This is a genomic window from Microbacterium sp. I2, from assembly GCF_051364985.1.
Taxonomy (GTDB): Bacteria; Actinomycetota; Actinomycetes; order Actinomycetales; family Microbacteriaceae; genus Microbacterium.
Map to the genome: position 1 here is coordinate 344,661 of NZ_JBLWIH010000009.1, position 105,614 is coordinate 450,274.

A 105,614-nucleotide genomic window follows, 5' to 3' on the forward strand; every position below is an offset into this window, starting at 1 on the left:
CGTGATGGAGGCATCCGGATTCCTCCCTTACGACACCGAATGGTGGCACTACACGCTCCGCGACGAGCCCTATCCCGACACGTATTTCGACTTTCCGATCGGGCAGCCGGGGGGACGCGCATGATCCCGCTGAGCCTCGGCGAGATCGCGCGGATCGTCGGCGGCAGGGTCGAGGGCGACGCGGCGGTGACCGTGACCGCACCGGCGGTGCTCGACGGACGGCGCGCAGAGCCTGGGGGGCTCTTCGTCGCCTTCGCGGGGGAGCACGCCGACGGCCACGACTTCGCGGAGCAGTCCGCGCGAGCCGGGGCGGTCGCGGTCCTCGGCACCCGCTCCACGGCGCTGCCGACGGTCGTCGCCAGCGACTCGGCGATCGCACTGCAGTCGCTCGCCACGCACGTGGTGGCCGGGCTTCGTCCGGAGCTGTCGGTGGTGGGGATCACCGGCTCGCAGGGCAAGACGAGCACGAAGGACCTGACGGCCGCGGTGCTCGGCTCGGTCGCCCCGACGGTCGCGACCCTGGGCAACTTCAACAACGCGCTCGGGGTGCCGATCACGATGCTGCGAGCCCAGCCGCACACGCGGTTCCTGGTCGTGGAGATGGGTGCGCGCCGAGTGGGCGACATCGCGAAGCTCACCGGCATGGTCGGCCTGGACATCGCCATCGTGCTGAACGTCGGCAAGGCGCATCTGGGCGAATTCGGTTCGCGCTCGGCGATCGCCAGGGGCAAAGCCGAGCTCGTCCGCGGATTGGTGCCCGGCGGCACGGCGATCCTCAACGCCGACGACGCGCGCGTGCGGGGGATGCGCGCGCTCACCGACGGGCCGATGCTCACGTTCGGCCGCGCCGAGGGCGCCGACGTGCGGGTGGAGGGCGTGAGCTTGGATCGACTGGGTCGTCCCTCCTTCACCCTTCGGGCGGCGGATGCCACGGCCTCGGTCGCATTGCCGCTCGTGGGTGCTCACCAGGCCTTCAACGCCGCGGCCGCCGCAGCGGCCGGGCTGGCTTTCGGGGTTCCGCTCGGCCAGTCCGCCGCCGCGCTCGCCGCCGCATCGCTGTCGGGGCAGCGGCTGGATCTGAAGGACCTCGAAGGCGGCGCGACTCTGCTCGACGACTCCTACAACTCGAGTCCGGGCTCGGTTCGTTCGTCGGTCGACGCGCTGGCCTCGATCGCGGGTGCGCGCCGCATCGCGGTGCTGGGCGAGATCCTCGAGCTGGGCGACCACAGCGAGGCCGAGCATCGCTCCGCCGGAGCCTACGCCGCGGAGCGCGTGGACATCGTCGTCGGCGTCGGCGCGAACGTGCGCCCGCTCGCCGACGCCGCCGGCGACCGCGGCGTCGCGGTTCCCGACAACGCCGCGGCCGTCGACTGGCTGCGGGCCAACCTCACCCGCGGCGACGTGGTGCTCGTGAAGGCCTCCCGCGGCGCCCACCTCGACGAGGTCGTCGCGGCGTTGGTGTAGCCGGGGGTTGTCCGCGGCACGGGCCTCAGACGGCGACCGGTCCTTCGAGGCGATACTGCGCCGGGCTGCGGCCGGTCTGCTTGCGGAACACCGTTGCGAAGTACTGGCTCGACTGGAAACCGCACAGGAACGCGATGTCGGTGACTTTGTAGTCGGTCTCTCGGAGCAGCTGCTTCGCGCGATCGACTCGTACCCTGCCGAGATACTCCATCGGCGACACGTTCACCAACTGCCGGCAGTAGTGGGCGAAGCGTGTGCGCCCGAGGCCGCAGGCGTCGGCCATGGTGTCGGCCGTCCAGGGCTCATGCACGCGCTCGATCAGCGATTCGAGGAACAGGCGCACGGTGCGCTCGGTCGACGACAGGTAGGGATCGAGTACGGGCGACTGGCTCTCGAGCAGGTCGCCCAGTTCGATGAAGACCTCGGCCACGCTCGTGGCGATCCTCGCCATCGGCTGTGAGACCTCGTGCTTGAGCGTGCGCTGCAGGGTGTCCATGGCGCTCAGCATCGGCTTGCTCGCCTTCCACACCGGCGCCTCGTTGTGGCTGAGGAGCTCGGTGAGTCGCCGCAGATCGCTCTCGGGGAGCGGGAGCCAGGTCGGCCATTCCCATTCCTGGTTCGGCCGCCGCACGCCGACATCGAGGATCAGCCACGTGAGCGTCGACGCGCCGATGTTCGGGCGCCCGACGCGGTGCAGCTGCCAGGGGCGGGTGATGGTGAGGGAGCCGGCCGACAGGTCGAATTCCTCGCCCGCGCAGGAAAACGGCAGGGAGCCGGCTCTCACGCACGTGATCTCGATGCCCTCGTTCCGATGCCAGCCGAGTCCCCAGTCCTGAGGCGAGGCGACCTCCCAGTGCCCCGCGTTCTTCAGCTGTGGGAGGAAGTCAGGATCCATCGGCTCGCCCGGGTAGGTGCCGCGGCCGTATGCCCAGAGGCCGACTTCGCCGCGAGCCCCCGCCGTACGCAGCGGAGCGCAGGTATCCGCCACATACATCTCACCGTTGTCGCGATACACCGGTATGTCGGTGGCGAACGGGTCGAAGGCGACAGCTGATTCCACAGTGACCATGGCAAACCCCCAGGTTGGCGACGTCGCCGACTCGGGTGCGGTCCGGATGTTCAACATACGCCAGTGAACGGAACTGGAAGACCGCCGGCGAACGTCCTCTTAGCGTAGCCAACGCACGACCTCGACGGTCGGCCCAAGCAGAACTCGAAGGAGAGGACTCCTCCATGACCATCAAGATCGGATGCTTCGCGCTTGTCGATCCGTTCTCCACGCTGGACCACCAACTCGATCGCATCCGCGACTGGGGCTTCCGGTTCGCGGACGTCACGGACACCAGCGACGGTGCCGTGCTGGGCAACCACTTCGGGTTCTCAGCCGTCGCGAGTCTGGATGCCAACCCGTTCGATCTGAACCGGATGTTCGAAGAGCGCGGGCTGACGATCACCTCCTACTGCGCCCACGCTGACCTGCTGGACCCGGCAGCCCCTTGGCGCTACGGCACGGGCGAGATCATCAAGGCCATCCGCGCGGCGGCCGCGATCGGCGTGCGACATGTCGTCACCACGGAGGGGGAGCCGGTCACCGAGTTCGGTCGTGGCCTCGAGCTTCGCGAGGCGATCCTCGTGCTCAAGGAGAAGCTGTGGGAGCCGGTGCGGATCGCCGAGGACCACGGCGTGAAGATCCTGTTCGAGCCCCACGGCCCGATCTCGGGTACGATCGACGGCACGACGGCACTCCTGGAGGCCATCGATTCGCCGGCGTTCGGACTGAATCTCGACACCGGCAACTGCTGGCTCGCGGGGACCGACCCTGTGGAGTACACGCGTACCTTCGGCTCCAAGATCGAGCACGTCCACTGGAAGGACCTCGGTGCAGAGTGGGAGGCCAAGCGGGGCCAGATCTTCGGCTGCGGCATGGCCGACATCGCGCTGGGCACCGGCGTCGTCGACATCGAGGGCTCGTTCCGCGCGCTCGAAGCGGCAGGATTCGACGGCTTCACAACGCTCGAGGTGGGCGGCGATGAAGCCGTGCTCGGATCAGCCGCCTTCCTCGAGGCGCTGGGGGCGACCCGATGAGTCAGCCCCTCGGCATCGGCCAGGTGGGGCTGGGCAGCATCACGATTGCGCACCGTGCCGGATACCGCAAGTACGGCCAGCCGGTCGTCGCCGGCTACGACCCCTCGCCGGAAGCCCGCGAACGCTTCGCCGCGGACAGCCCGGATGCCGCTGTCTACGCGTCGCTGGAGGAACTGCTCGCCGATCCGGCGGTCGGGGTGATCGACGTCGCGACACCCCATCGACGGGACACCCGATTCCCCGTCGTGCAGGCGATCGCCGCGGCCGGCAAGCCCATGCTGATCCAGAAGCCGCTGTCGTACACGTATGACGAGGCGGTGGAACTCGCCGACCTCGTCGCCGACGCCGGCGTGATCGCCATGGTGAACCAGAACATGTGCTTCACTCCGGGCTCGCTGCGCCTGGTCGACGCGATCATGAAGGACCGCGCGGTCGGAGAGCCGCAGTTCGCGCAGGTCTCGGTGCAGTACCGCTTCGATCTCGACCCCGGCCACTGGTTCGGCAAGGACGATCGCTGGTGGACGGGTGCACTGACCGTGCACCACTTCGGGTTCCTTCAGCTGCTGCTGGGCCCGCCCGAGACGGTGTACGCCGTGACCGGATTCGATCCGTCGCAGCCGGGCGTGACCAGCGACGGGTTCGGGCACCTTCTGCTGCGATACGCGACCGGCGCGTCGGTTGCCGTGACCTCGACCGGCACCTACTACGGCACCGAACCGAGCCCGCACGGCAACGAGAAGCTGTGGATCCAAGGTCCATACGGCGTCGCCGATTGGCGACCGCAGGGTCGGCTGGAGCTATCCCGCCGGGGCGCCGACGATATCGAACGGACCGTTGTGGAGTGGCCTGAGACGGCGACCTGGTTCCCGGATGCCTTCGGACTCACGATGTCGCACCTGCGACAGTCGCTCGAGGCCGGGAAGACGCCCTTCTGCGCCATCGACGACAACCTCTACGTCATGGCGGTCATCGAGGCTGCCTATCTGTCGAGCGCCGAGAACAGGGTCGTGCCGCTTGTCGAGATCATGGGCGACCGGTACAACCCCGCCTACGGCACCGGCTGGTCGCACGGGTTCTCCGGCTGGACGCCCGTCGAGCCGATCGAGGTCGTGATCTGATGACCCTCGGCTGGCGCCCTGTCGACGGTGGGATGGGGGACATCGCCGCCCGCGACGGCACGGTGCTCGCGCGCTATGACCACAGCGGGCGCAAGAACCACCCGTTCTTCGCCGACGTGCGACCTCTCGCACACGGCGGTGTGCTGACCAATCACGCCCCGTGGGACCACCGCTGGCACCACGGACTGTGGTGGTCGTGGAAGTTCATCGACGACGTTCTGTACTGGGAGGACCACGAAGGATACGGCGGCAACCGTGTCGGCCTCGGTCGTTCCCTCGTCATCGAGCACCACGCCGAGCAGACCGACTCGGTTGTGCGTCTTCGGGAGCGGGTCGAATGGCGCGAGGACGGCAGCGGGGCGGTCGTGCTGACCGAGGAGCGCGCACTCGAGATCTCGAGCGACCCTGAGCACGGGGTGTGGTGGATCGACTGGGACCTCTCATGGCGACCCCAGCGCGATGTCTTCTTCGATGTGACTCCGTTCCCCGAGAAGCCCTGGGGCGGATATGCCGGGCTGAACTACCGGGCCGCGCGATCCATGGTCGCGGATGAGCAGATCCTCGCCTCCGGGGGGCTGGCAGGGGCTGAAGCCATCCACGGCACCGACGTGGACTGGGTCGCCCTCTCGGGCAATGTCGACGGATCCGGAGCGGATGAGCCGGACCGGCCCGCCTACGGGGGAGTGCTGCTCGTGGCGCACCCCGACAACCCCTGGGGTCGTTCTGGCTATGTCTTCTCCGGAGCGACCGGCGAGTTCGGCTTCGCCGCCATGGCCCCGCTCATGCACGGCGGGCAGAAGCTCGCCGTGACCGAGACCCTTCGTCTGCGCTACCGCACCGTCATCTATGGCGAGCGCTTGACCTCAGACCGCCTCGGCGCCCTGGCCGAGGACTACAGGCGCGACTGATCCGCGCCACCAGCACCGAAACACAGCAGAAAGGCACGTCAATGAAGACAACACGATCCACCACGCGCCGGAGCCTCGCGATCGCCGCGGCGATCGGCTCCGTCGGGCTCATCGCAGGCTGCGCCGGCGGCGGAGCGCCGGAGGACTCCAACCCGGACGAGACCATCGAGCTCACGGTGCTCGACTACTACACCGATGAGCCCAGCCACTCGAACATGACCGCGAGGCTCGAGGCATGCGCCGAGGAAGTCAACGCGACGATCGACCACCAGAGCGTGCCGTCGCCTCAGCTGAACGCCAAGATCCTCCAGCAGATCTCGACCAAGACGATGCCCGACGTCCTCATGGTCAACAACCCCGACCTTCCGCAGTTCGCCGACACCGGAGCGCTGCGTCCCCTCACCGACCTCGACATCGACACGAGCGCGTACTACCCGTCGGTCCTCGAGGTCGGCACGTACGAGGACGAGCTGTACGGCCTGGCGCCGAACGTCAACTCGCTCGTGCTCTTCTACAACAAGACCCTGCTGGAACAGGCGGGCGTGGAGGTCCCCACGACGTGGGATGAGTTGGCGGATGCCGCAGCCGCGCTGACGCAGGGTGAGACCTACGGCTTCGCGTACTCGGCCGCCAGCGGCACCGAGGGCACGTGGACGTTCATCCCGTTCCTGTGGAGCAACGGCGGGTCGCAGCTCGAGCTGAACGCCCCCGAGGCCGTGGAGGCTCTCGATTTCTACACCGGGCTCGCCCGGGACGGTTACGTGTCGAAGTCGGTCGTCAACTGGGCTCAGGCGGACGTCAAGGACCAGTTCGCCGACGGTCGCGCCGCGATGATGATCAACGGCCCGTAGCAGATCCCGAGTCTCAACGAGACCGAGGGCCTCGAGTGGGGCTCGGCGACCATTCCGGTGCCGGAGGCGGGCGACGAGCCGATCGCACCGCTCGGCGGCGAGGTGTGGACGGTGCCCGTGACGACGCCCGACCGTGAGGCGCGTGCCGCTCATGTCGTCGAGTGCCTCAACGCGCCGGAGACGCAGCTCGAGACCGCGCTCACCAACAACACGGTGCCCAGCAACGAGGAGGTCTCGCAGGACCTCATCGCGGAGCAGCCGGAGATGGAGTCGATCGTGCAGACGGTCGCCACGGCCAACTCGCTCACGGGCGACTCGGGCCTGAAGTGGAACGACGTCAACGCGGCTCTGTCGGCGGCCATCCAGGCTGCGATCACCGGCCAGGCCGATCCGCAGACGGCGTTCGACAACGCGCAGGCCGAGGTCGAAGGCTGACCGAATATGGCCTCCTCCCACACGCACACGGCCGTCGTCGCTGACGGCGCCGCCCTGCGGGCTTCACGCCCGCGGGGCGGCGCCCGCGACGACGGTGCCCGCGGCAGCCGCAGCACCTCGAGACGCCACATCCTCGTGATGTGGGCCTTCATCGCGCCGGCCGTCCTCTACGTGATCGTGTACTTCGGGTACCCGATCGTCGGCAACCTGGTGATGAGTTTCCAGGACTTCGACACCTCGACGTTCTACACCGGTGAGGCGCCGTGGGTCGGATTCGACAACTACGTCGACGTCCTCACATCCACGCTGTTCGGGACGCTCACGTACAACACGTTCATGTTCACGGTCGTCTCGCTCGTCTCGACCTTCGTGATCGGTCTGCTGCTGGCGCTGTTCTTCAACAAGCACTTCCCGCTGGGCCGTGTGCTGCGCTCGCTGATCCTCCTGCCGTGGCTGTTGCCCCTCATCATCTCGGCCGCCGTGTGGCGGCGCATGATGGACGAGGAGACCGGCATCCTCAACCAGATCATCACGGCGTTCGGGCTGCCCCAGGTCCCGTGGCTGACCAGTCCCGACTTCGCGCTCTACTCGACGATCATCGTGAACGTCTGGATCGGCATCCCGTTCGTGATGGTCGTCCTCTACGGCGGACTTCAAGAGATTCCGCGGGACTACTACGAGGCGGCGGCGCTCGACGGCGCCACGGGCTGGAAGGCGTTCTGGCACGTCACGTGGCCGCTGCTTCGCCCCGTGGTCGTGGTCGTGCTGATGCTCGGATTCATCTACACGATCCGGGTGCTCGACATCATCCTCGCTCTCACCGGCGGCGGGCCCGCCAACTCGACGCAGACCTACGCCACCGAGGCGTACCAACTGTCGTTCGTCGATTTCAAGTTCGGCCTCGGAGCTGCCCTCAGCAACGTGCTGATCGTCGTGTCGCTCGTCGTCGCCGCTTTCCAGCTGCGGTTCAACCGCAAAGCCAACGACCTGGCCGGGTGATCGCATGAAAACCGCACGCAGATCCATCGCCCCCATCGCGGGCGTCGTCATCGTCGCCATCTTCCTGTTCCCGGTGTACTGGATGGTCAACTCGTCGCTCCAGGGCAACGAGAACCTCCTCGACACGCAGTGGTTCCCGTTCGACCTCAGCTTCGCGGGCTACGAGCAGGCGCTGCAGAGCCAGCTGCCGAACCTCGTCACGAGCCTCATCGTCTCGCTGGGATCGGTCGTGGTGTGCCTCGCCGTCGCCGCGCCCGCGGCATACGGCCTCTCGCGGACCGGGATCCGGATACCGGGGACGAACATCTTCCTGGTCATCCTGATCATCACGCAGATGATCCCCGGCATCGTGATCGCGAACGGGCTGTTCCCGCTCTACAACAACCTCGGGCTGGTGAACTCGTACGTCGGGCTCATCCTCGCGGACGCCTCGCACGGCATCCCGTTCTGCATCCTGCTGATGCGCGCCTTCATGGCGAACATCCCGAGTTCGCTGATGGAAGCGGCGCGCATCGACGGTGCGAACGAGCTCCGGGTGTTCCGGTCGATCGTCCTGCCCATCAGCCGCAACGCGCTGGTGACCTCTGCCGTCTTCGCGTTCCTGTTCGCGTGGAGCGACTTCCTGTTCGCGCTGACGCTCACGACCGACGACACGGTCGTGCCGATCACGTTGAGCATGTATCAGTTCATCGGCGCGCACACGCAGAGCTGGGCGGCCCTCATGGCCACAGCCGCGATCGCGAGCATCCCGGCGGCGGTGCTGCTTGTCGTCGCGCAGCGGTACATCGCCGCGGGTGTCACCGGTGGGGCGGTCAAGTGATGGCGAGCACTCCGTGGCGGGTGGCGATGATCGGTACCGGCTTCATGGGCACCGTGCACTCGCACGCGTGGCGATCCGTGGCGCACGTGTTCCCGGTGAGGCCGGTGGAGAGGTCGGTCGTATGCGGGCGCGACCCCGAGCGCACCGAGGAGGCCGCGACCCGGCTCGGATGGAAGCGCGCCGAGACCGACTGGCGCCGCGTCATCGAGGACGAGACGATCGACATCGTCGACATTTGCGCGCCCGGCGATGCGCACATGGACATCGCCATCGCCGCCCTCGATGCCGGCAAGCATGTGATCTGCGAGAAACCGCTGGCCAACACGGTCGCCGAGGCGGAGTTGATGGTGCGCGCAGCGGATGCCGCGGCATCCCGTGGAATCGCTGCCATGGTCGCGTTCAATTACCGGCGGGTGCCCGCCGTCGCCTATGCGCGGGCGCTTGTGGCCGAGGGACGCCTCGGCGAGATCCGCCACGTGCGTGGACAGTACCTGCAGGACTGGATCGCAGACGCCTCGTTTCCGCTGGTGTGGCGACTGCAGAAGGAGCGTGCGGGGTCCGGCTCGCTCGGCGATATCGGCGCACACGTCATCGATGCCGCCGAGTACGTCACCGGGCAGCGCTTCGATGAGGTCACGGCGACACTGCACACGTTCGTCACGCAGCGCCCGCTCGCGCGTGCGTCGGTGGGCCTCAGCGCGGTCGGGGGTGACGAGACGGGCGAGGTCACGGTGGACGACGCCGCGCTGGTCACCGGGCGGATGACGGGCGGCGCACTCGCGACGATCGAAGCGACACGCTTCGCCACAGGACGCAAGAACGCGATGCGCCTCGAGGTCAACGGTTCGCTTGGCAGTATCGCGTTCGATTTCGAGTCGATGAACGAACTGCATTTCTACGACGTGAACGATCCGGGGCGTGATGCCGGGTTCCGCCGCATCTATGTCACCGAGCCGGACCACCCGTACGCGGCGGCGTGGTGGCCCCACGGTCACGGGCTCGGATACGACCACGCGTTCGTGAACGAACTCGGGGATTTCCTCACCGATCTCGCCGAGGGTCGCCGGCCGCAGCCGTCGTTCGACGACGGGCTTCATCTGCAGCGCGTGCTGGACGCATCGGAGCGCTCGAGCGACAACGGCTCGGCGTGGACACCGGTCGAGAACGGCAAGAAGCGGAACCGAAGCAGACCGAGATGATCAGGCGGGTCCGCCGCGCATGTCTCGCACTTCAGTTCCGGGGTGGCGCCGTGGACTCGCGGACGATGAGCTCTGACGCGAGCTGAACGCGCGTGTTGGCGACGCCATGCCCCCGCGACATCGCGATGGCCATGCGGGTGGCCTCGGTCGCCATGCCCTCGAGAGGCTGCCGCATCGTCGTGAGCTGCGGGGTCACCCACTGGCACAGCTCGACGTCGTCGAATCCGACGACCGACAGATCGTGGGGGATGCTGAGGCCCCGGGCGCGCGCAGCCTGGTAGACGCCGTACGCCTGTTCGTCGGAGCCGCTGATGATGGCGGTCGGCGGTGCTGACAGGTCGAGCAGTTCGCCGCCGCGCGTGACGCCGCCGTCGACGAGGGAGTCGCCGACGCGGATCAGCTCGGGATCCCGCTGGATTCCCGCGCGGCCGAGCGCGGAGAAGTAGCCGTCGAGCCGGTCCTGGTGGCATGCCTGGTCGATCGGCCCGGTGACGAACCCGATCCGCCGATGGCCGAGTGACAGCAGGTGCTCGGTGGCGTCCCGGCCGGCCTCCCAATCCGTCGCCGACACGTTCGGGAACGACTCGGTGTCCACTCCGAGCGGATCGATCATGACCACCGGCACTTCGAGGCGTGAGAAGAGCTCCTTGGCGTCCTCGGGGAGACTCGAGACCACCAGCACCACGCCGTCGGTTCCGCGCTTCGCAAGGTGCGAGACCCAGTCCGGCGCGCCGGCGGGCCTCAGATTCGTGGTCGTGACCACGAGGTCGATCCCTGATCGCGTCGCCTCGGTCTGCGCCCCGCGGAGAAGCTTCATCGCCCATTGCGTCTCGAGCCCGCGGATGACGAAATCGACGATGCCCGTCTCGCGACGTGTGCGGTGACGTCGTTCGTAGCCGTGCTCGTCGAGGAGCTTCTCGATGGCATCGCGCTTGGTCGGCGAGATCCCTTTGCGGCCGTTGAGGACGCGCGAGACCGTCGCGACCGACACGTCCGCGGCCGCCGCGATGTCGGCCAGCGTGCTCCTGTCGCTCATGATCCTCAACCCCTTCCGTCGTGCGAGCCGTTGACCGGCAGGACAACTGTAGCTAATCTTACAGCGCAAGTTGCGTTGCAACTTTATGTGCAACTCTGATAGAAACGTTCCGCAAGTTGCAGTCCCCAATCACGAGCCCGTCGAAGACGCGGGCGGAAGGAAGACGCAGATGTCGAAGTGGATGTCAGTCCGGCGAGGAGCCCTCGCGGCCGTCGTCGCCGTGGGAATGGTTTCGGTGGCGGCATGTTCGGGCGGTGGGGGTGGCGGGGCCGGCTCGGACTCGTCGACCGCCACGGAAGGCGACCTGATCTGGTGGGGGTGGACGCCCGACAAGCCCGTCGCCGACCAGCTGATCGCGAAGTTCAACGAGGAGTACCCCGACATCGCGGTCGAGTTCGTATCGAAGCCGATCGACACCTACGACTCACTCATCGGCCCCGCGATCACATCGAGCGAGGGGCCCGACATCTTCAACCTCGCCCCGGGTTCGGCCAACGGCGGCGTCGGGGTCTTCCACGCCGGCGCCATGGACCTGGGACCCGTCGTCGAGGAGGCGCTGGGCGAGGACTGGCAGGACCAGCTCGCCGCGACCGGTGTCGAGGGGCTGACCGTCGACGGCAAGGTGGCCGCTCTCTCGGCCGGCGCCGTGTACTCGGGCGGGCTGTGGATCAACAAGGACATCTTCGATCAGCACGGACTGACCGCCCCGACCACGATGGCCGAGTGGCAGTCGGTGTGCGAGACGCTCGAGGCCGCCGGCCAGGGCTGCTTCATCCAGGGCGCCGGCCAGAACGGCTTCAACATGGACACCTTCGAGGCGATCATGGAGAACGTCGAGCCGGGTGCCTACGTCGCCGCGTCGCAGGACGAGAAGAGCTACACGGATCCGGAGTTCGTCGAGGGCCTGGAGATCTGGAAGTCCCTGTTCGACGACGGCATCATGCAGGAGGGTGCCGTCGGCGTGCAGCAGTACCCCGAGGCCAACAACGCCTTCATGAAGGGCGAGTACGCCATGATCATGATGGGTTCCTGGTACACGCAGTACACGGTGCGCGACATCATGACCGGCGCGATGTCGGCCGCCGGCGTGGCCGACCCTGAGCCGTTCACGATGGTTCCCATCCCGTTCCCCGACCTCGCGGGCACCGGCAACGTCGGCAGCATGTTCGGCGACGCCGACTACGGTCTGGCCATCAACGCGCAGTCCGACCAGCAGGCTGCCGCGGAGACCTTCGTGCTGTGGCTGACCACCTCGGAGGAGGGGCAGCAGGCTGTCGCGAACACGCTCAACGACATCCCGTCCCTCGTCGGGATCCAGCCCGAATGGGACTCGATCGAGCTCGTCGACCCCGAGGTCCAGCGGTCGCTCCTGATCGACTACACCGAGCAGGCGAGCGAGTCCACCCAGCCGCGATTCGCGACCGTGAGCCCCGACCTCAACGGGGCGTTCGAAGACGTCCTGATCGGCGTCGCGAGCGGATCGATGTCCGTCGACGAGGGTCTTGAGACTCTCCAGGCCGCGGCAGACGCGGACTGATTCCCCACGCACGTCCCCCGCGGGTCCTTCGGCGCGCGCGGGGGACGGAATGGAGCGAACAATGGCACTCGCAACCGATACCGAATCGCTCGTGACCAGACGGACGCCGGCGGCGCGAGCTCCGCGCAGGACGCGGGCCCTCTCGGGCGGTGGCCTGGTGTGGATCCTCCCGGCGCTCGCGCTCGTGGTCGGCATGATCTACTTCTCGATCGGCTATACCGGCTACGTCTCGACGCAGGACTGGAACGGGTTCATCCTCAGCCCGTCGGAGTTCGTCGGATTCGAGAACTTCACCGCGATGTTCGGCGACGCGATCTTCTGGCAGGCCCTCGGGCACACCGTCGTCTTCTTCATCGTGACCTTCACGATCCAGACCGCCATCGGGTTCGCGTTCGCCGCGATCATGCACTCGCGCCTGCACCTGAGGGCGATCTACAAGGTGATCATCTTCGTGCCCACGGTGCTGGCGCCCGCGACGATGGCGCCGGTCTTCCGGTCGATCTTCGATGCGAACGGCCAGCTGAACCAGTTGCTGGATGCGATCGGCCTCGGAGCCTTGACGACGCCGTGGCTCGCCGACGGGGCCACCGCGATGCCGGTCGTGATGGCGATCACGATCTGGCAGTGGACCGGCCTCACCTTCATCCTCTTCTACGCCGCGATGAGCCAGATCGAGCCCGAGGTGCTCGAGGCCGCGCGCATTGATGGCGCGGGCAACTTCCGCGCACTCGTGTCGATCGTGTGGCCCATGTGCAGCGGCACGACGATCGCGCTGGCGACCCTGGGCATCATCGGTGCGCTGAAGACCTTCGACGTGCCGTACCTCGTGACCCGCGCCGGGCCCAACCACGCCACCGAGTTCCTCGGCACCTACATCTACCAGGAGATGGTGCAGGAGAAGCACTTCGGGTACGCCGCCGCGATCTCGGTGGCGCTGCTCGTGCTGGCGATCGGCGGCGGCGTGCTCATGCGTCTGCGTGCACGACGAGAGCGAGGAGTCTGACATGTTCGACATCCGTTCCCGTATGAGCCGGGTGGCGATCCAGGTGCTGGCCACCGTCATCGTGATCCCGTTCCTCCTGCCCCTGGTCGCGATGGTGGCCGGCTCGCTCGCAGGAGAAGGCTGGGGCAACTACAAGAAGGTCTTCGACACCGGAATGGTGCCGCTCTACTTCATGAACAGCGCGATCGTCGCGGGCGTCACGATCCTCTTCGTCTATGTCTGCACGATGCTCGCGGCGTTCGGCTTCGCGAAGCTGCGGATCGCGGGCAAGGAGATCTATTTCTGGCTGCTGTTGGTCGCGCTGACGATGCCGGAGGCCGTGCTGCTCACGCCGTTGTTCGTGACGGCGTCGACGTTCGACATGTACAACGAGCTCATCGCTGTGATCCTGCCTCTGGCGGCGCTGCAGGTGCCCTTCACCGTGCTGCTCGCGCGGGGCTTCTTCGAGGGGATCCCGACCGAGCTGATGGAGGCGGGCCGCGTCGACGGCGCGAACGTGGTCCAGGTCTTCTGGCACATCGTGCTTCCCCTCACCAAGCCGATCGCGGGCGCCATCGTCGTGCTGACGCTGATCAACGCGTGGAACGCCTATCTGCTGCCGATGCTGATGCTGCTCGACCCGGCGAAGCAGGTCGTGACGCTGCTGCCGTCGTTCTTCATCAGCCAGTACACGAACGACCAGACGGGAGTGCTCGCCTCGGCGGTGATCACAGCCGTGCCGGTGATCGTGGCCTACCTGCTGCTGCAGCGCAGCTTCGAGCGGGGCCTGGCCGCGGGGGCACTGAAATGACGGCGTCCGCGTCCTCGTGCCGGAGGCTGGACGGCCAGCTGGCGCTGGTCACCGCGGGCACGGCGGGGATCGGCCTCGCCGTCGCGGAGCGGTTCATCGCCGAGGGTGCGGAGGTGGTGGTCACCGGCACGAATGCCGTGCGCGCCGACGAGGCCGCGCGCCGGCTCGGCGATCGCGCGCACGTGGTCCTCGCCGATGCCGGCGATGTGTCGGGCGCCGCATTGACCGGGCGCCTGCGTGAGCTCGGCCGACCGCTGGACGTCGTGGTGGTCAACGCAGGGAGGGACATCGCGGCGACGCCGATCGTCGACACGACGCCGGAGGCATTCGATCTGGTCGCCGGCCTGAACTTCCGCGGCGCGTTCTTCACGCTGCGCCAGAGCATCCCGTTGATGCGCGACGGGGGTCGCATCGTCCTGATGTCGTCGATCGCCGGTCACAACGGCGGGCCGGGTCACGCGGTGTACAACGCCACGAAGGCCGCCGTGCGCTCGCTCGCCCGCACCGTCACGGCCGAGCTGCGGGGGCGAGGCATCCGTGCGAACGTCGTCAGCCCCGGCCCGACCGACACCGAGGGGTTCGACCGGTTCATCGGCGGGTCCGAGGATTTTCGCGGCCGGATCGTCGACCAGGTCCCCGTGGGCCGCGTCGGCCGGCCCGACGAGGTGGCGGCGGTCGTGCTGTTCCTGGCCAGCGAGGAATCCAGCTTCGTCGCCGGCGCCGAGATCGTCGTCGACGGCGGAATGAGCCAGGTGTGAGCCGTCCGGCTCTCAGACAACCAAGGAAGGCAAGAAGTACATGACAGATCCGGTGAGATTCGCGGTGGTCGGAAGCGGGTGGCGTTCGAAGTTCTATCTGCGGCTCGCTGCCACTGCGCCCGAGCGGCTGAAGGTGGTGGCGGTGGTGAGCAATTCGGATGCCGCCGCCGATGCGATGGCGAAGGAATGGGGGCTGCCCTCGTACCGTTCGCTGGACGACGCCGTCGCGCTGCGGCCGGAGTTCACGGTCGCCGCCGTGTCGTGGCCGGCGATGCCGGGCGTCGTGGAGCACCTGGTCGATGCCGGGGCGCGCGTGCTCGCCGAGACGCCCCCTGCGCCGACCGCGGACGGGCTGCGTGCGCTGTGGCAGTCGGTGGGCTCGTCGGGCCTGGTGCAGGTCGCGGAGCAGTACATGCTGATGCCCGGTCATTCCGCCCGGCAAGCGGTCGTCGACCGCGGGGCGATCGGCGCGCCGACGGCGGTGCAGGTGGCCTCGACGCACCTGTATCACGCGACGGCGATCATGCGCGCGCTGCTCGCGGCGGGCATGGCCGAGGCGACCGTGACGGCCCGCACGTTCGACGCGCCGCAACTGGATCCGCTCGGCTTCGACGGATGGGTGCAGGACCCGCAGCCCGAGCCGCGGCGGACCACCATCGCGACGCTCGACTTCGGCGACGGCCGCATGGGCCTCTATGACTTCGTCCAGAACCAGTGGTGGAACCCGTTGCTGGCCCGCCGGATCGTGATCCGGGGCACCCGCGGCGAGATCGTCGACGACGTCGTGACCCGCATGACGGTGGACGGCCCGGTGACCTCGCCGCTGTCTTACCGCCGCACCGGAGTCGACATGAACCTCGAAGGCAACGACCTCATGAGCGTCGCCTTCGACGGCGAGGTCGTCTACCGCAACGCATGGGCCGGCACGAGGTTCTCGGAGGACGACCTCGCCGTCGCCGAGATGCTCGCCAAGGCAGGCGCGTGGGCGCGCGGCGAAGGACCCGAGCCGTACTCGCTCGCCGAAGCATGCCAGGACCACCTGCTGGGCCTGGCGATCGAAGAATCCGCACGCTCCGGTCAGGACGTGTATGTCAAGAAGGAGGCCTGGGCCTGATGCCACTCGTCACTGTTGAGATCTCGGAGTCCGTTCCCGTCGAGACCCGCCGGAGGTACGCCGACGCGATTCACGAGGGGCTCGTCGAAGGGCTCGGGATGGATGCCGCTGATCGGTTCCAGGTCATCCACCCCCTGCCGGACGGGCACATCATCGCCGACCCGAGCTACCTGGGCGGAGAGCGTCGCAACGTCGTCTACATCCGCGTCCAGATGGTGCGCATGTACGACAAGGCGGCCAAGACGCAGATGTTCGCAGCCGTCGCCGCACGGCTGGAGGCCGAGGGCGTGCGGCCGGACGATGTGTTCATCGTGATCACCGAGAACACCCTCGAGGACTGGTACCCCGGCGCGAGGGGGGCGCGATGACGGACCGCGTCGAGACGCTCGACCTTCAGCTGCGCGCGGCCGACGGCTCGCCGATCGCCGACACCGTGGTGGTCATCGAGCAGACGAGACACTCGTTCGGGTTCGGCAACATCGGGTTCGACTTCATCGGGCTGCTGGGCGGTTCTGCCGCCGATCCGACCGCGGACGCCGCCCGGTTCTTCGGCGGGGCGGACGCCGAGGCCGCCGGCCTCATCCTGCCGTCGTGGCTGGAACTGTTCAACACGGTGACGCTGCCCTTCTACTGGCGCGGCTACGAGCCACGGCCGGGCGTCACCGATGTCGATCGCCTTCGCGCGACCGCGCAGTACTTCGCCGACCGAGGGGTCACCGTGAAGGGGCATCCGCTGGTGTGGCACACGCTCGCCCCGTCGTGGCTGCTGGCGTTCGAGGACGACGAGGTGGAGCGCATCCTGCGGGACCGAGTCACCCGTGAGGTGGGCGACTTCGCCGGTGTGATCGACCAGTGGGACGCGATCAACGAAGCGGTCATCCTCCCGGTCTTCACCGCCGAAGAGAACGCCGTGACCCGTCTGGCCCAGGTCCGCGGCCGCGTCGAGATGGTCAGGCTCGCGTTCGAGACCGCACGAGAGGCGAACCCGCAGGCACGGCTCGTGCTCAACGACTTCGATCTCTCGCCGTCCTATGAGCGGCTCATCGAGGAGTGCCTGGCGGCCGGCATCCGCATCGATGCTCTCGGCCTGCAGACCCACATGCACAAGGGGTTCCGCGGTGAGCGCGAGATCTTCGAGACGATCGACCGGTTCTCGCGGTTCGGGCTCCCGCTCCAGCTCACCGAGACGACGCTGCTGTCCGGCGAGCTCATGCCGCCGCACATCGGCGATCTCAACGACTACGTGGTGGACTCGTGGCCGACGACCGAGGAGGGTGAGGCTCGCCAGGCCGACGAGATCGTGCGCCACTACCGCACCGTCCTCTCGCATCCCGCGGTCGAGTCGCTGACGTACTGGGGGATCACGGATGCCGGAGCCTGGCTGGGCGCTCCGTCCGGGCTGCTGCGGGCGGACGGCTCGCCCAAGCCGAGCTTCACCGCTCTGCACGACCTCATCAGGGGTGAGTGGTGGCATGCCGCGCAAGAGCTCCGCACGGACGGGGACGGGGTCGTGCAGGTCCGCGGCTTCGCGGGCGACTACCGCGTGGCGCAGGACCGCGGGGAGGCGAGCTTCGTCGTTCCGCGCGGCGGCGGCCGCGCGGAGGTCGCGCTCCACGCGAGCGCCTCATGACCGCGGTCACCGCCGGCGACGGCGCCTCGCGGCATCCCGCGACGACGGTGCGAGCCAAGTGCGTGGACGATGCCGGCTGAGAACATCGGCCGCGCCGCACGCAGCACCGCCTGGTACGGCGGCGACGACCGCAACACGTATCTGCATCGGGCGTGGATGCGCCGCGGGCTCCCCGACCACGCGTTCGACGGGCGGCCCTCGATCGCGATCGCGAACACCGCCTCGGACCTCGCGCCGTGCAACAGCCACCTCGACGAGGTGGCGCAGAGCGTCAAGTACGGCGTCTACGAGGCGGGCGGCATCCCCTACAACCTGCCGATCCCCTCGCTCGGAGAGACCACGGTGCGCACCACCGCGATGCTGTGGCGCAACATGGTCGCGATGACCGCCGAGGAGCTTCTGCGCGCCAACCCGGTCGACGCGGTCGTGCTCCTCGGCGCGTGCGACAAGACGATCCCGGCACTGCTGATGGCCGCGGCATCCGTCGGCATCCCCGCCGTGGTCGTGCCGGGCGGACCGATGCTCAACGGCTCGTTCCGCGGCGAGACGCTCGGGTGCGGCACCGACGTCTGGAAGCTCAGCGAGGAGGTGCGCGCGGGTGTCGTCGACCAGGACTTCTTCCGGCAGTCCGAGTCCGCGATGATCCGCAGCCGCGGCACCTGCAACACGATGGGCACCGCCTCGACGATGGCATGCGTGACCGAGGCGCTCGGCATGACGATTCCCGGGATCGCCGGGGTGCCGGCATCCGACAGCCGCCTCCTTCAGATGGCGCATGAGACGGGAAGGCTGGCCGTCGAGCTCGCGCACGAGGGGCGCACGCCCGATCGGATCATGACGCGGGAGGCATTCCACAACGCGATCGTGACCCTCGCCGCGATCGGCGGGTCGACGAACGCCGTCGTGCACCTGCTGGCCATCGCCGGTCGCCTCGGAGTCGACCTGACTCTCGACGACTTCGACCGGATCGGCCGGGACGTGCCGCTGCTGGTCAACCTGCAGCCGGCCGGCCGCTACCTCATGGAGGACCTCTTCCGCGCGGGTGGCCTCCACGCGGTGCTGGGGCAGCTGCGCGACCGCCTCGAGCCGTCCGCCCTGACGGTCACCGGGCGCCCGTTCGTCGACACCGTGGACGGTGCGATCTGGGATCCGGACGTGATCCGCACCCGTGACGAGCCGCTGCAGGAGGCAGCGGGCCTGGCGGTGGTCCGCGGCAACCTGGCACCGGGAGGCGCGATCGTGAAGCCCGCGGCGGCGACGCCGGCGCTGCTGCAGCATCGCGGCCGCGCCGTCGTGTTCGACTCCGTCGAAGACATGCGCGAGCGCATCGACGACCCCGACCTCGACGTCGACGAGACCTCGGTGCTGGTGCTGCGCGGCTGCGGTCCTCGCGGCTACCCGGGGATGCCGGAGGTGGCCAACATGCCGCTGCCGCAGAAGCTCCTGGCCAAGGGCGTGCGCGACATGGTGCGGATCTGCGACGGCCGCATGAGCGGGACGGCGTACGGCACCGTGGTGCTGCACGTCGCCCCCGAGGCGGCGGTGGGCGGCCTGCTCGGCGTCGTCCAGGACGGGGATCTGATCGAGCTGGACGTGCCCGCGCGGACGCTCACGCTCCACGTACCCGACGAAGTGCTCGCCATGCGCACGCCGCCCGCCGGCTTCACTGCGCAGCTCGCCGCGCCCCGCCGCGGCTGGGAGCAGCTGTACGTGTCGCACGTGAATCAGGCGGATGCCGGCGCCGACCTCGACTTCCTGGTCGGGGCCAGCGGGGCCGGCGTCCTGCGCGAATCCCACTGACCCGGCCGGCACCGCCGGCCGCCACCGACCTGTTATCGAGAGGAGAGTTCCATGCGCGCCGCCGTGCTCCGCGAACCCGGGACGCCCTTGTCCATCGAAGACGTCGAGTTGCTTCCGCCCGGGCGGGGCGAGATCCTCGTCGACGTCGAGGCAGCGGGCGTCTGCCATTCCGATCTGCACTACATGCGAGGTGAGCTCTCGTGCCCGTTGCCGGCCGTGCTCGGGCACGAGGGTGCCGGACGCGTAGCCGCCGTGGGGGAAGGTGTGACGTCAGTCGCGCCGGGCGACCGCGTCGCGTTGATGTGGCGCCCCAATTGCGGTTCGTGCCCGCCCTGCCGGCGTGGCAACCCCGTCATGTGCGTCTTCGGACCCGTGCAGGCCCAGGGTGGCGGACTGCTCGACGGCCCCGGGCGGCTGCGGCAGGGGAGTGAGCGGATGAATCACTTCCTCGGGGTGTCCTGCTTCGCCGAGCAGGTCGTCGTCCCCGAGCGGAGCGCCGTGAAGGTCCGCGACAGCATCCCTGCGGCCCTCGCGGCGATCGCCGGGTGCGCGGTCGTCACGGGCGTCGGTGCCGTGACGAATGTCGTCGGAGCCTGCGCCGGCGACTCGCTCGTCGTGGTCGGAGCCGGCGGCGTCGGCCTCGCCGCGGTCATGGGTGCGAAGCTCGCGGGGGCATCGCCGATCATCGCGATCGACCTCGACCCGCGCAAGCTGGACCTTGCGCAACGGTTCGGTGCGACCCATGTCGTCGACGCGCGCGCCGACGATGTCATCGCGCGGGTCCACGGCATCGTGCCGGGCGGGGTCGACTGGGTCATCGAGGCGGTCGGGCGTCCTGCCACGCTGCGCGACGGCCTCGGGATGCTCGCCCCGGAGGGAACCCTCGTCGCCGTGGGCCTCGGCAGCGCCGGGCAGACGTTCGACGTGCCGATCAATGACCTCGTGCAGCGGCAGAAACGGATCGTCGGCTCGCTCTACGGCTCATCCAACCCGCACATCGACATCCCGCGGATCCTGGGCCTCTACGAGTCGGGGCGGCTTCCCCTGGACGACCTGATCGGCAGACGGTATCCGCTCGGGGCGGTCAACGAGGCATTCGACGGACTGCGCGACGGGGCCGTCGGCCGGGCCATCATCGTGCCGACACAGGAGGATCACTCGTCATGACCGATTTCGCCACGTACCCGAGCCTCCGCGGGAAGGCAGCGCTAGTCACGGGCGGTGCGGCAGGGATCGGCGGTGAGATCGTCCGCCAGCTGGTCGAGCAGGGAGCCGAGGTCGCGTTCCTCGATGTCGACGCCGGTGCGTCCGCCGCGGCGGGTGCACGCTTCATCCGCTGCGACGTCCGCGATGTGTCCCCGCTCCAGGCCGCGGTGCGGCAGGTGGCGACCGAGCTCGGCGCCCTCGACATCCTGGTCAACAACGCGGCCCGGGACGACCGCATCCCCTTCGACGAGCTCGACGTCGACCGGTGGGACGAGCAGATCGACGTCAACGTCCGCCACCACGTCTTCGCGACCCAAGCGGCCGCGCCGTTCATGCGCCGCGCCGGCGGCGGGTCGATCGTCAACATGGGTTCGATCAGCGCGCACATCGACCTGCGCGATCTCGCGGGCTACGTCACCGCGAAGGCGGGGATCGAGGGGCTCACCCGCACCCTCGCTCGCGAACTCGGGCGCGACCGCATCCGGGTGAACTGCGTCATCCCCGGCTGGATCATGACGGAGCGTCAGCTGCGCGACTGGGTGACACCCGAGGCCGAGCGGCTGATCGAGGCGAGTCAGGCTCTGCCCGAGAAACTGGCTCCGGCCGACGTGGCCAGGCTCGTGCTGTGGCTGGCGGCCGACGACTCCCGCCTGTGCACCGGGCAGAGGTGGATCGTCGACGGCGGCTGGATGTGAGCTCAGCCGCCGAAGGCGTGGACGGGCGCGCCGGCGACCTCGGTCTGGATCGCGAACAGACCGCCGGCGTGGGGCTCGGGGTCTGCGAGTCCCTGACGCGAGGTCGTGATGTAGAGGGTGCGGCGGTCGGGCCCGCCGAATGCGCACGACGTGACGTTCATCGCCGGTACCGTGACGACGAGGTCGAGGGCACCCGAGGGCGCATAGCGGTGGACCGCGCCGCCGCCCCACAGTGCGACCCAGACCCCGCCTTCGTCGTCGATCGACATGCCGTCCGGCATCCCCTTCGTGCCGTCGAATCGTACGAAGGGCCGGCGATCGCCGAACTCTCCGGTGGAGAGGTCGAAGTCATACGCCCAGATGACACCCTCGCCGGTGTCGGCGTGCAATGCGGTCGTGCCCGCGTCGCTCCACACGAGTCCGTTCGGGATGGTCACCCTGCCCATGACCACGTGCACAGACAGATCCGGATCGAGCCGGTACATGCGTCCGCCGTCCGCGCGGGTGTCGTAGGCCATGCTGCCGCAGTAGAAGCGTCCGGCAGCGTCGCACGCCCCTTCGTTCATCCGCGCAGTGCGCTCGCGAAACACCGGGATCTCGGTGACGATCGCCAGGTTCTCGTCGGTCAGCGCGAAGCCGCGCTCGATCGCGACCACGTAGCCGCCATCGCGCCGGCCTCGGATCACGGCTGCCACATCGGACACGTGCGACCTGCGCACGCTCGCGTCGTCCGACGTCAGCACGTCGCCGCGAAGCATGTCGACGAACCGGACACTGCCGGTCGCGTCGTCCCAGAACGCGCCTTCGCCATGGAATACCCCGGCGGTGTCTGCCGACACCAGTTCGGCTCTCATGCGGTCCCCTGTCTGTCATCGGCAGGCCGTCCGGCCTTCGGCTCGCCCCGACTTGGCAACGTTGTACAACGACGCTACCCTGAAATCCAGAATTGTTGTTGACGAGAACAAATATCCGGAAGGTCAAGGATGACACACCCGACGGACGTCGTGGCGGCTCCCGCGTGGGCTGATCCCACGGCAGACATCGAAGCCCGCGTCGAGGCGCTCATAGCCGAGATGACACCCGCCGAGAAGATCGCGCAGCTGGGCAGCTACTGGGCCGACAAGCGCGACTCGACGCAGATCATCGCACCCATGCAGGACGTGCTGTCGAAGGGCCGCCCTCCGTTCGAGGAGGCCGTCGCCGACGGCATCGGTCACCTCACGCGCGTCTTCGGCACCGCACCGGTGACCGCTCGTGAAGGCATGGGCAAGGTCCGCGACTCGCAGCGCCATCTGCTCGAGGGCACGCGGCTGGGGATCCCGGCCGTCGTCCACGAGGAGTGCCTGACCGGCTTCACGACTCTGGGAGCCACGGTGTATCCCGCTTCGATGGCGTGGGCGGCGACGTTCGACCCCGAGCTCGTGCGCGAGATGGCGAACGCGATCGGCTCCGACATGGCCGCGGTCGGGGTGCACCACGGGCTCTCGCCGGTGCTCGACGTGGTCACCGACTACCGCTGGGGCCGCGTCGAAGAGACGCTCGGCGAGGACCCGTACGTCGTGGGCACGCTCGCGACCGCCTACGTCGAGGGACTCCAGGGTGCCGGCGTCATCGCGACGCTCAAGCACTTCGCCGGACACGCCACATCCCGCGGCGGGCGGAACCACGCCCCGGTGTCGATGGGTGAGCGCGAACTGCGCGACCTCGTGCTGCCGCCGTTCGAGATGGCGGTGCGCGTCGGCGGCGCGCGGAGCGTCATGAACTCGTACACCGAGCTCGATCGTGTTCCCGCGGGCGCGGATCGCTGGCTGCTGACCGAGCTGCTGCGCGATGAGTGGGGCTTCGACGGCACCGTCGTGTCGGACTACTGGGCCGTCGCGTTCCTCAAGTCCAAGCACGGCGTCGCCGAGACGATGGCGGATGCCGGAAGGCTGGCCCTTCACGCGGGAATCGATGTCGAGCTGCCCGACATCGCCGCGTACCGCATCCTCGACGACGGCGATCCCGATCCGGCGCGCACCCGGGCCGACATCGATACCGCGGTGCGGCGCGTGCTCACCCAGAAGATCCAGCTCGGGCTGCTCGACGCGGGCTGGGCGCCGGCCGAGCCCGCCGACATCGATCTCGACAGCGCCCGCAACCGCGACATCGCGCGGCGCCTCGCGGAGGAGTCGATCATCCTGCTCGACAACGACCGAGGCCTGCTCCCGCTCGACCCCGCCACCAACGCCGGCACACGGCGGATCGCTGTCGTCGGCCCGTGCGTCGAAGACCCGGGTGCGCTCATGGGTGCGTACTCCTACCCGATCCACGTCATGCCGCGGCATCCCGACATGGGACTCGGCATCGACGCGACGTCGATCCCGGCCGCCCTCCGCTCCGCGGCGCCCGGTGCCGAGGTCGTGGTCGAACGGGGCACGCCGCTCGTCGACCCGGCCGACGACGTGGAGTTCGCACGCGCCGTCGAGGCCGCGGCGGCAAGCGACGTCGTCATCGCGGTCGTCGGCGACCGCGCAGGCATGTTCGGCAAGGGCACGTCGGGAGAGGGATCGGATGCCCCGAGCCTGGACCTTCCCGGCGACCAGGGCCGTCTCGTCGACGCGCTGCTGGACACGGGCACGCCGGTCGTGCTGCTGGTGCTCTCGGGCCGGCCCTACGCGCTCGGTGCCTACACCGGACGCGCGGCGGCGATCGTGCAGTCGTTCATGCCGGGCGTGGAGGGTGCCGCCGCCATCGCGGGCGTCCTCACCGGCGAGGTCAACCCGAGCGGGCACCTCCCGGTGCAGATCCCGCGCACCAACGGGGCGCTTCCTCACACCTACCTCGCGCCGCCGCTCGGCCAGGACGGCGACCGCATCAGCAACCTGTCGATCGCACCGGCGTTCCCGTTCGGCCACGGCCTGTCGTACACGACGTTCGCGCTCGGCGACGTCACGCTCGACGGTGACGCCATGCCCAACGACGGCACCGTGGTCGCATCCGTCGCGGTCACCAACACCGGCGACCGCGCAGGCGCGACCGTGGTCCAGCTGTACAGCGCCGATCCGGTCGCGCAGGTGACCCGGCCCGTGCAGCAGCTGGTCGGCTACGCCCGGGTGTCGCTCGAGCCCGGCGAGACGGCATCCGTCTCGTTCGAACTGCATGCCGACCGGTTCTCGTTCACGGGACTTCAGCGCCGCCGCATCGTCGAGCCCGGCGTGGTGAACTTGACCGCGGGGCTGTCTCTGACGGACGTCACGGCGCCCGCCGCCCTCACCGTCACCGGTCCCACGCGCGTCGTGGATGATCCGGTGCTCGTGACCGGGGTCCGAATCGAGAAGGGGGATGCCGCATGACCGGCCTGACCGCGCAGAGCTGGCCGATCGCGGCCGCGGCGCTTCCGTTCCCCGGGCGCCTGCCCGACGGTCGCAGCGTGACCGAGGCGGGACCCGAGGCGTGGCGCGGACCGTTGACCGACGTCGCCGACGCCGGCTTCGACCGCATCGATATCACCGACTCCTGGCTGCGCGTCGGAGATCTGAGCCCCGAGCGTCTGACGGACCTCACTGCTCTCGCCGGCGAGGCAGGCGTGGTGCCGACGTCGATCTCGGCGATCCGGTGTAGCGTGATCGACCACGCGAACGGCGAGGCGAACCTCGCCTACAGCCACCGGACGCTGGATGCCGCCGCGGCGCTGGGCATCGAGACGGTGTCGTTCGGTCTGCACCAGGCGCTGACGGCCGAGCAGCAGGAGCAGCTGTGGTTCTGGACCGTCGAAGGCCACCAGGACGACCCGGCGGACTGGGACCTCGCGGTCGGCAGGCTGCAGGAACTGGGCCGTCATGCGGCCGAGATCGGCATCCTCGTCTCGCTCGAGATGTACGAAGACACGTTCCTCGGCACCGGCGATTCCGCCGTGCGGCTCGTGCAGGACATCGGCATGGACAACGTGGGGCTCAACCCCGACATCGGCAACCTCGTGCGGCTGCACCGGCCGATCGAGCCGTGGTCGGAGCTGGTCGAGAAGACCGTCCCCTACGCGAACTTCTGGCACGTCAAGAACTACGCGCGCGACGAAGACCGCGCGCGGGGCGCCTACTTCGCGGTGCCGGCGCCCATGCAGTACGGCCTCATCGACTACCGCCGCGCCTTCGCGTACGCGATAGAGCAGGGCTTCCAGGGCGTGATCTGCGTCGAGAACTACGGCGGCGACGGACTGAGCGTGTGCGCGGACAACCGTGACTACCTGCGCCGGCACGTGCTGCCCAAGCGCGAGGGCTACGCGCTCGGTGCGAGCAGAGTGCGCCAGCCGCGTCATGACGGCGGTGCCGCATGACCCGCATCGCGAACGACGCCGCGGACTTCGTGCCGCAGGCCCTCGCCGGATTCGTGGCCGCCCACGGCGACCTCGTGCGCGCCGTCGACGGCGGCGTCGTGCGCGCGACCCCGGCCCCTCGCGGCTCGGTCGCCGTCGTGGTCGGCGGCGGTTCCGGACACTATCCGGCCTTCGCAGGCGTGGTGGGTGCCGGCATGGCCGCCGGAGCGGTCTGCGGCAACATCTTCACGTCGCCGTCGGCGGGCCAGGCCTATCGCGTCGCGAAGGCGGCGCACCGCGGCGGCGGAGTGCTGTTCAGCTTCGGCAACTACGCCGGCGACGTGCTGCATTTCGGCGAGGCCCAGGACCGGCTGCGCGAAGAGGGAATCGACGCGCGCACCGTGCTGTGCACCGACGACATCGCCAGCGCGCCCATCGACGAGATCGACAAGCGCCGCGGCATCGCCGGCGACTTCACGGTGTTCAAGATCGCGGGCGCCGCCGCCGAACGGGGCGACTCGATCGATGAGGTCGAGCGGCTCGCCCGGCGGGCGAACCATCGCACGCGCACCCTCGGGGTGGCTTTCGGCGGATGCACCTTCCCCGGCGCCCACGAGCCGCTGTTCACCGTCCCCGAGGGGATGATGTCGATCGGGCTCGGCATCCACGGCGAGCCCGGCATCCGCGACGTGCCGCGCACGAGTTCGGCCGAGCTCGCCCAGACCCTCGTCGACGCGCTGCTCGGCGATGCGCCCGAGAACCGCGGCGATCGCGTGGCCGTGATCGTCAACGGGCTGGGCACCGTGAAGTACGAGGAGCTCTTCGTGCTCTTCGGGGATGTCGCGGCCCGGCTCGAAGGAGCCGGCATCACCGTCGTGCAGCCCGAGGTCGGCGAGCTCGTGACGAGTCTCGACATGGCGGGGGCATCCGTCACGCTCTTCTGGCTCGATGACGAGCTCGAGCCGTTGTGGGCGGCTCCCGCGTACACGCCGGCGTACCGCAAGGGCATGGTCCAGATCGCGGCCGCGAGCGATGCCGACGTGGTCGAGGTCGACGAAGTCGCTGCGGTGGACGCCGTCGAGGCGTCCGAGTGGTCCCAGAACGCGGCGGCCGTGGCGCTGACGTATCTCGATGTCGTTCGCGCGACGATCCACGAGCACGAGACCGAACTCGGCCGCATCGACGCGATCGCCGGAGACGGCGACCACGGGGTCGGCATGCGCAACGGAGTCGATGCCGCGACGGATGCCGCGGACCCGGCTGCCGGACTGTCGGCCATGCTCACCACTGCCGGCGACGCCTGGAGCGAGAAGGCCGGGGGCACGTCCGGCGCTCTCTGGGGTGCCATGCTGCGCGCGATCGGGCGCGCACTCGACCACGACGACGCCGACCTGCGCAGGGCCGCCCCCGAGGCCGCCCGCGCCGCGCTCGACGCCGTCGCCTCGCGAGGCGGCGCCCACGTCGGCGACAAGACCATGGTCGACGCACTCGACCCGTTCGCGCGCACGCTCGCGGCCCGACTCGACGCCGGCGACGACGTCGGCGACGCGCTCCACGCTGCGGCGCAGGCGGCGACCGACGCAGCGGCGTCCACTTCGGCGCTGCGGCCGGCACTCGGCCGAGCGCGCCCGCTGGCCGAGAAGAGCCTCGGGCACCCGGACGCCGGAGCGACCTCGCTGGCACTCATCGCGACGGCGATCGCCGAGGCATCCACATCCCGCCCCACCCGAGAGGAAGAACGATGACCGAGCCACTGCGGATCGTCGTCGGAAGCGACGACGCCGGCTACGAGTACAAGTCCGCGCTGAAGGCCCTGCTGGAGGCCGACCCGCGGGTCGAGTCCGTGGCCGACGTCGGGGTCGCCGGCGATGAGCACACCGACTACCCCCATGTCGCGGTGGAAGCCGCGCGACGCGTCGCAGCGGGTGACGCCGACCGGGCGCTGCTCATCTGCGGCACGGGTCTGGGCGTGGCGATCTCGGCGAACAAGGTACCGGGCATCCGCGCCGTCACCGCCCACGACAGCTACTCGGTCGAGCGGTCGGTGCTCAGCAACAACGCGCAGGTGCTCACGATGGGCCAGCGCGTCATCGGTCTCGAGCTGGCCAAGCGGCTGGTGTCGGAGTGGCTCGGCTACAGGTTCGATCCGGCATCCGCTTCCGCCGCGAAGGTCGCGGCCATCGATTCGTACGACAACCTCGGCGAGCCCGGCCATGGTGCCGATCAGAACAGTGCCGATCAGAACGGTGCTGATCAGACCAGTGCCGATCAGAACAGCGAGGCAGGCGCATGACCCGGATCGCCGTCGTCGGCAGCGGCTACATGGGCGGCGGGATGGCGCAGGTCTTCGCGCTCGCCGGTCACGACGTCATCATCTCGGACGTCACCGCCGAGATCGCCGCGTCCAACCTGGAGCGCATCCGCACCGAGACCGAGGAATTCGAGCAGCAGGGGCTGTTTCCGGCCGGTGCGAGCGCCGTGATCGCCGAGCGGATCACCGCCGCGCAGAGCATCGAGGATGCCGTCGCGGACGCCGAGTTCATCGAGGAGGCGGTGCCTGAGCGCATCGAGATCAAGCACGAGACGCTCCGTCGCATCTCGCGGGCGAATCCGACCGCGGTCATCGGCAGCAACACCTCGACGATCTCGATCGCGAAGCTCGCCGAGGCCGTGGAGCACCCCGAACGATTCCTCGGCGTGCACTTCTCCAACCCGGCGCCGTTCGTGCCCGGCGTGGAGCTGATCCCGCACCCGGCCACAGCCGAGAGCGCGATCGTCGTCGCCGAAGAGATCGTCGCCGGAAGCGGCAAGATCGGCGCCCGCGTGAAGGACGCGACCGGATTCGTGCTGAACCGGCTGCAGTACGCGCTCTTCCACGAGGCGACCCAGCTGGTCGACGAGGGCGTCGCGACGCCGGAAGACATCGACGCGATCGTCCGTTCGACGTTCGGCTTCCGCCTGCCGTTCTTCGGCCCGTTCGCGATCGCCGACATGGCCGGGCTCGACGTCTACGCCTTCTGCTACGCGTCGCTTCAGGGCGACTTCCCCGAGCGCTTCGCGACGCCGGCGATCCTCGCCGAGCGCATCGAGCGCGGGGAGCTGGGAACCAAGACCGGCGGCGGCTTCCGGGCCATCGACCCGGAGCGCATCTCCGAGCTGGTCGCGTACCGCAACCGCGCCTACGCGAAGATGAAGGAGCTGCTGGACGAGCTCGGCCCCTCGCCGTTCGACCAACCGGCAGGGGAGGCGCGGTGAGCGTGACGAAAGACACGGCCGGGGAGCGCAACTGGGCGTCGAACGTCGTCTACGGATCCGAGCGGATGGTGGCGCCGCGTTCGATCGAGGAGCTTGCGGATGCCGTCCGTTCCGCGTCGCGCGTGAAGGCCCTGGGCAGTCGCCACTGCTTCAACACGATCGCCGACACCGACGGCGTGCACATCGTCGCTCGTGAGCTGCCGGCCGAGGTGGCGGTCGACAGCGAGCGCCGGGTCGTGCGAGTGGCGGCGGGCCTGCGGTACGGGGATGTGGCGCCCCGGCTCGACCGTGAAGGATGGGCGCTGGCCAACCTCGCGTCGCTGCCGCACATCTCGCTCGCCGGAGCGGTGGCGACGGGGACCCACGGGTCGGGAGATGCCGTGGCGTCGCTGGCCGCATCCGTCGCCGCGGTCGAACTCGTGACGGCCGACGGCGAGACGCTCCGGTTCGCGCGGGGCGACGCGGACTTCGACGGAGCGGTGGTCTCCCTCGGGGCGCTGGGCATCGTGACCGCCCTGGAGCTCGACATCGTTCCCACCTTCGACATCGCCCAGACGGTCTATGAGCGGTTGCCTCTGGACGCCGCGCTCGACGATCTCGACGCGGTCACCGGCCTCGGCTACAGCGTCTCGATGTTCCACACCTGGCGCGATCCCGACGTGGTCGACCAGCTGTGGGTGAAGCGGCGCGCGGATGCGGCCGGCGCCGTACGTGACGAGGTGCTCGGCGCTTCGCGCGCGACCGTGAAGCGGCATCCGCTCCCCGATGTCTCGGCCGAGAGCTGCACCGATCAGCTCGGCGAGCCCGGCCCGTGGTTCGCACGCCTGCCGCACTTCAAGCTGGAGTTCACGCCGTCCAACGGTGACGAATTGCAGTCGGAGTATCTCGTGCCCCGCCGCAACGCCGTCGCCGCCATCTCGGCACTGCGCGAGCTCGCCCCGCGCGTGGTTCCGCTGCTGCAGGTGTGCGAGCTGCGCACCGTCGCGCGGGACGACCTGTGGCTGTCGCCGGCGTACCAGACCGATGTGATGGGTCTTCACTTCACGTGGAAGCCCGATCAGCCGGGCGTGGAGGCGCTGCTGCCGATCATCGAAGCAGCGCTCGCTCCACTCGGCGCGCGCCCGCACTGGGGCAAGCTGTTCACCCTCGAGGGTGCGGAGCAGCGGATGCGGCAGCTCTACCCCCGCTGGAACGACTTCGCCGCGCTGCGCGAACGCCTCGACCCCCGTGGAGTCTTCCGCAACGACTTCCTGGCCCGACTCGGACTGTGAATCAGGGCCGCGTGCGTCTTGTCGGCTAGGTCGCCGCCGCTTCCTCGTCTGCGGCGAAACCGGCGCGGAAGCGCCGCGCTGACTCCTCCACGTGGCGCCGCATGGCGTATGCGGCAGCATCCGGTTCCCGCGCGCCGATCGCGTCGATGATCTGCTGATGCTCCTCGATCGCCTCCGCGGTGATCGAAGACGTGCTACTCAGGCGGAAGAGGTGGACGTGAGGATGGAGCCTGGCAAGCGAGTCTCGGATGTACAGATTCGAGCTTCCGAGCGCGATCGCGTCGTGCAGCTGCGCATCGATCTGCGAGAAGCGGGCGTAGGAGGTCAGGCCGTCGGAGCCGCGTTGCTCGTGCAGCTCCCGCATGTCCGCTTCGAGAGTCGACAACAGGGCGATGTCTTCGGGCGACATCCGCTCGGCCGCCCGCCGGGCGGCCGCCGGCTCGAGCAGCAGCCGTACTTCGACCATCTGCTCGAACTGGTCGCGGGTCATCTTCGGGGCGACGCGGTAGCCGGCCAGGTGATTGCGGACGACGATGCCCTCGGCGTCGAGCCGATGCAGGGCCTCGCGTACCGGAGTCTGCGAGACGCCCAGTTCTCGTGCCAACGCGTCGATCGTGAGCCGATCTCCCGGGCCCAGGTCTGAGGTGAGGATCCGCGACAGCAGCGATCCATAGATCTCGGTCCCCAGCGGGGAGCGCGCGGCGCCGTCACGCGGGGAGGCGGAAGCGCCCCTGGTGTCCAGGGGCAGGTGCGCACGTTGGGCCATGTTCGTCTCCCGCGATCCGATCTGATCCGATGTCTGATGAAGTTCTAGTCTGCCGCACGTTGGACGGCCAGCGCCACTATGGGCACCGGCCAGGGAAACTCAGCGGCGCCGCTGCGACGTGTGATCGTCGAACCTCGCGGTCGGATTGACAAGTCGCGGTCTTGCCTCCTACTGTCGAATCAGATCGTATCGGATACGGTCGTTGTTCCAACGGAGGATGCTCGGATGTACGCGGTGCTGCGATCACCTGAAGAGATCGTGTTCGGACGTGGCGCGCGGCGCGCGGTGTCCGCGCTCGTGGCAGCGCGCGGATCGCGCGCCTTGATCATCGCCGACCCGTTCCTGGCCGACTCCGTGGAGATCGGCGAACTGCGGACGGAGCTCGAAGCCGCTGGACTCCGATCAGCCCTCTTCACCGACGTCGTACCGGAACTGCCCGTGAGCGCGATCCTCTCGGCTGTGAGGGCAGCGGCCGACTTCGAGGCGGACATCTTCATCGCGATCGGCGGCGGCAGCAGCATCGACACCGCCAAGATGGCCGCCGTGGTCTTGGCGCACGGGGGAGACGTGCCCGACTACTACGGCGAAGGCAACGTGCCTGGCCCGATCGCTCCGATCATCGCCGTCCCGACGACCGCAGGCACCGGCTCGGAAGTGACTCCCGTCGCCGTCGTGACCGACCCCGCCCGCGAATCCAAGGTCGGTGTCTCGAGCCCGTATCTCATCCCGGCAGTCGCGGTCTGCGACCCCGAACTCACCCTGAGCTGTCCGCCCTCCGTCACGGCGGCATCGGGCGCCGACGCACTGTCGCACGCGATCGAGTCGTACACGGCCCGCAAGGGCGAAGTCGGAGATCTGGCATCGAGCCGAGTCTTCATGGGCGCCTCCGCGCTGACCGACCTGCTCGGGCTCGAAGCGATCCGTTGTCTGGCGGCGGGCCTGGCTCAGGCCTACCGACAGCCCGACGACATTCAGGCACGTACTCTGACGATGTTCGGCTCCCTGCTCGCCGGACTCGCTTTCGGCACGGCGGGCACCGCGGCCGCCCATGCCCTGCAATATCCCATCGGCGCGGTCACGCACACGTCGCACGGCGTGGGAGTGGGGCTGCTGCTGCCTCACGCGATGGCGCTCAACGCACCGGCGCGACAGCAGGAGCTGGCCGATGTCGCTCGCGCGATGGGCGCCGGCGACAAACCCGTGAATGAACTGGCGGATGCTGCGCCTCAGCTGGTCCGTGACCTGATGACCCAGATCGGGATCCCCCACACGCTCGAAGAGCTCGGGTTCCCGCGCGATCGTCTTGATTGGGCGGCCGAGCAGGGGACGCACGCGAAACGGCTCGCAGACAACAACCCCGTAGGGCTCACGGTAGAGGCCGCTCGCGCGGTCCTCGAGGCCGCCTACGCGGGCACCCTCAGCTTCGACCCCGAGACGTTGGGAGCATCGCGATGACCATCCTGTCCTCTGACCGCGCTATGACCGGCACTGCCGATGCCTTCGCCGTCATGAACCCGGCCGACGAGTCCGTCATCGCGGAGGTGGTCGATCACGGGCCCGACGACGCCGATCGCGCTGTCGCCGCCGCGAGCGAGGCGGCAGGGGCGTGGGCGGCTCTTCCCAGCCGCGAGCGCGCTGCCGTGCTGCTGAGGGCGTTCGACATCATGATGCAGCGTCAGCGTGAGCTCGCGGAGCTGATCTCACGTGAGAACGGCAAATCACACGCCGATGCGATGGGTGAAGTCGCCTACGCTGCGGAGTACTTCCGCTGGTACGCGGAAGAAGCGGTCCGTGTGCGCGGCGAGCTCTTCGACAACCCGGCGGGCACGAGCAAGGTGCTGGTCTCGCACGAGCCGATCGGCCTGTGCGTGCTCGTCACCCCGTGGAACTTCCCCGCGGCGATGGCCACTCGCAAGATCGGGCCGGCGCTCGCCGTCGGCTGCACGGCCATCCTCAAACCGGCGGCCGAGACTCCGCTCACCGCGTTGGCGATCGCCGACATCCTGGCCGAAGCGGGGCTTCCCGACGGTGTCCTGACGGTGCTGACGACCAGGTCCGCGGGGGCGGTGGTCGACCGGCTGCTGTCCCACGACAGCGTGAGGATGCTGTCGTTCACCGGATCCACCGAGGTCGGCCGGCATCTGCTCGAGCGCGCGTCGCACCGCGTTCTGCGGACGGCCATGGAGCTCGGCGGCAATGCGCCCTTCCTCGTCCTCCAGGACGCCGACCTGGATGCCGCCGTCGATGGCGCGATGATCGCGAAGATGCGCAACGGCGGACAGGCCTGCACGGCCGCGAACCGATTCTTCGTGCACGAGAGCGTCGTCGAGAGGTTCGCGAGCGAACTGGCGACACGCATGGGTGCGCTGACGGTGGGCGGTGCCGCGGATGCGTCGATCGACGTCGGCCCGTTGATCAATGAGGCGGGCCGCCGCAAGGTGCAGGAACTCGTCGACGATGCCGTCGCGCGTGGCGCACGTGTCCTGACCGGCGGGGCGACACCCGACGGTGCGGGGTACTTCTATCCGCCCACCGTCCTGGTCGATGTTCCGCGCGATGCTCGCATCCTGCACGAAGAGGTCTTCGGGCCCGTCGCCCCCATCGCCGCCTTCTCCTCGGAGGACGAGGCGATCGGCGTCGCGAACGACACGATCCACGGCCTCGTCTCCTACCTCTACACGGAAGACCTTCGCCGCGGTCTTGCGCTCGCTGCTCGCCTGGAAGCGGGGATGGTCGCTCTGAACCGGGGCCTCGTCTCCGATCCGGCGGCGCCGTTCGGCGGCGTGAAGGAAAGCGGCCTGGGACGCGAGGGCTCCACCGAGGGCCTGCACGAATATCTCGAGACCAAGTACGTCGCCACCAACTGGTGATCGACGAGGATCCTCACACAAAAGGAAGGCAGTAGTCCGATGGATTACCCCGAAATCAAGAAGCTGTACGACGGTCTGCGAGTGTCGGACGTTCGCGACGGCATGGACTGGATCGGTCTGTTCAGCAAGGGGAGCGTCGCGCGCGACATCCGTCCCCTGTTCGACGGCGCCCGTCTGTGCGGTCCCGCACTCACCGTGCGGCTCGTGGCGAGTCATGAGCAGGCCCCGCCGCTGACGCCGGACGAGTACACCGAGTGGGCGAAGCAGTACTGGTACAAGGAGAAGCACATCGAGCCGTACGTCAGCGAGATCGTGCAGGGCGATGTCGTCGTCATCGAGTCCCCATACCTCGGAGTCGGCCAGCTCGGGTCGTGGAACACGCTCAACTTCTTCCTCAACGGTGCACAGGGCGTGGTCTCGAGCGGCGGCGTGCGCGACGTCGACGAATGCCGACTTCAGAAGGTGCCGATCTTCACCCAGTTCATCGGCCAGACCATGACGCAGGGGCGCATCGAGTACCTCGAGCACAACACCCCGATCACCGTCGGCGGCCAGCGCGTGAACCCGAGGGACCTGGTCGTCGGCGACGGCGACGGTGTGATCGTCGTGCCGCACGAGCACATCGAGGAGGTCGCGAAGTACGCATGGCAGGAAGCCGAGAACGATAAGCGCGGCCGCCGCAAGATGTACGAGCAGCTCGGCTGGGCACTCGACGACACCGTCCAGGTCGACTGACGTCGGACCCGGACGAGAGCGCATTCGAAGGAGATTGCCATGCGAGTCGGATTCATCGGGCTCGGCGACATCGGGATGCCGATGGCGCTCAACCTCATCGACCAGGGATTCGATGTCGTCGGATCAGATCTGGCCGAGGACAAGCGCGCCCGGCTCGAGGAGGGGGGCGGCCGGCTCTCGTCCGACCTGACCGACTTCGCGGACTGCGACGTCGTATGCCTCGCCGTTCCGGATGACGCCGTCGTCGAGTCGCTCCTCGTCGAGCAGGGTCTCGCCGGCATCGTCGCGGCGGGGGCGACCTTCCTCGTCCACTCGACGGTTCTACCCAAGACCGTGGAGCGATTGGCGTCCGCCGACGGGCGTGTCCGGATCCTGGACGCGCCCGTCAGCGGCGGCGCCGCCCGCGCGCGCGACGGTTCCCTCACCATCATGCTGGGCGGCCAGCCGAGCCCCGATGCTCAGCGCGTGCTCGACGCGCTCGGCACGACCGTCAGGTGCGGGCGGGTCGGCGCCGGCGCCGCCGTGAAGCTGGCGAATCAGCTCGCGATGCTCGCCTCGCTCCAGGCGCTGTACGAGGGCCTCGAGCTCACCGCCACGTTCGACGTGGCGGACTCCCTCGTCCTGGAGGTCCTCCGGTCCTCGACGGGAGACAGCTGGACCGCACGCAACTGGGGCTTCTTCGACGAGTTGGCGAAGGCATACGACCGCGCCGACGTGGACGTCTCATACCGGCCATGGAGCAAAGACCTGTGGGACGTCGTCGCAGCGGCGAGGCACGCGGGCACGCGGGTGCCGCTGGCTGCCCTATTGTCACAGATCCTCGCCGCTGAGGTCGAGGATCATGCCCGGAAGGCGGTCGATCCGTCATGACCCAGCAAGCCATCCTCGAGCAGATCCCCGAGCAGAGCTCGTTCGGCGGCGCCACGCTCGCGACCGACCCGGCGCGCAGGCGTGCGATGAAGCGCAATCGCCGGCGCAACGCGCTGTCGGCATACGGCTTCCTGTCGCCGTGGCTCATAGGAATGGTGGTCATCACGCTCGGGCCGATGATCGCATCGCTCTACCTGTCCTTCACGCGCTACGACTTGATCGGCTCGGCGGACTGGATCGGGCTGGACAACTACGTCCGGATGTTCGAATCCGACCCGCGGTATCTCAAGTCCGTCGGCGTCACGGCCATGTACACGGTCCTCAGCGTTCCCGGCATCCTGATCTTCTCGCTGCTGCTCGCCGTCTTCCTCAACAGGGGCATGAAGTTCCTGTCGGTCTACCGAGCGCTGTTCTACATCCCGTCGCTGCTGGGAAGCAGCGTGGCAATCGCCGTGCTCTGGCTGCAGGTCTTCGGTTCGAGCGGCATCTTCAACGCCTTCCTCGGACTGTTCGGCATCGAAGGCCAGAGCTGGATCGGCAACCCGAGCACCGCGCTGTACACCGTCGTCGCGCTGGCGATCTGGACGTTCGGAAGCACGATGGTGATCTTCCTGGCGGGATTGCGCCAGATCCCGGCGTCGTACTACGAGGCGGCTCAGCTGGACGGGGCCAATCGCTGGCAGCAGTTCTGGTCGATCACGTTCCCGCACCTCACGCCCGTCATCTTCTTCAACGGCCTGCTGGTCGTCGTCAACTCGCTGCAGTCCTTCACTCCGGCCTACGTCATCAGTGGCGGCACGGGGCAGCCGGCCGACTCGCTGCTCCTCTACACCGTGTACCTCTACCAGAAGGGCTTCGTCGACTTCCAGATGGGATACGCGTCCGCGATGGCATGGGCCCTGCTCCTCGCCCTCGCCCTCATCACCGGGGGGATCTTCTGGAGCTCCCGCTACTGGGTTTTCTACGGGGAGGACTCATGACCGACACCTACACCATCACCACCGGCCGGCGCCGGCGAGTGAGACTCTTCCCGACCCGGCCGACGAAGAGCCGCGTCCTGGCTTCGTGGGCACGGCATGCGGTCACCATCGCCGTTCTGGTGATCATGCTGTACCCGGTCGTGTGGATGATCGATGCCTCGTTCCATCCGAACGCCGAGATCGGCAAGACCTTCCTGCCGTTCACCGGCTCCTACACGCTGGAGAACTACGTCGCCGGCTTCACGGCCTCCTCGACGCTGAACTTCGGCGTCTTCTTCGTCAACTCGTTCATCATCGCGGCGCTGTGCGTGGTGGGAAACCTGTTCGCAGCGACGCTCACCGGCTACGCGTTCGCGCGTCTGGACTTCCCACTGAAGCGGACGCTCTTCGCGCTCCTCATGGTCACCCTGCTGCTGCCGTACCAGGTGACGATCGTGCCGCAGTACATCCTGTTCAACGAACTCGGCTGGCTGAACACGTACCTGCCGCTGATCGTGCCCAAGTTCCTGGCGACCGACGCCTTCTTCATCTTCCTCACGGTCCAGTTCATCCGCGGCCTGCCACGTGATCTCGATGAGGCGGCGCGCCTCGACGGCTGTGGCAACTTCGGCATCTTCCGACGCATCATCCTGCCGCTGCTCGGACCGGCGATCGCGACGACGGCGATGTTCACCTTCATCGCCACGTGGAACGACTTCCTCGGTCCCCGGCTCTACATCTCCGACACCAACCTCTACACCGTTCCACAGGGGCTGGTGCAGTTCGTCGACTCGACCGGAGAATCCTCGCTCGGCGCGCTCTTCGCCATGGCCACGCTGTCCATCACTCCCCTCATCGGCTTCTTCCTGGCGGCCCAGCGACTGCTCACCCAGGGCATCGCGACGACCGGCCTGAAGTAGCACCTGCCCGAACACAGAAAGCGAACACATGCACCGGAACATCCGAATCGCGGCCATCACCGCCGTGGCGCTCGCGTCGACGCTCGCGCTCTCCGCCTGCGGCGGTGGCGATGCGGCGCCCCCGAGCGCCGAAGGCGAGATCGCCGGCGAGATCCAGTACGCCTGGTGGGGCGGCCCCGCACGGAACGACAAGACCGAGGCCGTCATCGACCTCTACGAGGAGGCCACCCCGGGCGTCACCGTCAAGGGCACCACTTCCGAGTTCGGCGCGTACTTCGAGAACGCGAGCGTGCAGGCCGCGGGCGGGAATCTGCCCTGCGTGCCGCAGATGCAGAACCGTCTGATGGCGGACTACGCCGATCGGGGCGCGCTGCTGCCACTCGACGACCTCGTCGAGTCCGGTGCGATCGATGTCTCGGCGATCCCCGAGAGCGTCCTCGACAGCGGTCGCGGATCGGACGGCAAGCTCTACATGATCCCCTATGGCGCCGCGTTCGGCTCGCTGCTGGTCAACGCCACGGACATCGAGGCGCTCGGCCTGCCACTTCCCCCCGAGGGCTACGACTGGGAATGGCTGGCGGACTGGCTGACCGAGATCTCTGAGAAGACCGGCGGCCGCGCGACGGGCATCGTCGGCAACCAGCAGGACGTGCTCGAGGCCTGGCTGCGCAGCCATGACGCCGACTATTACGACGAGGGATCGATCGGCTTCGAGGCCGAGGACGTCGCTGACTTCTGGGACTACGCGGCTGCCCTTCAGGACGCCGGAGTGACGATCTCGGCCGAGCGTGCGTCCGAGACCCAGGGTCTCCCGCTCGAGCAGAACGACTTCAGCCAGGGCACGGTACCCACGTTGTTCTGGCCCGCCAACGGGCTGGGCACGGCGCAGGCGACGATCGATCAGGTCGACCCCGGTCACGAACTGCAGGCCTTCCCTCTGCCGAGCGGCCCATCCGGAAACGGCAGCGCGTTCTGGCTGTCGGGCCTGTCGATCGCCGAGACGTGCGACAACGTGGCCACCGCCGCCGACTTCATCGACTTCTTCGTGAACGACCAGGACGCCGCCCTCGTCTACGCGTCCGACAACGGGGCGAACACGCAGACCGACAACCTGCAGGCCATCCTCGACAGCCCTGACACCACCGCGGCCAAGAAGGCGGAACTGTCGCTGTACCAGACACTCGCCGATGAGGGCGTCGCGCCCAGCGTGTACGGCAAGGGCTACGCGAGCGTCTTCCAGCAGGCGGTGACGCGCTACTTCCAGCAGGTGTCGTTCGGAGAGATCACCGTCGAAGAGGCGGCGGAGCAGTTCACCGCCGAAGCCGAATCCGCCATCGGCTGATCCAGTGGGGGCGGGACCAGACGGTGCCGCCCCCACTGCTGGACCCCGACCCCAAGAGAGTGGACATGCCTCCTGTTGCCCTTGACAGAATGAAAGTCGTCGACCTCACTCAGGTGATGGCCGGCCCCTTCTGCACGATGCTCCTCGCCGACTTCGGCGCGGACGTGATCAAAGTCGAGCCGCCCGGCGGTGGCGACCAGACCCGCCACTCCTGGGGTCGCTCAGGCAAGGGCGAGGACGGCCCGGCCTTCTTCGCGCTGAACCGCAACAAGCGGTCGGTCGTGCTCGACCTGCGCTCCGAGCAGGGCCTTGCCGACTTCCGTGCGCTGGTGGCCGACGCCGACGTCGTCGTGGAGAACTTCCGTCCCGGCGTCACGACCCGCCTCGGGATCGACTACGAGTCGGTGACGAAGATCAACCCGTCGATCATCTACGCGAGCATCTCCGGATTCGGCTCGACGGGACCATACGCAGACCGTCCCGGCTACGACCTCATCGCGCAGGGCATGTCCGGCGTGATGGGTGTCACGGGGCATCCGGATGCCCCGCCGGCCAAGGCGGGCGTCCCTGTCGCCGACCTCGGCTCGGGGCTGTTCTGCGCGTATGGGATCGTCACGGCCTACGTCCACAAGCTGAGGACCGGCGAAGGGCAGCGCATCGAGACCTCGCTCTTCGAGGCCGCGCTGGGCTTCACGGTCTGGGAGGCCACCGAATACTGGGCCAGCGGAGAGGTGCCCGCGCGAACCGGCTCGTCCCACCGCATGTCGGCGCCGTACCAGGCGTTCCGGACCCGCGACGGCTGGATGACGATCGGGGCCAACAATCAGCGCCTGTGGGGCTTCCTCTGCGCGGCGCTCGAGCGGCCCGAGCTAGAGCATGACGAGCGTTTCGCCACGAATCCGCTGCGGATGAAGCGCAAGAAGGACCTCGCCGACGAGATCGAGTCGGTGCTGATCGAGAACGACACCGCCTACTGGGTGGATCGGCTCCTCGCCGGCGGGGTGCCGTGCGGACCGATCCTGGCGTACGACGAAGTCCTGCGCGATCCGCACACGCAGCATCGAGAGATGGTCCAGAGCATTCCCCATCCGGTCGAAGGGGAGGTCCGGACTCTCGGCTTCCCGGTCAAGATGAGTCGCACCCCGGCGGCAGCGCGGCGGCACCCACCGCTGCTGGGCGAGCACCAGCAGGAGCTGCTCGGCTCCGAGGACACGAGTGGGAGTCCGGCGTGAGCGAGGAGGTCCGCACGTCGACAGATGCCGGCGTGGTCACGGTCACCCTGTCCAACCCGGGTCGCCGCAACGCGATCACACGCGACATGTACGCGGAACTGGAGCGGGTGCTGACGGATGCCGCCGCCGACCGATCGGTGAGGGCACTGGTCTTGCGGGGGGCTGATGGCGCGTTCGCGGGTGGCACCGACATCCGCTGGCTGCAGGAGATCCGTACCGGTCAGCACGGCGTCGACTACGAAGCCGAAATGAGGCGGGTGCAGACGCGGCTGACGGATCTCGATGTTCCGATCGTCTCCGTCGTCGAAGGTGCGTGCGTCGGCGGAGGCCTCGTGCTGGCCGCCTTGAGCGACATCGTGGTGTGCACGCCGTCATCGATGTTCGGCTCGCCGATCGCGCGGACTGTCGGCAACACCCTGTCGCCGACATCCATCGCGCGCCTGAGCTCGACATTCGGCCGCCATCGGACTGCTGAGATGCTCTTCACCGCCCGGCTGTTCAGCGCCGACGAGGCGCTCGCCGCAGGGTTCGTCAACGACGTGGTGGAGCCGGACCGCATCGAGGAGCGCCTTGCCGGCATGCTCGACGCGATCCGGGCTTGCGCTCCGCTCACCCTGCGGTCGTTCCGCATGCTGTGGCGGCGAATGGACGCCGCGCTCGGTGAGATCGAGCACGACGACGTGTATCGCGAGATCTACGGCAGCGCCGACTTCGCCGAGGGTGTCGATGCGTTCCTGGGCAAGCGCCGGCCGCGATTCGAAGGAATGTGATGACGAAGGTCGACTCCCATCACCACCTGTGGCCCGCGGAAGTGATCGGGCGTCAGGATTGGCGACCAGCGGAGGACGAGGTGCTGCGGCGCGCGTTCGATGTCGCCGAGTATCACGATGCGCTGGATGCCTCGGCGCTCGACGGCAGCATCCTGATGCAGTCGGTCGACGCGATGGATGAGAACCAGCGGCTTGCCGCCTATGCGGCCACCAGCGAGCGGATTCTGGGCTGGGTGGGATACGCCGATCTGCCGGACCCCGCGCGAGCGCTCGACGACGTCGGCGCCTTGGTGCGGATGAGAGAAGCTCCCGGCGGCGACAAGCTTGTCGGGCTGAGGTGTCTCGTGGGCTCCGATCCCATGAGCTGGACAGCCGAGGCGGCGGGTATCGCCGCCTTGCAGCGCGCCGCGGACGAAGGGTTGGTGTGGGACACGGTGCCGATCACCGACGCCCAGACGGATGCCGTGGCCGCGGTCGCGCAGCGCCTGCCGCATCTGCGGATCGTCGTCGATCATCTCGCTTCACCTCCGATGGTCACGGACGCGTTCGATGCGTGGCGGAACCGGCTGCAGCGCCTTGCGGCTCAGCCCAACGTGGCCGTCAAGCTCTCGGTCGGGGTCGCGGTGCTGCAGCGGTGGGAACGGTGGGATGCGGCGGCTCTGCGCCCCTATGTGCAGACGGCGATCGAGCTGTTCGGAGCGCGTCGCTCGATGCTGGCCAGCAACTGGCCGGTCGTTCTGCTGCGTGCTTCGCACGCCCAGGCGTGGAGCGGCGTCATCGAGGCGCTCGCAGACATGGATGGCCAGGACCGCGCTCGTGTGGAGGGCGGCACAGCACTCGATTGGTATGGAGTCACGCGATCATGACCGACAAGCTACGACTGGGACTCATCGGCACCGGATGGGTCGCCAATCAGCACATGGCCGGCGCGAGAAGCGTGGCGGCTGACGACCTCGAGGTGACGGCCGCGTGCGATCCGCGTCGTGAAGTCCTCGACGACTTCTGCGACCGTCACGGGATCGGCGCTCGCTTCGCGAGTGCCGGCGAGCTCATCTCCTCCGGCGCCGTCGACGCGGTGGTTCTGCTCACACCGCCCGCGGTGCGCCACGAGGTCATCGACCCCGCGCTCGAGCACGGGCTCCACGTCCTCGTCGAGAAGCCGTTCGGTGAGAACGGGCATGACGCGGTGACGTTCACCGAATCGGCCGAGGCGGCGAGAGTGACGATGGCGGTGAGTCAGAACTTCCGCTGGTTCCCCGAGTACACGTGGTTGAGGGACCGACTCGGACGTCCGGATGCCGGCGGGATCGACTTCGTCGAGGCCCGGACCTTTCAGAACCGACCGCAGGCGCCCGGCGCGTGGCGGGCGGAAGAGACCAAGCTCGAGATGGCCATCTTCAGCGTTCACCTGATCGACCGCGTGCGATGGATCGCCCGGACGCCGCCGGTGTCGGTGCGCGCGGTGACCCGGCGTCGTCGCGGCAGCTCGCTCATGGGAGAGCAGTTCAGCTCGCTGCTCATCGAGTTCGCCGGGGGAGTGGTCGGGACGGTCACGTCGTCGTGGACGAGCAGGACGCTTCCCCTCAACACGTTCCGTGTCGACACCGACCTCGGCTCCGCCTCGGTGGAACGCACCGCCCCCATGTCCGGAGACGCCACCGGAACGGCGCACTTCGGTGCCCAACCAGAGCGCCTCACGTTCGCCGAGACGCAACCGGGTGAGCACGCCGCGCTGTCATACGGGTCGAGCCTTCGCGAATTCGCGGTCGCGATCGCTGAGCGGCGATCGCCGCAGCACAGCGCTCGCGACAACCTTCAGACGATGGGCATCATGGAGGCCGCCTACCGCTCGGCGGCTCGCGGTGGCACCCCGGTCACGGTCGAAGAAGCGCTCTACGGGCATGTCGCCTACGCCTGACATCGACTCCGTGCGGGTCGGGCTGGTGGGCCTCGGCAACAGCGGACGTCACTACCACCTGCCGCTCTTGACTCGCGATGCCCGATTCCGGCTGGTCGCCGTCGCGACCGAGAGCGGGATGGCAGATCCTCATCCCGTCGATGTGCGCGTGCACCGGGGCTGGCGCGACCTGCTGGACCGCGAGCCCGTTGATCTGCTGGTCGTGGCCACACCGCACCACCTGCACCACGAGATCTCCGCGGCGGCGCTCGATCGTGGGGTGAACGTACTCGTCGAGAAACCCATGACGGTCTCCGTCCGCGAGGCGGACGACCTGATGCGACGGGCGGAGCGGACGGGCGCAGTTCTCGCCGTGCACCACCAGCGCCGCTGGGAGGAGGACTTCCAGGCGCTCCTGGGCATCGTGCGCTCGGGTGAGATCGGTGCCCCGTGGCGTGTGGTCGCCACGAGAGGGCACCAGGGCGAGTATGTCAACGCGACCGCCTCCCGCCCTCACGCCGGGCCACGACCCCTGCGCTGGGCGCGGGAGCGCTCCGGGGGAGGTGGGGTGCTGCGCGTCATCGGTCCGCACCCGGTCGATCACGTGCTTCGTCTCGCGGATCGCTCCCCGGTGTCAGTTGCAGGTCGGCTGTCGGTGGCAGCGGGCGAGCAGGTCGAGCGGTGGGCCGGACTCGACCTCGACTTCGGCGATGGCCTCACCGGCCGCGTGGAGGTCTTCCGTCATCAGGGCGTGCCCGGCGCGCGGTTCGCGGTGTGGGGGGAGGACGGCATGGCCGTCGCGAGCGACGGCGCCAGCGTGCTGGTGCGCCGACATGGTGGTGTCGAGCGGGTCGTGGGCGGCCTGGCCAAGCCCGGCATCCTGGGAGGCGAGATCTACGATGACGTCTTCGCGGCGATCCGCACCGGCGCCGGCGTTCGGGCGACCACCGCTGAGGCTCGAGAGGTCGTCCAGGTGATCGAATTGTGCGAACGCTCCGCGGCCGAAGGCGGACGGCCGTTGCGCGCATGACCGGACCGGCACGCGCAGGCACAGAAGGGGGCGCCGGTCGCAGACCGGCGCCCCCTTCTTCATGTCACCGGATCAGCCCAAGGTCCCTTCCGCCTCGGCCATGAACGCGTCGGCGGCTTCTTCGACGGTCATCTCGCCGAAGGCCACCTGCTGGTAGTAGCGGTTGAGGGCGTCGAGGAAGATGCTCTGGTACGCCTTGCCGTAGACCACCGGCGCGATGTCGGACTCTGCGAGGTAGGCGTAGAGCTCCAGTTCGGTCTTCTTCGAGTCGGGTGTGTCGGGGCTCTCGAGAAGTGCCGCGAGGTTCGCGTTGTTCGTATTGGCACCGTTGTCGGACTCGTACGCGAGCGCAGCCTCCTCATCGTTGATGAAGAAGTCGATGAAATCCGCGGCCGTCGCCACGTTGTCGCAGTCCTCTGCGATCGACAGGCCCGACAACCACAGCGCGTTCCCGGGACCGCCCTCGCCGCTCGGCATCACATACGCGGTGAGCGTGGATCCCGGCGCGACGCCGTCGATCGTGGCCTGCGCGCTGGAGAGCCCGTTCGCCGGCCAGAAGAAAGCCGCCTGCTGGCCCTGGCTGAACGGCATCTGCTCCAGCGGGACGCCCATGAGCTCGGACGCGCGCTCGGCCGAGATCGTCACACCCGCCTCACGGAGCTCCTCGCTGTAGTTCCAGAACTCCACCAGATCGTCGCGGTCGAATCCGAGGGCACCGTCCTCGTACAGGTTGCCTCCGCGGCTGCGCACCCAGCCTTCCAGCTGATCGTCGTTCGCTCCTATGAGGTCGATCGACGGCTGCCCGGCCGTCTCACTCAGATCGGTGAGCCACTCTGCGAGCCACTCCCAGTCGTAGCCGTTCTCGGGGAGGTCCTCCCCCGCCTGCTCGACCTGCGTCTGATTCACCATGAGTGAGCCGAACGCGGCACCGTAGGGAATCATGTAGAGCTTGCCGTCTGCGCCACGACCGCTGTCGAGGACGCCCTCGGGGATCTCCGAGACATCGATCACGCCCTGCTCGACGAGATCATCGAGCGGTCGCAACGCGCCGCGATCGGAGTAGTCGGCCATCACCCGGTTCTGCATCTGCGGCACGCACGGCATGTTCCCGCCCGCAGCCTGAACGCTCGCGCCTTCCCAGTACGCGTTGTAGTCGGTGGTCGTGCCCTTGACGGTGACGTCCTCGTTCTGGGCCATGTAGAGGTCGATCACCGCCTGCGTGCGCTCGTTGCGAGCGGTTCCACCCCACCACGCGTACTGGATCTCCCCGCCGACCTCGCCGAGATCGGCGGTGGTCGTGGGCTCGGCGGCCTCACCGCCGCCTCCACAGCCGGCCAACCCGATCGTGGCCGCGGCGACCGCCGCCACGGCGAATGCTCGCTTCGTATTCATCACATTCCGCTCCTGTCTCCGTTGACATTCCCGGGTGCGTCGCCGTGTCGACGACGTCGGGCGTCAGTCCACCTGGACTGTCTCGTCGAGCGCCCAGCCGAGCTGCTCGTACATCTTTCGGCGGCCGCGCTTGTCGTTGAGCGCCTCCTGCCACGCGTACTTCGCGACTTCTTCGATGTGCTCGTGCGGCACGACGATCACGCCGTCGCCGTCGCCCACGACCAGGTCCCTCGGATTCACGCGCTGACCGCCGATCGTGACGGCTACGCCGTGCTCGAGGTACTCGATGCGACCCTGCGTCATGGTCTGGCTGATGAACTGCGCGAACACCGGCACCTTCTGCAGCCGGCACTCATCGACGTCGCGCACGCCGCCGCTGGAGACGACACCCTGTGCGCCCAGCGTCTTGAACGCGAGAGTGTTGTTCGAGCCGAGCTGCCCGACTCCGAGATCAGGTGCTTCGATCACGACGACGTCGCCTCGGGTGATGTCGGCCTTGTACGGAGAGATGTGCTTGCTGCCGTACCAGTGCTCATAGGCCCATGCCGTGTACTCGTCCGGGGTCATCGGAGGGGCCTGCTCGTGCGTCGCGACGAGGCGCACCGTCAAGGCCGGCCCGCACAGGCGGGCGCCCTCGTAGAGCGGGCGGATGTCGCGGTGGACACTGCCCTTGCTGAACAGGCCGATCCAGTCCATGCCGTCCCGGACGTCCGAGACACGGAGTCCCGCGTACAGCTTCTCGATCTCGGTGTAGTCCGTCATCGCACTCCCTGGTATCGCCATCAATCGAAGGATCCGATCCGATCCAATTTGAAGGTAGCGACAACAAACGACCACGTCAAGGCTCGGAGTGTGATGCGGAGATTCGACAAAACCGGCCGATTCGAGTCGAGAGATCCGACCTCTGATCCGATCTGATGAAGTGAATCAAGCGGGAGAGGGCGACAGCGTAGGCGCTGGCAGGAATAGGAATCACCCGCGAAGAATGCGATATCAGATCGGATTAGACCCCTTTCGACCGCCGCAAGAAGGCCCCGCGACGTTGCATGGCGTCGCGGGGCCGACGATCCGGGGTCAGGGCCGCGCGGGCCGGTAGACCATGTGCGTCACGCGCGACGTCGGGCGCACCGAGACCCGCTCGAGCTGCTGGGGCGGTACCCCGTCGAACACGCGCTCGCCGGCTCCGAGGATGCACGGTGTGACGTGCAGTCGCAGCTCGTCGATGAGTCCGGCCGCGAGGTATTCGTTCACCGTCGTCGGTCCGCCGGCGACGGAGATGTTGCCGTCGCCGGCAGCAGCGCGAGCCTGTTCCATCGCAGCGTGGATGCCGTCGGTGACGAAGTGGAACGTCGTGCCGCCTTTCATCTCGATCGGGTCGTGTGCGAAGTGCGTGAGCACGAACACGGGACCGTGGTAGGGCGGGTTCGGCCCCCACCAGCCGCGCCAATCGCGGTCCCATTCGCCGCGGACGGGGCCGAACATGTTGCGGCCCATGATGGTCGCATTCGAGTCGAGGATCGCGTCGACTTCGGCCTTGTTCTCCTCCTGCGCGTGGAACATCCAGCCGTGCAGCCAGTTCTCGTCGACGTCTCCGAACGGCGCCTCTTCGCGCTGGTTGAGTCCGGTGGCGAAGCCGTCGGCCGAGACGGCGAGGTCGCTGAACACGATGCCCATGATCTGATCCTCTCAACTGGTTGTGGATTGCAACTGGTTGGCAGGCTAGCGCAGACCAGTTGTAGACTGCAAGTGGTTGTTTTCGAAGGAGGCCAGCATGGATCATCGTTCGGGGTGCCCGATCAACCTCTCGCTGGAGGTGTTCGGAGACCGATGGTCCCTCATCGTGATCCGCGACATGATGTTCGGCAATCGGCGGCACTTCAACGAGCTGCTGGCGAAGTCCGACGAGGGGATCGCGTCGAACGTGCTCGCGGACCGCCTTCAGCGGCTGGTGAGTCTCGGCATGATCTCGCGCGCACCTGACCCGAGCCACAAGCAGAAGGTGCTGTACAGCCTGACCGAGCCGGCGATCCAGCTGGTGCCCGTGCTCGCCCACCTCGGGGCATGGGGCCGCCGGCATCTCCCGGTCAGTCGCGAGCTCTCGGTCCGCGCCGAGCTGCTCGAACGCGGCGGACCGGAGTTCTGGGACCGCTTCATGGACGAGCTGCGCGAGCAGCATCTCGGCATCCCCCGCCCGCCCGGAGACCCGTCTGCCTTCGGCGAGCTGCGCGCGGCCTACGAGGCCGAACTCGCCCGGGCTTAGCCGCCGGGAGGAGCCGTCAGCGGGATGCCGCGACCGCCGGCATCCACTTCTCCAGCAGTGCCAGCGTGTCCGGCGCGAAGCGGCGGTTCGGATCCGCGATCATCGCCCGCAGTTCACCGAGCGCCACCCACGCTCCCCACGCCACCTCTTCGGGCTGCCAGCGGATCGGGCCGTCGTAGTCGGCGAGGTATCCGAACGCGTGGTACCTGGCCACGTCGTCCTCGTATTCGGCCTCGCCGAGCGGCACGAGCTCGACGCCTGTCACGCCGAGCTCTTCCTCGACCTCCCGGAGCGCCGCGTTCATAGGGGTCTCGCCCGGCTGCAGCACGCCGCCCGCCATCACGTCGTAATGACCCGGGTAGACGTCCTTGGTCTCGGTGCGCCGGTGCAGGTAGACCTGGCCCGAGCCGTTGCGGACCAGCACGGCGACGCACGCGTGACGAAGGTTCTGTGCGCGCACGAGCGATCGCGGCGCGGTCTCGGTGAGTCGGCCGTCCGGATCGTAGACGGCGACGATCTCGTCGCCTTTCGGCTGCTCGCTCTCGGGCTGTGCATCACGACTCACGGGTTTCCGCCCTCTCATCCGTGTGTGAGACGGTAGCGCACCCCGCCGTCACGGCTTCGTGTCCCCCGACAGCACCGCCTCGCGCCCGGGCGGCATCGGCTCCACGAGCCGGCGGAGGAAGATCAGCCCGACCGCCGGCATCCCGATCAGTGGCGCCAACCCGAGCTGCAGGGTCGTCGTGTCTGCGATCCAGCCGAAGAGGGGAGTGGCCAGGCCTCCGACGCTCACGGTGAGCCCCAGCGTCACGCCGCTCGCCGTTCCGACGCGCTCCGGGAGGTAGTCCTGCGCCAGGGTCACGTGCAACGAGAACGGCACATAGAGTCCGGCCGAGGCGAGGGCGACGAAGACGTAGATCGCGGGCCCGGGCACGCACACGATGCCGGCGACGGCGACGATCGTCGCGGCGTACGACCAGCGCACGATGTCCATCCGCCGCCACCGCGTGGCGAGGTAGCCGCCGAGCAGTGTGCCGACAGCGCCTCCCGCGTACAGGATGAACAGCGCGACCGCCCCACCGACGGCGCCGTCGCCCGTGCGCTCTGCGACGTAGAGGGCGACGAACGCCGACAAGCCGACGAAGACGACGGATCGGCACATCACCGCCGCGGTCAGCCGGCCGAACGAGCCCCAGTCGTTCGGCGTCGGCTGCCCGACCGAGTCTCGATGGCGCGGCTCCCTCCTGACCGGCGCTCGCAGCGCGACGAGGCACACGACTGCTCCCGCGACGGCCGGCACGGCGAGGAGAGGAGACGCCTCCCAGCCGCCGAGCGACATGACGCCGACGACGAGCAGCGGCGCCAGCGCGAACCCGACGTTGCCGCCGAGCGAGAACCAGCTCATCGCCCTCGGGTCGGACGGACTGACGGCGCGGACGGCGACGGCGGCGGCTGGGTGGTACGCCGCGACCCCGAGGCCCGCGATGCCGACGGCGATCACCGTGAAGACGTAGACGTCGCCCACGCCGGCGAGGGCGATCCCGGTTCCCGCGACCAGCGTCGATGCCGGCAGAAGCCAGCGCATCGGCCGTCGATCGATGACGGCACCGAAGATCGGCTGGACGACGGAGGAGAGGAGGGATGCTGCGAGCACGATCGTCGCCGCGGCGTAGGTGTAGTCGCGCTCGAGCACGAAGAACGGCACGAGCGCGGCGACGGCACCCTGGTACACGTCGACGAAGGCGTGGCTGATCGAGAGCAGGGCGATCGGAGCCCGGCGCCGGCCGGGCAGAGGAGGCGGCATCACGCCATCGTCCTTCTCGGATCGGTGTGACGACTTCCGATATAGTGCCGACTTGTGTCGAAGATCCGCCATCAGTCGGTTGCGCCCACCGAAGGCCGGAAGGTCGCGCCGCGTCAGACGACGGACGTGCACACACACGATGATCATCAGATCCTCTTCGCCGATTCGGGCGTTCTCGAGGTGATCACCGATGTCGGCACGTGGTTCGCGCCGGCCACGCGCGCGATCTGGATCCCGGCGGGGACGCCGCATTCGTGGCGCGCTCACGGACGCTTGACCGTGCACATGCTCGGTCTGCCGCTGTCGGACAACCCGCTGCGCCTCGATTCACCAGCGGTCCTGACCGTCTCACCGCTCCTTCGCGAGCTGCTGCGGGAGCGGACTGCGAACGCGACGGCCTCTGCGCCCGAGAGCAGGCGACTTCACGCCGTGCTGCTCGACCAGCTGCGGGACTCGCCGCAGGAGCCGATCCGGCTGCCTTCGCCGGCCGACGAGACGCTCGCCCGGGTGTGCCGGGCGATGCACGCCGACCCGTCCGACTCGCGAAGCCTCGCTGAACTGGCCGCCGACGTGAGCGTGAGCGAGCGGACGCTGTCTCGTCGATTCCGGTCCGAATTGGGCATGACGTTCCCGCAGTGGCGGACCCAGTTGCGCCTCTTCCACGCCCTGAAGATGCTCGCGTCGGGTGCGTCGGTCACCGTGACCGCTCACGCGTGCGGGTGGTCGTCGACAAGCGCCTTCATCGACGTGTTCCGGCGGGCGTTCGGTGTCACCCCGGGCGCCTACGGGCGAGAGTGAGAGTCCGACCCGGCGCGGGTTGCGTCTATACGGGTCCGGATAATAGCGTGGGTTCGTGGCACAGACCGAGACGGATGACATCGTGAGCACCCTCGTCCAGGAGGTCGTCGGCGTCCATCGCAGCGGGTCACACGACTTCAGCAAGCGGTCGCAGCCCTTCGTCGACCTCGTAGAAGGCCTGGGCGTCGAGGGCGACGCGCACTTCGGAGCGACCGTGAAGCACCGTTCCCGCGTCGCGGCCGATCCGTCACAGCCGAACTTGCGTCAGGTGCACCTGATCCATTCCGAACTCCTCGACGATCTGCGTGCGGCGGGCTATGACGTCGCCCCCGGCGAACTCGGCGAGAACATCACGACCCGCGGGCTTGCGCTGCTGGAGCTGCCGGTCGGAACGCGGCTGACGATCGGGGATGCCGTCATCACCGTGACCGGCCTGCGCAATCCCTGCCAGCAGATCAACGACTTCCGTGACGGGCTGCTGAAGCAGGTCGTGCGGCGCGACGAAGACGGGAACATCGTTCGTCTCGCGGGTGTCATGGGGATCGTGTCGCGGTCCGGACGCGTCCAGCCTGGCGCGTCCATCCGCGTCGACCTGCCCCCGGAGCCGCACCACCCTCTGACGCGCGTCTAGCGTGCCGCGAAGGGATGCCGACGCTCATGGCGCGGCGGGACCAGCGGCGCGACCGAGGATGAGCGTCGCCGCGTCGGCGACGACCTGGTCGCGGGCGCGCCCGGCATGGTCGGCGGCGATGAGATGGCGCCCGATGGCGAGGCAGAAGGCGGCCAGGCTGCGCGCCTCGACCTCGCCGGGGTCCGAGCAGTAGCTGCTGATCGCCTCGCGGAGCACCTGCATCCGCCGGTTGTCGACCGTGTGGAGGCGCTCGGCGACGACCGGGTCGCGGCGCGCCCACGCGCGCACGGCGAGGTCGATCGGCAGCAGCCGGTCGTTCGAGAATGTCAGCTGACCGGCGATGCGCGCTTGGTCCACGATGTCGCCCTCTGCGTTGCGCGCGCGCTCGATCACGTCATCCACGCTTTCGTGCTCCCACGCGTCGAGCATCGCCGCCAGAAGCGCGTCGCGATCGCCGAAGTATCCGTAGAACCCGCCCTTCGTGACCCCGAGCGCCCTCGCCAGCACCTCGACGCGCACGGCGTCGACTCCCTGTTCGGCGAGCACTCGGAGACCCTCCTCGATCCACTTCTCCCGTGGTGTGCGCAGCGCGCCCATTTCGACCTCCCGTCGCCCGGTTGTGCGGCAGCGTATAACCGGTGTACATTCTAACTATTCGGCATCGTATAACGCCGGGTTGCCAATGACATGGCGCACGCTCGGCCCGTCGGCAGGAGGAGATCACATGATCACGTGGGCAGGATGGCTCATCGTCGCGTTCGGAACGGCGCACACCGTCGGCGCACTCACAGTGCTGGGGGCTGGGCAGCACGCCGGGACCTGGCTCACAGGGGGGCTCTGGGACGAGAGTCTGTTCACCATGGGTCCCGCGCTGAGCGCGTACTGGCTGAGCATCAACAGCTTCGGCCCGGCGTTCATCGTCATCGGCTTCATCGTGCTGTGGCTCGCGCGGCGAGGCATCACGCCGCCTGCGTTCATCGGATGGGCGCTGGGAGCCTGGACGATCGTCGACAACGTGCTCTCCGGAGTCGGCTTCGGGCAGGGCCTGATCCCGCTCGTGGCAGCCGGACTGCTGGTGGCCGCCGCGTTCCGCGCGAAGCGTCTCGACCGCGCTGCCGCCGCGGACAGGCGCCCCGAACCCGTTGCATCGTGAGCGCATCGACGATGGTGGCGACACCGGAGACGGCGACGAGACCGGGCGTCCGGCCTGGCCTCGACAAGCAGCCGGACGCCGTCACCGCGATGTTCGACCGGGTGGCGCCTCGCTACGACCTGCTCAACGTGCTCATGACCGGAGGCTATGTCGGGCGGTGGCGACGCGCCACGACCTCGGCGATCGAGCCGCGCCCGGGGGAGTGGATACTCGACGTCGCCGCCGGCACCGGCGCGTCGTCGGTCCCGCTCGCGCGGGCTGGAGCCCGCGTGCTGGCCTCGGATCCCTCGCCCCGCATGCTCGAAGTCGGGCGCCGTCGTCATCCGAGCCTCGACTTCGCCCCCGCGGACGCGCTCGAGCTGCCGTTCGAGGACGAGACCTTCGACACGGTCACGATCTCTTTCGGGCTGCGCAACATCGCGGATCCGTCGCGTGCGCTGCGCGAGATGGCACGGGTCTGCCGGCCCGGCGGGCGGCTGGTGGTGTGCGAATTCTCGACGCCCACGTCGTCACTGCTCCGCGCAGGCCACCGTCGGTTCGTCCAGACGGCCCTGCCGTGGCTGGGGCGCCTCGCCTCCTCGGATCCGGCTGCGTACAACTACCTCGCCGACACCGTCCTGGACTGGCCCGACCAGCGCGGACTCGCCGCCCTCATCGCGCGCAGCGGCTGGGAGAACGTCGAGCATCGCGACCTGAGCGGCGGCATCGTTACCGTGCACCGCGCGACCCGCCGGGGTGCGCGCACCTTCTCGACTCGATCGGAGAACCCTCGATGACCCCGCACGGTGCTGCCGCGAGAACTCTGCGGATCCTCGTCAGGCTGTTCGCGCTGAACGCCGTCGCCACCGGCCTCGCGTGCGTCGTCTTCGGCCCCGAGCTCTTGTCGGGAAGCGGCAGCGTGATCGCGCCGGACCTCGCGCAGGAGTTCCGGTTCCTCTCGGTGTGGTGGCTCGCGGTCGGTGCCTACCTGTGGATGCTCGCCGCGCGAGCGCACACCGCGACGGCGGAGTTCCGGATGGTGTGCATCGTCCTGTTCGCCTCGGGCGTGGCACGGTGGGTCACATTTGCGACGCATGGTTGGCCGGCGTCGCTGTTCGTCGTGGTCGCGACCATCGAGATCGTCGCGCCGGCTCCGCTGTGGTGGCTCCAGGCGCGAGTGGCCGCCCGCTCGGCCGTCCGACCCGAGGCGATGGCTTCGCAGGGCCATGCGGACCGATCCGTCTCGTAGGCGCGGGGTGCGCATGGCGCGGCGACCTGCCCGCGCGTTCTCGGCACCCGCGTGGCGCACCGCCTTGCTGCAGGCCTCCGACATCCGCGGGGACTGGGCCAGCCGGCAGCGTCAGCCGGTGACGGCTCACGCGTGCGCAGATCCCGCGGTCTGGACGGCCGCGCTGTTCCACGAACCCTCGGCGACGATGACCGCCGTGCTGGCGGTCCGCGACCGCCTCGTCGCACTCGTCGGGCTGCGGCCGGCTTCGCGTGACAGCTTCCGCGTTCTGGCGCGGGACGGGGACGAGGTGCTCGTCGGCAGCGACGACCGGCATCTCGATTTCCGGGCATCGGTGCGCTGTACGCGCCACACTGTAGACGTCGTCACGTACGTCGAAGTGCACAACCTGCTGGGCCGGTTGTATCTGGTGCCGGTGCGGATGGTGCACGCGGCGATCGTGCGAGGCATGCTCCGCCGAGCGGCGAAGCGGCTGGATCCGGTGTGACCATGGAGAGCCCAGTGAAGACGGATGCCGCAGCGCAGGGCGCGTTCGAACGCTCCGCGATGGCCGTGGCATGGATCGCCATCGCGGTCCTCATCGCGGTCGTCCTGGTGTTCGCGTCGCTTCGCGCTGCCACGGACCTTCCGCTGCTCCTCGGCGCGGAGCATCCTGATCCGGACGCGTTCGAGGCGCGATACGTCGCGGCGCCATGGCTGGCGTATCTGCACATCGTGCCGGGCGTGGTCTATCTGCTCGGCGCTCCGCTGCAGCTGTGGCGAGGGTTTCGTGAACGGCACATCCGCGTGCACCGGCTGGTCGGCCGCATCATCCTGCCGGCGGGCATCGTCAGCGGTATGTTCGCGCTCGCGTTCGGCGTGCCGTTCTCGTTCGGCGGGGCGTTCCAGTCGCTGGCCACAGCCGTGTTCGGCTCGTGGTTCCTGGTCTCGCTGCTCGTCGCGTTCGCCGCCATCCGGTCGGGGAACGTGCGTGTCCACCGGCGGTGGATGATCCGCGCGTTCGCGGTCGGGCTGGGCGTGGGGACGATCCGCCTGTGGATCGGCCTCTTCGTCTCGCTCACGGACATCACGATCGTCGACACCTTCGCGCTGGGCTTCTGGCTCGGGTTGGGCACCAACGTGCTTCTCGGCGAGCTCTGGCTGTGGTGGCGCGGCGATCCCGTGTCTGCGCGAACGCAAGGACTCTCATGAATCCTCTCCGCCCGCTCATCGTCGCCGCGCAAGGCTGGTGGGTGCGTCGCACGATCCATCTCCTGCCACCCGCCGGCGGGCCGGCGTCGGGCCTGATCGGCGACTCGCTCGACGAGCCGCTGCGAATCGCCGTGGTGGGAGAATCCACGGCGGCAGGCGCCGGTGTTCGGGCCCACCAGGACGGGTTCGCCGGCGCGCTGGCGCACGGCCTCGCCGAGTCGGCGGGACGGCCGGTGCTGTGGAGCGTGGTCGGGCAGTTCGGCGCGACCGCGCGGCGCATCCGTCATCGCCTGGTGCCGCAGCTCGGCCCGCGATACGACCTGGTCGTCCTGCTCGCGGGCGCCAACGACGTGCTGAGCGGGCGGTCGGCGGCCGAGTGGCGTGAGGACCTGACCGCGATTCTCGACCTCCTCGCGCTGCGGACCGGGCGCACGATCGTCGTCGGCACGCCCCCGTTCGCTTCGTTCCCGTCGCTGCCGCGCACCCTCCGTCGGCACCTCGCCGAGTCGGGCCACGTGCTGGACGAGGTGGCTCGGCAGGTGTGTGCCGCTCGAGAAGACGCGGAGTGGATGCCGTCGGCAGACGATCAGGTCGACGTCGGCCCTGATTTCTTCGCCGCCGACGGCTTCCATCCGTCCGCGATCGGCTACCGCCGCTGGGCCGGGCTCGTGCGGCAGAGAGTCGAGGCGTCCTCGCTCGCAGCCGCACAGCCGTCGGCGCCTGGCGAGCCGGAATCCGTCACCGCGAGCGAATCGACTCCGTGAGCACACGCCCGTCGGCGCCGGCGGGACCGTCGAATCCGAGCAGAGCGGCGATCGTCGGGGCGACGTCGATGTGACGAGGGCCCTGCGGGGCGGCATGCGGACGCACGCCGGCTCCGGCGATCACGAGCGGCACGTGCAGCTCCCGCGTCGTGCCGTGCGCACCGGCCGGGTCGGCCGGGGTGGCCCCGAGCGACCACCCCGCCTCGGGCTCGATCACGAGCTCGCCGTACTTGGCCGACATGTGCATGGCCTGCTGTTCAGCCTTGTCGTACACCGCGGCGACGTGCGGCAGCGACGAGACGGCCGCTTCGATCGCGGCAGCGGCATCAGCGTCGCCGGCGGCCGCGCCGACGAGATGCAGCGAGCCCACACCGCCCACGACCACGACGGCGTCCGTCTCGGGCTGCGGCGCCTGGCCGGCAGAGAGCATCTCGGCGTCGTAGCCGGCCGCCTCGATCGCTGTGAGGAGCTCGTCGCGCATCCCCTGCGTGAAAGTGCCCATGCCGTGGTCGCCGGTCACGACGAAGGCGGTGCGCCCGTGGATGCCGGCGTCCTTCGTCGCCTGCACGAGCCGGCCGATCTGGGCATCCACCTCGGCCAGGGCCGCCGGCATCCCCTCCGCCTCCGCGCCGTCGGCGTGGCCGAGCGCGTCCAGGCGGTCGCAGTACACCGCGATGAGGTCGGGCACGCCCGCCGTCTGCACAGGCACCCCGCCGCTCATCACGGGCTGGCCGTTGATCACGGCGATCGCATCGTCGGCTCGCCGGGCGCAGTCCCCGCCCGGCTGCGTGTACAGGCCATCCGCGTCGCCGAAGGTGACGCCGTAGTTCTGCAGGATGAACCACTGCGCCGACATCACGGTGCCGCCCTGCTCGCGGATCGCCTGCGCGATCGTCGGCACCGCGAGATCACGCTGCTGGCTGCGCGCGACGCCCGTGCCGGCGTCGAACCAGTACGCGGTGTTGCCGTGGGTCGCCGGCCACGCCCCGGTGGCGATCGACGACCACGAGGGGTTGGTGATGGAGGTCATCACTCCCGTCGAGACGCTCAGGCTTCCGCGCTTGGCCAGCGCCTCGAGGTTCGGCATGGGAGCGAGGTCGAGGTACTCGACGTCGAAGCCGTCGAGGGCGATGAAGACGACGTGCTCCGCCGGTGGGGGAGCCGTTGCGGCCTCGGCGGAAGCGGCGCCCTGGGCAGCGGCCGGGAGCGCTCCGGCGCTGAGCGCCGCGACGGCGAGCAGCGCGACGGCGAGGCGGGCGGGGGGGCGGAATCTGGCGGTGGAGCGCATCTTCGGTTCCTCTCGCGGGTCGGCAGCGGACCCCGGCGTGCCCGGGAGGCCGACTGCCTTCGACGCTGGCGGCGCGGAGGCCGCGCAGGCAACAGCCTGCCCGCCGCGTGCAAGGAATCATCCATCAGGGTCACCTCGTTGCGGGGAATCCGCCAGACCGACCGGAGGTGCTCGCGGTTCGTCGGTTTCTTGCGCCACGACCGCTGCCCGTGTCGATCCCTCGCAATTCGACGCGTGAGGCTTGGCCCGGGCTGCGGCATCCGGATTGTGTGCTCGTCGTAGGCACGACGTGAGGAGCGGCACATGGCGGACACAGCAGGGCGAGGTGCGGGGCTCAGTCGCCGCGGGTTCCTCGGTCTCTCGGCGATCGGGGTCGGGCTGGGGCTCGGAGCCACCGGCTGGGGCCCGTGGCCGGGTGGGGCGGTGGCGGCGCCGCGTGCGGCAGGGGATGCCCCGCTGAGGTTCGTCGTCCTGACCGACACCCACGCGAACCCGGAAGAGGCGGCGCGGATGGAGAACCTGCGCAGGGTCTTCGCCGCCGTCGATGCCGAGCAGCCTCAGTTCGTGCTGCACTGCGGTGACATCACCGACTACGGCAGCGACGATGAGTTCGCGGCCTACCGTGCGGCGATTCCGGACGGACTGTGGGATCGGTTGCGGCACGCGCCCGGCAACCATGAGATTCGCTGGGATACGAGCGCACGCGAGCGCTTCCAGCGCTGGTTCGGGCCGACGAGCTACAGCTTCGATGCCGGCGGGGTGCACTTCGTCGCGCTCGACCCGACCCAGGCGCTCCAGGAACCCGGCCTGTTCGGAGACGATCTCGAGCGGCTCCGCGATGACCTCGATCACGTCGGCGACACACCCACGGTCATGTTCCTGCACTATCCGCTGGCGGGACGCAACTACTACGTCAACGACACCGACGCGTTCCTTCGCACGATCGATCCCTACCCGGTGCGGGGCATCTTCGCCGGTCATATCCACCGCAACGAGATCGACCGTTTCAACGGGCTGACCCAGGTCGCCGCTGTCGCCACCCGCAGCGGACCCTTCTACTTGCGCGTCACACAGTTCGACGACGGCGACGGCCGCCGTCTGCTCGTCGAGCAGGTCACCCTCGGCGCGACCGACGCGGACGCAGCAACGGTGCAGCTCATCGGCGAGATGCCGCTCGATGCACCGCCCGCGGGCGAGGACCCGATCCGGATCGCAGCACGGCCCGGCGATGCGGCCATCGCACTTACCGCGGTAGCCGGCCACTCCGCCAGCGCCGTCGAGGCGCGTGTGCACCCCCAGGCGGTGTTCGGCGCGGTCGATGACGGGGCGTGGACCCCGTTGTCACCGCGGGGAGCTTCCTGGCATGGCGCCCTCGACGCCGGCACGCTCGCCGCGGGAGTGCATCGCGTGCAGGTACGGGCGACGGATGCCGCCGGCGGGCGCCGCTACGACACGTCCGAGATCGACCGCCGCGGTGCGACGCGCGCGAGACCCGCGTGGGACCTGGCGATCGGGGGACAGCTGCAGGGCGCGCTCGCCGCGCACGAGCGCACCGTCGTCGCGACGTCAACCTCGGGCCGCGTCGTGGCGATCGAGATCGAAGGCGCGTCACGCCACCGTCGCCGGTGGGCGACCGACCTCGGACCCGCTCACCGCGGAGCCGCCTTCACCACGGACGGCGCCCTGGTATGCGTGCCCGGCGCCGACCACCGTCTCACGGCGCTCGATGCCCGCACCGGCGACGTCGCCTGGATCAGCCGCTTCGACAAGCCGGTGATGTCGACCCCCGCGGTCATCGCGACCGGCGACGGCGACCGCATCCTCGTCGCCGCCGAAGACCGGCTGCGAAGCCTCGATGCGCACGGGCGCACGCTGTGGGAGGCATCCGTCCCGGTGCGCACCGCGGGGCGTGCTGCCAGCGACGGCACGCGCGTGTTCGTCGGCGCCGGCGACGGCCGCGCGTACGCGTACGACCTCGCGACCGGCGCGCAAGTGTGGTCATTCCTCACGAACGAGCGGCCGGACTCGTACCGGCAGCTCATCTACGGTCCGTGGGACGACTGGATCGAGGTGCTCCCGACCGGGGCGGTGCTCATCAGCACCGTGACGCACGCCATCGCTGTCGACCCCGCGACGGGCGCCGAGCTCTGGCGGGTCGCCGGCAGTCACATCTTCGCGCCCAGCCTGATGCTCCCCGACGGCGGCCTGCTGCTCACGACGGAGTGGGGCGTCGTGAGCGTCGTCGACCCCGCGACCGGCGCTCTCCGCTGGAGCGGGCAGGCGGTGCCACGGGTGGTGAACGCCGGCCCGGTGCTCGACCCGCGCGACGGCACGGCGTGGCTGGTGTCGGTGGGCGGGCTGCTCGCCGCGATCGATCCGGTCGCCGGTGCAGTGGTGGTGGATCGGCAGCTGTTCACCGCCAACACCTTCGCCACTCCCGTCGTGGTGGGCGAGCAGCTCATCGTCGGCGCGCAGGACGGGGTGCTCCGCGGTCTCACGATCTGAGCCTCGCGGACTCGTCAGCCGACGGCGGCGAGCTCGCGGGTGCGTCCGGCCCGCTTGAGTGAATGCAGCGCGACGGCGACGTCGGCGTGCTGCAGCCCGGGCAGCCCGCCGATCGTCTCGGAGATGAAGCCGTACAGCGCCGCGTCCGAGGGCAGCGCGACCTCGCCGCACAGGTTGCGGTCACCGGTCGTCGCCGAGATCATCAGCATCGACGGATGCTGCGCGAGCAGCTCGCCTGCGCGGCTCAGCTGCGTGGGGTTCACGCTCAGCGCGACGAACGCGTTCACGGTCAGTCCGATGCGTTCCGGCTCGACCACCGTGCGCAGGCGGAGCGCGCCCGACGACATCATCGCCTCCGCGCGCCGCCGCACTGTGACCGGGCTCGCATCGCACAGCTCCCCGAGGCGCTGCCAGCCGAGCCGACCGTCGGAGGCGAGGGCGGCGGCGATGCGCTCGTCGAGGGCGTCGGTCTTGACGCGGCTGTCGGGCAGGGGGTCGCTCCACGGGTCGAGGCGCTGAGCGCGCAGCTGCTCCACGACGTCGGGAGGCAGCAGGTCGGGCAGCCAGCTGTGCGGCGTGGCGAAGCGCCGGATGACCTGGTTGCTCCACACAGCCAGCACGCCGTCGAGCGCCGGCAGCTGCTCGAGCGTGATCGCCAGCAGATGGTCGTTCGAGGTGTAGCTGATCTCGGCGATGCAGTCGACGCTTCCGGTCAGCAGCTTCACGGACCCGCACTCCGGCCAGGTCGCCAGCCGCTGCGCCGACCGGTGCGCTTCGCCGGGCCGGCAGCGCAGTCGTACGAACAGCGACCGCGATCGTCCTGTCGCCTCGCCGTCGAGCACGCCGATCACACGCGCGGTGCCGTCGCGCACCAGGCGCGCCACTCGTCGGGAGGCGGTGGCCTCGGACGTGAAGACGGCCTCGCTGATCTGCGCGTTCGTGGCGCGCGGATTGGCGAGCAGCGCGCCGGTGATGCGCAAGTCGAGGTCGTCCACGCAATGCACCATACATTCAGGAGTAGCGTCGAGATAGGTGCTTTGTTGCATTCTCCGGCCTGATCTCATCGAGTTTGATCGCAAACGGGCAGGATCGCAGCACCGCGAGAGCACCGACGACGCTGCGCCGGTCTCGCCCCCGTTCCGGCGTTCGTCGCCACGAAGTTGAGGAGTGATGCATATGACCCGATCGTCCACCGCGCGCATCGCGGCCCCCCTCGCGGCGATAGCCGCGCTCGGCCTGCTGGCCGGTTGTTCCGCCGATACGAACGGCGGCGGCGGCGGCGAGCCTTCGGCCGAAGACCAGAGCGTGGTCTTCTGGACCCCGCAGACGACGCCCGAGCGACTCGCAGCCCAGGAAGCGGTCGCCGCCGCGTTCACCGAAGAGACCGGCATCGAGGTCGAGGTCGTCCCGATGGCGGGGGCGGACCAAGACCAGGCGCTGGTGACGGGTTCCGCCACCGGCGACGTGCCCGATGTCATCCTGCATGCGTCGCCGCAGACCGGTGTGTGGGCCTCGCAGGGCCTGCTCGACACCGAGGCGGCCACGGCCGTCGTCGACGAGCTCGGCGTCGACACGTTCAACCAGAACGCGATCGCCGCGCTCACGATCGACGGTGAGCTCTCGGCGGTTCCCAGTGACGGGTGGACGCACGTGATCGCGTACCGCAGTGACCTGCTGGAGCAGGCAGGTGTTGAGGTTCCCACCAGCATCGCCGAGCTGGCGGACGCCGCCACCACCGTCAAGGAGCAGCTGGGCATCACAGGACTCGCCTTCGGTACCCAGGCGGGCACCGCCTCGGCGACGGAGGGCATCCAGTCGATCTTCCAGAGTGCCGGGTGCGAGCTCGTGACCGACGGTGAAGTCGTCATCGACTCGGATGCCTGCACCGAGGCCGCCGAGCAGTTCCTGCAACTGCGCAACTCGTCGGTGGCCGGTGACTTCGACGTCACGAGCGCCCGCGCCGCGTATATGAACGGCGATGCCGCGATGCTGCTGTTCTCGACCCACATCCTGGACGAGCTGGCCGGCCTCGACGAGGCGACGCCCGCGACGTGCCCGGAGTGCGCCGAGACTCCGACCTTCCTGGCCGACAACACCGAGTTCGTGACGGTGCTCGATGAGGAGGACCCTGCGCAGTACGGGGCGATCCTCGGCTACGGCATCCCCACCGGTGCCAACACCGAGGCCGCCCAGCAGTACATCGAGTACGTGCTGGGCGCCGGCTACGTCGACACCCTTGCGGTGGCGACCGAGGGACGCATCCCGCTGCGAAACGGCACCGCCGACAACCCGACCGAGTTCATCGAAGCGTGGGGAGGTCTGGGCATCGGACCGGCCCACGAGCGCACCACCGTCGAGATCTACGGCGATGAGTTCGTCGATCAGATGGCAGAGGGCATCAACGCCGTCTCGCTGTGGGGAATGGGCACACCGGACGCGACGCTCGCGGGGCTGGTCTTCAGCCAGGGCGTGCTCTCCGGACAGATCGAGCAGCTGTACAACGGCGTGCCGGCAGCCGACGTGACAGCCGCGATGAAGGCTGCTGTCGAGGAGGTTCAGGCGGGCCTGTGAGCAGTGCCGTAACCCGTCACCGCTGGGGGCGGTCTCTCAGCCGCTCCCGGCGGGACAACCGCAACGGGATCCTCCTGACGACGCCGACACTCATCGTCGTCGTGCTGGCCTCGATCATCCCTCTGATCCTCGTCGTGGTGTTCGCCTTCAGCGAGATCCGGCTGGTCGACATCCCGCGTCTGGGGACGGAGCCGATCGAATGGACGCTCGACAACTTCCGTCGTGCGCTGGGCAACCCGTCGTTCTGGCAGGCGCTCGGCACGACGCTCCTCTACGCATCGCTCACGATGATCGGATCGGTCGGTGTGGGACTCGCCCTCGCTCTGGCCCTGCGTCGTCCCTTCCGCGGCCGTGGCATCGTCCGCGCGCTGCTGCTGGTGCCCTATGTGCTGCCGATCATCGCCGCCGTGACCATCTGGCAGACGATGCTCAACCCGCAGTACGGCGTGGTCAACGCGTTCGGCCGCGAGGTCCTCGGCTGGGAGCAGTCGATCGGCTTCCTGAACACCACGACCGCAAACGTGTGGGGCATCCCGGTGCCGCTGTCGCTGCTGGTCGTCGTGGTGTTCGAGATCTGGACCTCGGCACCGCTGTCGTTCCTGTTCATCACCGCTCGGCTGCAGGGTGTGGCGCCGAGCATCGAGGAGGCCGCAGCACTGGACGGAGCCAACGGGTTCCAGATCCTCGGCCGCATCGTCATGCCGCAGCTGAAGGGCGTGATCCTGCTCTTGTGCCTGCTGCGCTTCATCTGGACCTTCCAGAGCTTCAGCGAGGTGTACCTGCTCACCGAGGGCGCCGGCGGCACCCAGGTCATGGCGCTGAAGGTCTACACGGAGCTCGTCACGCGCGCCGATATCGGCAGCGCGGCCGCGTACGGCCTGCTCATGTCGGTCGTCCTGATCTCGTTGCTGGCCGTCTACGTCGCGCTCTCGCGGAGAAGGGTGGATGTCGAATGAGTCGTCGCCGATCCTCGCTCACACCCCATCCGATGGCCACCGCGGGGCGGTTCGTCTTCATCGCGCTCGCGTTGATCTTCGCGCTCGGCCCCGTGCTGTACGGCTTCCTGCTGTCGTTGCGCCCGTTCAATGCGATCGTTCAGGAGCCGTTGAACCTGCTCCCGTCGCTGGGCGAGATCGACTTCTCGGCGTACACCACGGCGATGCTCGATCCCGATCAAGGCGGGTTCGGCCTGGGCCGCTTCGTCATCAACTCGCTGATCGTGGCACTGTGCACCATCGTGCTGTCGATCCTGGTGTCGATCCTCGGCGCATACGCCGCCGCCCGGCTCCGCTATCTCGGCCGCGGGGTCGTCAACGCGATCATCCTGGGCGTCTACCTGTTCCCCGGCATCGTGCTGTCGGTGCCGCTGTTCGTGCTGCTGGCGAAAGCGGGCTTGACCGGATCGCTGATCGGATTGCTCCTGGTCTACGTCGCGACGACCGTGCCGGTGGCGATCTACATGTTGCGCAACTATTTCCAGGCGCTGCCCGAGAGCATCGAGGAGGCCGCGATCGTCGACGGCGCGTCGCTGTGGCAGATGCTGAGTCGTGTCGTCCTTCCGATCGCGCTTCCGGGCGTTGTCGCCACGGCGGTCTACGTCTTCATGATCGCGTGGAACGAGTACTTCTACGCCCTGCTGTTCCTCGTGCAGGACCGGGCGCTGTGGACAGCGCCGCTGGGCATCTCACAGCTGGCCGACTTCAACGTCCCCGTGACCGTGCTGCTGGCCGGCGCGCTCGCCGTCACCGCGCCGGTCGTCGTGCTGTTCTTCTTCGCGCAGCGCTACCTCGTCGACGGACTCACCGCAGGAGCCGAGAAATGACCCGACCGCAGCGCCTCGTCGTGATCGGCGCGGGCGGACGAGGCCGCGACGCCTACGGCCGCTGGGCGATCGAGCACCCTGGCCGCGCGACGATCGTCGCGGTGGCCGATGTCTCGCCGGTGCGCCGATCGGCGCTGGCGGCGGAAGCGGGCGGCGCCGCGGAATACGGCGACTGGCGAGACGCCGTCGCCGACCTGGGCGCGCTCGCCGCAGACGGTGTGATCATCGCCGTGCCGGATGCGCTGCACGTCGACGTCGCGACGGCCGTCGCCGACGCGGGCGTCCCGTTCCTGCTCGAGAAGCCGGCCGCGCCGACTCTTCCCGAGCTGGCACGACTGGCCGGGCACGCGCGCCGCACGTCCTCGCGCCTGGCCGTCGGACATGTGCTGCGGTTCACGCCGTTCTGGCGCTCCGTCAAGCGCATCGTCGACTCGGGTGCGATCGGTCGCACCATGACGATCGAAGTGCGCGAGAACATCGGATTCTGGCACTTCGCCCACTCGTATGTGCGGGGCAACTGGCGCAAGACCGCCACCTCGAGCGCGATGGTGCTGACCAAGACGTCGCACGACCTCGACCTCATCCGCTGGATCGCCGGTGCCGCACCGGAGAGCGTGTACAGCATCGGCGAGCTGACCTGGTTCCGCTCCGAGAACGCCCCTCCTGGCGCACCGGAGTTCTGCCTCGACGGATGCCCGGTCGCCGCCAGCTGCCCGTTCTTCGCACCGCGCTACTACGTCGACGCCCTCGCCGATGTCACGGGCCATCCGGTGCATCTCCTCGGTGCCGACACCTCGCCGAGCGGCCGGCTCGCCGCGCTGCGGACGGGGGACTACGGGCGCTGCGTCTTCCGCAGCGACAACGACGTGGCCGACCACCAGCAGACCTCGATGATGTTCCCCGGCGGTGTGACGGCGACGCTCACCGCGTCGGCGTTCACCGCCGAGAACACGCGCAACGTCACGATCACGGGCTCGGCGGGGCAGCTGACGGGCCACATGGAGAGCGGCGAGATCGTGGTGGACCTGTTCTCTCCCACGGCATCGCTGCCCGACGGGCTGCCGCTGGCCGCGCACGACGTCGAAGTGAAGCCGCCGATGAACCACGAGCGTCACACGATGCGCGTGCTCATGCCCAACGCCGACCTCGGCGATCACGCGGGTCACGCAGGCGGCGACGCCGCCCTGATGTCGGAGTTCGTCGACGCGCTGCGCGACGGCACGGTGGGCGAGGGAGAGCTGTCGTTCGAGACCGCGCTCGACAGCCACCTCATCGCCTTCGCGGCGGAGGAGTCCCGGCTGACGTCCGGGCGCATCGACTTCGCGGCGTGGGTCGCACAGCTCGGCATCGCCGGCGCGCCCGTCCCCGCCCACGAGAGGCCGTCTGCGCCATGACCGAGCCCGCCTTCGCCGACGAGCTGCGCGGCCTCATCATGCGGATGGGCGGTGATGCGACGACCGTACGGATCGAGCCGCGCGAGAGCGGGACGGATGCCGCGGCCACCGGCGCGTTCGAAGCATCCGGCGGGATCCTCACGGTGAAGGGGACGGACCTCGTCGCCGCCGCGAGCACGCTGGCCGCGTATCTGCGCTCCCATGGCCGCCGCATCACATGGGAGTCGCCGAGGCTCGAGCCGGCGTGGGATCGGTGGCCCGATGCCCCGAAGACGACCCTGCGCACGCCATTTGCGATCCGATACCACCTGAACGTGGTGACGCACGGGTACTCGACGCCCTTCTGGGACTGGGAGCGGTGGGAGCGAGAGCTGGACTGGATGGCGCTGCACGGCGTGACGCATCCGCTCGTGCTCACCGCGTACGAAGTCGTGCTGCACGAGACGCTGCGGCGCGAGGGCGTCGACGAGAACGAGGCCGCAGCATGGATCGGCGGCGCGCCGCACGTCCCGTGGATGTCGATGGGCGGCATGCACGGCTTCGGCGGACCACTCCCGGCGCGCTGGGCGGAGCGCCGAATCGACCTGGCCCGGAGGATCCTCGCGCGGGCACGCGAGTTCGGCATGACGCCGGTCCTCCCCGCGACGGGCGGGCACGTCCCCGCCGCGATCGCCGGCGCGGATGCCGTCGACATCGAGTGGCAGGGGTGGCGCACTCCCATGCTCGACCCGTCGTCGGCGGAGTACGCAGCACTGCTGCGGACCTTCCTCGAGGTCCAGCGCGAGCTGCTCGGCGACCCCGGACCCGACGCGGTCTTCGCCGTCGATCCGTACATCGAGTCGCTTCCGCCATCCGGCGAGCCCGCCGCGCTCGCGGCTGCGGGCCGCGGCATCCATCGGGCGCTCGCAGCGGTGCACCCGACCGCGACGTGGCTGCTGCAGGGCTGGCCCTTCCACTACCACCGCGCGTTCTGGACGCCCGAGCGCGTCGCCGCCTACCTCTCCGAGGTGCCGCACGACCGGTTGTTGCTGATCGACCTGTGGGGCGAGCACGCGCCGATGTGGCGCGAGGGCATGCACGGGCGGCGCTGGATCTGGACGGCCGTGCACAACTTCGGCGGGCGCTTCGCGCTCTTCGGCGACGTGCGAGGGCTCGTACGCGACGTGTCGGAACTGACCGAGCTGCGGCCGGAGCGCCTCGAGGGCGTCGGCCTCGCGCCCGAGGCCATCGAGAACAACACCGTCTTCTACGAGGTCGCCGCCGACCTGGTGTGGGGTCCGCTCGACGCCGACGCCTGGCTCGCGGACTTCGCCCGGCAGCGCTATGGGCTCGACGACGACGATGCCCGTGAGGCGTGGCGCCTCCTCGGCGACACGCTCTACGGTCCCGGGCGCACCCGCTCGATCCCCTCGCCGGTCATCGCCCGGCCGTGGAGTGCCGCCGCTCCCTTCGCCGGCCAGCGGCTGGCCGGCGAAGCGCTGCCCGAGCCGGCCCGGATGTCGGCGAACATCGATGCCGAGAACGACCCCGCGGTGCTCGGCGACCTGCCGGCGATCGCCCGCGCGGCTCGCCTTCTGATCGGACTCGGCGACCGTGCACCGCAGCGAGAGGCGCTCGAGCGCGACGTCGTCGAACTCGCCGGACACGTGCTCGCACAGCAGACGCGGCAGCACATCCGCGCGATCCTCGCCGGGTACGCGGCCCGCGACGCAGACGCAGTGCGCGATCATGCGGAGCGCCTGCGCGCCGACCTGCTCGCACTCGATGCCCTCGTGGCAACGCGTGCCGACTCCCGCGTCTCGACCTGGATCTCGACGGCGCGCTCGTGGGGCGACACGCAGGGCGAACAAGACGTCATGGAGCGCGACGCGCGGAGCCTGGTCTCGGTGTGGGGCCACCAGACGAGCGGCCTGCACGACTATTCGGGCCGGCACTGGGCAGGGCTCGTCCGCGACCTCTACGTGCCACGGTGGAGCGCATGGGGCGACTGGCTCGCCGACGCGATCGACCGCGGCGTCGAGCCCGACGAGGCGGTCCTGCGGCGGCGCATCGTCGAGATCGAGGAGTCCTGGCGCGCCGCGCGGGGCAGCGACGACGCTTCACCGCAGGACGCGCTGGCCGCGGCGGCTCAGGTGCTGACACGGATCGGCTTCTAGGCGGCGGAAACACGCGCGTCGCTGCGGCGGGCCCAGTACAGTGCAATCGCGACACGCATCGCGCCGGGGGAGCTGTCGGGAAGGAACGTCCATGCAAGCCGTCATCGAGGGCGCCATCACGCTCGTGCTGTCGAACTTCACCGTCACGCTGTTCCTGCTCGGACTGCTGACGGCGGGAATCGGGATGCTGCGCACCCGGCGCCGCCACGGCAGGCTGACAGCCGTGGACGTGTGGGAGAAGCTTCTCAACCACTTCCTCCTGCTGTCGGTGGGAATCAGCTACCTCTACAACTTCGTCATGCACAGCGTGTTCGGCGACTTCACGGCCGAGATCATCGGGTGGGATCAGAGTCCCTTCCAGCTCGAAGTCGCGTTCGCGAGCCTGGGATTCGCCGCCGTCGGCTTCCTGGCCTTCCCTCATCGGCAAGGCTGGATGGTCAAGCTCGCCGCCCTCCTCGGGCCTGCACTGTTCCTGTGGGGCGCCGCGGGCGGGCACATCTACCAGATCGCGACGGCCGGCAACCAGGCGCAGGGCAACGCGGGCAGCATCCTGTACACCGACATCCTCCTGCCGCTCGTCGGCTTCGTGTTCCTGTGGGGCTACGTGGCGGCGGGTCGCCGTGAACGCGAGGGAGCGGAGATTAGCGGTGCCACGCTCGAGGTGGCAGAAGTCTGATCGCTGATCCGCCGGGGATGGCCGGCGTGCGAGAAGCTCGCTAGCCTCGCGCTCATGGCACCCATCGAGGACGACGGCATCGACGCCGTGCGGGCAATGCTCGGCGCGAAGGCACGTCCCGTCGGATGGGTGGAGCGCCGGGCCCGGATCACCGAGGTAGGCGGGGCATGGCCGCTCGCCGACGACATCGAACTCGAGACGGTCGACGCGGGGGGTGTGCCCGCGGAATGGTCGCGTTCGCCGGCCGCCGGAACGGCGGGGGTGCTGCTGTTCCTGCATGGCGGGGGCTACTGCTCAGGCTCCCTCGTCAGCCATCGGACGATGGCGGCGGAGGCTGGGCGAGCGTCCGGTCTGCCGGCACTGGCAGTGGACTACCGCCTCGCACCGGAGCATCCGTTCCCGGCCGCGATCGACGACGCGGCGACGGCCTGGGAGTGGCTTCTGGCAGAGGGCCACCGGCCGGAGGAGATCATCGTCGGCGGAGACAGCGCCGGGGGCGGGTTGAGCCTCGCGCTCTGGCAACGGCTGCATCGCGAGGGCCGAGCCGGACCGGCCGGGCTGTGGCTCGTGTCTCCATGGACGGACCTGACCATCTCGGGCGCGTCGATCGATGACAACGACGCGGTGGACCCCCTGCTGCATCGCGCGTACCTCGAGGAGCTCGCGACGGCATATGTGCCGGCCGATGTCCGAAGAGACGATCCCCGGGTGTCTCCGCTGTTCGCAGACCTCGCCGGGCTGCCGCCGACGCTGGTGCACGTGGGCACCGACGAGACACTGCTCGACGACTCGGTCCGGCTCGTCCGTGCCGCGGCGCTCGCCGGAGCGGACGTCCGGCTGCACGTGTTCCCGCGGATGATCCACGCCTTCCCGCTGTGGAATGCCGTGCTTCCCGAGGCGCGTCGCGCACTCGCCGAGTTCGCCGAGTTCGCCCAGGGGCGGCTGCCCTGAGCGCGGTCGAGACAGGGAGCTGACCGGATCGGGTCCCGCGTCAGCGGAGGCTGGGAGCGTCCTTCGATCGCGGCGCGGCGTCTCGGTCGCGCACCAGCGAGGGCAGGTGGTGGTCGAGGAACGTCAGCACGACCGCGATCATGATGCCGATCACCAGGACGATCGCCGAGTTGCGGACCGACTCCGCGAAGCCGATCGTCGTGACGTCGAGGAACGGGTACGGGTACCACCCGGTGACGGCGCCGTGGACGAACGTGTACACGAGCCACAGCAGCGGCCAGATGAACGCGTACGCGGTGGTCGACCACGTCATGCGCGGGCGGGGTCCGAAGATGAGCCAGCCGATCAACGTCGCCCAGGGCGAGATGTAGTGGAAGCCGATCGTCGCAGCCAGCGCCCACCCTTCAGGATGCACGAGACGTGCCAGCACCGTCTCGTAGACGAGCCCGGTGATGATGATGCCGAGCAGGGCATCGAAGCGCAGCACGCGCCAGAGCTTGCCGTCGCGGAAGATGTTGAGCGCCAGCGCGATCGACGTGCCGAGCACGAAGAGGTTGCTCTGGATCGTGAAGAAGCTGAACAGGCGCACCAGGCGCGTGCCGATGGGTCCAGTGGCGTTCGTACCGGAGTTGGCGTCCTGACCACCCGTCAGGATCAGGACGATCTGGATGATCAGGGCTATCGCGACCACCACCGCGATCGTGCCGAACCAGATCCGGGCCACCCGCTCCCGGACGTGCGTGGACTCAGTAGTCGCGATCGTCGCGCTCATGGCGTGGCCCCCCAAGGTCGTATGCGCCCGCGTTCATGCTAGTGGCGCCGCTAGGGTATGCGCCATGGACGTCGTGTGGATTGTCGTCGGGGTGCTGCTGCTGGGTGTCACGCTCCTCGATGCTTTCCTCGCGGTGCTCAACTACGACCAGTCCGGCGTGTTCGTCGACCGCCTCGTGCGCGCCCAGTGGGTGCTGCTGCGTGCAGTGACCAGGCGGGTGGGACGCAGATGGCGCCCGCTGGTGCTGCGCCAGGTCACCGGCATCCTGATTCTCGTCACGATCCTGTGGTGGGTGGCGGGAGTCGTCTTCGGATTCGCGTTCGTCTATCTCGGGGCGATGGGCATCAGCGGCGCGGTCACGACATCGACGGGAGTCGCACCCGACTTCCTCGGTGCGCTCTATCTCAGCCTCGGGCAGTTCGCGACGGTCGGCGTGGACAACATCGGGCCGAGCGTCGCGTGGATGAACCTGATCACGGTGGCCGAGGCGATGATGGCCGTGGTGATGCTCTCGTTCATCATCACGTTCCTCGGCAGCGTCTACGGTGTGATCCAGTCCCTGCAGTCGCTGTCGGCCAACTTCTTCCGCGCGGGCCGGGGAATCACCGACCCGATCGAACCGCTCACGCCGTACTTCTCGGACGGACGCGCGCGTGGACTCGAACTGCAGCTGGATTCGATCCTCGGATCGCTCAACGCCTACGCCGACGGGCTGGCGCAGAACCGGGCGGCCTACTACTTCCAGAGCGGGCGCGACCAGTTCTCGCTCCCGTTCTCGCTCTACATGACCTCCGGAATCATCGGTTCGCTGCGGTGGGGGCTCCCGACGGGCAGCGAACCGTCCACCGAGCCCGGCGTCGTGCGGCTCACGGACGTGTTCGAGGACTTCCGCGTGCGCCTGGAGCAGGCGCTGCGGCTGTCGCCCGAGCCGACCCCCGCGCCGGTCCCGCGGCCGGAGTTCGACCGGATCGTCGACGCCTTCTCGGCGCCGGGCACGAGCGCGCACCTCGACCCCTGGGTCGTGCGCTTCCTGACGGTGGACCGGCGCATGGCGCAGTTGACGCGATCGGATGCCGCGATCGATCGTGCCGATGCGCACCAGCGTTACACAGCCTGGCTGCCGTTCGAGTTCCAGGCGCAGGCGCTGCTGGCGGCGGTGGCGCGCGACCTCGACTACCAGCCGATCTACCGCAGGACCGAGGCGGTCGACGGCGCGTACGAGCTGCTGCCCGCGGACGTCGCGCCGGCCACCCGTGTGCGGGAACCGTCGCCGCGGCGGCGCCTCTCGTCGTGGATGCGACGGCGTGCGCTGTTCGTCGACCCGGGCTTCGTACGACTGAGCGGCGCCGCACGGACCCTGGCGGCGGTCGCCGTGGCCGTCGCCGTCATCGTCCCGCTCGCGCAGCTGACCGGGTCCAAGCCCGTGTACGGGGCGGTGCTCGCGGGGCTGATCGCGCTGTTCGCGTCTCCTGCCGCGGTCGGCGCGCCGGCGGGCACACGCCGCTGGCTCGGGATCGTCGCGATCGTGCCGACGGCGGTCGGCGTGGCGTTGGGTTCCTTGTTGCCGCGCGACCCCGTCGTGACGGTGATCGCGATCGCCCTTGTCGCGGCAGCCGCCGTGTGGCTGCGACGGTACGGAACCCGTGCCGGTGGCCTCGGGCAGCTCGGGTTCATCGCGTTCTACTTCAGCCTGATGCTCGGGCTCGGCACCGCCAACCTGTGGGCAGGGCTCGTCGCGGCGGGAGTCGGCCTGGTGTGCAGCTGGGCGGCGAACCTGCTGCCGGGACCATCGCTGCATCGCCGGTTGACCAGTGGCATCGCCGCTGTCAGCGAGCGCACCGGGTCGCTTCTGAGCACGATGCTCGACCTCGTGTCGTCGGGCCGGGGCGACCCACGGCTCGTGCGCATCCTGCGGCACGAGCTCGCGTCGCTGCAGGCGGCGGCCGAAGTGACCGCCGGCCGCCTCGACGGCGCGGTCACTCCCGGCCTATCGGCCGACCGCGCGCTGGCCCTGCGCGTGAGGATCTTCGACGTGCAGCTCGCGGCCGAGAACCTCGCCGCGCTCGTCCCGGTCGTCGGCGGCGTCGCGCTCACGATCGATCAGCGGGCGACCCTTTCGGCCGAGCTCGCCGACGCACAGACTCACGTCGCCTCGTACCTGCCTCGCCCTGGCCATGACGCGTCACCGGCCTCGCCCCCTCCGCCTATGGCCGACGCGCCACCGTCGGCCGGCTGGCCGGCCGACGCCCGTCGCACCCGTGCGGCGATCGCCGAGCTGCGAGGTGCTGTCGACCGGCTCCAGGACGTGCGCGAGCATGCGGATGCCGCCATCGACCACCGCAGCGAGTTCCCGGATGCCGCGGCCGCCGCAGCCGGTGCTCTGACGACCGCGGGCGAGAGGACGCCGGCCGCCGCGTCCGGACGGCTGGCGGTCCAGGCAGGCATCTCCACCGGGCTCGCCCTGCTGTTGGGAAGCTTCGTGTCGACGATCCATCAGTACTGGGCAGCCATGCCGGCGTTCTCGGTGCTGAGCGGTTCGGATGGCGAGACCAGGACGAAGGCCCTGCAGCGGGTGCTGGCCACGCTCGCCGGCGCGACCGTCGCGTTCGGGCTCGCGATCCTCGCCGGCCATTCCCCGGCGGTCGCCTTCCCGCTCCTGATCGCAAGCGCCTTCTTCATCGCGTTCCTGCGGCCGATCGCGTCGGTGTGGACGGTGTTCTGGCAGACGATGCTGCTGGCGACGATGTACGACGTGCTCGGCACGCTGAGCGTCGAGACCATCCAGGTGCGCGTCGTCGAGACGGCCATCGGAGCGGTCGTCGCGGTCGTGGTCTCGGCCGTCATCCTTCCCACTCGCACCAGGGTCCGGCTGCGTGCGGGCATGGTCGACGTCGTGGGCGCCGCCCGCTCGGTGGCGGATGAGCTGTTCGCGAGAGGCGCCGACGGCACACTGGCGCGGGGCGACTTCGGCGCCCGCATACAGGGCGCTGTCGCAGATCTCACCGCACTCGAGGCGCTCGCCCGGCCGGTGCGGCGCAACCCGGGCTCGCTGCGCCGCCGCGGCATCGAGGCCCAGTTGACCGCGCTGTGGTCGGTGCTGTACTACGAGCGCCGCGCGTCGGCGGAACTGCGGGATCTCGACACGCATGCGCTCGAGGGTGTCGACCTGCCTCGGCTTGCGCTCGCGACGTCCGACAACTTCGCCGCCGTCGAGGCGGTGCTGTCGGGGGAGCTCCCGCTGCGGCTCCAGCAAGCCGAGCAGCTCGATGTCTCCGGGCCCGACACCTCCGACGCCGGGCATCGCAGCGTGCTCCTCCTGGTGCGGCTGAATCAGGCGCTGCTGTCGCTCATCGAGGCCATCAGGCCGGGGACGGTGGCGGCGATGACGACGGTCCATCCCGCCGCGCAGGTCGCGGAGTCCAGGTGAACGCGCAAAAAACTTGCGGTCCATGCCTCGCCAGACATGCAGCGGCCATGCCAGTATGACTCGTGGGGAGTCCCGCTCGGGGTGGTCGGGACCCATGATGCAGGAGTTGACATGGATCTGTCTCCGCGCGAGATCGACAAACTGCTGGTCTATCAGGTCGCGGAGCTCGCGCGGCGCCGGAGGGATCGCGGCACGAAGCTGAACGTGAGCGAAGCGCAGGCGCTCGTGACCGAGGCGATCCTCGAGGGCGCGCGCGACGGCAAGACCGTCGCGGAGTGCATGGAGCTCGGCAAGACCATCGTCACGGTCGACGAATGCATGGACGGTGTGCGCGAGCGCATCACGCTGCTGCAGGTGGAGGCCACCTTCCCGGACGGCACGAAGCTCGTGTCGTGCCACGACCCGATCGGCGGCTGAGCGGTGGGCCCAGGCGCTGCCGTGCGCGTGGTCCTCGTCGGCGGGCATGAGAGTTCCGACGGCGCCGACCTCGCCCGGTTCGACGACGTCGACGAGCGCGTGAGCGTGGCGGCGCCCGGCCGGGGACTGCACAACGCCCTCACGGCGTTCCTCGACGACGGCGAGACCGTCGTCGTGCTGCCGATGACTTTCGGCCGCAACCCGACGATGGTCGCCGACACCGCGAAGACGCTCAAGTGGCTCGCGCCGCGGCATCCGGGTCGTCTGTCGCTCGCGGCGCCGTTCGGCCAGCCCGACCACCTCATCGCCTGGCTGCGCACTGCTGCCAACCGTGCCCGGGCGACCGACGCCGGCACGGCGCTGCTGATCGTGGCGCCTCATTCGAACACGTTCGACGAGGCCGAACTGCACCGCATCGCCTACCTGGTCGCTGCGCACGGGTCGCTCCCCGAGGTCGCCGTCGCGATCGCCGACGACGCCGACGCGCTGTCGGGTGCGGTGCAGCGGCTGCGCCGGCTCGGTGCGACGCGCGTCGCCGCGGTTCCGGCCGGCTTCGCAGCGAGCCTGCCGGTGACGGATGCCGAAGACCTCGCTCCGCTCATGAGCCACAGCGCCGTGCGGCGCGTTGTGCACACCCGCGTCCGCGATGCGCTGACCGCGCTCGCCGCGGGCGGCGACGGCATCGACCAGGGCCTTGCCGCCGACCACGGTCACGGTTACGCGCACTCCCACGCTTTCGAAGAGAGCCAGGGGCACGGCCACTCACATCCCCATCCCCACCCTCACACCCACGCCGACGGCACGACGCACGCCCACGGCCATCCGCACGAGCATCACCAGCTTCAGCACTGAATCGGCAGCCGGAAGAAGGAACATCATGGTCAGCAGAAGACCGAAGTATCTGCACGGCGACGAAGCGATCGAGATCAACCGCGGACGCGCGTCGGTCACGCTGCGGGTCACCAACACCGGCGACCGGCCGGTGCAGGTGGGCTCGCACTTCCACTTCTTCGAGGTCAACCCCGCGATGCGGTTCTCCCGCGAGCAGGCGTGGGGGATGCATCTCGACATCCCCGCCGGCACGGGCGTGCGGTTCGAGCCGGGCGAGACCAAGGAGGTGACCCTCGTCGACTTCGCCGGCGCGCGACGGGTGGTCGGCTTCAACGGTCTGGTCAACGGCGGGCTCGACTCCGCGCAGACCCGCGCCTCGGCGCTGCGCCTGCTGACCGAGCGCGGTTTCGAGAACGGCGAGCCGACCAGCGCGCCGGCCGTGGGGACCGAATCCGACACGAAGAAGGCGAGCAGCTGAAATGGCCGTCATCCCTCGCAAGCAGTACACCGACCTGTTCGGGCCGACAGTCGGCGACAAGGTCCGGCTCGCCGACACGAATCTCGTGATCGAGATCGAGAAGGACTACGCCGCCGACAGCTACGGCGACGAGATCGTCTACGGCGGTGGCAAGTCCGCCCGCGACGGCATGGGCGCCGATCCTCTCGCCAGCCAGACGCAGGGCGCGCTCGACCTCGTCATCACCAACGCGGTCGTGATGGACCCGATCATCGGCATCGTCAAGGCCGACATCGGCGTCAAAGACGGCCTCATCGTCGGCATCGGCAAGTCCGGCAACCCGCAGACCCAGCACGGCGTCGATCCCAGGCTCCTCGTCGGCCCGGGCACCGAGGTCATCGCGGGCGAGCACCTCATCGCCACGGCCGGCGCCATGGATCCTCACGTGCACTTCATCTCACCGCAGCAGGCGTACGCGGCGCTGTCGAACGGCATAACGACGCTCTTCGGCGGCGGCACCGGCCCGACCGACGGCACGAACGGCACGACGTGCACGCCCGGAGCGTGGAACATCCACCGGATGCTGCAGGCCTGGGACGAGCTGCCGGTCAACGTCGGCATCCACGGCAAGGGCAACGGATCGCTCCCGGAGGCGCTGATCGAGCAGATCGAAGCTGGCGCCGGCGGGCTGAAGGTGCACGAGGACTGGGGGAGCACGCCGGCCGCGCTCGACCAGGCGCTGCGCGTGGCCGACGAGTACGACGTCCAGGTCGCGATCCACACCGACAGCCTCAACGAGGCCGGCTTCGTCGAAGACACCATCTCGGCGATCGACGGGCGCACGATCCACACCTTCCACACCGAGGGCGCGGGCGGCGGGCACGCCCCCGACATCATCAAGATGGCCGGTCAGAGCAACGTGCTGCCCTCCTCGACCAACCCCACCCTGCCGTACACGGTCAATTCCATCGACGAGCTGCTCGACATGGTGATGGTGTGCCACCACCTGTCGTACGACAGCCCCGAAGACGTCGCCTTCGCCGACTCGCGCGTGCGGGCCGAGACGATCTCGGCCGAGACGGTGCTGCACGACCTCGGCATCATCTCGATGTTCTCGTCGGACTCGCAGGCCATGGGACGCATCGGCGAGTCCGTCACCCGCGCCTTCCAGACCGCGCACCACTGCAAGGACAAGCGCGGCAAGCTCCCCGAGGACGCCGAGGGCAACGACAACTTCCGGGTTCTGCGCTACCTCGCCAAGGTCACCATCAACCCGGCGATCACGCACGGCATCTCCGACTACGTGGGCTCGCTCGAGCCGGGCAAGATGGCCGACATCGTGCTGTGGCCGATCGACACGTTCGGCGCCAAGCCGAAGATGGTGATCAAGGGGGGGCTCATCAACTGGGCACTCATGGGCGATCCGAACGCGTCGCTGCCGACGCCGCAGCCGGTGTACTTCCGGCCGATGTTCGGCGCGCTCGGTCAGACGCTGCACCACACGCGCGCGACGTTCGTCTCGAAGGCCTCGATCCAGAAGGGCGTCCCCGAGCAGCTGGGCCTGAAGAGCCGCATCCTGCCGGTGACCGGAACGCGCTCGATCGGAAAGGACGACATGGTGCGCAACAGCGCCGCGCCGGTCATCGAGGTCGATCCTGAGACGTACAAGGTCACCGTCGACGGTGAGCCCGCGCACATCGAGCCGGCCCAGTCGCTGCCGCTGACGCAGCTGTTCTTCCTGGTCTGACCGCATGACGCGAGCGCACGCGGATTCGCCGGTCGCCCGGCTGCTGGTGAGCCTGCAGCTGAGCGACTCGGCGTTCCCGAGCGGCTTCTACACGATGTCGCACGGACTCGAGGGGTTCCACCAGCAAGGGCTGGTCCGTCCGGCCGGCGTCGGTGACCTGCTCGCGGACCTGCTCATGTCGGCCGTGGGGCCGGGCGACGCCACCGCCCTCGCGCGCGCACACGAGGCGGCCGGCGCACGGGATTGGGATGCCGTCGCCGAGGTCGACGGGATCCTGTTCGCCTCCAAGCTCAATTCCGAGCTGCGCGTGGCCAGCACGCGCAGCGGCCGCCAGCTGGCAGACATCGCGAGCGAGGCGTTCGCAGATGGTCCGGGCGCGGACGACATCGCGACGTGGGCGAAGCGCGTGAAGGCGAAGGAGTCGCCCGGGTGCCAGCCGGTGGTCACGGCTGTCTGCTACGCGGCCACGCGCGTGCCGATCGCGGAGGCCGTGGCATCCGACCTCTTCGCGTTCGCGGTGAGCTTCGTCGGAGCCGCGCTGCGACTGCGGCTCACCGATCACCGCGGAGCACAGGTGCTGCTGCGCCACGCGCAGCCGGTCATCGAGGCGGTCACCCGCGACGCGATCGCGCGGCCATTGCACGACATCGGCGGTTTCGCTCCCGTCGCCGACATCATGTCGGCGGGCCACGAACGCGCCGAGGCGCGCCTTTTCACCAGCTGATCGACGCCGGCGCACCGCCGGCGTCCTTAAGAGAGGAAGCATCGCGACATGAGCGACAAGGTTCTGCGGGTCGGTATCGGCGGGCCCGTCGGCTCGGGCAAGACGGCACTCACCGAAGCCCTCGTGCCCATCTTCCTGGCGGCGGGCCGGACGCCCGGCGTCATCACGAACGACATCTACACCCAGGAGGACGCGCAGCACGTGCGGCGCGAGCTCGCGGGCATCCTGGATCCTGAGCGTGTCGTGGGCGTCGAGACCGGTGCCTGCCCGCACACCGCAGTGCGCGACGACCCCACCATGAACCTCGCGGCGGGTGAGGAGATGCTCGAGCGGTTCCCCGACATCGACACCCTGATCTACGAGTCCGGCGGAGACAACCTCACCCTCACTTTCTCGCCGGCGCTCGCGGACGTGTTCGTCTTCGTGCTCGACACGTCGGAGGGGGAGAAGATGCCGCGCAAGCGCGGTCCCGGCATCACCGAGAGCGACATCCTCGTCATCAACAAGATCGACATCGCGCAGTACGTGCGGACCGATCTCGGCGTCATGGAGCGTGACGCCCATCTGGTGCGCGGCGGCAAGCCGGTCGTGCTCACGAACTCGCTCGACGGCACGGGCGTGCACGAGCTGTTCGACACGATCATGGCGGTGTGGCACGCATCGAGGAGCGAGCTGGTCGCGTGAGTGCGGATGCGCCGGTGCTGACCGCGACGGATGCCGGCGTCCCGGCTCCGGCGCAGGACTCCGGCGCGTCCACCGATCCGGCCGTCGTCACGGCCGTGCCGGCGCTGTACGGAGGTCCTCGACTGCAGCCCGCGCATTTCGAGCCCGCGCACGTTCCGTCGGAGGTGGCACGCTACGGCACCGAAGCCCACACGCTTCCCGTCGGCAGTCCCGGCAAGGTGGGCATCCTCGAGCTCGACTTCGCGCTGCGCGGCGACGGTGACGCACGTCGCACCGAGCTTGTAGGCCACTTCCAGAAGTCTCCGCTGCAGATCATGCAGCCGCTGTACTACAACCCGGCCCGGCCCGACATGCCGTACACCTACTTGATGACGGCGGGCGGCGGCATCCTGCACAACGATCGCCACCGCACCGACCTCGTGTTCGGGCCCGGCACGTCGGCCCACGTGACGACGCAAGCGCACACCAAGGTGTATCGGATGGAGTCGGGCTACGCGACATCGCTGGTGAATCTGGAGGTCGGCGAGGGTGCGTACGTCGAGTACCTGCCCGACCCGCTCATCCCCTACATCGATGCGCGCTTCTACCAGCGCACGGCCGCGACGGTCCATCCGGACGCGACCTTGATCGTGGGCGAGACGATCTATGCGGGCCGGCTCAGCCGGGGCGAACGCCACGCGTACGCCGTGCTCGCGAGCGACCTCGAGGTGACGCGGCCCGGCCCGTCTGCCACTCCCGTCGCGTTCGATCGCGTGCGTCTGGTGCCACGAGGCGGGCGGGTCGGCGGCCCCGCCGTGCTGGGGGGACGCGACGTCGTCTCGAGCCTGTATGTCGTGACCTCACGGGTACCCGCACGCGAGGTCGCCGACGCGCTGCACGACGCTGTCGGCACCGTGCTCGCCGATTCGCCCGATGAAGCCGCGCGTGCGGGCGTCAGCGTGCTGCCGCACGATGCCGGGGCGTGGCTGCGGTTCGTCGGCGACGACACCGTGACCTCTGCCGCCGTCGCGACGGCAGCGGCCGCAGCGATGCACGAGCTGATCACAGGGTCGCCGGCACCGGCGATCCGCAAGTGAGCCCGGACGAGGGGATCGTGGGATGAGCACCGTCGCACTCGGCACCGGACGCACCTGGGCCTTCGGCCTGGTGCGCGGGTCGTCGCAGATCTACTTCCAGCAGAACCTCGTGAGCGGCCTGCTCGTGCTCGCGGCCTTCTTCGTCGCGGACTGGCGGATGGGACTGCTGGCTCTGCTCGGCGCGATCGGCGGGATGCTCGGGGGCCGGGCGGTCGGCTACCGTCGCGGCGACCTCTCCACCGGCATGCAGTCCTTCTGCGGCACGCTCGTCGGAGCCGCGGTGTTCGCAGCACTCGGCGGCGACGCGTGGTGGTCGTATGTGCTCGCGTTCGCCGGCGGCCTGGCCACCGGGCCGGTGACCTGGCTCGTCGATGCCCTGTTCACCCGCACGCCGCTCAGGCGCTACCACCTGCCGTACACGACGGCGCCGTTCGTGATCGTCGCGACGGTGATCTCGCTGACCACGACCGCGCTGGCGGTGCCGGCTACGGCATCCGATCTTCCCGACGATCCGGTGCCGGCGTTCCTGCTGTCGGTCCTCACGAACGTGTCGCAGGTGGTGCTCATCGACAACCCGGTCTGCGGCGCGCTGATCCTCGCGGCGCTGTTCGTCGCGAGCTGGCGTGTGGGACTGGCAGCCGTCATGGGCAGCGTGGTCGGCTCCGTCGTCGCCGTGGCGATGGGCGAGCCGTGGAGCGAGATCGCCAACGGGCTGGCGAACTACTCCGGAGTGCTCACGGCGATCGCGCTGTCGGTGACATTCCTCAAGAGCTCGACCGCGTCCTGGCTCTATGCGCTGCCGTGGGTCGCGGTGACCGCCCTCGTGACTCTGTTCATGCACCGCGCGGGCCTCGTCACGTACACGTGGCCGTACATCCTCACGACGTGGGTCGCCCTCGTCGTCGCGTCCTACATCCGGGGGTTGCCCCGCCCCGGGTGATCGGGCGCCGGGATGCCGGGGCCATCGGTGTTCTCGCCGACTCGGCCGCGCTCGGGAGTCTCGGTGTGCTCGTGAGCTTCGCTGTGCTCGTGGGCGAGCGGCACGCCGTGGGAGGGTGCGCGGAAGAGCAGCTGCAGGCGTCCGTCGCCGGCGCGCACGGCGTCGATGCGGATGCCGTAGACCGGCTCGAGCACGGCCGCGTCGAGCACCTCTTCGATGTCGCCGGCGGCGACGACCCGGCCGCGGTCGAGCAGCACCAGGCGGTCGCAGTACCGCGCCGCGAGGTTGAGGTCGTGCAGCACGATGATCGTCGTCACCGCCAGTTCGCGCACGAGCCCCAGGATCTCGTGCTGGAAGTGGATGTCGAGGTGATTGGTGGGCTCGTCCATCAGCAGGTGCGTCGCCTGTTGGGCCAGAGCCCTGGCGATGAGGACCCGCTGCCGCTCGCCGCCCGAGAGGTCGCCGAGGTCGCGGTCGGCCAAGTGCTCCGCGCCCACGCGTCGCAGCGCGTCGGCGGCGATGTCGACGTCGGCCGCGGATTGCCGCTGCAAGGCGCCCTGATGCGGCGCCCGCCCAAGCAGCACCGTGTCTGCCACGGTGAGGGGTAGCTCGCCGTGGGCTTCCTGGGTCACCACGGCGACGGTGCGGGCGAGCGCTCGCGGCGAGTGGGCGCTGATCTGCGCGCCGCCCACGGTGATCTCACCGCGGTCGGGAGTGAGGGAGCGGTAGAGGGTGCGCAACAGGGTGGTCTTGCCGCTGCCGTTCGGCCCGATCAGGCCGACGACCTCGCCCTCGGCGGCCGCGAGTGCGACGTCGCGCAGGACGGCGGCACCGTCGTACGAGTGGCTCACGCCTTCGGCGGAGATCATGAGGCTGTGCCGATCACGAGACGGTGCCGATCATGAGACGGTGCCGATCATGAGCCGAACCGTTCCACCATGAGCTCGAGCCCGGTGACCGACAGCGGGGTCGGCGGCTCGGTGAAGTTGAACAGCTGCGGCAGCACGTCGCCGTTGCGGAGTGCTCGCAGCGCCTCGCTCCCCGGCAGGCTGGCGATCTCGGCGGCGACGCCGTCCTCGTCGCCTTGGTGGAGCAGGACGAGCACGTCGGGATCGCGCGCGATGAGTTCCTCGACGCTCACCTCGAACACGCGCTCCGCCGCATCCGAGAACACGTTCTCGAACCCGGCCGCCGCCAGTTGCGGCTGCGCCATCGATCTGCGGCCGTAGGCGTAGAGCGGACCGCCGCCGACCGAGGGGTAGAGCACGGCGGCGGTGCGAGGCGCGGCATCCGCGGTTTCGCGTTCCACCGCCTCGACCCGCTGCTGCAGCTCACGCACCATTTCTTCGGCCTGGTCCGACCGGTCGAAGATCTCGCCGTACATCCGCACCTGGTCGTACAGCGTGTCGAACGACGCGTCGCCGACGCCCGACGGGCAGTACACCGGGTGGATCAGCGCGTTCACCCCGCTGTCGCGGAGGGCCTCGCGGGTCACGCCTTCGGGCAGGCCCAGCGCGAGGTCGGGTTCGTGGGCGAGGACCACCTCCGGCGACATCGTGAGGTGCCCAGAGGTGTCGATGTCGTCCGACAGCGAGTCGATCGCATCGATGCGGGCGGTGAGGCCGTCGTCGTAGTAACCGCTCGGGAACGACCCCGCGCGGGCGACCACGCGGTCGAGCACGCCGAGCCCGTCGAGGATCGTGACCGGTGCGCTCTCGAGCAGGATCACGCGCTCCGGGGCAGCGTCGAAGACGACGTCCTCCCCGCAGTTCGTCACGGTGAGCGGATAGCGGGTCCCCCCGCCTGGCGCGGCATCGTCTGCCCGCGGCGACGATATCTGCGTGCACCCGGCGAGGGTGACGACGATCAGCGTGAGAGCGGCGACGAGCAGGCGACGGGGGCGAAGCACGGTTCTCCTCGGAGGTTCAGCGTCGTCGCGCGTACATGCGGCGGACGAGGACGAGCAGGAAGGGAGCGCCGACGATGGCGGTGAGGATGCCGATGGGCAGCTCGCGGGGCTGCATAACGGTGCGCGCGAGGGCGTCCGCCCACACCAGGAACAGCGATCCGAGCAGCGCCGTGACCGGCAGCATCCGGGAGTGCACCGAGCCGACGAGCCGACGTGCGAGGTGCGGGACGACGAGGCCGACGAACCCGATCGCGCCCGCCGCCGCGACGACGGCGCCGGTGCACAGCGAGACCACCACGAGCAGCACCACCCGGGTGCGGTGGGGAGCCACGCCCAGCGTGAGGGCCGTCTCGTCGCCCGCCGCGATCGCGTCCAGCCGGCGTCCCGTCACGAGCAGTGCCCCGAGGGTCACGGCCACGACGACGAGCACGACGACCAGCACGGCGTCCCACCGGGCCAGCGCGAGCGAGCCGAGCAGCCAGAACATCACCGAGCGCGAGCCCTCGGCCGAATCCGACGCGAAGATGAGGAAGCTCGTTGCGGCCGACAGTGCGTAGCCCACGGCGACCCCGGCCAGAAGGAGGCGGATCGACGTCACGCCGCCGCCGGTGCGGGCGATGAAGTACACCAGGAGCGAGGCGCCCAGCGCTCCGAGGAACGCGCTGGCGGGAAGCGCGTACTCGCCGAGGACGGCGCCGAAGCCGAAGAGGATCGCCCCTGCGGCTCCCGTCGAGGCCCCGCCCGAGATCCCGAGCACGTACGGGTCGGCGAGCATGTTGCGCACCATCGCCTGCAGCGCGGCGCCGCACAGGGCCAGGCCGGCCCCGACCGCGATTCCGAGCAGCACGCGCGGCACGCGGACGTTCCAGACGATCGCCTCCTCGGCGGAGGTCCACGACTGCTCGGCGGGGAAGCCGAACACGTGGTGGGCGACGATCGCCAGGATGTCGGCCGGGGCCACCGGCACGGGACCGATCCCGATCGCGAGGAGGGCCGACACCGCGAGGGCTGCGGCGAGCCCCGCCGTCCACAGCGTCGTGCGAGTATGCGCGCTGCGTGCCGCGGCGGCGAGCGTCATGGGCTCGCGCGGCGCGGCGTCGGCGGTGGTCCTCACGGCTGCTCCCCCCGGCTCGGCACGCGGTCAGTGCGACGGTAGCGCATCCGGGAAGCTCGGTGCGCGTCAGGCGCCTCCTGCTCAGGCCGCCCGGGTCAGGGCTGCGTTCACGGCGGCGGCCGAGTACTCGCGATCGACGACCAGGGCGGCCAGCCCGACCGTGGCAGCCCGAGGGCCGAGCGTGGACACGCTGACGCTCAGATGCCTGGTCGCGCGCGGCAGGGAACGGGGGTAGAGCGATTCGCGCACGCCTGCCAGCAGCGGCGCCGATGCGAGCATGCCGCCGAGTACGACATCGGCCGGGTTCAGCAGTGAGACGACCGTCGCGACGACCTCGCCGATCACTCGCCCCGCCTCCTGTGTCAGGCGGGCGGCATCGGGGTCGCCCCCGGCGAGGTACCGCCCCACATCCGAGGCGGAGCTCGCGGGCTTTCCGAGATCGGTGAGGGCGCGGGCAACGGCTCGGCCCGACGCTGCCGCGGCCAGGCATCCGTGCGCTCCGCACTGGCACACGAGCTGGTCGTACCCCGCGATCTTCACGTGACCGATGTCGCCCGCTCCGCCGTCGGTTCCGCTGTAGACCTGTCCGTTGAGCACGATCCCCGTCCCGATGCCGGACGAGACCTTGATGAAGCACAGCGATCGAGAGTCGGGGTGTGCCCTGCGCTGCTCGCCGAGCGCGGCGGCGTCGGCATCGTTCGCGACGAGGACCGGCAGTCCGAGCGCGTCGCCGAGGTGATCCGAGATCGGATAGGCATCCCAACCCGGCATGATCGGCGGCTGGCTGGGGCGTTCGGTCTGGGGGTCGATGGGGCCGGGCACGCTGATGCCGACCGCCGCGATGCGGTCGATGCGTGGGCTGTCTGCTCGCAGCTCGCGCGCCGCGGCGGCGATCGCATCGAGCGTGTGGTCGGGCCCGTCGGCCACCGCGACGTCGGTGCGTCGTTCGGACAGGACGCGGCCGGCGAGATCGGTGAGCGAGACCGTCGTATGGGTGGTGTCGACGGATGCCGTGATCACGGCCGCGTGCGAGGGATTGAACTCCAGGCGGCGAGAGGGCCGTCCTCCCGTCACGCGGTCGGCGCCCTTTTCGACGATGAGCCCGGCATCGAGGAGTGCATCGATGCGGCCGGCCACCGTCATGCGCGACAGCCCGGTGAGCTCGAGCACCTCACCGCGGGTGAGCGCGCCGCGCTCGCGGATCAGTTCCAGAACATCGCCAGATCCTGGCATCGGGTGACTCCTGTCTCGCCGTTCGATTCTAATTATGCTTGACAGTTAGACATAATGCATCTAATTTCTATACATATCCGGTCGCGGGACCGCGTCCGCAATCGCAAGATCAAGCGCAAGGAGGCGTACGGTGAAGATCCGTTCCACAGCAGTGACCATCACGGCGGTCTGCGCGGCCGCGCTCGTGCTGACGGGCTGTACGGCCGGCGGTGACGGCGGGGATGAGGCCGAGGGCATCACCTTCTGGCTGCAGGAGGACCTGCCCGACCGGGTGGCAGCGACGGAGGACATCGTCGCGGTATTCGAAGAGGAGTCCGGCGTCGACGTCGAAGTCGTCTCTGTGGCAGAGGACCAGTTCTCCCAGCTCATCACGTCGGCCGCCGCAGCAGGGGACCTGCCCGACGTGATCGGCGGGATCTCGCTGCCGCAGGTGCGCACGCTGTCGGCCAACGAGCTGGTCGACACGGATGCCGTCGGGGCCGTCGTCGATGCGCTCGACACATCCACCTTCTCCGAGCGGGCACTCGAGCTCACCTCGGACGGCGACGCGCAGCTGGCGGTGCCCAGCGAGTCGTGGCTGCAGATGCTCTTCTATCGCACGGACCTCTTCGAGGCCGCCGGGCTGGAGGCCCCGGACAGCTACGACAAGATCCTCGAAGCGGCACAGGCTCTCAACTCCCCAGAGGTGGCCGGCTTCGTCGGAGCGACGGCACCGGGCGATGCGTTCACTGAGCAGACTTTCGAGCAGGTCGCGCTCGGCAACGGTTGCGAACTGGTCAACGGCGACGGCGAGATCGAACTCGACTCCGCGCCGTGCGTCGAGGCGTTCGGCTTCTACGGCGATCTCACGAGCAACTACTCGGTGCCCGGCGCCCAGGATGTCGACACCACGCGGGCCACCTACTTCGCCGGCGACGCCGCGATGTTCATCTGGTCGAGCTTCGTCCTGGACGAGATGGCCGGCCTCCGCGAAGACGCAAAGCCGAACTGCCCCGAGTGCGCCGCCGACCCCGCCTTCCTGGCCGCGAACACCGGTGTCGTGACGTCGATCTCGGGCCCGGACGGCGACAGCCCCGCTCAGTTCGGCGAGATCACCTCGTGGACCATCACCGACGGCGCCAACGTCGAGGACTCGCAGGCGTTCATCGAGTTCATGATGGGCGACGGATACGAGGACTGGATCGCGATCGCTCCCGAAGGCAAGGTGCCGGTGCGATTCGGTACCGCAGATGAACCGACGGTGTTCTCCGACGCCTGGGCCACGCTGCCCGCGGGCGTCGACACGAAGGCGCCGCTCTCGGACTTCTACGCTCCCGAGGTTCTTGAAGCCGTCGCCGCAGGACCCGAGGACATCGCGCGATGGGCGATCCCCCAGGGGCAGGGCGATCTGCTCGGTGCACTCCAGGGCGAGCAGCCGGTCGCCACCGCTGTGAGCGAGGTGTCGCAGGGTGCCGACGCCGAACACGCCGCTGCCGCCGCAGCCGAGGCGGCGCGATCGGTGCAGGAGTCGATCCAATGACTCAGCTCGCCGGGGGTTCGGGCCTGGCCGGCCCGCCTCCGGTTCCGGGCGACGTCGACGACGCGCGGGCGGGGGAGCACCTGCTCCCCGCCCGGCGCGGCCGGTCGCGTCGCAGCCGCGAGGAGAATCGCGCGGGACTGCTGCTCATCAGCCCGACGCTCGTCATCATCACGGTCGCGGTCATCGTCCCGATCGTGTGGGCCATCGCCCTGGCCTTCCAGCAGGTACGGCTCCTCAACATCCGCGACACCGGCATCATCGGAGAGTACACGCTCGAGAACTTCATCGAGGTCCTCAGCTCGCCCGGGTTCTTCGGCGCGCTGTGGACGACGATCGTCTACTCGGTGTGCGGTACCGCCCTCGCGATCGGCATCGGGCTGATCGCCGCGCTCGCGTTGCGCAAGCCGTTCCGTGGCCGCGGCCTCATCCGCGCGTCGCTCCTGTTGCCGTACGTCGCTCCCGTCGTCGCCGCCACGTTCGTGTGGTCGACGCTGCTCAACCCGCAATACGGATTCGTCAACTGGTTCGGCACCACCGTTCTCGGCTGGGAGGAGCCCGTCGCCTTCCTGTCGCAGAGGTGGCTGCCTGTCTCGGTCTTCGGCTGGGAGATCGAGGTGCCGATCGCGCTCGTGACGGTGATCTGCTTCGAGGCGTGGCGGTCCTTCCCCTTCGCCTTCCTCTTCCTCACTGCGCGGCTCCAGGCGGTGCCGGACGTTCTCGACGAGGCCGCCCGGATCGACGGGGCCACGCCCACGCAGCGCTTCTGGCACATCCTGTGGCCGCAGCTGCTGCCCACCATCGCGGTGCTGAGCGTGCTTCGTTTCATCTGGACCTTCAACAACTTCGACGACATCTACCTGCTGACCGGCGGCGGCGCGGGCACCGAGGTGGTGTCGGTGCGCGTCTTCGACTACATGACCGCGCGTGGCGACATCGGTGCCGCGGCAGCGCAGGCGCTCGTTCTGGCCGCGATCCTGGCCATCCTCGTCGGTATCTACCTCAAACTCTTCGGACGACAGGAGGAGCAGGCATGAGCGTCGCGACTGCCGGCAAGACGGGGGCAACGGCGCGGCGCGGCGTGGGGCGCGACCGCTTCGAGAACGGTCTGTTCAAGGTCCTCAAGCCGATCGTCATCGTGCTGCTGCTGATCGTGGCGGTCTTCCCGTTCTACTACATGGTCCTTCTGAGCTTCCGTTCGCTCGACTCGCTGCTGCAGAACCCCGGGGCGCTGTGGATCTCGATCGAAGAGCTCGACCTCGCGACGTACCTCGAGGTCCTGGCGCCGGTCTCGGACGGCGGGCAGGGCTTCGTCGTCTTCATGCGCAACTCGCTGCTCGTGGCGCTGAGCACGGTCGTACTGACGCTGCTGGTGTCCATCCCGGGCGCCTATGCCGTCAGCAGGCTGCGGTTCTTCGGGCGGCGGCAGGTCTCGGCGCTGTTCCTCGCGGTGTACTTCTTCCCCGCGATCCTGCTGGCCGTCCCGCTGTTCGTCTTCTTCACGCAACTGGGGCTCCGGGGATCGCTCGTCGCCCTCGTCGTCGTTTACGTGTCGCAGGTCGCAGCGGTCTCGATCTACACGCTGCGCAACTACTTCGCGACGGTGCCGGTCTCGCTCGAAGAGGCGGCGGCGATCGACGGATGCGGGCGCCTGCAGACCATGTGGAGGATCACTCTTCCGCTCGCGATGCCGGCTCTCGTCTCCAACGGGCTCTTCATCTTCATGATCGCGTGGAACGAGTTCCTGTTCGCCCTGCTCTTCCTGGTCGAGAAGCGCGACTCCTGGACGGTGTCTCTCGGTCTCTCGCAGCTGTCGGGGAGCATCGAAGTGCCGACGACCGTGCTCATGGCGGGATCGGTCATCCTGACGCTCCCGATCATCATTCTGTTCTTCGCGTCTGAGCGCCTTCTCGTCGGCGGTCTGACCGCGGGTGCCGAGAAGGGCTGACGCGCGGCATCCGTTCGTCCACCCATTCCATCTGTCGTCATCGCCCGAAGGAGCGCAGGCTCGTGCCGCACATCGTCCAATTCACCGAACCCCGGCGGGTCGAACTCGTCGAGACCGATCCCGTACCGCTCGTTCCGGGCTCGGTGCGCGTCGCGACCTGGTATTCGGGGGTCTCGGCGGGTACCGAACTCACCGCCTACCGCGGGACGAATCCGTACCTCACATCGACGTGGGACGCGCAACGCCGGCTGTTCGTCCCGGGGGAGCCGAGCTTCGGCTACCCCGTCCAAGGCTGGGGCTACTCCGAGGTGGGCCAGGTGGTCGAGGTCGCCGACGATGTCACGTCCCTGCGCGCCGGCGACGTCGTGCACGGCATCTGGGGTCATCGCAGCGACGCGGTGCTGCCGGCATCCGCTCTGGAATGGCGACGGATGCCGGACCAGGCCGATCCGCTGCTCGGTACCTTCGCGCGCGTCGGGTCGATCGCCCTGAACGGGGTGCTCGCCGCCGATGTGCGGCTGGGGGAGCGCGTCGCGATCTTCGGGCAGGGAGTCATCGGTCTGCTCGCGACCCGGCTGGCCACCCTGTCGGGCGGGCGGGTGTACGCGGTCGACACCGTTGCAGGACGTCTGGCGATGGCGGAGAACTTCGGTGCCGTGGCGACGATCGACGCCCTCCGACCGGGTGGCGCGGGCGCGTACATCCGAGAGCTGACCGGGGGCGGAGCCGACAGCGCCATCGAGCTGTCGGGCTCGGATCGCGCGCTCCACGAGGCCGTGCGCTGCGTCGTGGTCGAGGGTCTGGTCGCGGCATCCGGTTTCTACCAGGGCGGGGCGACCCAGTTGCGCCTCGGTGAGGAGTTCCACCACAACCGCGTGCGCATCGTGGCGAGTCAGATCTCGGGAGTGCCGGTCGGGCTGGGAGGGCGCTGGGACCAGCCTCGCCTGGTGCGCACCGTGATGGAGCTGGTCCTCTCGGGCGCCGTCGATGCCGGCGCACTCGTGAGCGACGTGGTGGCTGCCTCGGATGTGGCCGGCGTCTTCAGTCGGCTCGACGAGGGCGACCCCGACATCCTCCAGGCCGTGCTGCAGTTCGACGCCGCTCCGGAGCGCGCCCGATGACGGATCTGCCCGACTACCGGCCGCGGATCCCTGTGCAGCCCGCACGCGTCGGGCTGGTGGGCGCCGGCGCCATCGCGCGATCCGCGCACCTGCCCGCCTACGCGGCATGGGGGATCCCCGTCGTCGCGGTCGCCTCCCGCACCGCCGATCATGCCCGCGCGCTCGCCGCGGACTTCGGCGTCGCGACGGCGCACGCGAGGGTCGACGACCTCCTGGCCGATCCCGCCGTCGACGTGGTCGACATCGCAACCGGACCCGCCGGCCGTCTCGATCTCATCGACGCCGCCGTCCGCAGCGGCAAGCACGTTCTCGCGCAGAAGCCGCTGAGTGTCGACCCCGCCGAACTTCCGCGGCTGCGCGCGGTCCTCGCGTCGGCCCGTGAGAGAGGACTGCGCGTCGCGGTCAACCAGAACGCGAGATGGGCGCCCGCGTGGCGACTGGCCACGCTCCTGGTGCGCGGCGGAGCGGTCGGCGAGGTCGTCGGCGTCACCCACCTGCACGACAAGCCCCTGCCGCCGCTGGCGGGCACCGCGTTCGACGATGTGCCGCACATGCTCATCGCCGACTACCTGGTGCACTGGATCGACATCACCCGTTGCTGGCTCGAGGGCGCCCGAGTGGTGTCGGTCACGGCCCAGGACTCACGCGTCCCGGGTCAGCCCGACGCGGCACGCAACCCTTGGCATGCCGGAATTCAGATCGGGACGTCCACGGGCGCCAGCGCGTCCCTCCGCATCGTCGGCGACGCCCGCAGCCGATCAGGCGGCTGCCCGTTCTGGATCCACGGCACCGAGGGCACGCTCCGTGGCAGCGTGCTGCTGGGCAGCGACTTCCTCGAACTCGACCGGGACGATGCGCGAACGCGATTCCCCCTCGAGGGTCAGTGGTTCACCGACGGATTCGCCGGAGCGATGGGGGAGCTGCTCACCGCCGTCGCTGAAGACCGTGAACCCGAGAACGCCGCCGAGCACGTGCTGGCCACCGTCGAACTGGGCCTGGCCGCCGCGGCGTCCGCGGACGCGGGCGGCGTCCCCGTGCATCCGCTCGACCTCGTCCTTGAGCGCGCCTCCGACGGAAAGGCACCCACGACATGACGATCATCGACGAGGTGCCCGTCGCGCCGCCCGCACGTCTCTACGCGGAGGGCTGGCAGAGCTGGAGTCCCACCACCTGGTATCACCGGGATGCGCCGGCCCATCGACCGGACGAGCCATGGCAGCACCTGATGCGCTTCCGCCCTGGCACGCCGCTTCCCGAGGACGGGGTTCAGGGCGAGGGTCTGCTGGTGGTGGATCCGGGCGAGGGCGCGCCGGCGCGCGTGTACGCGAGCATGGACGCGTCGACACACGTGCCGACCATCCGCGCACACTGGCAGGGGGACCGCGTGCTGGTGCACGCGGATGACCCCGTCGAGCAATGGACGACGGATGCTGCCACCACGGCGGGCGACGACGCGCTGGCCGCGTTCGGCGAGCGCTTCGGCGCTGCGGCCGGCGCCCGTGCCGAAGCATCCGTCCCCCGCGTCTGGTGCACCTGGTACCGCTACTTCGAAGAAGTGACGGCCGTCGACGTGCTCGAGAACCTGCGAGCCATCGACGAGCGCGACCTCGCGGTGGACGTCGTGCAGATCGACGACGGCTGGAGTCTCGGGACGGGAGAGTGGACGAGGCCGAACCCCCGGTTCGGCTCGCTGCCTGCGACCGTCGACGCGATCCGTGACAGCGGCAGGCGGGCAGGGCTCTGGCTGGCACCGTTCTCGGTCGGCGCCCGATCCGATCTCGCCCGGAAGCACCCTGACTGGCTGACCGGACCGGCCGGCTACAACTGGGGAGACGACCTGGTCGGACTCGACCTCACCCACCCTGGCGTCCGGGACTACCTGACCGAGGTGTTCGAGGCCGTCCGCAGCCTCGGCGTGGACTACCTGAAGCTGGACTTCCTGTACGCGGGGGCGGTGCCCGGAGTGCGGCATGATGCGCACGCCACCCCGGTCGCCGCCTATCGCTCGGGCCTTGCGCTGATCCGCGAGATCATGGGCGAGGAGACCTACCTGCTCGGCTGCGGTGCTCCCCTCCTCCCCAGCGTGGGGCTCGTGGACGCGATGCGGGTCTCGCCCGACACCTTCCATGAGGGCGGCGAGGACGGGTCGCAAGGCTTGCGCGGACGGATGTCGCTCGAAGCGAGGGCCTGGCAGCACGGCCGGCTGTGGACGACCGACCCGGACTGCCTCGTCGCCCGCCCGGCATTCGCACTGCGCGACGAATTGGCTGACGTGGTGCTCGCGGCACCGGGGATCCGCGGGTTCTCCGATCGGATCGCCGAGCTCGACCCGCACGGCCTGCGGCTCGTGGACCGACTGCTGAAGGAGCCCGTCGCATGACCGTTCCCCTCACCGACCTGCGTGATCGGCTCGAGCCGTTGGTCCGCCAGCTGTACCCGGGCGCGGCGGACGAGGTGCTCGATGCACTCCTTCGACTCGCGCAGCACTGGGCACCGCAGCTCGGCCCGGTCGGCAAGGGGCGTCCGGACGAGGCCACCGCGTACCTGATCACCTACGGCGACGCGTTCCGCCGCGACGGCGAGGCCCCACTTCACACGCTCGCGGAGGTGTTGCGGACGCATGTCCGCGACGCCGTCACCGACGTCCATCTGCTCCCCATCTATCCGTGGACCTCGGACGACGGTTTCGGAGTCGTCGACCATCGCGGGGTGAATCCCGAACTCGGGACGTGGGGCGACATCGCCGACCTGCGCGCCGACCACGCGCTCGCCCTCGACTTCGTCGCCAACCACCTGTCGAGCGCGAGTCCGTGGTTCGTCCGCTGGCTCGCGGGTGACCCTCGCTACGCCGGGTACTTCCTCGAGCCGGGGCCGGACTTCGACACGTCGCACGTCGTGCGTCCGCGCACGACGCCGCTGACGCACGGGTACATGCGGCCGGACGGGACCGTCGCCCACGCATGGACTACGTTCGGCCCGGATCAGGTGGACGTGGATCCGAGCACGCCCGCCGTACTCCTCGATCTCACCGACGTGCTGCTGGGATACGTCGCCCACGGCGCCACGACGGTGCGCTTGGACGCGATCGGCTTCCTCTGGAAGCAGTCGGGCACCAGCTGCATCCACCTGCCGCAGACCCACGCGATCATCCGGTTGTGGCGAGTCCTCGTCGACGCCGTCGCCCCCGGCACACTGCTGCTCACCGAGACGAACGTGCCGCATGCCGACAACATCACCTACTTCGGCGACGGGTCGGACGAAGCGCACATGGTGTACCAGTTCGCGCTGCCTCCCCTCGTCCTGCATGCCTTCGTGACGGGCCGGGCGACGGCTCTGACGGAGTGGGCGTCGCAGATCGGTCCGGTCAGCGACACGGCCACGTGGTTCAACTTCCTCGCGAGCCATGACGGGATCGGCATACGCCCGACAGAGGGGCTGCTCAGTGACCACGACCGGGACCTGCTCGTGGAGCGCACCCTTGCTCGCGGCGGCCGTGTTTCGATGGCACGCCGGCCCGACGGGTCGGAGGGCGTGTACGAGCTCAACACGAACTTCCTCGACGCCCTCGTGGAGCCGGGCGATGCGGATCCGGATGCCTCGGCCGTGGTCCGCGGTCTCGCCGCGCACGCCATCCTCCTCTCGGTGATCGGTGTGCCGGCGGTCTACTACCACTCGCTCCTGGGGTCTGGCCAGGACAGCGCGGGAATGGAAGAGAGCGACATCGCGCGTCGCATCAACCGTGAGGTGCTCGACGCCGACCGGCTGGCCGCCGAGCTCGCATCTTCGCCGCGGCGATCGGGCATGCTCGAGGGGTTGCGGCGGATGTTCGAGCTCCGGCGCACGCTGCCCGGATTCTCGCCGTTCGCCGATCAGGCCGTCGAGCACCTCGATCCGCGGGCGTTCGTCGTCCGACGTGCTGCGGGCACGCCCGACGAGATCGTCGCCGCCGTCAACGTGAGCGCCGAGACGGTGCAGCTGCCTCTGGTGGGCACCGACCTCATCTCGGGTCGCCAGGTCGAGCGGCTGGAGCTGGAGCCGTTCGGGTTCGCGTGGCTCAGACCGTCCGCACGACCCTGACGGTCGCGCGGACGGCAGAGACCTTCAAGCGGATGCTGCCGCGCGGTGCCGCACGTAGCCCCAGGTCGCGAGGCCGAGCAGCGGGCCCCACGCCCAGAAGGGCAGCATGAGCGCCGTCCCGACCGGCACGGCGCCGGTCAGTGCGAGGCTCAGGGACTGTACGCCGCCCGCGGTGAAGAGCGCGGCGACCGTGGCGGCCGGGACGGCCGCCAGCGCCACCGGCACAGGCTGGCCGCCGACGCGGGGCACCCATCGCGGAACGCGTTCGCCCCACGGCAGTGTGAGGCCCAGCGTCAGGACGGCGCCGGTGAGCATCGCGGCTCCGAGCATGAGGCCCACGACCTGGATGTCGGGATTCGCCGTGAAGGCGTCGCGGCTGCCGCCGAAGAGCGGCCAGGGTGTCAGCCACGACGCGCGGGCGACGACGTAGGGCACTGCCATGGCGGCGCCCGCCACCGTGAACGCGACGCGGTGTCGCTGGACGAAGGCACCGGCACGCGCCGCGCGCCGAGTGATCACGCTGACCGACCACAGCGTCCAGACGCCGACGAACAGGGTGAGCGCGAGCGAGGTGGCGAACCGTGCCGGATCGGCCATCACTGCGTCGATATAGCGCGTGTAGAACGACAGCAGCGGGAAGATGCCGGCCACCTGCAGCACGATCAGCGCGGCGATGGCGGCGACCAGCAGCACGGCGACGACCGGCCGGCGTCGAGCCAGCAGCGGCACGAGCAGGACGACCGCGACCGGGACGAAGAACGCGAGTGTGTAGCCGGCGATGACGATCCCGTCGAAGCCGAGCAGAGCGATCGCGTTGACACCGACCGCGATGAGGACGACGACCGGTGCACCCAGGCTGTCCCGTGCCCGGCCGCTCAGCAGGACGATGCCCGTGGTCAGCGCGATCGCGGCGGCGGCCGCCTGGATCGCGGCGGCGACGAGCGCAGCGGGCGTGTCGCCGAACCAGTTCGCGAGCAGCGTGCCGCCCGCGTCGTACGGGCCTGCCTGAGGGGCGACGAGCCACACGAGGGCGGCGGCCAGTACGACGGTCGCGATCACCGACCCCGTCCAGGCGAGCGGGCGGATGCCGCGAACGGTGCGCGGCGGCGGAGCAGTGTCGATCGTGGCTGTCATGGATCGAGCGTCTCGCGCACCGACCGATGGACGCCTCACTCGCCCGAGCGGAGGCGGCTCACCCGGCCGGGTGAGATCCGGGCTCGACGATGCCGTGCTCGTATGCCCAGATGACCACCTGGATGCGGTCGGCGAGCCCCAGTTTCGCGAGGATCGCCTTGACGTGGGTCTTCACGGTGTTCTCGGTGAGGTACAGGTCCCGGCCGATCTCGGCGTTGGAGGCGCCGCGCGCGAGGTGACGCATGACGTCGCGCTCGCGCGGGCTGAGGGTGTCCAGTGCCGCTCTTCCGGCAGCTGCGCCCGCGCGCTGTCGCACGTGGCCCAGCAGCGTCGCGGTGGCCCGCGGTGAGACGGCGGCATCGCCGGCCGCGACGCTCCGGATCGCTTCGGCGAGCGCGGCGGGCCGTGCGTCCTTGGTGAGGAACCCGCTCGCGCCCGCCTGAACCGCGGCGAAGACGTACTCGTCGATGTCGAACGTCGTCAGCACCAGCACACGGGTGCGCGGGCTCGCGCGCAGCACCTCGGCGGTGGCGCGGATGCCGTCCATTCCCGGCATCCGGATGTCCATCAGCACCACGTCGACCTGGTGCGCGCGCACGCCGGCGACGGCCGCCGCGCCGTCCGCTGCGGTCGCGACGACCTCGATGTCGTGCTCGGCACCCAGCACGGTGGCCAGGGCGTCGCGCAGCAGCTCCTGATCGTCTGCGAGCAGGACTCGGATCGGACGTTTCACGTCTCGTCCGTCAGCGGCATCGTGATCCGGATGCTCCATCCCCGCCCCCTTTCGATCTCCAGCGTGCCGCCGGCGTGACGCACGCGCTCGGCCATGCCCACGAGTCCTCTTCCCGCTCCGCCCGCATCGCGCGGGCCTGTGCCTCCGTCATCCGTCACCGACAGCACGACCTCGTCGTCGCGCCAGTCCAGCGCGACGGTCGCGGCAAGCGGCGGCTCGACGTGGCGCACCACGTTGGTCAGCGCCTCCTGGGCGGCGCGGAAGAGGGCGACCTCGGCATCCGGCGCGAGCGTGCGGGCGCGACCCGTTTCGCGGAACGAGATGCGGTGCGCGGGGGATGCGGCACCCGCGGCGAGCGCGGCGATGCCCGGCAGGCCCGCCACCGGCTCGATCTCGTCGGGGGAATCCAGCAGCCGCAGCATCCCCCGAAGTCCCTGCATCGCGGATCGTCCGGTCTCGGCCACGCGTTCGAGCGCCGCCGTCTGCGGTGGCCCGGGCGGCAGCACCTTGGCAGCCTCGACCTGCGCGATCATCACGGCGAGACCGTGCGACACGACGTCGTGCAGGTCGCGGCCGATCCGTGCCCTCTCCGCCTCGAGGGCATCGTCCACCTGCCGCCGGGCCCATTCGGCCGCCGCCGCACGCCGGCGTCGGGCGTCGCGCCCGAGCAGCCATCCGGCCACCACGACAGCGGCGAGCGCCACGCCTTCGAATACGATGCCGAGCGGCTGGGATGCCGCATTGGTCACCGCGTCGACGCCGGCGATGATGCCGGCCCCCGCGATGCCGACGGCGAGGGCGACCGCAGCGGTCGTCCTATCCTGCGTCGACGCGATCTGCCATTCCAGCAGTACGAACACGGCCGCCGACGGCACGAGCGCGGCGCTCGACATGCCCGCGACGCCTGTGGCGGCCAGTGCCAGCATGACCAGTGCGCCGATCGCGAAAGCGGTGCGCGGGAAGCGAACGCACAGGAAGCCCGCGATGTGGAGCATCCCGGCCAGCAGGCCGACCCGCAGGGCGATGGCGGTGCCGTGCTCCGGGGCCACCACCTGCACCAGGAGGGCGATCGTCAGCGGCAGGGCGAGGGCGCACAGCAGGGTCGCCGCCACGAAAGGCGCCACCCAGCCTCGCGCCGGTGCGCCGGCGGGCCGCTCCGATCCGGAGGTGCTCATGACCCCAGTCTTCCGTGCTCTGCGCCGGGGGTACCTCCCCCAGGAGGGTGAATGGCAATACCCTGAGCCCATGCGCGCGAGCGAGCTCGATGTCGGCGATGTCAGCCAGGTCGCCCGCACGGGCGCCGTGCCGCCCGGTCGCGACATTGACGAGCTGGTCGCCGCGGCGCACGCGCGCGGCCTGCGTCATGCCGAGGGGACCGTCGCCGATTACATCCCGATCCTGGCGCAGGCCGACCCCGAGCTGTTCGGGCTGTGCGTCGTGGACGTCGACGGGGGCGTCCACGAGGTCGGCGACACCGGCGCGCGCTTCTCCATCCAGTCGATCTCGAAGGCCTTCGTGTACGCACTGCTGTGCGACGCCCTCGGTCACGAGGAGGTCTTCGACGTCGTCGGCGTGAACAACACCGGCGCGGCCTTCAACTCCGTCGTCGCGATCGAGCTGAACGAGGGGCACCCGGGCAACCCGATGGTCAACGCGGGTGCCATCGCGACGACCGCGCTCATGCCCGGTGCGACGGCGGAGGAGAAATGGGAGGGCGTGCGCGGCGGGCTCTCGCGCTTCGCCGGCCGCGAGCTCGAGGTCGACGACGACGTCTATGAGTCTGAGACGCTCACCAATCAGCGCAACCGCGCCATCGCCCAGTTGCTGCAGAGCTACGACAGGATCCGCTCCGACCCCGCCGAGGCCGTCGACGTCTACACGCGACAGTGCTCTCTCCTCGTGGATGCCCACGACCTCGCCGTCATGGGCGCCACGTTGGCCGACGGAGGCGTCAACCCCGTGACTGGCGAACGCGTCGTGTCAGCCGACGTCTGCCGTGACACCCTCGCCGTGCTGGCCGCGAGCGGTCTCTACGAGCGCTCCGGCGAGTGGCTGTTCGAGATCGGGCTGCCCGGCAAATCCGGCGTCGCCGGAGGTCTTGTCACGGTCGCGCCGGGCAAGGCGGGCATCGGCGCGTACGCACCGCGCCTCGACAGCGCCGGCAACAGCGTGCGCGGGCAGATCGGCACCGCCTATCTGTCACGCGCACTGGGCTTGAACATCTTCGCCTCCGAACCCCACTGAGTCCTCACCTCCGACCCCCACTGAAGAGGAGACCTCGCATGACGACCACGACGGCCGACCAGGCCCCGGTCCAGGAAGCGCGCGCGTCCTGGATCCCGATGATCGGGCTGTTCCTCGCCCAGATCCTGATGTCCTACAACGTCTCGGCGCTGCCCGTGTCGCTGGGCGGCATGGTCGAGACGTTCCGGGTCCCGCCCACCGACGTGAGCACGGCCATCGTCACCTACGGTCTCGTCGTCGCCGCGCTGGTCATGGTCGGCGCGAAGATCGGGCAGCGGGTGGGCTGGGTGCTCATGTTCCGCATCGTCGTCGGCCTCTTCGCAGGCTCGGCGATCATGATGGTGTTCGGTCCGTCCGTGGGCTGGGTGATCGCCGCGCAGGCGGTGGCGGGGGCATCCGCGGCGATCATCGTGCCGTCGCTGGTCGCTCTCATCGCCGAGAACTATCACGGTCGCCAGCAGGAGACCGCCATCGGTTCGCTGGGGTCCGCGCGGGCGCTCGCCGGTGTCAGCGCGTTCCTCATCGGCGGCACCCTCGCGACGCTCGTCGGGTGGCGGCAGGTCTTCGTCGTCGTGCTGGTGATCGCGATCGCGGTGTTCGTGCTGAGCTTCCGCCTGCGCGGTGCGCCGGGCAACCCGGGCATCAAGATCGACCTGGTAGCGGCGCTGCTGATCGGCCTCGGCATCGTCGCGCTCACGCTCGGAGTCAACAACCTCAACAGCTGGGGCCTGCTCGTCGCGCGGCCCGATGCCCCGTTCGACATCCTCGGACTCTCGCCGGCACCGTTGCTGATCCTGATCGGCCTTGTGCTGGTTCAGCTCTTCTTTCTCTGGACGCGGCGCCGCACGAAGGCCGGCAAGGTGCCGCTGGTGAGCCTGTCGGTCTTCGGCTCCAGTCGCGAGAGGGCAGCGGTGTACGCGATGTTCATCGTCGTGGCGCTCGAGGCCGCGCTGAACTTCACGATCCCGCTCTACATCCAGATCGTGCAGGGGCGCACTCCGTTCGACACCTCGCTCGCGATGCTGCCGTTCAACCTCACGGTCTTCTTCACGGCGATGCTCGTGGTGCGGTTCTACCGGCGCTTCTCGCCGCGCGCGATCGGGATGTTCTCGTTCGGCCTGACCACGGTGGCGCTGGTGTGGCTGGCGTTCGTCGTGACGAACAACTGGGAGACGCTGCCCACCATCCTCGGGCTGTTCGTCTTCGGCGTCGGGCAGGGCGCCCTGGTGACCCTGGTGTTCAATGTGCTCGTCACGGCATCGCCGAAGGAGCTCGCCGGCGATGTCGGCTCGGTGCGAGGCACCACGCAGAACCTCGCCTCGGCAGTCGGCACCGCCGTCGCCGGTGCTCTGCTGGTGGGCATGCTGAGCGTGAACGTCATCTCGTCGCTGGCCGACCATCCCGAGATCCCCCCGGAGCTCGCGTCGCAAGTCGACCTCGACCGTGTGAACTTCGTCAGCAACGACCGCCTCCACGAGGTGCTCGAGCAGACCGACGCCACGCCGGCGCAGGTCGACGCCGCCGTCGCCCTCAACGAGGAGGCGCGGTTGAGCGCCCTCAAGCTGGGGCTGCTGATCCTCGCGGGCGTCAGCGCGCTGGCGATCGTGCCGGCGAGCCGACTGCCGAATTTCCGGCCGGGAGAGATCCCCGAGTCGGTCGCCACCGGCGCCACGGACTGACAGCGCCAGCACGGGACGGATGCCGCAGCATCCGTCCCCTTCTGCGTGCCCGGAAAAACTTGGTACTTGGTGTTGCCAAGTACCAGTACCTAGTGTTACCGTTTAGTGGTAGTCAGCAACACAGAGTAGATCGGAGGTGACTGCGATGGGCAATCAGATGACGGAGATGCTGAAGGGCACTCTCGAGGGCATCGTGCTTGCGATCCTGGCCGAACGCCCGGCGTACGGCTACGAGATCACGGCGCGTCTGCGCGACCAGGGCTTCTCGGACATCGTCGAGGGCACCGTCTACGCCCTCCTGGTGCGCATCGAGCAGCGGGGGTTCGTGGACGTGGAGAAGGTCCCGTCCGAGAAGGGACCGCCGCGCAAGGTGTACTCGCTCAACGCGAGCGGGCGCGAGCAGCTCGAAGACTTCTGGGGGACGTGGAGCTTCCTCTCGGAGCGGATCGAACAGCTCCACAACAACAACCAGGCAGATGACGACAACCACAGCCAGACCGAGAAGGAAGAGAACTGACATGGCCGCGAAATGGATCGAGTTCCTGACCGGATCTCTCGAGCAGAAGAAGCAGTACAGGCAGTACAAGGCGCGGATCAACGCGCTGCCCGAACCGTACGGCGCCGTCGCGAAGGCGACCGAGCGCTACCTCATGTACTCGGGGTTCCCGACCGAGGGCGACGTCATGATGACGATGCTCGGTGACTTCGCCGACCTGTGGGACCGCGCGGCGGCCGACGGGACGCCGGTGCGCGACATCGTCGGCGACGACCCCGTCGAGTTCGCCGAGACGTTCGCCGCCGCCTACGACGCCACCCAGTGGATCGACAAGGAGCGTGCTCGCCTGAAGCGGGCGATCGCCGACGCAGAAGAAGGAGAGCAGAAATGACCACCGCTGCAGCCATCCAGGTGAAGGGCCTGGAGAAGTCGTACAAAGAACTGAACGTGCTGCGTGGCGTCGACTTCGACGTGGCGCGGGGCAGCATCTTCGCCCTGCTGGGCTCGAACGGAGCGGGCAAGACCACGGTGATCAGAATCCTTGCGACGCTGTTGAAGGCGGATGCCGGATCCGCGATCGTGCACGGCTTCGACGTCGCCGGGCAGCCCGGCGACGTACGGGAGTCGATCAGCCTGACCGGCCAGTTCGCCGCCGTCGACGAAGTGCTCACCGGGCGTGAGAACCTCGCGCTCGTCGCGAAGCTGCGCCACCTCAAGAACCCGGGCGCGGTGGCCGACGACCTGCTCGCCCGCTTCTCGCTCACCGATGCCGGCGGCCGCAGGGCCGGGACCTACTCCGGCGGCATGCGCCGTCGGCTCGACATCGCGATGAGCCTCATCGGCAACCCGCCGGTGATCTTCCTCGACGAGCCGACCACGGGCCTGGACCCGGAGGCGCGCCTCGAGGTGTGGGGCGCGGTCAAAGAGCTCGCACGCGGCGGCACCACGGTGCTGCTGACCACGCAGTACCTCGACGAGGCCGAGCAGCTCGCCGACCGCATCGCGATCCTCCACGAGGGCCGCATCATCGTCAACGGCACGCTGGCAGAGCTCAAGCAGCTGCTGCCGCCGGCCAAGGTCGAGTACGTCGAGAAGCAGCCGAGCCTCGAGGAGATCTTCTTCGCGGTCGTCGGCAACCGCACCACCGGTTCCGGCGCCACTGTCTCGGCGCCGGCCGTCACCAACACGAGTAAGGAGCGATCATGAGCGCCACCACCCATTTCGCCGGCGACACCGCCGTCCTGACCGGTCGCTCGCTGACCCACATCCTGCGCAGCCCCGACACGATCATCACCACCGCGGTGACCCCGGTCGCCCTGATGCTGCTGTTCACCTACGTCTTCGGCGGGGCGATCGACACCGGCCAGGGCTCGTATATCGACTACATGCTGCCCGGCATCCTGCTGATCACGATCGCATCGGGGATCGCGTACACCGCGTACCGCCTGTTCCTCGACATGCAGGGCGGGATCTTCGAGCGGTTCCAGTCCATGCCGATCGCACGGTCCTCCGTGCTGTGGGCGCACGTGCTCACCTCGCTCGTCGCGAACGTCATCTCGCTCGTGATCGTGGTCGGCGTCGGGCTGCTCATGGGATTCCGCACCGGTGCAAGTGTGCTGGAGTGGCTCGCGGTCGCCGGCATCCTGATCCTGTTCACGCTTGCGCTGACGTGGATCGCCGTGATCGCGGGGCTGTCGGCGAAGACCGTGGACGGTGCGAGCGCGTTCTCGTACCCGCTCATCTTCCTGCCGTTCATCAGCTCGGCATTCGTGCCCACCGACACGATGCCGGCGCCGGTGGCCTGGTTCGCCGAGAACCAGCCCGTCACGTCGATCGTCAACTCCCTCCGCAGCATCTTCGCGGGCGAGCCGGTCGGCAACGACATCTGGGTCGCACTGGCCTGGTGCGTCGGCATCCTGATCGTCGCCTACATCGGCGCGATGGCGATCTACCGCAAGAAGATCAGCTGAGCGTGAGCCGTCGCGACACGGTCGAAAGCCCCGCGATCCCTGAATCCAGGGATCGCGGGGCTTCCGCGCGTGTCGGCGCAGGCGTTGCAAAGACATCGGCGCATCGACTGACGCCTTGCCGGTGGTTGACTTGATGCCGCGTTTGTCGCACAGCAGCTGATGCCCGGTGCCGACGCGCCCCCGCGGGTGCTGAGCCGATCGTATGGCGTACCTTGGCGTGCGTAGTGACCGGGCGGGCTAAACGTGCACCTCGTGATCTCGCGGAGGGGCTGCGTGGCTACTCCCCCCCACGGCAGCCGGCGGAGGCGCCTGTCACGCTCGGTACGCGACCGGCCAACGTGCGCAAGAGATGCAGTCTGCGACGGTGGAGCGGTAATCGGGCAAGGTGGGATGGTGACCGATCTCGTGGACGCCCTCATGCGGGGGCCGCGCGGCCGTCGGCTGTGCCTGGAGTACGTGATGCGAACTGATGAATCGGTGCGCTCAGCGGTGTTCTGGCTTGGTCGCCAGCAGGATGCCCCTCCGGGAGTGCAGCGTCGACGATTCGTCGGCGACGATTCCGCCCATCAAGAGCCTCCCACGTACACCAGCGAAGAGGTGGCGGCGCTCATCGACGGCGTCATGCTTGCCACAGCCCGTGAGGACATCGTCCGGGAGGCGTTGCAGACCACAGTTGACCTAGCTCGGTACTGGCAGGAGCCCGATGGTGAGGACGTCCTGGCGGCCCATCCCGCAGTACGGGACGCGCTCCGTCACGTCGCCGAGCTCGTAGTGGCAGCGATCCCAGACCTGACCGCGACACGCACAACCGTGCAGTGGGCGGTCGACTGGCGCCCCCTGAGCGACGCCGCGCCCCTGGAGCCGAAGCCCGCGGCGGTCCTCGCGGAATGGACGCGCGACCAACGCGAGGACGAAGCGAGATCAGCGCGGGAGCGTCCCGCGAACCCGCACGCGAACTGGTCGGGGACGTGGTGGTCGGTTCCGCAGAGACTACTCACTACGCGAGGTAGCGTCCTGGATGCCCTCGAGCTGGTCGAAGACTCCCTCGGCTGGGAGGTCGCAACGATCATCCCGGTGCGCGGGGCGGGGCGGACGCTTGAGATCACGTCGCCCGAAGACTGGGCCGACCTATGCCGCCACTACCCGATGGAGATCACCGCATCCCGTCGACACGACTGGTTCCGAGTCACCCGACGTGACGGGAGGTGGCTGATCCCCGATTGGCAGCGCGTCGCTGAGCGATGGGACGCCGTGCACCTCACGACGCTCGGGTACCTCTCGGCAGCCACCCAGTTCATCGAGCTCGACGCGGAATACGGATCAGTGATCGCCGGCTGGGCGCCCGACTCCACGATCTGGCTCACCGATGTCGCTCGCGAGTGGAATGAGCCGCGCGAAGAATGGACCCGTCCAAGAAACGATTGGCGCTGGTCTCATACGCCCCAACCCGGTGCCCGCTGAGCGACCCTTCACGGGCTGCGCGACACGGGGCGTTGCGGCGGATAGCGTCGTGAGGGTGGCGGCCAAGTCGATGGATGATGCGCGCTCGAACGCGACGGAAGTCCGGAGTGCGCGCGGTCCGGAAGCCGCGGTGGCGGTCCTGCTCGGCGGCGTCTTGGCTTTCTTCTTCGGGTGGTGGGCGCTCGGCCTTGTACGGGAGACGCTGCACTTCAACTGTTCGTGGGGTATCGGCGGGGAGTGGGGTCCGGTGGGCACGTGGGTGTGCGCCGACGGCATCGGCTACCTCGGAGTGGCCGTGGTGCTCGGGGGTATGTCAGCTGTGCTGGTGGTGGCCGGGCTTCTGGTCGCCGTGGCGAGGCCGTCGCGCGGTCGCGCGGTCGTGTTCCTGGTATTCGCCTCGATCTCGCTCGGGTGGATCGGATGGTGGACGTACTACGCCGCGACCTTCTACTCCGGGTCCCGGCCGGCCGGCGAGACGGGATGGGGCCTGTGGGTCGCGGCCGTGCTGCCCAGCATCATCCTGTGCACGATCGGCCTGGTTGTCGGAGCCGTCGGCGCTCTGACGTCGCGCCGATGGTCATCGGTCGCATCGTGGTGCGGAGCCGGCATGACGATCATCGGGACGGCGCTCCAGCTCGGCCTCGGCATCGCCACCTTCGTCTCGGCCGGGATGCTGGTAGCGGCTGGAGTGGGGCGGGCACACGTACGCTGAGCCACTCGCGATCGTTCGCGCGACACCTCCGTGAAGCGTCGTCGAGCAGCACACCGGGCCCAATAACCTGAGCTAATCGGTCTGGCGCCCCGGAGGGTCATCGGACTCATGCCAGTCCGCCATCACGCGGTCGTAGTTTGGCAGTACTTCAGGTTTGAGCGTTGTCATCCAATGCTCGATCTCGAGTGAGTTGTCGTTTCGAAGCCTGCGAAACATCGCGACCGCTTCCTCGGAGCGTCCTTGCAGGCTGACAGATAGGGCCAGTCCGGCGCGGTCCGCGACTGATTCACGCCTCCTAACCAAGACCTGGAAGACTTGCTCGGCCTCCTCGAACTGCGAGTTGTTTACATACGCCGCCCCGAGGTTGAACAGGATCCCCGCGTCGTCATCGTTGACGAGTATCCGTCGATATAGCTGGGCGGCACCTTCCCAGTCCTCAGTCGAGAAGAGCGCAGATGCGCGAGCGTGAAGCACCTTCGGATCGTCCGGCCCCAGAGCTTGCGAAAGGGTGTCGAGGTCAGCGGCCGCACCATCGGTGTCACCAAGCATGTTCCGCGCTTGAAGTCGATGGCCGAGAGCAGAGACGTTCGTTGGGTCGATCTGCAATGCCATGTCAAGATCCGCGAGGGCAATATCAAGGTCACCACGCTCCGTATTGAGGCATCCCCTACTCACCCGCAGGCGGACATCCTCTGGTTCGCGGCGGATCGCGGCAGAGATGTCAGCGAGCGACTCATCCAGCCTTCCAATGCTGCGGTAAAGGGCCGATCGACTGGCAAGGGCTGCAAACTGATTGGCCCACGGCCGATCGATCGCAACGTAGAACGCGTCAATTGCGGCCGGAATGTCGCCCATAGCTCGGAGACAGAGCCCACGCCGGTATGAGACCTCGGGAGAGTCAGGTTGCATGCGGTCGGCTTCGTCGAGAGCGTCGAGAGCCTTGCGAAACAGCCTCAGTTGCGCGTAGACACTTCCGGCCAACGCCAACAGTCGTGATCGGTCCTCGTCATCCACTGCCGACGCCAAGGCAAGCGCGAGCACAGGCTCGGCTTCGGCCCCGCGACCAGTCCGCAGCAGCGTGCTAATCCAGACCCAGTAGGTGTGTACGACACTTGTGCCCAAGCCGATCGCTTGTGCGAACACGTCCTCCGACTCCTCAGTCCGATCTAGATCCGCCAGCGTCTCAGCAAGGTGCGCCATTGCATCGGCGTGATCGGGCCTGAGATCGATCACGCGGGCAAAGTCTTCGGACGCGCCGATTACGTCGTCGAGTCGTTGGCGAATGAACGCTCGTGCGAGATGGGCGTTGGCAGTCGACTCGAATTCAATTGCGGCTGAGTACTCGGATGCCGCGGCGAGGTTCTGTCCGGAACGGCGAAGCGCGTCGGCCCGCCGAAGGTGTACTCGGCGTCGCGGTACGCCAAGGTCGAGCGCGCAGGCGAAATCCTCCTCAGCGCCTTCGGTATCCCCCAACTGGTATCTCGCGGCAGCTCGCCACAGATGAGCTTCCGCATTGCCAGCCTTCTTCTCGATAACAAAGTCAAAGTCAGCGAGTGCCGACTCCGCGTCGCGTGCGCGAAGCCTCGACCTTCCCATCGCTGTCACGGCTTGCAATGCAACGCGATCTCCATCGTCGAGCAGCATGTCGATCAAGACCTCGGATGGCGAAAGGTCGTGGCCGGTTCCGTCCTGGAAGCCGAGTAGGGCCCGACCTCGTTCCATCCGGCGCAGGGGGTCCGTCGGGCTGAGGTCGATAGCACGGTCAAATGCTTCCAGCGCCTCTGCGCGGCGACCCAACCCATAGAGCGCGGCACCCCGCAAGGGATTCACCGCGACTGCACTGAGAGGGACTGAATTAGACCGATCCAGTTCCTCGAGCGCTTCGGTATACCACTCCGCGGCAACGCAGATCTCGGCACGGAGGATTCGCCACCATGGATTGTCGGAGTCAAGGCTGATTGCACGAGTCGCAGAATCCATCGCTTCCTCGTACCGGCCAAGCCCCATCAGCGCATGCGCCCTAAATGCATGGGCCCATGGCCAAGAAGGCGTGCGCCGAGTTACCTCCTCAAGGAATGAGAGTGCAGCTGCTGCCTCGCCTGCCTTGTGACGTGCGATCGCGGTCGCAGCGACGTGGACGACGCTCGCACGAAGTCGCCGATCAAGGTCGTCACCCACCCAGCGATAGTCCGCGATGCCGAGGGCGAGAATTCCAGCGTCTACGACCAGAAAGAATCCGACAGCGAATGTTCCGCCTGTCCACTCGAAGGGGTTCATTGAAAACGTCAGGCCCGAGGTTGCGCCCTCGACCGTGGCAAGCGCAACCATCAGCCCAAGAGTCACCGACGCTAACACGAGTGTCCATTTGCCGATGGGATCCTTTCGATCCGCCTGAAGTAGACCCTCTGATGCGGCGAGGACCTCGCCGTCAGTGACAACTCGGTCGATTGCTCCCGCTCGAGAAAGCTCGGCGACCACAGCGTCCGAGCGAGCGAGGGCCCGATCTCGTTCAGCCCGAAGTCGCAGAGAGCTGAACCCGATCAGAAAGGTCGTTGCGGCCAGTCCCGTCGCAAGTGCCTCAGCAATCCAATTCACGATCGAGAGTCAATCACTAACAAGACCAAGAGGCCGTGGCGCGCGGGTACTGCCGCAAAGATCCTCGCGATTGGCGTTGCTCGCAGTCAGGTCGGACAGCCGGCGGCCGTCCACGACCCGCCAGGACGGGCGAGGACAGGCCACATCGACAGAGCGGAACACCCAGGGATCGCGAACGAACGCGCTCTGATCCGCCCACTAGTTACCGCTTGCGCGCAGTGCCCGCAGACGGATCGGCGGATTCAAGCGGTCATCGCAACAGGATGTTACCGATGACTTCGTTCGGGGTTTGGAACTCTAGTCGTTTGCGGGGTCGGTCGTTGAGCTCGGCGGCGACTGCGTCGAGGTGCGCCT

General features: G+C 69.1%; 100 protein-coding genes (1 of these 100 only partly in view). 79 read left to right on the plus strand and 21 right to left on the minus strand.

Annotation, left to right across the window (positions count from 1 at the left end):
* A protein-coding gene (gene vanX, locus ACLKM7_RS08660; RefSeq protein ID WP_436446755.1) for a D-Ala-D-Ala dipeptidase VanX crosses the window boundary here: on the plus strand, positions 1-124 show its 3' end. It extends 503 nt beyond the left edge of the window; 124 of the gene's 627 nt are visible here — the last part of the coding sequence; its start codon lies beyond the left edge, outside the window; it ends in the stop codon at positions 122-124.
* Positions 121-1,464 (plus strand): UDP-N-acetylmuramoyl-tripeptide--D-alanyl-D-alanine ligase, encoded by a 1,344-nt coding sequence (locus ACLKM7_RS08665; protein ID WP_436446757.1) that lies wholly within the window; start codon positions 121-123, stop codon positions 1,462-1,464. The genes vanX and ACLKM7_RS08665 overlap by 4 nt, the downstream gene beginning before the upstream one ends.
* 25 nt (positions 1,465-1,489) lie before the next feature.
* On the opposite strand, the gene ACLKM7_RS08670 is transcribed toward ACLKM7_RS08665, so the two are convergent.
* Entirely contained in the window at positions 1,490-2,533 is a 1,044-nt protein-coding gene (locus tag ACLKM7_RS08670; RefSeq protein ID WP_436446759.1) for an AraC family transcriptional regulator, read from the minus strand.
* A gap of 164 nt (positions 2,534-2,697) precedes the next feature.
* Here ACLKM7_RS08670 and ACLKM7_RS08675 point away from each other — a divergent pair, with 164 nt between their 5' ends.
* Genes ACLKM7_RS08675 through ACLKM7_RS08710 form a run of 8 tightly spaced genes read left to right on the plus strand, consistent with a single transcriptional unit; the run spans position 2,698 to position 9,879 of the window.
* Positions 2,698-3,549, plus strand: a complete 852-nt coding sequence (locus ACLKM7_RS08675) for a sugar phosphate isomerase/epimerase family protein (RefSeq protein ID WP_436446761.1) — start codon at positions 2,698-2,700, stop codon at positions 3,547-3,549.
* Positions 3,546-4,667, plus strand: a complete 1,122-nt coding sequence (locus tag ACLKM7_RS08680) for a Gfo/Idh/MocA family protein (protein ID WP_436446763.1) — start codon at positions 3,546-3,548, stop codon at positions 4,665-4,667. Before ACLKM7_RS08675 ends, ACLKM7_RS08680 begins: the two co-directional genes overlap by 4 nt.
* Positions 4,667-5,575, plus strand: a complete 909-nt coding sequence (locus tag ACLKM7_RS08685) for a DUF6807 family protein (protein ID WP_436446765.1) — start codon at positions 4,667-4,669, stop codon at positions 5,573-5,575. Before ACLKM7_RS08680 ends, ACLKM7_RS08685 begins: the two co-directional genes overlap by 1 nt.
* 41 nt (positions 5,576-5,616) lie before the next feature.
* On the plus strand, positions 5,617-6,426 hold the full coding sequence (locus ACLKM7_RS08690) for an ABC transporter substrate-binding protein (RefSeq protein ID WP_436446767.1): 810 nt from the start codon (positions 5,617-5,619) through the stop codon (positions 6,424-6,426).
* A 57-nt stretch (positions 6,427-6,483) separates the two neighbouring features.
* Positions 6,484-6,861 carry a hypothetical protein gene (locus tag ACLKM7_RS08695; protein WP_436446769.1) on the plus strand — a complete coding sequence of 126 codons (378 nt, stop codon included), beginning with the start codon at positions 6,484-6,486 and terminating at the stop codon, positions 6,859-6,861.
* Between the two features lie 6 nt (positions 6,862-6,867).
* A complete protein-coding gene (locus tag ACLKM7_RS08700; protein ID WP_436446771.1) occupies positions 6,868-7,860 on the plus strand; it encodes a carbohydrate ABC transporter permease in 993 nt (330 codons plus the stop codon).
* A gap of 4 nt (positions 7,861-7,864) precedes the next feature.
* A complete protein-coding gene (locus ACLKM7_RS08705) occupies positions 7,865-8,680 on the plus strand; it encodes a carbohydrate ABC transporter permease (RefSeq protein WP_436446773.1) in 816 nt (271 codons plus the stop codon).
* On the plus strand, positions 8,680-9,879 hold the full coding sequence (locus tag ACLKM7_RS08710) for a Gfo/Idh/MocA family protein (protein ID WP_436446775.1): 1,200 nt from the start codon (positions 8,680-8,682) through the stop codon (positions 9,877-9,879). Before ACLKM7_RS08705 ends, ACLKM7_RS08710 begins: the two co-directional genes overlap by 1 nt.
* Positions 9,880-9,910: 31 nt before the next feature.
* Here the strand turns inward: ACLKM7_RS08710 and ACLKM7_RS08715 are convergent, their stop codons facing one another.
* The gene (locus tag ACLKM7_RS08715) at positions 9,911-10,915 is read right to left on the minus strand and encodes a LacI family DNA-binding transcriptional regulator (protein ID WP_436446777.1); all 1,005 of its coding nucleotides are present in this window, start codon (positions 10,913-10,915) and stop codon (positions 9,911-9,913) included.
* A gap of 169 nt (positions 10,916-11,084) precedes the next feature.
* Between ACLKM7_RS08715 and ACLKM7_RS08720 the strand changes: the two genes are divergently transcribed.
* The 10 genes from ACLKM7_RS08720 to ACLKM7_RS08765 all read left to right on the plus strand — a co-directional run bounded on the left by ACLKM7_RS08720 (position 11,085) and on the right by ACLKM7_RS08765 (position 21,448).
* Positions 11,085-12,452: an ABC transporter substrate-binding protein gene (locus ACLKM7_RS08720; protein ID WP_436446779.1), complete on the plus strand. Its 1,368-nt coding sequence runs from the start codon at positions 11,085-11,087 to the stop codon at positions 12,450-12,452.
* A 61-nt stretch (positions 12,453-12,513) separates the two neighbouring features.
* Positions 12,514-13,455 (plus strand): carbohydrate ABC transporter permease, encoded by a 942-nt coding sequence (locus ACLKM7_RS08725; RefSeq protein ID WP_436446781.1) that lies wholly within the window; start codon positions 12,514-12,516, stop codon positions 13,453-13,455.
* A 1-nt stretch (position 13,456) separates the two neighbouring features.
* A complete protein-coding gene (locus tag ACLKM7_RS08730; protein ID WP_436446783.1) occupies positions 13,457-14,245 on the plus strand; it encodes a carbohydrate ABC transporter permease in 789 nt (262 codons plus the stop codon).
* A complete protein-coding gene (locus tag ACLKM7_RS08735) occupies positions 14,242-15,003 on the plus strand; it encodes an SDR family oxidoreductase (protein ID WP_436446785.1) in 762 nt (253 codons plus the stop codon). Before ACLKM7_RS08730 ends, ACLKM7_RS08735 begins: the two co-directional genes overlap by 4 nt.
* A 40-nt stretch (positions 15,004-15,043) precedes the next feature.
* On the plus strand, positions 15,044-16,117 hold the full coding sequence (locus tag ACLKM7_RS08740; RefSeq protein ID WP_436446787.1) for a Gfo/Idh/MocA family protein: 1,074 nt from the start codon (positions 15,044-15,046) through the stop codon (positions 16,115-16,117).
* The gene (locus tag ACLKM7_RS08745) at positions 16,117-16,485 is read left to right on the plus strand and encodes a tautomerase family protein (RefSeq protein ID WP_436446789.1); all 369 of its coding nucleotides are present in this window, start codon (positions 16,117-16,119) and stop codon (positions 16,483-16,485) included. The genes ACLKM7_RS08740 and ACLKM7_RS08745 overlap by 1 nt, the downstream gene beginning before the upstream one ends.
* Positions 16,482-17,747: an endo-1,4-beta-xylanase gene (locus ACLKM7_RS08750; RefSeq protein WP_436446791.1), complete on the plus strand. Its 1,266-nt coding sequence runs from the start codon at positions 16,482-16,484 to the stop codon at positions 17,745-17,747. Before ACLKM7_RS08745 ends, ACLKM7_RS08750 begins: the two co-directional genes overlap by 4 nt.
* 69 nt (positions 17,748-17,816) lie before the next feature.
* Positions 17,817-19,547 carry an IlvD/Edd family dehydratase gene (locus ACLKM7_RS08755; protein WP_436446793.1) on the plus strand — a complete coding sequence of 577 codons (1,731 nt, stop codon included), beginning with the start codon at positions 17,817-17,819 and terminating at the stop codon, positions 19,545-19,547.
* A gap of 51 nt (positions 19,548-19,598) precedes the next feature.
* The gene (locus tag ACLKM7_RS08760) at positions 19,599-20,714 is read left to right on the plus strand and encodes a zinc-binding dehydrogenase (RefSeq protein WP_436446795.1); all 1,116 of its coding nucleotides are present in this window, start codon (positions 19,599-19,601) and stop codon (positions 20,712-20,714) included.
* Positions 20,711-21,448 (plus strand): SDR family NAD(P)-dependent oxidoreductase, encoded by a 738-nt coding sequence (locus tag ACLKM7_RS08765; protein ID WP_436446797.1) that lies wholly within the window; start codon positions 20,711-20,713, stop codon positions 21,446-21,448. Before ACLKM7_RS08760 ends, ACLKM7_RS08765 begins: the two co-directional genes overlap by 4 nt.
* A gap of 2 nt (positions 21,449-21,450) precedes the next feature.
* On the opposite strand, the gene ACLKM7_RS08770 is transcribed toward ACLKM7_RS08765, so the two are convergent.
* Positions 21,451-22,302: an SMP-30/gluconolactonase/LRE family protein gene (locus ACLKM7_RS08770; RefSeq protein WP_436446799.1), complete on the minus strand. Its 852-nt coding sequence runs from the start codon at positions 22,300-22,302 to the stop codon at positions 21,451-21,453.
* A 129-nt stretch (positions 22,303-22,431) separates the two neighbouring features.
* Between ACLKM7_RS08770 and ACLKM7_RS08775 the strand changes: the two genes are divergently transcribed.
* From ACLKM7_RS08775 to ACLKM7_RS08800, 6 genes are all read left to right on the plus strand, one after another.
* Positions 22,432-24,783 (plus strand): glycoside hydrolase family 3 N-terminal domain-containing protein, encoded by a 2,352-nt coding sequence (locus ACLKM7_RS08775; RefSeq protein WP_436446801.1) that lies wholly within the window; start codon positions 22,432-22,434, stop codon positions 24,781-24,783.
* On the plus strand, positions 24,780-25,763 hold the full coding sequence (locus ACLKM7_RS08780) for a sugar phosphate isomerase/epimerase family protein (protein ID WP_436446803.1): 984 nt from the start codon (positions 24,780-24,782) through the stop codon (positions 25,761-25,763). Before ACLKM7_RS08775 ends, ACLKM7_RS08780 begins: the two co-directional genes overlap by 4 nt.
* A complete protein-coding gene (locus ACLKM7_RS08785; protein WP_436446805.1) occupies positions 25,760-27,487 on the plus strand; it encodes a dihydroxyacetone kinase family protein in 1,728 nt (575 codons plus the stop codon). The genes ACLKM7_RS08780 and ACLKM7_RS08785 overlap by 4 nt, the downstream gene beginning before the upstream one ends.
* On the plus strand, positions 27,484-28,035 hold the full coding sequence (locus tag ACLKM7_RS08790; RefSeq protein ID WP_436446807.1) for a ribose-5-phosphate isomerase: 552 nt from the start codon (positions 27,484-27,486) through the stop codon (positions 28,033-28,035). The genes ACLKM7_RS08785 and ACLKM7_RS08790 overlap by 4 nt, the downstream gene beginning before the upstream one ends.
* Positions 28,032-28,997, plus strand: a complete 966-nt coding sequence (locus tag ACLKM7_RS08795; protein ID WP_436446809.1) for a 3-hydroxyacyl-CoA dehydrogenase family protein — start codon at positions 28,032-28,034, stop codon at positions 28,995-28,997. Before ACLKM7_RS08790 ends, ACLKM7_RS08795 begins: the two co-directional genes overlap by 4 nt.
* 65 nt (positions 28,998-29,062) lie before the next feature.
* On the plus strand, positions 29,063-30,268 hold the full coding sequence (locus ACLKM7_RS08800; RefSeq protein ID WP_436446896.1) for a D-arabinono-1,4-lactone oxidase: 1,206 nt from the start codon (positions 29,063-29,065) through the stop codon (positions 30,266-30,268).
* A gap of 25 nt (positions 30,269-30,293) precedes the next feature.
* Here ACLKM7_RS08800 and ACLKM7_RS08805 read toward each other — a convergent pair whose 3' ends face one another.
* Positions 30,294-31,034 (minus strand): GntR family transcriptional regulator, encoded by a 741-nt coding sequence (locus tag ACLKM7_RS08805; protein WP_436446811.1) that lies wholly within the window; start codon positions 31,032-31,034, stop codon positions 30,294-30,296.
* A 225-nt stretch (positions 31,035-31,259) separates the two neighbouring features.
* Between ACLKM7_RS08805 and ACLKM7_RS08810 the strand changes: the two genes are divergently transcribed.
* The 12 genes from ACLKM7_RS08810 (at position 31,260) to ACLKM7_RS08865 (ending at position 43,659) form a co-directional block, all read left to right on the plus strand.
* Entirely contained in the window at positions 31,260-32,489 is a 1,230-nt protein-coding gene (locus ACLKM7_RS08810; RefSeq protein WP_436446813.1) for an iron-containing alcohol dehydrogenase, read from the plus strand.
* A gap of 23 nt (positions 32,490-32,512) precedes the next feature.
* The gene (locus ACLKM7_RS08815) at positions 32,513-33,904 is read left to right on the plus strand and encodes an NAD-dependent succinate-semialdehyde dehydrogenase (protein WP_436446815.1); all 1,392 of its coding nucleotides are present in this window, start codon (positions 32,513-32,515) and stop codon (positions 33,902-33,904) included.
* Positions 33,905-33,943: 39 nt separating this feature from the next.
* On the plus strand, positions 33,944-34,639 hold the full coding sequence (locus ACLKM7_RS08820) for an RraA family protein (protein ID WP_436446817.1): 696 nt from the start codon (positions 33,944-33,946) through the stop codon (positions 34,637-34,639).
* A gap of 39 nt (positions 34,640-34,678) precedes the next feature.
* The gene (locus ACLKM7_RS08825; RefSeq protein ID WP_436446819.1) at positions 34,679-35,509 is read left to right on the plus strand and encodes an NAD(P)-dependent oxidoreductase; all 831 of its coding nucleotides are present in this window, start codon (positions 34,679-34,681) and stop codon (positions 35,507-35,509) included.
* Positions 35,506-36,489, plus strand: a complete 984-nt coding sequence (locus ACLKM7_RS08830) for a carbohydrate ABC transporter permease (protein WP_436446821.1) — start codon at positions 35,506-35,508, stop codon at positions 36,487-36,489. Before ACLKM7_RS08825 ends, ACLKM7_RS08830 begins: the two co-directional genes overlap by 4 nt.
* Positions 36,486-37,388 carry a carbohydrate ABC transporter permease gene (locus ACLKM7_RS08835; RefSeq protein ID WP_436446823.1) on the plus strand — a complete coding sequence of 301 codons (903 nt, stop codon included), beginning with the start codon at positions 36,486-36,488 and terminating at the stop codon, positions 37,386-37,388. Before ACLKM7_RS08830 ends, ACLKM7_RS08835 begins: the two co-directional genes overlap by 4 nt.
* Positions 37,389-37,416: 28 nt before the next feature.
* Complete coding sequence (locus ACLKM7_RS08840) at positions 37,417-38,730, plus strand: ABC transporter substrate-binding protein (protein WP_436446825.1); 1,314 nt, start codon at positions 37,417-37,419, stop codon at positions 38,728-38,730.
* 89 nt (positions 38,731-38,819) lie between these two features.
* Entirely contained in the window at positions 38,820-39,962 is a 1,143-nt protein-coding gene (locus tag ACLKM7_RS08845) for a CaiB/BaiF CoA transferase family protein (RefSeq protein ID WP_436446827.1), read from the plus strand.
* On the plus strand, positions 39,959-40,732 hold the full coding sequence (locus ACLKM7_RS08850) for an enoyl-CoA hydratase-related protein (protein WP_436446828.1): 774 nt from the start codon (positions 39,959-39,961) through the stop codon (positions 40,730-40,732). Before ACLKM7_RS08845 ends, ACLKM7_RS08850 begins: the two co-directional genes overlap by 4 nt.
* A complete protein-coding gene (locus tag ACLKM7_RS08855) occupies positions 40,732-41,598 on the plus strand; it encodes an amidohydrolase family protein (protein ID WP_436446829.1) in 867 nt (288 codons plus the stop codon). Before ACLKM7_RS08850 ends, ACLKM7_RS08855 begins: the two co-directional genes overlap by 1 nt.
* On the plus strand, positions 41,595-42,650 hold the full coding sequence (locus ACLKM7_RS08860; protein WP_436446830.1) for a Gfo/Idh/MocA family protein: 1,056 nt from the start codon (positions 41,595-41,597) through the stop codon (positions 42,648-42,650). The genes ACLKM7_RS08855 and ACLKM7_RS08860 overlap by 4 nt, the downstream gene beginning before the upstream one ends.
* Positions 42,634-43,659, plus strand: a complete 1,026-nt coding sequence (locus ACLKM7_RS08865) for a Gfo/Idh/MocA family protein (protein WP_436446831.1) — start codon at positions 42,634-42,636, stop codon at positions 43,657-43,659. Before ACLKM7_RS08860 ends, ACLKM7_RS08865 begins: the two co-directional genes overlap by 17 nt.
* Before the next feature lie 72 nt (positions 43,660-43,731).
* On the opposite strand, the gene ACLKM7_RS08870 is transcribed toward ACLKM7_RS08865, so the two are convergent.
* From ACLKM7_RS08870 to ACLKM7_RS08880, 3 genes are all read right to left on the minus strand, one after another.
* Positions 43,732-45,051 carry an ABC transporter substrate-binding protein gene (locus ACLKM7_RS08870; RefSeq protein WP_436446832.1) on the minus strand — a complete coding sequence of 440 codons (1,320 nt, stop codon included), beginning with the start codon at positions 45,049-45,051 and terminating at the stop codon, positions 43,732-43,734.
* A gap of 63 nt (positions 45,052-45,114) precedes the next feature.
* A complete protein-coding gene (locus ACLKM7_RS08875; protein ID WP_436446833.1) occupies positions 45,115-45,813 on the minus strand; it encodes an RraA family protein in 699 nt (232 codons plus the stop codon).
* A 312-nt stretch (positions 45,814-46,125) separates the two neighbouring features.
* Positions 46,126-46,725, minus strand: coding sequence for a dihydrofolate reductase family protein (locus ACLKM7_RS08880; protein WP_436446834.1), 600 nt, complete (start codon positions 46,723-46,725; stop codon positions 46,126-46,128).
* A 97-nt stretch (positions 46,726-46,822) separates the two neighbouring features.
* Between ACLKM7_RS08880 and ACLKM7_RS08885 the strand changes: the two genes are divergently transcribed.
* A complete protein-coding gene (locus ACLKM7_RS08885; RefSeq protein WP_436446835.1) occupies positions 46,823-47,311 on the plus strand; it encodes a winged helix-turn-helix transcriptional regulator in 489 nt (162 codons plus the stop codon).
* Positions 47,312-47,327: 16 nt separating this feature from the next.
* On the opposite strand, the gene ACLKM7_RS08890 is transcribed toward ACLKM7_RS08885, so the two are convergent.
* Both ACLKM7_RS08890 and ACLKM7_RS08895 read right to left on the minus strand, forming a co-directional pair.
* Positions 47,328-47,876 carry an NUDIX hydrolase gene (locus ACLKM7_RS08890; protein ID WP_436446836.1) on the minus strand — a complete coding sequence of 183 codons (549 nt, stop codon included), beginning with the start codon at positions 47,874-47,876 and terminating at the stop codon, positions 47,328-47,330.
* Between the two features lie 48 nt (positions 47,877-47,924).
* The gene (locus ACLKM7_RS08895; protein WP_436446897.1) at positions 47,925-49,115 is read right to left on the minus strand and encodes an MFS transporter; all 1,191 of its coding nucleotides are present in this window, start codon (positions 49,113-49,115) and stop codon (positions 47,925-47,927) included.
* A 54-nt stretch (positions 49,116-49,169) separates the two neighbouring features.
* Between ACLKM7_RS08895 and ACLKM7_RS08900 the strand changes: the two genes are divergently transcribed.
* Together ACLKM7_RS08900 and ACLKM7_RS08905 are read left to right on the plus strand one after the other, a co-directional pair.
* Entirely contained in the window at positions 49,170-49,913 is a 744-nt protein-coding gene (locus ACLKM7_RS08900; RefSeq protein WP_436446837.1) for an AraC family transcriptional regulator, read from the plus strand.
* Between the two features lie 55 nt (positions 49,914-49,968).
* The gene (locus ACLKM7_RS08905) at positions 49,969-50,544 is read left to right on the plus strand and encodes an MOSC domain-containing protein (protein ID WP_436446838.1); all 576 of its coding nucleotides are present in this window, start codon (positions 49,969-49,971) and stop codon (positions 50,542-50,544) included.
* Positions 50,545-50,568: 24 nt separating this feature from the next.
* Here ACLKM7_RS08905 and ACLKM7_RS08910 read toward each other — a convergent pair whose 3' ends face one another.
* Positions 50,569-51,141, minus strand: coding sequence for a TetR/AcrR family transcriptional regulator (locus ACLKM7_RS08910; protein ID WP_436446839.1), 573 nt, complete (start codon positions 51,139-51,141; stop codon positions 50,569-50,571).
* Positions 51,142-51,268: 127 nt separating this feature from the next.
* Between ACLKM7_RS08910 and ACLKM7_RS08915 the strand changes: the two genes are divergently transcribed.
* The 6 genes from ACLKM7_RS08915 to ACLKM7_RS08940 are packed head-to-tail and all read left to right on the plus strand — an operon-like array spanning position 51,269 to position 54,880.
* On the plus strand, positions 51,269-51,697 hold the full coding sequence (locus ACLKM7_RS08915; protein WP_436446840.1) for a hypothetical protein: 429 nt from the start codon (positions 51,269-51,271) through the stop codon (positions 51,695-51,697).
* On the plus strand, positions 51,694-52,473 hold the full coding sequence (locus tag ACLKM7_RS08920) for a class I SAM-dependent methyltransferase (protein WP_436446841.1): 780 nt from the start codon (positions 51,694-51,696) through the stop codon (positions 52,471-52,473). Before ACLKM7_RS08915 ends, ACLKM7_RS08920 begins: the two co-directional genes overlap by 4 nt.
* Positions 52,470-52,925, plus strand: a complete 456-nt coding sequence (locus ACLKM7_RS08925) for a DUF4345 domain-containing protein (RefSeq protein ID WP_436446842.1) — start codon at positions 52,470-52,472, stop codon at positions 52,923-52,925. Before ACLKM7_RS08920 ends, ACLKM7_RS08925 begins: the two co-directional genes overlap by 4 nt.
* A 13-nt stretch (positions 52,926-52,938) precedes the next feature.
* Positions 52,939-53,412, plus strand: coding sequence for a DUF2867 domain-containing protein (locus ACLKM7_RS08930; RefSeq protein ID WP_436446843.1), 474 nt, complete (start codon positions 52,939-52,941; stop codon positions 53,410-53,412).
* 2 nt (positions 53,413-53,414) lie between these two features.
* Positions 53,415-54,116 carry a DUF2306 domain-containing protein gene (locus ACLKM7_RS08935; RefSeq protein WP_436446844.1) on the plus strand — a complete coding sequence of 234 codons (702 nt, stop codon included), beginning with the start codon at positions 53,415-53,417 and terminating at the stop codon, positions 54,114-54,116.
* Positions 54,113-54,880: an SGNH/GDSL hydrolase family protein gene (locus ACLKM7_RS08940; RefSeq protein ID WP_436446845.1), complete on the plus strand. Its 768-nt coding sequence runs from the start codon at positions 54,113-54,115 to the stop codon at positions 54,878-54,880. The genes ACLKM7_RS08935 and ACLKM7_RS08940 overlap by 4 nt, the downstream gene beginning before the upstream one ends.
* Here ACLKM7_RS08940 and ACLKM7_RS08945 read toward each other — a convergent pair.
* The gene (locus ACLKM7_RS08945) at positions 54,855-56,168 is read right to left on the minus strand and encodes an alkaline phosphatase family protein (RefSeq protein WP_436446846.1); all 1,314 of its coding nucleotides are present in this window, start codon (positions 56,166-56,168) and stop codon (positions 54,855-54,857) included. The genes ACLKM7_RS08940 and ACLKM7_RS08945 overlap by 26 nt on opposite strands.
* Before the next feature lie 303 nt (positions 56,169-56,471).
* Here ACLKM7_RS08945 and ACLKM7_RS08950 point away from each other — a divergent pair, with 303 nt between their 5' ends.
* Entirely contained in the window at positions 56,472-58,673 is a 2,202-nt protein-coding gene (locus tag ACLKM7_RS08950; protein WP_436446847.1) for an outer membrane protein assembly factor BamB family protein, read from the plus strand.
* A 14-nt stretch (positions 58,674-58,687) separates the two neighbouring features.
* On the opposite strand, the gene ACLKM7_RS08955 is transcribed toward ACLKM7_RS08950, so the two are convergent.
* Positions 58,688-59,668: an Lrp/AsnC family transcriptional regulator gene (locus ACLKM7_RS08955; RefSeq protein ID WP_436446848.1), complete on the minus strand. Its 981-nt coding sequence runs from the start codon at positions 59,666-59,668 to the stop codon at positions 58,688-58,690.
* Positions 59,669-59,849: 181 nt separating this feature from the next.
* Between ACLKM7_RS08955 and ACLKM7_RS08960 the strand changes: the two genes are divergently transcribed.
* From ACLKM7_RS08960 to ACLKM7_RS08990, 7 genes are all read left to right on the plus strand, one after another.
* Positions 59,850-61,244 (plus strand): ABC transporter substrate-binding protein, encoded by a 1,395-nt coding sequence (locus ACLKM7_RS08960; protein WP_436446849.1) that lies wholly within the window; start codon positions 59,850-59,852, stop codon positions 61,242-61,244.
* A complete protein-coding gene (locus tag ACLKM7_RS08965) occupies positions 61,241-62,200 on the plus strand; it encodes a carbohydrate ABC transporter permease (RefSeq protein ID WP_436446850.1) in 960 nt (319 codons plus the stop codon). The genes ACLKM7_RS08960 and ACLKM7_RS08965 overlap by 4 nt, the downstream gene beginning before the upstream one ends.
* Positions 62,197-63,066 carry a carbohydrate ABC transporter permease gene (locus ACLKM7_RS08970; RefSeq protein WP_436446851.1) on the plus strand — a complete coding sequence of 290 codons (870 nt, stop codon included), beginning with the start codon at positions 62,197-62,199 and terminating at the stop codon, positions 63,064-63,066. The genes ACLKM7_RS08965 and ACLKM7_RS08970 overlap by 4 nt, the downstream gene beginning before the upstream one ends.
* Positions 63,063-64,460, plus strand: a complete 1,398-nt coding sequence (locus tag ACLKM7_RS08975) for a Gfo/Idh/MocA family protein (RefSeq protein WP_436446852.1) — start codon at positions 63,063-63,065, stop codon at positions 64,458-64,460. The genes ACLKM7_RS08970 and ACLKM7_RS08975 overlap by 4 nt, the downstream gene beginning before the upstream one ends.
* On the plus strand, positions 64,457-66,616 hold the full coding sequence (locus tag ACLKM7_RS08980) for an alpha-N-acetylglucosaminidase TIM-barrel domain-containing protein (RefSeq protein ID WP_436446853.1): 2,160 nt from the start codon (positions 64,457-64,459) through the stop codon (positions 66,614-66,616). The genes ACLKM7_RS08975 and ACLKM7_RS08980 overlap by 4 nt, the downstream gene beginning before the upstream one ends.
* A 91-nt stretch (positions 66,617-66,707) precedes the next feature.
* The gene (locus ACLKM7_RS08985) at positions 66,708-67,292 is read left to right on the plus strand and encodes a DUF6790 family protein (protein WP_436446854.1); all 585 of its coding nucleotides are present in this window, start codon (positions 66,708-66,710) and stop codon (positions 67,290-67,292) included.
* Between the two features lie 54 nt (positions 67,293-67,346).
* A complete protein-coding gene (locus ACLKM7_RS08990; protein ID WP_436446855.1) occupies positions 67,347-68,243 on the plus strand; it encodes an alpha/beta hydrolase in 897 nt (298 codons plus the stop codon).
* A 40-nt stretch (positions 68,244-68,283) separates the two neighbouring features.
* Here the strand turns inward: ACLKM7_RS08990 and ACLKM7_RS08995 are convergent, their stop codons facing one another.
* Complete coding sequence (locus tag ACLKM7_RS08995; protein WP_436446856.1) at positions 68,284-69,015, minus strand: Pr6Pr family membrane protein; 732 nt, start codon at positions 69,013-69,015, stop codon at positions 68,284-68,286.
* Positions 69,016-69,079: 64 nt separating this feature from the next.
* On the opposite strand from ACLKM7_RS08995, the gene ACLKM7_RS09000 reads away from it, so the two are divergent.
* The 9 genes from ACLKM7_RS09000 (at position 69,080) to ACLKM7_RS09040 (ending at position 79,318) form a co-directional block, all read left to right on the plus strand.
* Positions 69,080-72,442, plus strand: coding sequence for an FUSC family protein (locus ACLKM7_RS09000; RefSeq protein WP_436446857.1), 3,363 nt, complete (start codon positions 69,080-69,082; stop codon positions 72,440-72,442).
* Positions 72,443-72,553: 111 nt separating this feature from the next.
* Positions 72,554-72,859 carry an urease subunit gamma gene (locus tag ACLKM7_RS09005; protein ID WP_168913718.1) on the plus strand — a complete coding sequence of 102 codons (306 nt, stop codon included), beginning with the start codon at positions 72,554-72,556 and terminating at the stop codon, positions 72,857-72,859.
* 21 nt (positions 72,860-72,880) lie between these two features.
* Positions 72,881-73,711 (plus strand): hypothetical protein, encoded by an 831-nt coding sequence (locus ACLKM7_RS09010; RefSeq protein ID WP_436446858.1) that lies wholly within the window; start codon positions 72,881-72,883, stop codon positions 73,709-73,711.
* A gap of 25 nt (positions 73,712-73,736) precedes the next feature.
* Positions 73,737-74,168 carry an urease subunit beta gene (locus tag ACLKM7_RS09015; protein WP_436446859.1) on the plus strand — a complete coding sequence of 144 codons (432 nt, stop codon included), beginning with the start codon at positions 73,737-73,739 and terminating at the stop codon, positions 74,166-74,168.
* Position 74,169: 1 nt separating this feature from the next.
* The gene (gene ureC, locus ACLKM7_RS09020; protein WP_436446860.1) at positions 74,170-75,894 is read left to right on the plus strand and encodes an urease subunit alpha; all 1,725 of its coding nucleotides are present in this window, start codon (positions 74,170-74,172) and stop codon (positions 75,892-75,894) included.
* A 4-nt stretch (positions 75,895-75,898) separates the two neighbouring features.
* Positions 75,899-76,618 carry an urease accessory protein UreF gene (locus ACLKM7_RS09025; RefSeq protein ID WP_436446861.1) on the plus strand — a complete coding sequence of 240 codons (720 nt, stop codon included), beginning with the start codon at positions 75,899-75,901 and terminating at the stop codon, positions 76,616-76,618.
* Between the two features lie 48 nt (positions 76,619-76,666).
* Positions 76,667-77,302 carry an urease accessory protein UreG gene (gene ureG / locus ACLKM7_RS09030; protein ID WP_436446862.1) on the plus strand — a complete coding sequence of 212 codons (636 nt, stop codon included), beginning with the start codon at positions 76,667-76,669 and terminating at the stop codon, positions 77,300-77,302.
* Complete coding sequence (locus ACLKM7_RS09035; RefSeq protein WP_436446863.1) at positions 77,269-78,378, plus strand: urease accessory protein UreD; 1,110 nt, start codon at positions 77,269-77,271, stop codon at positions 78,376-78,378. Before ureG ends, ACLKM7_RS09035 begins: the two co-directional genes overlap by 34 nt.
* Positions 78,379-78,400: 22 nt before the next feature.
* Positions 78,401-79,318: an urea transporter gene (locus tag ACLKM7_RS09040; protein WP_436446864.1), complete on the plus strand. Its 918-nt coding sequence runs from the start codon at positions 78,401-78,403 to the stop codon at positions 79,316-79,318.
* Here the strand turns inward: ACLKM7_RS09040 and ACLKM7_RS09045 are convergent.
* From ACLKM7_RS09045 to ACLKM7_RS09060, 4 genes are all read right to left on the minus strand, one after another.
* Positions 79,288-80,187 (minus strand): ABC transporter ATP-binding protein, encoded by a 900-nt coding sequence (locus ACLKM7_RS09045; protein ID WP_436446865.1) that lies wholly within the window; start codon positions 80,185-80,187, stop codon positions 79,288-79,290. The genes ACLKM7_RS09040 and ACLKM7_RS09045 overlap by 31 nt on opposite strands.
* Positions 80,188-80,234: 47 nt before the next feature.
* A complete protein-coding gene (locus ACLKM7_RS09050; RefSeq protein ID WP_436446866.1) occupies positions 80,235-81,227 on the minus strand; it encodes an ABC transporter substrate-binding protein in 993 nt (330 codons plus the stop codon).
* A 16-nt stretch (positions 81,228-81,243) separates the two neighbouring features.
* A complete protein-coding gene (locus ACLKM7_RS09055) occupies positions 81,244-82,341 on the minus strand; it encodes a FecCD family ABC transporter permease (protein ID WP_436446867.1) in 1,098 nt (365 codons plus the stop codon).
* Positions 82,342-82,422: 81 nt separating this feature from the next.
* The gene (locus ACLKM7_RS09060) at positions 82,423-83,574 is read right to left on the minus strand and encodes an ROK family protein (RefSeq protein ID WP_436446868.1); all 1,152 of its coding nucleotides are present in this window, start codon (positions 83,572-83,574) and stop codon (positions 82,423-82,425) included.
* Between the two features lie 130 nt (positions 83,575-83,704).
* Between ACLKM7_RS09060 and ACLKM7_RS09065 the strand changes: the two genes are divergently transcribed.
* The 7 genes from ACLKM7_RS09065 to ACLKM7_RS09095 all read left to right on the plus strand — a co-directional run bounded on the left by ACLKM7_RS09065 (position 83,705) and on the right by ACLKM7_RS09095 (position 92,236).
* Positions 83,705-85,093 carry an ABC transporter substrate-binding protein gene (locus tag ACLKM7_RS09065; protein WP_436446869.1) on the plus strand — a complete coding sequence of 463 codons (1,389 nt, stop codon included), beginning with the start codon at positions 83,705-83,707 and terminating at the stop codon, positions 85,091-85,093.
* Positions 85,090-86,127: a carbohydrate ABC transporter permease gene (locus ACLKM7_RS09070; RefSeq protein WP_436446870.1), complete on the plus strand. Its 1,038-nt coding sequence runs from the start codon at positions 85,090-85,092 to the stop codon at positions 86,125-86,127. Before ACLKM7_RS09065 ends, ACLKM7_RS09070 begins: the two co-directional genes overlap by 4 nt.
* A complete protein-coding gene (locus tag ACLKM7_RS09075; protein WP_436446871.1) occupies positions 86,124-87,038 on the plus strand; it encodes a carbohydrate ABC transporter permease in 915 nt (304 codons plus the stop codon). The genes ACLKM7_RS09070 and ACLKM7_RS09075 overlap by 4 nt, the downstream gene beginning before the upstream one ends.
* A gap of 62 nt (positions 87,039-87,100) precedes the next feature.
* Positions 87,101-88,159 (plus strand): zinc-dependent alcohol dehydrogenase, encoded by a 1,059-nt coding sequence (locus ACLKM7_RS09080; RefSeq protein WP_436446872.1) that lies wholly within the window; start codon positions 87,101-87,103, stop codon positions 88,157-88,159.
* A complete protein-coding gene (locus tag ACLKM7_RS09085) occupies positions 88,156-89,253 on the plus strand; it encodes a Gfo/Idh/MocA family protein (RefSeq protein WP_436446873.1) in 1,098 nt (365 codons plus the stop codon). Before ACLKM7_RS09080 ends, ACLKM7_RS09085 begins: the two co-directional genes overlap by 4 nt.
* Positions 89,250-90,539 carry a glycoside hydrolase family 36 protein gene (locus tag ACLKM7_RS09090; RefSeq protein ID WP_436446874.1) on the plus strand — a complete coding sequence of 430 codons (1,290 nt, stop codon included), beginning with the start codon at positions 89,250-89,252 and terminating at the stop codon, positions 90,537-90,539. The genes ACLKM7_RS09085 and ACLKM7_RS09090 overlap by 4 nt, the downstream gene beginning before the upstream one ends.
* On the plus strand, positions 90,536-92,236 hold the full coding sequence (locus ACLKM7_RS09095) for an alpha-amylase family glycosyl hydrolase (protein ID WP_436446875.1): 1,701 nt from the start codon (positions 90,536-90,538) through the stop codon (positions 92,234-92,236). The genes ACLKM7_RS09090 and ACLKM7_RS09095 overlap by 4 nt, the downstream gene beginning before the upstream one ends.
* 24 nt (positions 92,237-92,260) lie before the next feature.
* Here the strand turns inward: ACLKM7_RS09095 and ACLKM7_RS09100 are convergent, their stop codons facing one another.
* From ACLKM7_RS09100 to ACLKM7_RS09110, 3 genes are read right to left on the minus strand one after another with little or no spacing between them, the layout of a single operon-like run.
* Entirely contained in the window at positions 92,261-93,370 is a 1,110-nt protein-coding gene (locus ACLKM7_RS09100) for a hypothetical protein (protein ID WP_436446876.1), read from the minus strand.
* Positions 93,371-93,428: 58 nt separating this feature from the next.
* Positions 93,429-94,103, minus strand: coding sequence for a response regulator (locus ACLKM7_RS09105; protein WP_436446877.1), 675 nt, complete (start codon positions 94,101-94,103; stop codon positions 93,429-93,431).
* Positions 94,100-95,278, minus strand: coding sequence for a sensor histidine kinase (locus ACLKM7_RS09110; protein ID WP_436446878.1), 1,179 nt, complete (start codon positions 95,276-95,278; stop codon positions 94,100-94,102). The genes ACLKM7_RS09105 and ACLKM7_RS09110 overlap by 4 nt, the downstream gene beginning before the upstream one ends.
* Positions 95,279-95,348: 70 nt before the next feature.
* Here ACLKM7_RS09110 and glsA point away from each other — a divergent pair, with 70 nt between their 5' ends.
* From glsA to ACLKM7_RS09150, 8 genes are all read left to right on the plus strand, one after another.
* Complete coding sequence (glsA, locus tag ACLKM7_RS09115; protein ID WP_436446879.1) at positions 95,349-96,347, plus strand: glutaminase A; 999 nt, start codon at positions 95,349-95,351, stop codon at positions 96,345-96,347.
* Between the two features lie 38 nt (positions 96,348-96,385).
* Entirely contained in the window at positions 96,386-98,026 is a 1,641-nt protein-coding gene (locus ACLKM7_RS09120; RefSeq protein WP_436446880.1) for an MFS transporter, read from the plus strand.
* Between the two features lie 145 nt (positions 98,027-98,171).
* On the plus strand, positions 98,172-98,543 hold the full coding sequence (locus tag ACLKM7_RS09125) for a PadR family transcriptional regulator (RefSeq protein WP_436446881.1): 372 nt from the start codon (positions 98,172-98,174) through the stop codon (positions 98,541-98,543).
* A 1-nt stretch (position 98,544) separates the two neighbouring features.
* On the plus strand, positions 98,545-98,913 hold the full coding sequence (locus ACLKM7_RS09130; protein ID WP_436446882.1) for a DUF1048 domain-containing protein: 369 nt from the start codon (positions 98,545-98,547) through the stop codon (positions 98,911-98,913).
* Entirely contained in the window at positions 98,910-99,728 is an 819-nt protein-coding gene (locus ACLKM7_RS09135) for an ABC transporter ATP-binding protein (RefSeq protein WP_436446883.1), read from the plus strand. The genes ACLKM7_RS09130 and ACLKM7_RS09135 overlap by 4 nt, the downstream gene beginning before the upstream one ends.
* Positions 99,725-100,492: an ABC transporter permease gene (locus ACLKM7_RS09140; protein WP_436446884.1), complete on the plus strand. Its 768-nt coding sequence runs from the start codon at positions 99,725-99,727 to the stop codon at positions 100,490-100,492. The genes ACLKM7_RS09135 and ACLKM7_RS09140 overlap by 4 nt, the downstream gene beginning before the upstream one ends.
* Positions 100,493-100,885: 393 nt before the next feature.
* On the plus strand, positions 100,886-101,953 hold the full coding sequence (locus tag ACLKM7_RS09145; RefSeq protein WP_436446885.1) for a hypothetical protein: 1,068 nt from the start codon (positions 100,886-100,888) through the stop codon (positions 101,951-101,953).
* Positions 101,954-102,008: 55 nt separating this feature from the next.
* Entirely contained in the window at positions 102,009-102,665 is a 657-nt protein-coding gene (locus tag ACLKM7_RS09150) for a hypothetical protein (protein ID WP_436446886.1), read from the plus strand.
* A gap of 72 nt (positions 102,666-102,737) precedes the next feature.
* Here ACLKM7_RS09150 and ACLKM7_RS09155 read toward each other — a convergent pair whose 3' ends face one another.
* A complete protein-coding gene (locus ACLKM7_RS09155; protein WP_436446887.1) occupies positions 102,738-104,993 on the minus strand; it encodes a tetratricopeptide repeat protein in 2,256 nt (751 codons plus the stop codon).
* Positions 104,994-105,614: the final 621 nt, after the last annotated feature.

Excerpts from the sequence above, each read along its gene's own strand:
- ACLKM7_RS09140 (WP_436446884.1), top strand. The coding sequence starts at position 99,725 with ATGAGCGCCACCACCCATTTCGCCGGCGACACCGCCGTCCTGACCGGT.
- ACLKM7_RS09130 (WP_436446882.1), top strand. The coding sequence starts at position 98,545 with ATGGCCGCGAAATGGATCGAGTTCCTGACCGGATCTCTCGAGCAGAAG.
- ACLKM7_RS09100 (WP_436446876.1), bottom strand. The coding sequence starts at position 93,370 with ATGACAGCCACGATCGACACTGCTCCGCCGCCGCGCACCGTTCGCGGC.
- ACLKM7_RS08760 (WP_436446795.1), top strand. The coding sequence starts at position 19,599 with ATGCGCGCCGCCGTGCTCCGCGAACCCGGGACGCCCTTGTCCATCGAA.
- ACLKM7_RS08860 (WP_436446830.1), top strand. The coding sequence starts at position 41,595 with ATGACCGACAAGCTACGACTGGGACTCATCGGCACCGGATGGGTCGCC.
- ACLKM7_RS08800 (WP_436446896.1), top strand. The coding sequence starts at position 29,063 with ATGGTGGCGCCGCGTTCGATCGAGGAGCTTGCGGATGCCGTCCGTTCC.
- ACLKM7_RS09125 (WP_436446881.1), top strand. The coding sequence starts at position 98,172 with ATGGGCAATCAGATGACGGAGATGCTGAAGGGCACTCTCGAGGGCATC.
- ACLKM7_RS08665 (WP_436446757.1), top strand. The coding sequence starts at position 121 with ATGATCCCGCTGAGCCTCGGCGAGATCGCGCGGATCGTCGGCGGCAGG.
- ureC (WP_436446860.1), top strand. The coding sequence starts at position 74,170 with ATGGCCGTCATCCCTCGCAAGCAGTACACCGACCTGTTCGGGCCGACA.
- ACLKM7_RS08975 (WP_436446852.1), top strand. The coding sequence starts at position 63,063 with ATGACCCGACCGCAGCGCCTCGTCGTGATCGGCGCGGGCGGACGAGGC.
- ACLKM7_RS08775 (WP_436446801.1), top strand. The coding sequence starts at position 22,432 with ATGACACACCCGACGGACGTCGTGGCGGCTCCCGCGTGGGCTGATCCC.
- ACLKM7_RS09155 (WP_436446887.1), bottom strand. The coding sequence starts at position 104,993 with ATGGTTGCGCTTGCCACGGTCGAGGGCGCAACCTCGGGCCTGACGTTT.
- ACLKM7_RS08840 (WP_436446825.1), top strand. The coding sequence starts at position 37,417 with ATGCACCGGAACATCCGAATCGCGGCCATCACCGCCGTGGCGCTCGCG.
- ACLKM7_RS08670 (WP_436446759.1), bottom strand. The coding sequence starts at position 2,533 with ATGGTCACTGTGGAATCAGCTGTCGCCTTCGACCCGTTCGCCACCGAC.
- ACLKM7_RS08765 (WP_436446797.1), top strand. The coding sequence starts at position 20,711 with ATGACCGATTTCGCCACGTACCCGAGCCTCCGCGGGAAGGCAGCGCTA.
- ACLKM7_RS08700 (WP_436446771.1), top strand. The coding sequence starts at position 6,868 with ATGGCCTCCTCCCACACGCACACGGCCGTCGTCGCTGACGGCGCCGCC.
- ACLKM7_RS08885 (WP_436446835.1), top strand. The coding sequence starts at position 46,823 with ATGGATCATCGTTCGGGGTGCCCGATCAACCTCTCGCTGGAGGTGTTC.
- ACLKM7_RS08730 (WP_436446783.1), top strand. The coding sequence starts at position 13,457 with ATGTTCGACATCCGTTCCCGTATGAGCCGGGTGGCGATCCAGGTGCTG.
- ACLKM7_RS08895 (WP_436446897.1), bottom strand. The coding sequence starts at position 49,115 with ATGCCGCCTCCTCTGCCCGGCCGGCGCCGGGCTCCGATCGCCCTGCTC.
- ACLKM7_RS09120 (WP_436446880.1), top strand. The coding sequence starts at position 96,386 with ATGACGACCACGACGGCCGACCAGGCCCCGGTCCAGGAAGCGCGCGCG.
- ACLKM7_RS08925 (WP_436446842.1), top strand. The coding sequence starts at position 52,470 with ATGACCCCGCACGGTGCTGCCGCGAGAACTCTGCGGATCCTCGTCAGG.
- ACLKM7_RS08870 (WP_436446832.1), bottom strand. The coding sequence starts at position 45,051 with ATGAATACGAAGCGAGCATTCGCCGTGGCGGCGGTCGCCGCGGCCACG.
- ACLKM7_RS08675 (WP_436446761.1), top strand. The coding sequence starts at position 2,698 with ATGACCATCAAGATCGGATGCTTCGCGCTTGTCGATCCGTTCTCCACG.
- ACLKM7_RS08720 (WP_436446779.1), top strand. The coding sequence starts at position 11,085 with ATGTCGAAGTGGATGTCAGTCCGGCGAGGAGCCCTCGCGGCCGTCGTC.
- ACLKM7_RS08825 (WP_436446819.1), top strand. The coding sequence starts at position 34,679 with ATGCGAGTCGGATTCATCGGGCTCGGCGACATCGGGATGCCGATGGCG.
- ACLKM7_RS08915 (WP_436446840.1), top strand. The coding sequence starts at position 51,269 with ATGATCACGTGGGCAGGATGGCTCATCGTCGCGTTCGGAACGGCGCAC.
- ACLKM7_RS08795 (WP_436446809.1), top strand. The coding sequence starts at position 28,032 with ATGACCCGGATCGCCGTCGTCGGCAGCGGCTACATGGGCGGCGGGATG.
- ACLKM7_RS08685 (WP_436446765.1), top strand. The coding sequence starts at position 4,667 with ATGACCCTCGGCTGGCGCCCTGTCGACGGTGGGATGGGGGACATCGCC.
- ACLKM7_RS09060 (WP_436446868.1), bottom strand. The coding sequence starts at position 83,574 with ATGCCAGGATCTGGCGATGTTCTGGAACTGATCCGCGAGCGCGGCGCG.
- ACLKM7_RS08945 (WP_436446846.1), bottom strand. The coding sequence starts at position 56,168 with ATGCGCTCCACCGCCAGATTCCGCCCCCCCGCCCGCCTCGCCGTCGCG.
- ACLKM7_RS08805 (WP_436446811.1), bottom strand. The coding sequence starts at position 31,034 with ATGGCCCAACGTGCGCACCTGCCCCTGGACACCAGGGGCGCTTCCGCC.
- ACLKM7_RS08785 (WP_436446805.1), top strand. The coding sequence starts at position 25,760 with ATGACCCGCATCGCGAACGACGCCGCGGACTTCGTGCCGCAGGCCCTC.
- ACLKM7_RS09070 (WP_436446870.1), top strand. The coding sequence starts at position 85,090 with ATGACTCAGCTCGCCGGGGGTTCGGGCCTGGCCGGCCCGCCTCCGGTT.
- ACLKM7_RS08845 (WP_436446827.1), top strand. The coding sequence starts at position 38,820 with ATGAAAGTCGTCGACCTCACTCAGGTGATGGCCGGCCCCTTCTGCACG.
- ACLKM7_RS08680 (WP_436446763.1), top strand. The coding sequence starts at position 3,546 with ATGAGTCAGCCCCTCGGCATCGGCCAGGTGGGGCTGGGCAGCATCACG.
- ureG (WP_436446862.1), top strand. The coding sequence starts at position 76,667 with ATGAGCGACAAGGTTCTGCGGGTCGGTATCGGCGGGCCCGTCGGCTCG.
- glsA (WP_436446879.1), top strand. The coding sequence starts at position 95,349 with ATGCGCGCGAGCGAGCTCGATGTCGGCGATGTCAGCCAGGTCGCCCGC.
- ACLKM7_RS09110 (WP_436446878.1), bottom strand. The coding sequence starts at position 95,278 with ATGAGCACCTCCGGATCGGAGCGGCCCGCCGGCGCACCGGCGCGAGGC.
- ACLKM7_RS08865 (WP_436446831.1), top strand. The coding sequence starts at position 42,634 with ATGTCGCCTACGCCTGACATCGACTCCGTGCGGGTCGGGCTGGTGGGC.
- ACLKM7_RS08970 (WP_436446851.1), top strand. The coding sequence starts at position 62,197 with ATGAGTCGTCGCCGATCCTCGCTCACACCCCATCCGATGGCCACCGCG.
- ACLKM7_RS08705 (WP_436446773.1), top strand. The coding sequence starts at position 7,865 with ATGAAAACCGCACGCAGATCCATCGCCCCCATCGCGGGCGTCGTCATC.
- ACLKM7_RS08990 (WP_436446855.1), top strand. The coding sequence starts at position 67,347 with ATGGCACCCATCGAGGACGACGGCATCGACGCCGTGCGGGCAATGCTC.
- ACLKM7_RS08980 (WP_436446853.1), top strand. The coding sequence starts at position 64,457 with ATGACCGAGCCCGCCTTCGCCGACGAGCTGCGCGGCCTCATCATGCGG.
- ACLKM7_RS09075 (WP_436446871.1), top strand. The coding sequence starts at position 86,124 with ATGAGCGTCGCGACTGCCGGCAAGACGGGGGCAACGGCGCGGCGCGGC.
- ACLKM7_RS08820 (WP_436446817.1), top strand. The coding sequence starts at position 33,944 with ATGGATTACCCCGAAATCAAGAAGCTGTACGACGGTCTGCGAGTGTCG.
- ACLKM7_RS09025 (WP_436446861.1), top strand. The coding sequence starts at position 75,899 with ATGACGCGAGCGCACGCGGATTCGCCGGTCGCCCGGCTGCTGGTGAGC.
- ACLKM7_RS09135 (WP_436446883.1), top strand. The coding sequence starts at position 98,910 with ATGACCACCGCTGCAGCCATCCAGGTGAAGGGCCTGGAGAAGTCGTAC.
- ACLKM7_RS08755 (WP_436446793.1), top strand. The coding sequence starts at position 17,817 with ATGCCGGCTGAGAACATCGGCCGCGCCGCACGCAGCACCGCCTGGTAC.
- ACLKM7_RS08790 (WP_436446807.1), top strand. The coding sequence starts at position 27,484 with ATGACCGAGCCACTGCGGATCGTCGTCGGAAGCGACGACGCCGGCTAC.
- ACLKM7_RS08940 (WP_436446845.1), top strand. The coding sequence starts at position 54,113 with ATGAATCCTCTCCGCCCGCTCATCGTCGCCGCGCAAGGCTGGTGGGTG.
- ACLKM7_RS09095 (WP_436446875.1), top strand. The coding sequence starts at position 90,536 with ATGACCGTTCCCCTCACCGACCTGCGTGATCGGCTCGAGCCGTTGGTC.
- ACLKM7_RS08855 (WP_436446829.1), top strand. The coding sequence starts at position 40,732 with ATGACGAAGGTCGACTCCCATCACCACCTGTGGCCCGCGGAAGTGATC.
- ACLKM7_RS09040 (WP_436446864.1), top strand. The coding sequence starts at position 78,401 with ATGAGCACCGTCGCACTCGGCACCGGACGCACCTGGGCCTTCGGCCTG.
- ACLKM7_RS09045 (WP_436446865.1), bottom strand. The coding sequence starts at position 80,187 with ATGATCTCCGCCGAAGGCGTGAGCCACTCGTACGACGGTGCCGCCGTC.
- ACLKM7_RS08810 (WP_436446813.1), top strand. The coding sequence starts at position 31,260 with ATGTACGCGGTGCTGCGATCACCTGAAGAGATCGTGTTCGGACGTGGC.
- ACLKM7_RS08740 (WP_436446787.1), top strand. The coding sequence starts at position 15,044 with ATGACAGATCCGGTGAGATTCGCGGTGGTCGGAAGCGGGTGGCGTTCG.
- ACLKM7_RS08770 (WP_436446799.1), bottom strand. The coding sequence starts at position 22,302 with ATGAGAGCCGAACTGGTGTCGGCAGACACCGCCGGGGTATTCCATGGC.
- ACLKM7_RS08995 (WP_436446856.1), bottom strand. The coding sequence starts at position 69,015 with ATGAGCGCGACGATCGCGACTACTGAGTCCACGCACGTCCGGGAGCGG.
- ACLKM7_RS08815 (WP_436446815.1), top strand. The coding sequence starts at position 32,513 with ATGACCGGCACTGCCGATGCCTTCGCCGTCATGAACCCGGCCGACGAG.
- ACLKM7_RS08880 (WP_436446834.1), bottom strand. The coding sequence starts at position 46,725 with ATGGGCATCGTGTTCAGCGACCTCGCCGTCTCGGCCGACGGCTTCGCC.
- ACLKM7_RS08745 (WP_436446789.1), top strand. The coding sequence starts at position 16,117 with ATGCCACTCGTCACTGTTGAGATCTCGGAGTCCGTTCCCGTCGAGACC.
- ACLKM7_RS08715 (WP_436446777.1), bottom strand. The coding sequence starts at position 10,915 with ATGAGCGACAGGAGCACGCTGGCCGACATCGCGGCGGCCGCGGACGTG.
- ACLKM7_RS08835 (WP_436446823.1), top strand. The coding sequence starts at position 36,486 with ATGACCGACACCTACACCATCACCACCGGCCGGCGCCGGCGAGTGAGA.
- ACLKM7_RS08710 (WP_436446775.1), top strand. The coding sequence starts at position 8,680 with ATGGCGAGCACTCCGTGGCGGGTGGCGATGATCGGTACCGGCTTCATG.
- ACLKM7_RS08935 (WP_436446844.1), top strand. The coding sequence starts at position 53,415 with ATGGAGAGCCCAGTGAAGACGGATGCCGCAGCGCAGGGCGCGTTCGAA.
- ACLKM7_RS09000 (WP_436446857.1), top strand. The coding sequence starts at position 69,080 with ATGGACGTCGTGTGGATTGTCGTCGGGGTGCTGCTGCTGGGTGTCACG.
- ACLKM7_RS08985 (WP_436446854.1), top strand. The coding sequence starts at position 66,708 with ATGCAAGCCGTCATCGAGGGCGCCATCACGCTCGTGCTGTCGAACTTC.
- ACLKM7_RS09015 (WP_436446859.1), top strand. The coding sequence starts at position 73,737 with ATGGTCAGCAGAAGACCGAAGTATCTGCACGGCGACGAAGCGATCGAG.
- ACLKM7_RS08875 (WP_436446833.1), bottom strand. The coding sequence starts at position 45,813 with ATGACGGACTACACCGAGATCGAGAAGCTGTACGCGGGACTCCGTGTC.
- ACLKM7_RS09005 (WP_168913718.1), top strand. The coding sequence starts at position 72,554 with ATGGATCTGTCTCCGCGCGAGATCGACAAACTGCTGGTCTATCAGGTC.
- ACLKM7_RS08930 (WP_436446843.1), top strand. The coding sequence starts at position 52,939 with ATGGCGCGGCGACCTGCCCGCGCGTTCTCGGCACCCGCGTGGCGCACC.
- ACLKM7_RS08830 (WP_436446821.1), top strand. The coding sequence starts at position 35,506 with ATGACCCAGCAAGCCATCCTCGAGCAGATCCCCGAGCAGAGCTCGTTC.
- ACLKM7_RS08910 (WP_436446839.1), bottom strand. The coding sequence starts at position 51,141 with ATGGGCGCGCTGCGCACACCACGGGAGAAGTGGATCGAGGAGGGTCTC.
- ACLKM7_RS08780 (WP_436446803.1), top strand. The coding sequence starts at position 24,780 with ATGACCGGCCTGACCGCGCAGAGCTGGCCGATCGCGGCCGCGGCGCTT.
- ACLKM7_RS08735 (WP_436446785.1), top strand. The coding sequence starts at position 14,242 with ATGACGGCGTCCGCGTCCTCGTGCCGGAGGCTGGACGGCCAGCTGGCG.
- ACLKM7_RS08960 (WP_436446849.1), top strand. The coding sequence starts at position 59,850 with ATGACCCGATCGTCCACCGCGCGCATCGCGGCCCCCCTCGCGGCGATA.
- ACLKM7_RS08725 (WP_436446781.1), top strand. The coding sequence starts at position 12,514 with ATGGCACTCGCAACCGATACCGAATCGCTCGTGACCAGACGGACGCCG.
- ACLKM7_RS08950 (WP_436446847.1), top strand. The coding sequence starts at position 56,472 with ATGGCGGACACAGCAGGGCGAGGTGCGGGGCTCAGTCGCCGCGGGTTC.
- ACLKM7_RS09090 (WP_436446874.1), top strand. The coding sequence starts at position 89,250 with ATGACGATCATCGACGAGGTGCCCGTCGCGCCGCCCGCACGTCTCTAC.
- ACLKM7_RS09085 (WP_436446873.1), top strand. The coding sequence starts at position 88,156 with ATGACGGATCTGCCCGACTACCGGCCGCGGATCCCTGTGCAGCCCGCA.
- ACLKM7_RS08690 (WP_436446767.1), top strand. The coding sequence starts at position 5,617 with ATGAAGACAACACGATCCACCACGCGCCGGAGCCTCGCGATCGCCGCG.
- ACLKM7_RS08750 (WP_436446791.1), top strand. The coding sequence starts at position 16,482 with ATGACGGACCGCGTCGAGACGCTCGACCTTCAGCTGCGCGCGGCCGAC.